Source organism: Paenibacillus amylolyticus (assembly GCF_003719335.1).
Classification (GTDB): Bacteria; Bacillota; Bacilli; order Paenibacillales; family Paenibacillaceae; genus Paenibacillus; species Paenibacillus amylolyticus_D.
In genome coordinates this window covers 1-115343 of record NZ_RIAS01000014.1, presented here as the reverse complement: position 1 = coordinate 115343, position 115343 = coordinate 1, and the positions used below count along the sequence as shown (strand labels likewise).

Below are 115343 nucleotides of genomic sequence, written 5' to 3'. Positions count from 1 at the left end.
ACATGGACATGCTCCTCCTTTACCACAAGCTGTTCTCGGATACTTTGCGGGAAATGCTGTTGACGATGACCAGCAGAATCAGGTTAATGATGGAGTTGAAGAAACCAACTGCCGCGGAGAAGCTGAAATTCGCTCCGATCAGACCGACCTTGTACACGTACGTGGAGATGACCTCCGAAGCGCTCGTATTCAGCGGATTCTGCATGAGGTATATTTTTTCGAAGCCAACGCCCATAATGCTGCCCAGACTTAGAATCAACATGATTACGGTGACCGGAACAAGAGTTGGAAGGTCGATGTGCCATATTTTCCGCAACCTTGAGGCACCGTCCATCTTGGCCGCTTCGTATAGAGAAGGATCAACGCCCGCCAGAGCCGCGATGTATATAATCGAGGAGTACCCCATACCCTGCCATACCCCGGACCAGACATAGATTGATTTGAAATATTCGGGAATCCCCATAAAGTTGGTCATCGGGAAACCCAGCCAGCTAAATAACTTGTCTACAACGCCCACATGGGGGGAAAGCATCAGAATAATGATGGATACCATGACAACGGTGGAGATAAAATGCGGTGCATACGTAACCATCTGTACGGTCTTTTTAAAGTAACCCGTTCGAATCTCGTTCAGCGCCAAGGCTAGCAAGATCGGTATAGGGAAACCGGCAATGAGGGAATAGAAGCTGATGCCAATAGTGTTCTTGATCAGCAGCCAAAAGTTCGGGGAATCGAAGAAAGCTTCAAAATGTTTGAGCCCCACCCATGGACTGCCCCAGATGCCTTTTACGACACTGAAATCCTTAAAGGCAATCTGCACCCCTACCATCGGAATGTATTTGAAGATCAATAGATACAACACCGGAGGCAGCACAAGCAGGTACAGCTCCCAGTGCTTTTTGAAGCTTTTAATGAACGGATGCTGCTGTTTGGGCGCTGTCTGACGTAATTGCTGCAGCTCCATGTTCGCAGGTATGCTTTCTGTACCTCGACTCATTTGCGTCACTCCTTCTAGGCCTCAAGTGTAATAATACATTACATTTACATCCCTTAAACGTTAGTTCTTGACGCTCATTTGATGCTAATAATCCAATCAATGTTAACAATCATATCAGGTAGCGCTTTCTTGATTTGATAGTACATTGCCGAGTGCTTTTGGATCAATTTGCAATTTTCTCCGACCTCTCTTTATTCCAAAAACCCTTGTGGAGCAAGCATTTAAAGCCATGCACTATGGGTATCTGTACTTTCTATGTATAAAAAATAAAATTCCGGAGGCGCCCATATCTCCCCCGGAATTGACATATGTTTTTATGATTTGGTGATTAATCTAAATGTATGAGTGATGGGTGCTTCACTGTTTGTAGCGGATCGTGGTAGCACCACGATCAGCCCTTCTTCTGTTTGCTGAAACGAAAGTACGTCATTCGTACCGATAAGTTCAACTCTCTCCACCTTTTCCACATAAGGAATGATCAGTCGCTCTTCTAGGCTCTCATTCTCGTTGCGATAGATGCGGAAGGCATAGACGGTGTGGATATCTTCTTTCTGTGTAAATGCCCACTCCTTCGTGTAATACGGTGCGCAAATGCGGGTACCATAGATCCCTTCACCGTGTGTGTTCAGCCATTCGCCAAGTCCCTGAATACCTCGAATTGCCCCTTTGGGTAGACGTCCGTCCGGCTGCGGCCCGACATTCAGTGCCAGATTCCCGCCTTTGGATACCACTTCGAGCAAAATATGTGCAAGCTGCCGTCCCGATTTATACTGATCATCGAAGCCAAAAGCAAAAGAGTGCCCAACGGTAATACAGCTCTCCCACGGAATATTCATCGGATGCTCCGGGATCGTCTGCTCCGGGGTGACGATATTCTCATACGGCCCGCCAACGGTGCGATCTGCCGACAGAAGCCAAGGCTGCGTGCTCTTTCTCGCCCGTTCGACCACTTCACCAAGCCGGATATCCTGACCGTGGCGGCCTTCACGTACCCAGCCTGCATCGAGCCACAGACACTCGATCCGTCCGTAATTCGTCAGCAATTCCATGATCTGCTCGTGGGTGAACTCCACGAACTTTTCCCACATCCAGGGATACTTGTGTGGATCATAAGAAGGCCCGCGCCACATATGCCGTCCACGCTCCATGCCCGGTGCCCAGTAATATGGGGTATGCCAGTCTGCTTTGGAAAAGTACGCCGAGATGCCGAGCCCCTTCGCTCGGAAGGCGTCAAACAATACCCGGCAGATATCAGCATATTTGTGTTTGTGGAACGGCGTATCTTTGTCCGTAATCCGGTAATCGGTTGTTTTGGTATCCCACATGCAGAAGCCGTCATGGTGCTTGGTCGTAAACAGGAAATATTTAAAGCCGTTGTCTGCAGCCATCTGTGCCCATTCCTCAGGCTGAAACCGAATCGGATTGAAGGTTTTGTTCAGGTCAAAATATTCACGTTTGAAATCCTCCATGTCGTCCGTCCAGTCCACATCATCCCGCGACCAGTCGCCATCCTCATCGCTCAGTGCCCACGATTCCACCAAGCCGAGTTGCGAGTACGGTCCCCAGTGCATCATCAAACCCAGCTTCTGATCTTTGAACCACTCCAGCCGCTCCAGCAGCAGTGGGTCTTCCGGCTTTACCCATTCGTCTTCTTTGCTAAAGTTGTGTACGCCTGCTTCAACGATGTGCTCTTCCTGCTCTGGCAGGGGGGGATTGGTTTGAGTCAAAATAAAGCATCTCCTTTAGTTGAAATTTCTGACGTTGTAAAAGGTGGATTTACACTGGGCACTCCGATTGCAGTACCATCTTTCGATCGCTGTTACCCCCGGATTTCTATGAATTATGTCCCTGATGTGGAAATCCGGTGGTAAAGGCGAGCGCTCCGCTTCTCCAGATTGGTTCTGCACTCTCCGTTTCACGTATGAATTACAACGTGATCTCCTTGCCCTCGCGCGCGGATTCGTAGATGGCACACAGCATTTTCATGACTTCCACACCGTCCTCGACGGGGCTAAGGGTTTCTTTTCGGCCCTGCGTGCTGTCTATGAAATGGTTGATTTCGTTGCGGAACGAACCCATGAAGTCAAAGGATTTAAAATCGACTTGCGGTGTCATGTTCAGAATGGTATCGAACTTCTCACCAATAATTGAAATCTCCGGTTCCAGCTCGGCACCGCCTTTGTCGCCATACAGCTTGACTGCTGTCTCATCAGACTTCGCATGTAGGGTGAAGCTGACATCGACCAACAGGCTTGCCCCATTTTCAAAACGGATCAATGCATTCGCCATATCTTCCACCGTGTTCTGTTCCGCATCGTAATCAGCAGCCTTATAGAACGAAAGATTTCGAATGTTTGCCCGGTTACCGAGCCGATTTGAGACATTGGCGGAGACCGATTTAACCTTAGGTCTACCCATCAGGTACCAGCAAATGTCGATAACATGTACACCGATATCAATTAACGGGCCACCGCCAGAGCGACTTTTATCCGCAAACCAGCCACCCGGGTTGCCAAGACGGCGCAGACTGGAAGCTTTGGCATAATAGATTTCGCCAAGTTCACCTTCGTCGATAAACTTTTTCAGAATCTGGGCGTTGTCACTATAACGGCGAACAAAACCTACTTGTAACAACTTTCCACTGCGATGAACGGCCTTTTCTACCTCTAGCGCATCCTTCACGGTCTGGCAGAGTGGTTTCTCGCAGAGCACGTTTTTGCCTGCATCCAGCGCCGCAATACTGATCTCGGCATGCGAATCATTCCATGTGCAGATGCTTACCGAATGAATCTCCGGCAGAGCGAGCAAGTCTTTATAGTCCGTAAACACATGGGATGCCCCGTACTGCTTCGCCACTTCGGCGGCACGAGTTTCGTTCAGATCACAGATCGCATAAATCTCTACTTCCGGGTTGCTGGCATACGCTTGCAGGTGACAATCCGATATAGAACCAGCGCCGATGACGGCAACTTTCAATTTGGACATTTCACTACCCCTCCAGTGTTAAAAATGAAAATGAATACCGTTCAGCTTGGAAAAGCCATCTTTGAAATAAAATTCTCATGATCCTCAAATCACGCTTAATTCCATTCACTTTTGAAAAATTACATTGACTGCGGTTGCCTTCATACAGTGAACTCTTGAATGAACTCTATTTAGAGTAATCCACGACACTACACTGCATCCCACAGGACTAAGCAAAACGACACGCAGGCGGCAACGCTAGATATCATGGCGGCCTTAACTACATATTGTCACGCCTCATCCCACAAACGGCGCACGTTATCCATCGCAATGCGCGAGGCGGTCTGGCAGTGCTCCATGCCTTCGAATTCAACCGAGATATATCCGTCATAACCGGACCGCTTCAGTACGCGAAACACTTCAGGCATGTCGATATCGCCATGACCCACGATGGCTCCGCGCAGATAATTGCCATGGGAGGTCTGGAACCACCCTTCGCCGGGATTCCGGGTGGAAGACCGCCAGTAGAAATCTTTGGCGTGAACGATGGACGCGTAAGGAATGTTATTTTTCACCGCACTCACTGGATCCTCATCGACACAGAGGAAATTCCCGATATCCAGTGTCGTTTTGAAATTTTCCCGACCCGTTTCATGTAACAGTCGCTGAACTCGCTCGCTCGATTGCACATAATACCCGTGGTTCTCCACACTCGTTGTAATGCCAAAACCAGCGGCATAGTCGGCAATTCGCTGACAGGCTTTGACGAGTACGGGAAGATCAGCTTCAAACTGTGCTACAGTCCCTTCCTGTGCAGGCCGGAAAGCGACATCATGACGCATCAGCTTCACTCCGAGGGCGGCGGCGACATTCACATGGCGCATAACGCTCTGAATTTCTTCTTCTAACGTCTCGGCACTCTCCTGAACCGCAAAATTTGCACCAATGGCATAGTTGGAGATGTCGATGCCAACGTCCTGAGCCGCAGCCTTGATCTCCTCTATTAATGCCGAATTATCGATCAGACTGAAGCCCATCGGTACAATCTCCACATGTTGCCCGCCCTGCTCGGCAATCCAGCGAATGGCATCCGGCACAGTTAGCTCCTTACGATCCAGTGCTTGTTGCAAACTGTACGTGCTAAGTCCAACTTTCATCTTCCTCATCCTCTCCCTCTCCTGTGATGGGTGTCCATACCCAACGTATACCGTGTTCCGGTCTATAGGGCAATTGCCAATAATCGCATGGCTCACCGATTTTCCTTTTCTAGCCCAAATCCGGCTGATCTACGAACATGACGGCAGCATCTTCTGTTCCATGAAGCTCAAATATGATGATCTCATTCTCTCCTTGACGGAGGAGCGGAGCAGGAACATACAACGTCTGTTGCGGGCCTATATTCCAGTAGCGGCCCAGATTGAATCCGTTTACAAATGCAACCCCTTTTGTCCAGCCGTCCAGACGCAGAAAGGTATCCTTTATATCCGAAACATCCTCCATATGAAGACTTCCTCGATAAAAAAACGGCTCCTCTTTAACTGTTCTTGCGCTGCTCTCAAGCTCAGACAGCACAGCATAGGATAAACCCGAAAGATCGGTCATCGGCAAACAATGAATCGTCCAATCGTACAAAAACTGAAATCCATGCCGTACACCCTCCGTGATTCCTTTCGGATCTCTCAGATACGGCCCGTAATTGATCCGCCCCATATTCTCAACAAGAATGAGCAGCTCTGCGCCTTCCGCTGGCACCTCAAAAGATACCGTTGCCGCAACATTCCCACGTTCAAGCACACCCTGTAACAATCCATCCACAAACACCAGTGCCCGATCACGCACCTCCTGAACAACTAACTCCTGTCGTTCTCTTGGCCCGGATATCCGCGTCTGGTAGCTGATAAATCCGTAATCCTGCCCCAACTTCTCCATCGGCTCAGGATTAGTACGTTGAATCTTAACAGCCAGTGCGTCCAGTTGTTGTAACAAGCTAGCTCGCTGCGCCAGCTCAACCCTCCCATAAGATGCCGTTCCCTTCGGTTCTGGTAAAACTAAATCTCTCTTTTCACAGTAACCGTCCTGTTTTTCAAAACCTCTATAACGTGAGAGAACCTCTCTAACCGCATAAAATTTCGCTGTCGGTTCGCCCGATTCGCTAAGCAGAGAGTCGTAGTCGTAACTTGTAATGGTTGGTTCGTATTGATCCTTTTGCTGACAGTTCGCTCCATTATAAAATGCAAAATTCGTACCGCCATGAAACATGTAGAAGTTCACCGATGCGCCCGCCTCCAGCATTTCCTCCAGCACCTTGGCTACATCTTCTGCCTCCCGGGTATGATGTGACTCGCCCCAGTGATCGAACCAGCCATTCCAAAACTCCATACACATGAGCGGTTCCTCTGCTTGATATTCACGCAGCTTGGCAAATGCCCATTCCGTCCCCGAACCGAAATTAACCGTTGCCAAGTGCCCGGATACAGAACCGGCCTGCAACATATGATCTGTTGGCCCGTCTGAGGTAAAGAGAAGCACATCCATGCCCCGTCGCACCATGCCATCCCGCAAATATTGCAGATAACTCGCATCGTTCCCGAAACTGCCGTATTCATTTTCAATCTGCAACGCAATAATAGGCCCGCCAGAGGTGCTCAGAAGAGGTTTTAACTTGGGCAAAAGCACATCATAATACCGATCCACATGCGCCAGAAACGCCGAATCACTACAACGAAGCCGCAGATGGTCATCCGCAAGCAGCCAGGAAGGCAAACCACCAAATTCCCACTCCGCACAGATGTAAGGACTTGGACGAACGATCACATGCAGCCCTGCATCTCCTGCAAGTCGTATAAACTGCTCCACATCCGCCATGCCTTCAAAACAGTACTCTCCTGGCTGCGGCTCATGCATATTCCATGGCACATAAGTCTCCACGGTATTGAATCCGCAGGCCTTCAGCTTCAGCAACCGATCCTCCCAATACTCGGGGACCACTCGAAAATAATGAATGGCTCCTGACAAAATCTGAACCGGTTTCCCATCCAGTATGAATTGTGAGCCCTGAACCATCAGTATAGCCATCTCACACGTCCTCCCGTTCACTGTAAAATAAGCTGAATTTCGATAGTGTTGGACACCATCTGGACTCCTGAATGGTCAGTCGAACCCGGCGTGCAGTCACTTTTGGAAAACAGCAAATTCGCTTATATCCAACTACCGTTCCAGCATAGATGTCCTGCCACCGACCATCCTCACCGCTTACTTCCAGCCTGAACCTTTCAATCCGCTGACCTGATCGGATGTGTTCCATTAGCATCACACGGTCGAAGGTCTTTTCTTCCGGCAAAATCAATTCCATCCACGCTTGCTCTGTTCCTTCGCATGGGCACCAATATGCTTCTTGTTGCAACTCTTCATCCGAATTTAAAACTTGTGAAGCTCCATGTGCTTCATCCATCGTCTCTGAAGCCTCAGCCTGTGCGCCGTGTGCTAAGTCTCCACTGAATGTGGTACGTAACACCGAACCCATCTCGTTCAATCGCTGGACATCATTTTCATGCAGCAGACCACGTTTGTCTGGTGGCAGATTCAGCAAAAAGCAGGCGTTGCCGCCCACGGCGCCGTAATAAACGGAGAGCAGTTCGTCCAGCGTTTTGACCTGATCATCTTCACTCGCATGATAGAACCAGCCCGGACGAATCGAAGTATTAACTTCGGCAGGATACCATATCAGCTGATCAGCATAATCACGGATGATGCCCCGGCTCCCCAGATCACTATCTTGTGTGTTGATTTTCTTAGCAAACTCTCTATCATCCACCTGCTGCGACTGCTCCTGAATCTTCTCATTATCCTGCATATGCGTCGGTACAACGCTCCATTCCGATTCGCGCGTATGTCCTGCCTCATTGCCACACCAGCGTACATCCGGGCCGCAGACCGAAATGACCGCTTCCGGCTGAAGCTCGCGAATGAGCGCGTAATATGCGTCCCAGTCATAGACCTGTCTTTTCCCATTTGGCCCTTCGCCACATGCGCCATCAAACCAGACACAAAAAATATCACCATAGTTCGTCAGCAGTTCGCGCAGCTGAGCAAGAAAAAAAGCATTATACCGCTCCGAATCCCCATAACACGCTTCATGACGATCCCAGGGTGAAAGATACACCCCGAATTTCAACCCGGCGTCACGACAGGCATCCGCAACTTCTCGCACCAGATCACCAGAGCCATTTCGCCATGGACTCGCTGCAACCGTATGATCTGCATAACGGCTGGGCCACAGACAGAACCCGTCATGATGTTTGCAGGTCAAAATGAGCCCTTTCATGCCTGCGTCTTTACATGTCTCCACCCATTGCCCTGCAAGTAGTTCAGTAGGGTTAAAGATAGCCGGGTCTTCCTCGCCCGTCCCCCACTCCCGATCGGTAAATGTGTTCACGGTAAAATGGATAAAAGCATAAAACTCCATCTCCTGCCATCTCATCTGGCGCTCGGATGGGCTGACCTGTGCCGCTGTTTTAATCCAATCCGCTGGTGCTGGTGAAAGCTTTGAGTTCATGGCTTCCCACTCCCTTATATGAAAAGTGCATTCTGCTTTTATTGCGCAATTACCAATATCATTATTACTGCAGCTCTTGTACTGAACGAATCAACGCTGCTTTGGCCTGAGCGACAAGCTGAGCATCCACAGGTTGATCGAAACTCCCTCCGCGCCGCACACCCGATCCCATATGAATCTCGGTGATCCCCGTTCGGCTCACGATGGTTGAAATCCCCTCAATCGTGACACCCGAACCCGCCATAACGGATATGTTCAACGTCTGTCCTATCTCCTGCAAACGCTGTAGTTCGAGCAAACTCTCAGGGGCAGTAGGTTTCCCTCCCGATGTAAGTACACGCTCGATGACACTCTCCTCGCTCTTGCTCTCCATCTCCCTCTCATACTCAAACTTGCCCTTGATCTCACTCCCGCCATTAATGCCACCCATGCTCTCCAGCGCTCTCACCACATGTGCACTCGAATCGATGGCGCGATGAAACGTAACTCCCAGCCCCTGAGCGCTCAACAGACAAGTTTGTAAAAAGGAGCGCTGTACTTCTCCCTCACGGGTGAGAGCTCCAATCACAATGCCTGCGGCACCAAGCTCACGTGCCACACGTATGTCTTGGATCATCACCTGAAGATCATCAGCGCTATAGCAGAACGAGCGGCTATGAGGCCGGATCATGACATAGACCGGTATCGACACCTTGGATACGACTTGTGCAATCAACCCGTAACTGGGCGTAAGTCCACCTTCGGTCATTGCCGATACAAGCTCAATCCGATCGGCTCCCCCTTGCTCCGCGGCTTGGGCATCTGCTGTGTCCAACGCTATGACTTCCAATATTGGCTCTCTGTTGATGACCTGTATATTCATAGGAACACCTCCTCACAAATAACCACGACAGCAAGGACCGAATAAACGCCTGATCAGCGTTTCTGCGGTCCTTGCTTTACTCCGATATGTGAACGTTCAATTTCCAGAACGCAACCCGGTCTCTTTTCCACGTGTACGATATGTACAGGTTCTGTCCCTGAGATACGATGGCAGGATAAGAGTACTCGCCAGGCTCATCTTCAAGCACAAACTCATCTCCCCAGCTCACACCATTGTCATTTGAAAAAGCAACTACCAGTGGTGTACGGGGACTCTCTGTCGCATACCCGCTCACGGGATTGTAAACAAGTGCAAGCAAGCCACTCTCCAGCCGTGTGACATCAATACCACTATTGTTGTTTGGCAGTTCTGTCGGGTAAGCTCCACACCATGTCTTGCCGCCATCCACCGAGTCGCTGCGAAAGATTTTCCCCTCCGTACTGCGGAGTAACATATGTACATCATCGGCACTTGAAGTCCATAGAGCAGGCTGAATCAGACCTTTCGCAATCCAATGATTCGCCCCCACATAAATAGACAGGTTCATCGGAATGGGTTCACTTTTCGTCCATGTCTCGCCTTCATCGGTTGAAATATCAACAAAAGCTTCCCACACTTGTTTGCCCGGATTCTCCATATCCATTCGCTCAATGGAGGCCGGAGCCAGAATTGTCCCATCCGCGAGCCGCACAGGTTTATTGCGCACCGGACCACGGCCACCTACATCACCGGGAACCAACTCACGAGCATCCGTCCATGTCTGCCCGCCATCCTCCGAGCGCATGATGCGAGTATGCCAGTCTGTAATTTCGTGTCCCACCTTGTAAAAGAGGACAAGGGAACCCCCATGTGCATGCAGCACCGGGTTCCAATGGGCAATACCTTCTTCATCCGCTACTTTACGCGGCGTTGACCACGAGCCATCTTGCTCCTGAACAGCCGTCCAGATCGCGGTGTCGCTGGATTTTTCATACGAACCTGCAAACCAAGCCGCAATAACTAAACCGGTTGGCAGGACAGCGATGGTTGACGCATGACTGCTCTGAAAAAGCTGTCCTTCCCGAAAAACATACTGTTTGTCAGCCTTAATCGTCATGAGCGAGCCTCCTGTAAATGGAGTAATAAAGACGTTAGCTAGCGTTAATCAAGTTAAACGAAGTCTAGGTTTCCACAGCTTCCATGAACTTTATGCTTTATTGGTTTTAGTTGATTACAATTTGATTCTTTTGTTATTTTTGTTATTTTTGTTATTAATATCGTTATTGAGTTATATCCTTAGTCTAAAACGTTAGGTATTGAACGTCAATACTCGTATATGAGCTTCCTCGAAAATATCTCCCCAATCCCTGTAACATACCGCCGTAATGTTAGTCGTAATTCTTTTTTGACATATATTTGAGAACAGAACATTGACAATATGTTAAAGGATATACCAAAAAGGATCGTTAGCATTTCTGCAACGATCCCTATTATCATCCACTAGTTGTAAACCACCGTTCATCACGTTGATGCTTTTTTATGAAGCTAGGAGCAACCTCTCTAATTACTCACTTTTTCAGAACTCGTGCTGAAGCGAAAAACTAGCTTTTCTCCATCTTCAGGATGATGACCAAGTTCTTCGGAGTATTTCCCGTTGGTACATGTGTTAAGTGTTCTACGCCAGAAACGTTTCGCACGCTCGTTTCGTTCGGTGGGATTTGTCTGCAATTCCCATTGCCCTGGCATCTTTCCAATGATCTGTCTCACCGCTTCTTCTCCAACACCCTTTCCTCGATAATTACGTAATAAGAAGAACTCATTCATGTAGTAATCGATATATTGAGGACATGGTATGAAAGGGGAAGTAGCCACAAATGCAAGCCCCACAGGTATATCATCCACTGTGATAAGATAAGGAAATAATACGTTCGGGTGTTCCCACCAAATATCAAACACGCGATTCTGTTCCATCAAAGTTCGGGTATCGTCATTCTCAAACACCCCATAACGATTGATTTTGTATTCCCATATTTCAGACAAATCATGCAGATAAAGAGGATAAATATTATTGATAATGAACTTCTCCTCTACACCGCATAGTCTAGCGGTAACATTTAACTTATTTACTTCTTGATTAACGTAATCCATTTTGCAACTCCTCCGATTCCGATATCTCAATTAACGATCTCTGATACCATCATTCTTTCCTAGCATCAGTATAGGGTGAATATCTCATCCTCTATAGGCAGAGTATGTATATATTCATTTTTCACATAACAAAAGGCCCGTGTTTGTTTTATCCAACATGAGCCTTTTGTTATGTCTGCGTTTTATAAACCATCTTCTTAATGCTGTATGTTTTATTATATTTGCTGTCTCGGCTTTGGTATTTCGTCGGCGATTTAATGATAAAAAAAGAGAGTAATAACTTATTCATACCTTCTCAATCTAAGACAATTGATTACCAGGAGCAATGTCATAAGTTTAGCTCAAACGCAGAACTAACATAAAAAATGAAATCTGAATCGTGGAGCGGTATAGGAAATATCCTGTGCCGTTTCTTTTTTTGTGTATAAAGAGATTCTCACACATGAAGCAAAAAAAGACGAGGCAGAAGAATATCTACATCGTCTTTGTATCATGTCTTAGCGTCTTCGTGACCTGTTCCAGCCCTCCATGTTCCTCACCTTTGAATAAAATAAAGGGCTTTCAAAACTGTTCTTCTATATCTACTTGACCCGTCGCAGACCACACCAATCTACTTGTTACGCCGGGCTTTCGTCATGCGGTTGAACATAATCAAAGCCACAATAATCATGGCGAGCATCGCAATATTGCTGGACACCTCTTGCGACAATCCAAACAACATACATACGTTGGTTACAAGCCCTCGCACGATCAATGCGACGACAATCAGCAGTATCGGACTTAAATAATTGTATCTTTTCATCGTTTGCCACACCCCTGACCCCATTATTCTGTTTGACCACGATCCCGTAACTCGATCATAACAGTCTGCTTCTCCGGTGACAACAAAAGGACACCGCAAGCAGTGTCCTTTGTTAAAATTCCTATAATGGTTTTGGCGCTACACTGGTTTTAGCACCACACTATTGCACTTCTACTTTGACAAAGACCCGAGTGCATGCATTTGCCAATCCATTTACAGGTCACCTTTTATGTCGCACCTATACCGTTACACCTAACCAACCTATACCTGCTTGAATTCAATCCAATCGATCTGTAGACCCGGTTTAGTAAAGTCCAGCTTGAGTTCATACAGCCCGGCCTCCAGCTGCACTTTCACCAACTTTTGTCTGATCCATTTGCCCTCTGTACCGTTCGTTTGGATCGTCGTAGCAAGCTGACCATTCAGCAGCACATTACATGCACTTTGTGCCAGTTCAGGCTCAGGTGACATGATCTGCACAATAATCCGGTATTGGCCTGCTTCATCCACTTTCATATATACAGGCTCAGCTACCGCAGGTTTTACCTGTGCGTTCTCAGCCAGCGACTGAGCGTCTGCCACCGACAGAGCCGCGTTCGCCTGGAACGAAGCCACGTTCTCTACAATCTCATGTTTGCGTGAGGATACCGGCGCGTTCATGATGAATTTACAGATGTTGATCGCGGAGCGCTGCAGCTCACCGCGGGTCAAGGTTCCATTTTCGAGCGATTCAATGGTATTGTCGTCCCAGCCGTTAATCTCTGCGCCATAGTTTGGCACAACCATATAGAGGTCATTCTGAGCGCGAACCATCCAGTTCGTGAACTTGCGATCAGCTTCTCCGCCTTCAACCACATCGTTCATAATGGCCCACCAGTCGGTCATCACAATGCCGTCGAAGTTCCACTCTCCACGTAAAATGGTCGTGTTCAGATCATAGTTGGACGCAGCCCAATGTCCGTTAATCGGATTGTAAGAGGTCATGATGGAGTTGGCTCCACCCTCTTTTACCGCAATCTCGAACCCTTTCAGATAAATTTCACGCAGCGCTCGTTCGGATACAACAGCATCGACTTTACTGCGGTGCTTCTCCTGGTTGTTGCAGGCAAAGTGTTTCAGGGTGGCGTTAGAACCGCCCTTCATGATGCCTTTCGTACATGCTGCGGCAAATACACCCGAAATCAGCGGATCTTCCGAGAAGTACTCGAAGTTACGACCATTCAGCGGACTGCGGCGGATATTGAGCCCAGGCCCGAGAAGGGTATCCACCTGATTGCGCAGCAACTCTTGTCCTTCCATCACATACAGTTCTTCCACCAAGTCTGCGTTCCACGTTGCCGCCAGCAGCGTTCCGATGGATACTTGTGTTGCCTTTTCCCCACTATCCATACGGATACCGGACGGGCCATCTGCCGTACAGGCCACCGGAATGCCATAGTTAAACAGGCTGTCACTCACACCGCCGAAAGCAGATGCGGTTCCCGAAGTAACCAGCGGGCTGCTCATGCCTTCGCCGCGTACAATTGCTGCCAGATCCTGATCGTTCAGTTGAGCCACAAAAGCTTCCAGACTGACTTTACCCGCCTTCACATCGCTCAATTTATAACCCTGATTGCCCGTTTGCTCCAACGTTTGCGGCAAGTTCTGCGTAATGCGGTCCGCGATAGACACTTTGCGCTTTGGCACATCTACATACGTCAGCTCATACGATCCATCCGCCTTGCGAATGCCCGGTTTCAACCGTGTAAAATCTTCCGTTGGCGCCATCGCTTCCTGCAATTGCTCCACCAGTCGAACCGTGCCCACAACATAGCCATCTTGGCCATCGATGCCAACATGCTCTACCTGCTTCACACTCGTGCCCACATGCAGACGGTATGTTCCTGCTTCAAGCACGTATGCGGAAGCATACCCCGTTACACCCGCATCATCATACGAAGCCATGCGATTTACCGGGAAACGGATCGTTAACAGCTCGGAATCGCCGGGCTGCAGCAGTCCTGTTTTGCCAAAAGCGGCAAGTGCTTTCACCGGTTGTCCCAGTTCCCCTTGCGGTGCTTCATAATAAACCTGAACCACTTCTTTACCTGCATAGGTTGTACCGGAGTTGATTACGTTCACACGAACCTCGATCAAGGTCTCCCCATTGTTGGTAACTGTACGAGCTTCCTCGATTTGTGTGGCAAAAGTGGTGTACGACAAGCCGTAACCGAACTCAAATTGTACTTTTTCAGGTCGAAACGTTTCGAAAAAACGATAACCCACATAAATATCTTCCTGATACAGGTTCTTGAACTCGTTTCCGTAGTTACTTGTGGACGGATAATCCTCAATAGAATAAGCAATCGTATCCGTTAGTTTACCGCTTGGTGTAACGTCTCCTGCCAGTACGTCCGCAATCGCGTTACCGCCCTCCATGCCGCCGTGCCAGGAGTAGATCACACCTTGAATCGGATGTAGAACCGTTTCGTTCAACCAGCTCATATCCATAATATTGGAGACGTTGAGTACTACAATCGTATGTTCAAAATGGTTCGTCACATGCTTCAGCATCGCCTTCTCATCGTCTGTCAGACGATAACTTCCTGGTGCATCTGCATTATCCTGGTCTTCCCCCGCGGTGCGTCCGATCACCACGATCGCTTTACTCGATTTACTTCTGGCCTGTGCGACCAGCTCGTCTGTGAGTGGCATTTCCTTCTGATTCCACGGCTCGGCCGCCCATACTTTGCCGCCATCATCAAACGGATTTTCCTCAATCCATTTCTCATAAACAGCTGCCAGTTCTTCGTTAACGTTAATGTTCTTTTTGCTGCGCAGTCCATCCAGCAGATTCGTGGTATATGCGACATGAACACTACCGCCTGAACCTGTGCCGCTGCGATAATAATTTACTTGAATTCGGCCGAAAACTGAAACGTTTTCGGAATGGCCGAGTGGAAGCACCTGTCCTTCATTTTTAAGCAAAACGGCTCCTTCGGCAGCTACCGTACGGCTGAACTCTGCAAACCCTTCCAATGGAACACCAATTAGATTCGTACTCAAGTGATTTCCCTCCTGAAATGTCATCTCCATATCTGTGTGAAACGGCTATTTATAAACAAGATTAGATCGTATTCCAATTCTCTGCGATGGAAAAATAATCTAAAAATTACTCTTGCCCAAGCTAAGCTCATTTAAAAAATAGAACGAACTTCATGGATATGGCAGATTTACTTGTACCTAGTCCCATCTTAACAGATTCCGCACATGAAAATATATGAGAAATATTTATGTTCTTATAACAAAAATGAAAGCCACGAACAAAATTTGTCCGTGGCTCTTGCTACTTTTTCTATATAAACGTAGATCATGTCGTCAGCTTCGCGTACACCAAAAAGAACAGCATCTCCTCACCCATAATCACATATCCGGGAACGCGGTAGATTAGATCCACCACCACAAAGGCCACTAGCAGTCCCACCATGACCACCATATGAACTGGACGGAGGCGGAGATGCGGGTGTCTGTAGCGATGAAACACAAGGGTTGTTGACAGGAAATACAGTAGCGCCGAGCCAAATACAAACGCAAGCATGAACTCATAGTTCAGCAGGTTCTGGTACAGCAGTTGGATCGAAGCAGCGATCATACTCAGGGAGATGTAGATAAATAGATGCCCGTAGATGATCGCCTGCCCGGCGGTTTGCATCTCTTTGCTCACTTTTTTCTCCACGTTATCGAAGTACTGCCACCACATGGCGATGACAAATAGAGAGGTGAAGACGGTGAACAGAATGGAGTTCAGATCCCAGTGATCGGCCGACAATACCGCGATAATGCTGACAACCGATTCACCGAGCAGAATGAGAGTAAAAAGAGCAAAACGTTCCAGCAGATGATGCGTCTGCACAGGCACTTTCACCAGATTTTTACGGCCTAGCAGCGGCAAAATAATATCCACGGCGATTCCGGCATACAAAATCACATACCGCACCCATGAATCAAAGAACAGGGAACCGGATGAGATCACGATGCCAATGATAAACGAGAGGCCCAGGAAACGGGCGGCCTGCTGCTGATGCTCGCTTTTTGACTTGTGGATTGTCAGGTACTGAATCGCGGTAAACGCTCTGGAACCTATGTAACCTACGAAGAAGGACAGATAGTGTTCGTCAAAATGTGTAGACAGACTCGCCGTCATAACGAGAACGGACAGCAGTTGAAGGATGAGGAAAATCCGGTGGCTCAGAATATCCTGACCGTAACGGTTGATAAATAATGTCTGACCGACCCATGCCCACCATACCGGGATGAAGATTAACACAAACTTTAATAAATATTCGAATGTAATAACGCCGTGCTCGGCATGTAACAAGACATGGCCTGCTTTGGAGACTGCCGCGACAAAAAGTAAATCATAGAACAGCTCCAGCCAGGTGACTTTTTTCTCCATCATCCCTCAATGCTCCTTTTGGTAGTTTAATAAAGGCGACGCCTTTGCTTCCGATGAAGCTGTTTCCATTTTTTTATGTCCTCTCTTCTTTCTATAGTCACTAAGCAATTGAAAAAGTAAAACCGATAAAAAGAATACGATCTGACATAAGACGTAAACCAAATTGATAAGGGAAAAAGGTGATGATGTGAACCGATATCTTACAATGTCAAAAACAAGGATACTTAGAATTTCGTTGTGCTTGATTCTTCTGCTAAGCTCTTTTTCAAGTGCAGCTGGTTCGGTTTTCGCAGTACCAACTTCAAACAACATTTTTACAGTAGTCAATGCGAACGGTGATGACAGCACAGGCTCACTAGCTTGGGCGATTGCTCAGGCTGGACAAGTCCCTGATGGTAAAGTCATATTTGATGCTTCTCTTGCAGGGGCGACGATTACACTAATGGGTAGCCTGACCCATTGGAATCCGGGTGATAATACATCCGTTGAGATCGGTGCGCAATCTACCGGCAGCTTCACGATCGAAGGCCTGACCGATGCTCAAGGCAAACCTGTAATTACGATTGACGGCAATGGTGTACAGGGAATATATGCCAATGGTAGCGGAACGTTCAGTATGTCCAACCTGGTTATGAAAAACTTTAATACTGTTGATACGCATGGCGGACTCGACTATATGGGTTCTGCTTTAACCCTTAATGGAGAAAATTATTCCAGTGTTACGCTCGATAACATCTACTTTATCGGAAATAACAAAGCGTTTAAAAGCGGTGGCGGCATTGTTTCGCTTAGCGTAGTACAGGCACCCTATAAGGTCAGCATTAATCGCGTCAAATTCATGAACAATTCTTTGGCAGCGAATAACGCTAACGATAACACATACCAAGGGATGCTATTTTTCCAGAGCTTTGTTAAAGCTACCATTACCAACTCACTTTTTGCAGATAATGTAGTCAACACACATACATCCTCAACCGGAATCGGCTCTATCAGCTCCGGCGGCGGTGCTTATGATGCGATCTGGTATAACAATACATTTGCCAACAATAGCCTGTCGAACGACCAAGGAACCGTACTTGCTCCTATCGCTTACCTTACGGAAGAGGGACGACCAGCTAATACCCCGTTTGAGAATGAATTCCGCAACAATATCGTTGCTAATTCTTCGCTAAATTCTAACGCAGAGACGAACTTGTCTGCTTTGCTCTTTAGAGCCTCACCTGACGTTCCGCCAGTGAACGTAAACCCGAATTTAATTGTCACTTCTGCAGATTCCAGTTTGTTTAAAAACACGGACATACAGGATTACAGATTGAACAATCAAGCTGTATCGGCGATCGACCAGGGCGACAATACGTATGTATTGACCAACTTCGATCTGGATGGAAAGTATCGTATCGATGGCGGCATCGTTGACCTGGGTGCATTTGAATATACGCCTGGCTCTAATGCTACATTGGATTCTGTTGCTAATCAGACCCCTGCAAGCTCCGATGTATCTGGCGGCAACGGCACCTCGATTGCAAATGCAATCAAATGGAAGCTGAATATGCCTGCGGCTGTGGACGAGATTGATCTGAATAGCCTAAAGTTACAAGATACTACAGCTACCGTCAATCTATACAAAAGCTCCGATTACGTAAGCAATGAAGTTACGGGTAACAATACCATCCCCATCAAAACTGACGGACAAGCAACTTACCTCTATGTCAAAGTTACAGCAGAGAACGGTACAACGGTTCAATATTATGAAATCGCCGTCTATCCGCCAATAACTGAAGTTACTCTGCTATCTGCTGTTGCGGATGGTTCCGATACAAGTACAACAACCAAAATTGATCTTACTTTTGATAAAGATGTGGTTGGCTTCAATACGAACAACATGGTGATTTTCAGTATGACAGGCTCGGCATCCGTGCAAGCGGTGAGTGGCTCCGGCAAAAACTGGTCTGTCTCTTTAGACTCCATTCAACTGAATCCTGATTCGACTTCTGGACAAATCTATTTCATTCTCAACTCGGTACCTTACTTGTATAACGTTAGTGTTGATTCATCGTTACAGACTCTTACAATTTACAAAGCCAAAGCACCGCACACTACTCCACAAGCGGTGATTGATTATGCGAACGAAAAGCTGACTGGACTTGAGCCAGGTAGCGCCTACTCCATCAATGGCTCCACCGTCATTGCCGATACGCACGGTAATATCGATATTCCTTCCTACTGGATGAATCAGACGGTAAACGTTATCCATGTGGCAAGTGGTGGTTCCGTAGATAGTCAACCGCAATCATTTATCATTCCGGCTCGTCCATTGCCACCGATGAACATTAGTGTGACCAATGCAACCTATGCAGAGGCATATGATGGTAAGTTGTCCGGCGTAAATAGCGCTATGGAATATACGATTAGCGATGTGATTCAGTGGAATAGCATTCACGGTAATGAGATTGATCATCTCGCTGTGAATACGTACTTCGTTCGCTACAAAGCGACAGCAACCTCATTCGCTTCCAAGGCTACAGGTAAAGTCGTCGGCGTCCAAGATCCGAATGTCGAGATCGTACCTGCACCGGTTGTTGCGGCAGACGATACGCTGAATACGATCATCGGTCTGGATACTACGATGGAGATTTCCGTCGATGGACAGGCGTATGTGTTGTACAACGGCTCTAACCTGCCATCCCTGACGGGTGAGCATGAAGTCAAAGTACGTTATGCAGCCACCTCGTCCAAGCCAGCTGGTCTCATTACGTTACTGCTATTTACAGCTGATCCGCTGCCGACATTAGTTGTAACGGCAAGTGATCCATCCGGTTCTGGCAATAATGGCAAAACCGTATTAACGATCAATTCGCCTGCACTTCCTGGCACAGGTAATCAATGGCTCTTCAAAAACTTCGGCACTGCCAATGCTATACTGCCGGAAATCGGCTCGAAAGTAAGTGGCTATAGCGAGTTGTCTTCCGATGGACTGGTAAGTTCGTCCAATGAAGATTCCATCGTGGTTGTTGAAGCAGATATGAACGGCAATGTATTGCGTTATGCACTGGTTAAGGCTGTCGTTGTAAATGAAAGCTCTGGCGGTGGCGGTGGCGGAAGCAACGGTGGAAGTTCTTCCGGTGGCGGCGGAAGCAGTCCTTCGACAACGCCAACCGTACCAACATCTGGCGCAACGAAAACGGATGTGATCGTGCTCGTCAACGGTAAACAAGAAAATGCAGGCGAAGCCATCACAACAACCGAGAACAATATCAAGACCACCAAAATTAATGTGGATTCAGACAAACTGAAAGCAAAGCTGGATGCAGAAGGTCCTAATGCGATTGTTACCATTCCCGTTCCTTCCGGTTCGGATGTAAATCAGGCGCAATTTACCGGACAAGCTTTGAAAAATATGCAGGATAAATCGGCTACGATTGTTCTTCAAACCGATACGGCATCATATAAGCTGCCATCCAAAGAAATACAGCTCGGTCAGGCAGGTGCTACACCTGACAATACGCAAATTTTACTGCAAATCATCAAGTCTGTTGAATCGACTACAGCGAAGATGACTGAAGCAAGCAAGTCGAAAGATGCGACACTGCTCACAGTTCCGTATGACTTCAAAGTAACAGTAACAACAGATGGTAAAGCAATAGATGTAACTTCATTCAATTCTTATGTAGAGCGCACGATTCAATTACCGGATGATGTTGATCCATCGAAAATCACCACAGGCGTAGTACTGCGTGATGATAACACGATCGATCATATTCCGACCAGAGTTATCAAGCAGGATAATAAATATTATGCTGTCCTGAACAGTCTGACAAACAGCAATTATTCGGTTGTTTGGCATCCGATGACGTTCGCTGATGTGAACAGTCACTGGGCGAAGGATGCAGTTAACGATATGGGATCCCGTATGATCGTGAACGGTGTAACAGATACCACCTTTAATCCGAATAACAACATCACGCGTGCGGAATTTGCAGCCATTATCGTTCGTGCTTTGGGACTGCCGGCAGGTAAAGGCAACACTTCCTTTAGTGATGTGAGGTCCGATGCGTGGTACGCAGGTGCTGTAGAGACTGCCGTTTCGTACAAGCTGATTAATGGCTTTGAAGACGGTACATTCCGTCCACAGAATACGATTACTCGTGAACAAGCAATGACGATCGTAGCGAAAGCGATGAGTCTAACTGGTCTGGCTGAACGTACACCTGTATCTGACGCTACAGCAACACTGGCTGACTTTGCTGACTACAGCCAAATCAGCGGCTGGGCAAAAGACAATCTGGCGCTGACCGTTCGTGCCAAGCTGATTAATGGGCGTAATGCCAATATTGATTCAAAAGCAAACATGACCCGCGCAGAAGTTGCTGTACTCGTTGAACGTCTGCTCAAGCAATCCGATCTGATCTAAACGAATAATCATATGAAAAGCACCCTTATCTAGCATTAGATAGGGTGCTTTTTTCATACTTCGTTGGGACCCTGTTCAAGCATAAGCTTTCTTCTATATCTCTGCCTCACTCTGTCAAAGCTGTAACAGGTGTAAGTGTTCTGACTTGAATCGGTTGCAGATTATCCTCGATCTGAGTCCGGTACTGCTCAAACCACTCTGGCAACATCAGTTTCTGTCCAAGTGCTTCGGCGGGTTCGTCTTTGGCAAAGCCTGGAGGATCAGTCGCAATTTCGAACAAAATGCCACCAGCCTCTCTGAAGTAGATCGCGTTAAAATACTGACGATCCCGTACCGGGGTCGGCTGGTATCCATACTCGCGCACGGCTTCACTCCACTGCGCATGCTGTGCATCATCGACTGCGCGCCATGCAATATGGTGCACCGTTCCTGCGCCGCCCATACCCAGCGGTACGCGGGTAACGGGCACATCCACAATGTTGCCGATATCACCGATCGAACGGAAGCGGGCATATTCTTCATTTTCGCCCACTTTCACAAATCCGAGAATACGCTCAAGTGCATCCATCGTACGTTGTGGATTCACACTGAACAGTACTGCCCCACCAAAACCTTTAATTGCATGTTCAGTCGGGATTCCTTCTTGCACCCATGTATTCGCAACGCCCTCTTCCCGCTCAACAAGCTCTAAACTCAAGCCTTCGCTATCTTCGAATTGCAGCAATTCTTCATCAAAGCGTTGGGTTCTGGTCACATCGATATTAAACCCTGCCAGACGATTCTGCCAGAAGTCCATGGAGCCCGGTGGAATGACATATGAAGTAATGCCGACTTGACCGCCGCCAATCTGACCCCGTGGTGAACCTGCCGCCGGGAAGAAGGTAATGATGGTTCCTGGGCTGCCGTGCTCATCTCCAAAGTACAGATGGTATACATCCGGTGCGTCGAAGTTCACTGTTTTTTTCACCAGACGAAGTCCCAGAACTCCTGCGTAAAAGTCAACGTTAGCCTGTGGATCTCCAGCAAAAGCAGTAATGTGATGAATGCCTGTTGTTTGAATGCTCATGATTATTTCCTCCTTGGATTATCTGCTTATTTATAGTGGAATTATATTATCTTTAAATTAAGATATATGATCTGTATCACTAGTACCGGATTGAAACTAAAGTCCGCTCTAGTGATACAGTTTGTCGTGTTATCTCTCGATTCAGGGAACGGTTGATGCCCCTTCTGCATCTGCAACATAACCTATGGATTCTGTCTGGAAGCCTGCTCTTGTTTCAATTTATCTGGAGTCACGTCATCGCCGTTTGGATCGTAGATGGTGGCATTCAGTAAAATGTCGTTGACCGAACCACGGAAAGTCTGCAAATATTCCTGGCGAAGGCGAATCTGTTCAGCCTGCTCCATCTCCGTCAATCCACCTGCTTTGGCTTTTCTCGCGAGTTCATTAATTCGCGTCAATGTTGGAATCATCATCTAGATCTCTCCTCCTATCAATCAATTGAAGATATTTATTTGAGTATATTCTTCAGTTAGTGTTGCTGTCACTTTCATTCAAATTAAATATCTTAATATAAAGATAATTGATTTTATTTCGCTTGTCAACACTTTGTTAATCATGAAAAAAAACCTGGGTTAATTCGCCTTCCAAAGTATCGCTCCTATAAAATTAAAATCAATAAAAGGTTAGCCCTACGGATAGGATCTCCTGTAGAACTAACCTTTTATTCGAAGTTATGCTTAGAATATATTAGATAAACTTAAGTTGAATTTGAATCTCAGGTATCCCGTGACAGCGGAATCCGGATTTGGCAAGCTATTAGGCAAGCTTTTGTCCGCAGTTCGGACAGAAGTTGGCTCCTTCATTTTTGGCACCACAGTTCGGACAGAAGTTTGGCTTTTTGCCATCACCACCAGAAGACGGAGATTCACCACCCGCATTACTATTCTGCTGTTGACTTTGATTCTGGTTGCTTTGGTTCTGTCCTTGGTTATTTGAATTTTGATGATTGGAGTTCTGGTTGTTCTGGTTCATGTTCTTGAGCATTTCATTCGCCATGTTCATACCCATCATCATACCTGCCATATCCGAGGCTGCACCGCCGCCCTGCACTTTACCGGAAGCAATGCCATCTGTCATACTCACCTGCTGGTACTTTTGCAGATTGCCGATCATCTCGTGGGAGGCCGTTTTGGTGATCATATCCTGAATCTCCTGCGGATAGTTGAAGCTCATCACCTGGAAACCGGTAATGCCGATTCCGATATCCATCAACTGCATATCCAGATCCTCTTGAATACCGCGTGCAATATCCGATGCATTTGCTTGTAGATTGAACATGTCCTTGCCCTCACGGCTGATCCACTTCATCAACAACTGATCCAGTACAGACGTAATGCGGATTTTGACATCCTCCACCAGATAGCTCTGTTTGATGCCTGCAATTTTATCGATCAGGGTGACATAGTCACTTACTTTAAAGTTAAACGTTCCGTTCGCCCGAATCGGCATGCCGCCTGGGAGCTGCGGTGTTGGAATCAAGACCGGACTTTGCGTGCCCCAGCGTACGGTGAACTCTTTTGTATTCACAAACAATACCTCAACCCGCATACCGCTGTTGAATCCGAATTTGAATCCTTTTAATGTAGACAGAAACGGAATGATCTCTGAATCGATATTAAACGAACCTTCGTCCTCAAAAATCCCTTCCACTTTGCCGTTATTCAGGAAAATCGCGTCCTGACCCGAACGTATAATCAGCTTACTGCCTTTCTTGATCTCACGATTATTCCACTTCCAGAAGATCATATCATCTCTGAATTCTTCCCATTCCACTACGTTGGAGAACTGATTCCTGAAAAATCCCATGTTTTATCCCGTCCCTTCTATAGTAAAACTATCAGGCTTCATGTGCATCATGCAATCTAATCAACAAATGTTGATGATGTGTCCGGCGATTATAGTTAAAATGATCGGCTGCTGCCGCTATGTGAGTGTCCGCCCGCTGTCGTACCGCCACCACCGCCGCCTCCGCCGTTATTATTATTCTTCTCAATTTTGGTCTTCGTGACCGTTGTGCGAATATATCGATCCTGACGATCAATCACATGAGAGTTATCCGAATCCTCATAAGTCGCGCGGTTCACCGTCACACGTCCGCCCGAACGATAGGTCATGAGGCCAACAACAATACCACCAATCGCTACAGATACAGCAAGCTGAAACCATGTTTTGAATAAAATATTATCCGGGTTCACTCCGGGCTTGAGATCCAGATATTCGTAAGACAGGTTCAAGAACTTCTCAAAAGCGATCCGATAATTTCCGTCTGACAAATCCGAGTAAATTTTGTCCGTAATTTTGACTGCCCTGCTGTTATCAACGTATTCTTCGCCCTTATAAAAACCCGCTGCGTACACTTTACGATGATACATATCCATTGTCAGTATGACGGCATTCCCATGAGGTTTATCATATCCCGGGGCCCGGTTATCATAGAACTCCTCGGTAAGCAGCTCGTCACTTTTCTGCTCTTCATTGTTGGTGGTGTAAATAATCAAGTCCGTCTGCCGCTCCGCTGAATACTGATTCGCTAATGCATTTAATTCATTCCGATCCTGTTCACTTAACAGATTGGCCTCATCGTAGATGAGGTTTTTGTTCTCCACTGCGGATGCCGATGGTATAGGCAAGATCGGAGCAAGCATGGTCGCTAGAAGTACGATTAGCGAAGCTATCACCACTACAGGTCTTTTTTTGCTCACAGGAATCCGCCTCCCATCATCCACGACACCAGCTTCAGCGACAACAGTGAAACGGCAGAGACACCCGTGAACCATCCGGCCACTTTGGCTTTGCTGATCGGCGGTTTGCCGACCACTTTCCCCGTCTGTCCATTCATGGCAAAGGTGTACTGTTTGTGGTTGTAATCATAGTTGACCATCCATACAGGTAACAGCACATAGTCTGCATTTTTGAGCGAAGTATCGATGTCTTTATTGGTATAGCTCACGCTCGTATATCCCGAAACAGTAGAAGAAATGTACGAATCAATGTAGGATCTCGTTTTATCCTTAGCTCGTGGGAAAAGCTCGTCTTCGGTATAACTGTATTTTTCCGCAATATATCCCGCCAGATACGGGGTTTTGAACAATTTCAATTCATTGTAGGGAAAAGGCTCCAGCTTATCCATCAGCTCGTCATTCATTTTCTCTGATGCATCGATAGGTAGATTCACGTAGTTCAACCGAATTTTACGATAAATATCAAAATGCTGCGTCTCCGTATAATGGTAGTCACCCTGCGTATAGGATCGTACCTTAGTGCCCTGGGCTTGGACCTCAATTCGGTTATGTAAATCATATAGCCAGAATGGTACGTACATGCCGGTAATGCTCTGGATGCGATCAGCAGTCATGAAGCCCCCGGGCGTGAGCAGACCGTTTCTGCACCATTTTTTGAACGCCTGTTTCGCTTGATCTTTATTGATGGAAAACGGAATCACCATCGCCGGAGCCAAATTGCCCGTCAGCCGATCACTCAGCACCACCGCTGCACCGCAGAAACTGCATGTCGTTGCACTTGTCTCCGGTTCGGTCACGATATCTGCTCCGCAACTGTTGCAGTGATACTCCTTTACTTCCCCCTCTGTAAATACCTGTATCTTCAAGGGATCAGGTAACTGCTCAATGTTGTCCTGACGCCCGCAGCTCGGACAGGATAATGCACCGGACACACTATCAAAAATCATGCCACTGCCGCAGTTCGGACATTTATACTCTAATACCGGCATCTGTTCACCTCCGTGTCTAAATCGGATGTCTTACTTCCCTAGCTTCTCCTGAATCGCTGCCAGCTCCTCGTCCGCACTTGGAGCCTTGTTCTCCCTCTCCCTATTACCCGCATCCGCGTTCATATCCCGCTCTAACTGCGCAATCAGTTCATCCAGATCATCTTCCTGTGCGCCTGCGCGAAGCTCTGCAAGTGCCTCAGCTTCGTTAAGCGCCTGATTCGCTTGATCTTCCATCGCTTTAAATGCGGATTCGGCACGACTTGCAGACGCATTACGTTCATTGGTTTGCTGCTGCGCCTTAGCATCAGCCATGCGCCCTTTCAGCTCTGCATGCCTTGCCTCCAACTGCCCCAGATCTGCAACAAGTTTGTCGTTCATAAGTTTCATCATCTGCGCTTTGGCGGAAGCCCGGTCATATGCCGCTTGCAATTCATTGCGTTTGCCCGTCAGCTTCACTTTTTTCTCCAAAAAACCGCGTGCTTTGTCTACATCACCTGACTCCGCCGATTTCTCCGCATAACGCTGCAGCTTGTTCACTTCCGCCTGGCACTCATCCAGTGCCCGCTTCGCCCGATTCTCATCCGACAGTACCGCGGCTGTTTCTGCTTTCACCTGTCCCAAGTCACTGCTCAGGCTGCGCATGTACTCGTTCACCGTTTTCTCCGAATCGTCCGCCCGGTTCAGCATATGGTTCACATTCGCCTTCATCACGTCTCTAAACCTCGATAAGATTCCCACCATTCGTTCCTCCTTCGGGTATGTTCATATGAATATAATACATGAATAACACCGCATACGTTTCATTAAAATGATCCTAAGCTCTGGCTACATCTCCTCAGGCAGGCTCTCCACCGCTGTAAAAAAGACATCCAGCAGCTCCACGCCATACGCAGTCCGCACGTATTCCGTAATCACTGCCACATCCTCTTTTCGCTGATACTCCAGGCACGGACGGCCTTCGCTCCATAGTACTCTGCAAGGGAACCGCTCCACCACACACTGGATAATGTGGTCTGGATCGGCGGCTTTATGTATATGTGGCATATGTCTCGACTCCTTTATATAAATTAGCTTTGATGATCGCAAACGCGCTCTACCTCAGCACTCAGATAAATCCCTTCCCTAACGCTTTAATTTTGAAATACATTTTGTTTGGATTCAGTGCAGTTCGTCACATCGTTCGCCACATCGCTCCAAGGATGTCTTTCCTGTGCAAGTTAGCTATAATAAAGGGATCAATGATTTTATAAAAGGCAGGAAAATTATGCGTACACGAGTTCATTTCATCGCTCCTTATGAATCGATGATTCCTATTATAGAAGAATGCATACCACGCTACCCTGAGCTATCTATTCAGACGGATGTGGGTGATTTGGCAAAAGGGGTAGAGCTGGCCATTCAAGCCGAAAAAAACGGTGCAGACATTATTATTAGCCGCGGCGGAACCGCGCAACTCATTAAACAAGCGGTAACCGTTCCTGTCATCGATGTGCAGCTATCCGGCTATGATATGATTCGCTCCCTCACACTGGCAAGCCAGTTTAACGGACATACGGCTATCGTTGGATTCTCCAACATTACATCTGGCGCACAGTCCATTATCGACCTGATGGATCTGCCGCTCAAAGTTTACACCATACATAGCTCCGAAGAAGTCGCCAGGCTGCTACTGGAGTTGAAGGCCTCTGGGTACCAACAGATTGTCGGTGACGTCATTACCGTGAATACCGCAAAGGCCTACGGTCTGGACGGTTTATTGATTCAATCGGGCACCGAATCTATTCTCAGAGCCATGGAGGATGCACAGCTAGTCTACCGGTATTTAAGCAAAAATCAGACGGTCTCCATCATACTCAATGATCTCGTGACCCAAGAGCATCCGAATCTGCTGATTTTGGGCGAACAGGACGAAGTTGTGTTTGAAAACTGGACTGATTTTGATCATAATCCACTCACCGATAATCACCTATATCTGATGAACACAAGCCTGGAGTTCCACCAATCCAATATTCAGAACGTGTTTATGGTAGACGATTATCAATTGACAGTGCAGGCTTATGAAACCAAGCTGGATAACAAGAGCTACAAGGTGTACCAGCTGGAAAAAGGAGAACCTTACGCTTTTGCACAATTCGGCATCACCACGTTCACCGATTCCTCGATGGAGCCCATCGTTGCCGAATCACCTGCCATGCAGGCCGTATTAAAGAATATCCGCGCACTCTATGCGCATAATGAAGCGATATACTTATTGGGCGAAGCCGACTCTGGTAAATCTTTTCTGGTCAAACATATGCATCAGATGCACGCTGGCGGTGGACTTTTGTTGCAAATTGATCTCTCCCAGGTTCCTTCAGGCCATTTGCACAAAATTCCGCTAACCAAGGTGAAAACGGTCGAGCTGAATCAGATCGAAGCACGCCTGAACGATCCTGAGCTGCTTACCTTCATCGAGACCTGTCTCCAAAGCAACATCGGCCTGTTTATTCTAAGCGAGCATGTGCCTGATCCGAATTGGACACTCAAGCTGAAGCTGAACACACTGATGATGCCAAGCCTTGCTGACCGTGCTGAGGATCTTGAACCGTTGATGCAGCACTTCCTGACCGGGTATTATCACAAATACGGTACGACGGCTGTACGAATCAAGGAAGATGCACTACAGTTAATTCGGGATCAGGCCGCACAGATGAATGTCAATCAACTGAAACATCTGATCAAACAAGCTGCGCTGAATGCACCGGATTATGTCATTACGAATGAAACCTTAATCCGTCTAATTCACCAACAGTCTGCGGCAAATGCAAGCGCAATGAAGCTTGGCGGCACATTGAAGGAAATTGAACAGGAAGTCATCCAACGGGTGTTGCAGGAAGAAAATAATAATCAATCCAAAGCCGCCGAGCGTCTGGGGATTAACCGAGCCACATTATGGCGTAAACTTAAAGATTAACTTTAAGTTTACGTCTTTTTTTGTAGGCTTTTGTTCAAGATCAGCATTCCTTATGCTAGTTCAATGGATAATGGACTGCACATGATATTGTGTTGCATTTTTAAACAGTTATACACTTACTTTAAATTTACAATAATTTATTGTTGCTAATTTAAACAACATGAGCTAACATAGTCTCTGCAAGCGCTTAAGAAAACGATTACTTCATAAGGAGCTACGACTATGAACATTAAAGCTACGCTCGATCGCATCCCTGGCGGTATGATGGTTGTTCCCCTGTTGCTAGGTGCAACGATCAATACATTTTTCCCGAATGCCCTGCGCATCGGCGGATTTACAGAAGCGCTCTTTGTTAACAGTGCGAGCACACTCATTGCATTGTTCCTATTAATTGCCGGTACACAGATTACATTCAAAACAGCTGGCTCTTCTGTCGGTAAAGGGCTGACCTTGCTTACCTTCAAATGGGCGATCGGCGCGGGCCTTGGATTTATCGCTATTTTATTCGCCGACTCAAACGGCTTATTTCTAGGACTAGCCCCACTGGCTATTATCGCAGCGATGACCAATTCCAACGGTGGCCTCTACATTGCACTTGCAGGCCAATACGGTAAAGAAGATGACAAAGCAGCCTACCCGTTCCTCGCCCTTAGTGACGGACCCTTTTTAACCATGGTAGCGCTCTCGATCTTTGGTGCGATGGGTTTTGCAAACGGTATGTTCTCCCCGATGTCCTTTGTTGCGGTATTGCTTCCACTAATTGTTGGTGTCATCATTGGTAATCTGGATCGCAATATGGCTGAATGGTTGCACAAAGGCAGTGATAAGCTTGTCCCGTTCTTTGCTTTTGCCCTCGGTATGGGAATCAACTTCTCCTCCATTATCCAAGGCGGACTTGGCGGAATTCTGCTCGGCGTGCTGACCGTACTTCTGACAGGTGGGATTGGATACCTGCTCTTCAAAGCGATCGGCTGGAATCCCATTGTCGGCGCATCCGAAGGCTCTACAGCAGGTAATGCGGTAGGTACACCGGCTGCCATCGTAGCTGCCAACGCTTCATTCGGCCCTATCGCGGAGATTGCTACGGTGCAGATTGCGGCAAGTGTTGTGACCACCGCTATTTTGTTGCCGATCTTTATCGGTTTCCTCTCCAAACGGCTGGAGAAATCAGGCGGGGTCGCCAAATATAATGAACGACCGACCACATAAATAATGGGCATTAATATGAGTAATTTCATTTTTGATTTTTTTACCATACAAGTTGAACTATTTATTTACACATTAACGGTAAGGACAGAAAAAACCTGGAGAAGCGAAGCTAAAAGCTTTCTGAAAGAAAGCTACATCGGAAGCATAAGCTTCGGCCTTTATCACCGGATTTTCCCCTTTTGAAAAAGGAATCAAAAAAATCTGGGGATAACAGCGATTGGAAGGCTATTCTGTCATCGAAGTGATTCTTGTAAACATCTTTTATTCAATTTACATGGGTTAATGTAACAAACGAAATTTAAAGGAGGGATGACTGCATGAAACTGGCCATTATTGCAGATGATTTGACCGGTGCCAATGACAGCGGGGTGCAGCTAGCCCGGCATGGCCTGAAGACAAGTGTTCTATTTAATATGGATGAGGCTTCTCTGGCCTCTTATGATACCGTTGTTTTTGATACAGACAGCCGTTCCGTTGCGGCAGAAGAAGCTTATGATCGTGTGTATCGTGCAGCCAAGCTGCTGATGGATAACGGATTTGATACGCTTTTCAAAAAAATGGACTCCACCATGCGCGGCAATATCGGCATCGAGATTGATGCAGTATATGACGTTGTACAGCCAGACTTTATGATGATTGCTCCGGGTTATCCGAAAAATAACCGCACCATTCGCGAGGGTATTCATTACCTGAACGGTGTACCGCTTGCGGAGACGGAGATTGCCCTTGATCCCAAGACACCTGTGACGATCTCTTACCTGCCCGATCTGCTCAAGGAACAGACGAAATACCACGTGGGTGAGATTACCGTAGGTGATCTGGAAGCGGGACAACAACAAGTACACGCCAAATTGGAGCAGTTTAAACAAAACAACATTCCGTATGTACTAGTGGATTCCACGGAGGAAGCACATTTGGAGCAGGTTTTGCAGATGACACAGGACATGCCGTATACATTTGCTTGGGCGGGTTCAGCAGGGATTGCTAACTATCTCCCGGCTCACTATGAGTTGGAATCCAAATCTGCCGCACTCACGATCCCGGAGAATACGGGCCCCATCTTGACCGTCGTAGGCAGTGTGAATAAAAACTCTCGTGAGCAGTTGTATCGTTTGCTCCGTCAGTCCCGGATCGCGTCCGTATCGTTTCATTCGTTCAAAGCCGTATCGGCAGAAGCAGATCGTACTGCGGAGATGGAGCGTGTCTACAATGAGGTTAGAACTAAAGCGTTGGAGGGACAGGACGTTGTGCTCTACTCCACCGCTGAATCCATCGATATCGAACTGGCAAGAGCAACGGGTGAGAATCGGGGGTTGAATCACACACAAGTCAGCAACGAAATCGTACGTGCGATAGGCGAAATCTGTGCCAGACTGCTCGAAGAGGGCCTTTTCAAAGGGGTGTCCATGACAGGCGGCGATACAGCCAAACAGATCTGTCTAAAATGGAATATCAGCGGATTCGAACTGCTGGATGAGCTTGAAATCGGCGTGCCGATCTCCAGATTTATGGGTATTGAAGATTTATATGTAATTACCAAAGCAGGCGGATTCGGCAAACCGGATGTCTTTATCCGAGCAATTCAAAAATTAAAAGGGGGCATTCTCGTATGAAACCCACAGTAGGAATTACGATGGGCGATGCCGCAGGCATTGGACCCGAGATTATTATGAAAGCACTGGGACACCAAGAGGTGTATGATCAGTGCAACCCGCTTGTGATCGGTGATGCAAAGATTTTGGAGCGTGTACTGCCCGTGATCGGTTCCAACTTGAAAGTAAATGCTATTCAGGAGCCAATCGAAGCAAAATATGAATCTGGTACTGTCGACGTCATCGACCTTAACCTTGTTCCTGCTGATCTGGAGTACGGCAAAGTATCTGCTGTCGCGGGAGATGCGGCATTTCAGTTTCTTGCGAAAGCTATTGATTTGGCGAAAAAGAAACAGATTCACTCGATCTGCACGGCACCGCTTAACAAAGAAGCACTGCATCTGGGAGGCCATCTGTATCCAGGCCATACGGAGATTTTGGCAGACTTGACGGACACCGAGGACTTCTCCATGATGCTCACTACGCCTAACTTGCGCGTCATTCACCTGACCACTCATATGGGCCTGATTGATGCCATCGCAAGCATTAACCCGGAAAGAACCTATACGGTCGTGAAGCTGGCTCATGATACGTTGAAAAAAGCAGGCTTTGACAATCCACGCGTCGCGGTATGCGGGATTAATCCTCATGCCGGAGAGAACGGCCTGTTCGGCAACGGGGAAGAAGAAGAGAAGCTGCAGCCCGGCATTGAGCGTGCGCAGCAGGAAGGCATTAACGTCGTTGGTCCACTTCCAGCGGACACGCTCTTCTTCCGCGCAGGCCGCGGTGACTTCGACATCGTTGTAGCTTGCTATCACGACCAAGGTCATGCCCCAATCAAAGTGATGGGCATTGAGGAAGGCGTGAACATCACGGTTGGCCTGAAAGGCGGCATCATCCGCACATCGGTTGACCACGGCACAGCCTTTGACATCGCCGGCAAAAACATCGCAGACGACAAAAGCATGCTAGCCGCCATTCGTTCCGCCATTGAACTTGCACCGAAAGATTTGGTGTAAGGAGAGTACTATTTTCACGTATACCTATACAGTCATAGTAAAGTTAGAAAAAAGCAAACCCGTTTATTAGCGGGTTTGCTTTTTCTGAATATAATCTATGTAAAACTCAAACGACTATAAAAACGTACGAATTTTGTTCAGACATTCTCTGACAACTTCATCGGAGGCCTTACCAACGGTATCGATTTGACGAGCTTTCAAGTCCAGATTCTTAATTTGATCTGTTAAAATGACCCCATCAAAGTATGACCCTTCTGGCAGCAATACTTCAAACCCCCAGCCTCTTACCGTATGCGTTATAGGACAAACCGAGACAAATCCTGTTGCTTCATTAAATGCTGCTGGCGACAGCACAATAGCGGGCCTTCTACCTGCCTGTTCGTGCCCGGTTTGTGGATTGAAATTGATCCAGACTAAATCTCCCCGTTCAGCACTCATTTAGATTAATTCTTTCCCTTCTCTGCCAAAATCAATTTCATCATGGCGATTTTCTGGTTTGCACTGTGCCAGTAATTCTTCCAAGGTCGGCTTTTTCTTCTGAGGTACCACGATAAGTGTGTTATCATCACTTACAATTAAATCAACTTCCGTTCCTTGGTAAACCTCGATTTTTTCGGCAATATGGCTTGGAATTCGAATCCCTAAACTATTTCCCCATTTCTGCACAGTAGTCGACATAGAAAACCCTCCTTGATTCTGAGATTTTGGATTCATTATATCACGCCCCCACCCTTCCGTATACACATAGTATATACATTTGAAGCGGCAATGATACAGATTAAACATCATATAGATAAATCAGGGCAAACCTACTTCATATGCAGGTTTGCCGTTTTATTTTTATATCATTACGCTTCTAACTAAAAATACAGTCGCGATTCCGTTGTTGCCCATTATTAACCAACATGGGCAACGGCTCGAATCTCCACCCATTGTTCCGGGAATGCCAGATAATTCACCCCAATCATACTCCCCGCCGGTCGATGCTCACCAATATATTGTTTAAACATTTCAATAGCAGTCTCCCCGTGCTCCTTCGCCTGGGTCAAGTAAATTTCAACATATGCGAGATTAGACTTTGTTACACCAAACTGTGCTAATACGGTGTCCAAGTTCTCCAATGTCTGTAACACTTGTGCCTGAATATCACCCTCTCCAACAAAGCTGCCTTCTGCGTTGTGAGAAAATTGTCCAGAGATGTACAGCGTATCGTTGACGCAGTAGCCTTGAGAGATGCCATGATCCCAGAGGTTATGATTGTACGTTTGAATTGTTGTCATATGCCTAGCCCCTTTACTTTAATTTAAGGCTAGTATAGACTGGGCAAAAAGATTAGGATAGTACGCACAATAATGATAGGTACTATCTGAAAGGATAGTGTAAACATGGGCATATCCGACTTTGACAGCGAAAATATGGCTATTCAAGATACACCTTTTGGCTACACTATGTCAGTCATCGGTGGAAAGTGGAAGATGATTATTTTATATCTGCTCGCTGCCAAGCAACCGGTTCGTTTCAATGAAATGCAGCGGCAGATTGGAGCAATTACGTACAAAGTTTTAAGCGCACAGCTCAAGGAGCTTGAGGCTGATGGATTAGTTAAGCGCAAGGAGTATCCGCAGATCCCGCCCAAAGTAGAATATTCACTGACATCGAAAGCACAGACACTCTTACCTGTGCTGGAACAGCTGTGCGAGTGGGGCGAAAAGAATCGTTAAAGTGAGTACGTGGATTCCATATCAGTTGATGTCCCATGTTCGGGATGGAGTTGTTCTATGCTAAACTGAGTATATTCAGTGAGATGGGTGGCAGTCGCTGCACCATTTTATGATCACAAGACACGTTTTAAATCATACGAAAGAAGAGATTGTTAATGGGAAGAAAGCAAACATTTACGGAGACAGAGTTGCTGGATATGACCAAAAAATTGGTGCTTGAGCATGGGTACGACGGTTTCCACCTCAAGCTGCTTTCGCAGCATCTCTCTGGAGCTCGAAGTACCATCTATCAATATTATGCCAATAAAGAGGAAATTGTGGCTGCTTGTATGAAACGAGTCATCGCTAATGTATTGGAACATGCATCAGCTGTTGATGAGTCCGACCCATTAAAAGCACTTGAAGAACTGCTTCTCATTTACGTTGAAGAGGCTGCACTTCATCAGCTTCTAGGGGATGCGAGTAAAATTAATACCTCCAATTCTACTGCGGCAGCGAGAGATCTTGAATTTATTGAAGATGCACATCAGACGCTCAAAAATCAATTATCACGTTTGTTTGAACGCGCTCAGCAGGATAAATCTCTCCGCCAAGATATCCCTCTACCTGTACTTATTGGTGTCTTTTTCAACTTGTTTAATACACCTAACATGATGAACTTGCCTACGGCTGATTGGGGCAGACTACTTTTTCAAACGTGGATTGGAGGAGCCAAGAGCTAAGTTTTCTTCTTGGGTCTAATTTGACACATGTGTCATTTATATTGTTTAATAAGTGAGAACGAGTGTCGCGACACTTCAAATTTGACACAAGTGTCATAAAAAAAGGGGTGAGAGTGTGTTTTTAGCTATAAAAGAATTACTGCATAGCAAATTGAAATTCTTAATGATTATCATTATTTTTGTATTGATCGCTTGGCTGGTATTTATTTTATCTGGTCTAGGCAACGGACTTTCCACGCTGGCTGCATCTACCTTTAAAAATATGAAAGCAGACTATGTCATTTTTGAAGAGGGTTCCCAGTCTTCCATGAGCAAGTCTTTATTGTCTGGTCAACGGGTGCCTGAGGGCGAAAAGCTGCCTAATGTTGAAGCTGCCGCACCCATGGGCAGCACGATGGCGACAGCAATGAAGGGGGAAAGTTCAAAGAATGAAGATAAGGTCGATATTGCTATCATAGGTATTCTTCCAGGAAGCTTTCTAGAACCGAAGGTAGTCGAAGGTCAACCTTTATCACCAAATAACCCTACTGGTGTCGTGGTGAATACTTCCCTTAGAGATGAGGGCTTTAAACTCGGGGACACGTTTCAGTTAGATGGTACAACCGAATCCCTAACTATTATCGGATTTGTGGAGAATGAGACGTATAACCACGTTGCATCCGTATTTACTCCGATCGGTCAATGGCGGAAGATTGCCTTTGCTACTCCAGGTTCCGATAAAGGCTTGGCTGAACCTGTTAATGCCATCATGTTACAAGGCGAAAATATAGATGCAGATGAAATCAATAACAAGTTGTCTGGTACGGATACCGTTACTCGGGACGAAGCTGTACAAGGCATGCCGGGATACAAAGAAGAAAACGGTACGATTCTAATGATGCTTGCGTTTTTGCTCGCTATATCTGCCTTTGTACTGGGTGTATTCTTTTATGTTATCACGATGCAAAAAACAAACCAGTTCGGCATTATGAAGGCTATAGGTGCCAGCAACAAATTTCTCAGTAAAACGATCGTATCGCAAGTATTTGTGCTGTCGGTAACAAGTATTCTGGTCGGTATCTTACTGACTTACGGAACTGCTGCGATTATGCCTAAAGGTATGCCATTCAAGCTGGAGACTAGTCTTGTCGTGACCTATTCCATCATCCTGCTCGTGATTGCGATGTTAAGCTCGTTGGTATCTGTTCGCAAAATTACTAAGATTGATCCGCTCAAAGCGCTCGGGAGGGTTGAATAATGACGAAAGGTCTGCAGATGAAAGAAGTCACGATGATTTACGGTGAAGGAAGTAATCAGATGAAGGCTCTTGATCATGTGTCCTTATCCGTAGAGCCAGGAGAATTTGCTGCTGTCGTTGGACCATCCGGTTCGGGTAAAAGTACGTTCTTGTCCATTGCCGGGGCTATGCTCAAAGCTACCGAGGGAGAAGTTAGACTGAATGGAAATGTGATCTCTACACTTACAGAGAAAAAATTATCTACGATCCGGTTGAGAGAAATCGGCTTTATTATGCAATCATCCAATCTGGTTCCTTATCTCCATGTACTCGACCAACTTCTCGTTGTCAAAAGAATGTCTGGAACGATCCGGAGGGAAGATCAGCAATTCGCCACGAAGCTGCTGGAAGAGCTTGGGCTCGGACAAAAGCTGCGAAAATTCCCAGAGGAATTGTCAGGCGGCGAGAAACAGCGGACAGCCATTGCTCGTGCTCTAATGAATGATCCTAACCTGATCCTGGCAGACGAGCCCACCGCAAGTTTGGATACCAAGCGAGCCCACGAAGTAGTCAGTCTCATGGCACAAGAGGTCAAATCACGCCAAAAAGCGGCTATTATGGTCACGCATGATGAGCGTATGCTTGCCTATTGCGATAAGGTATACCGAATGAATGACGGAGTTTTAACGCTCGCTGCAACGTCTTAGAATAAACTTTTTATGTATTGAAATGAATTAACTCCCCTATATGGTGAAGAGTCAACTCCCTAACTTGGCAGTTGACTCTTCCTATTTTGTGCCAAGTTTCCGATTATCTCGCTCATACCTCACACTTCAGACACTCGATCTAACTCTCACTCATACCTGCTTAGGCTGATGCGGTTTGCTTAATGCTCCTTACTACTTTTTAAGTCACCTTATCCTCTATCCCTCCCCTACAAGTACCATCTCACGCTCATCCTGTGCTGGTCTGCTGCGTCGATAGGCGCTAGGCGACATTCCATTCTGCTTATTAAAAATGCGATTGAACTGCGAAAAGCTGGTGAAGCCACATTGGGCAGCAATATCCGTAATTTTCTCACTCGAATGGAGCAGCATTTGTTGGGCATTTCGAATCCGAGTCATCTGCACATATTCCGTAAACGTGAAGCCTGTGACTTTGTTGAACTGGCGCGATAAATGATGTGCACTGACATAAAATCGTCTGGACACGTCATCCAGTGACATCTCCTGCTGATAGTGGCTGTGAATATAGGATGCAATAGCGTACATTCGCTGGGTCATGGATGATCCTTTTTCCTCACGTACATAACTATTCTCCGCCGCATAACGATGAAGACCACATAGAAACTCAACAAACTTATGATGAATAGCAACCGATTGAATAGGAGATAACTGCTGTGATATTGCAAAAATGTCGTTAAGGGGCGCAAGAACTTCCTTACGCCGTTCTTCCGAGAAGCGGAGAATGGGAACCTGCGCATTAAATATCGTAAACAGCTCGCTGTAACCGTTCTCAAGTCCAGGTACACTTCGAGGAATAGCAAAATTAATCATTAACCGTTTAGTCGGCAAGCCCCTCGGATATTGGGTTTTATGAAGCAGAGCAGGCCGAAGCAACACAATATCATAGGGGTGCATCTCGTATAAACTGCCTTCAATAATATGTGCAGCGGTCCGATCCAGCAAAATGCAAATTTCATAAAAATCGTGAAAATGCTGAAACTCCATATTGAGATCATGCGAACGCTCGTCATAGTCCAGGTAATAATAAAGGGAATCCCCCGGCTGGTTCACATGGATCGCATATCCCTTTTCATATGCCAAAACCGATGATGTCATGGACATGCTCCTTCCCTAGGGCGGGTCTGAAAACGCTGAAGAAAGCAGATTTTGCCGAATTTTCGTTCCAAGCAAGGAAGTTTCCCGCAGGCGTGCCGGGGCACGTCAAGGGGAAATGACGCAGCAGGGGGCGAAAAGGGGGTAAAAGATGCACTTCAGTAGGTTTCAAGACACGCCCTAATCATTCCTACCTTCATTTTAGCATGAAATGCAATAAAAATACGGCATTTTCAGCATACATTACGTAGTTTCGATCATTTCTGATTTGATATGATAAAGTTAAAATGTCAGCGTTTTCAATATTGAAGCGTCTATTGTTGTTGAAGTAACCCTCACAGCTTGTACTTACTAAATACCAAGGTGGGAAACACATATGAAATTGAATTCCTTGTCTACTCGAATCCAAACGATTGTGAAACACTTGGAAAGTGCACGATTAACGTCAAAGACATATATACCCGAGCTTTATCATAAAGAGAGCGGATACCATACATGGGATCTCGTGCATGAAGACCCTTCTTCATGGAACGTGTTCCGCAAAGGGGACGGCTGGGGCGGCAAGGATGTACATAGCTGCTTCAAAACCCGCATTCAGATTCCCGACCATCTGGAAGGAAAAAAGGTCGTCTGCGCCATCGTTACCGGTGCTACAGATATTTGGAACTATGATAACCCGCAGTTTCTGGCCTTCCTGAACGGAGAGCTGATCTGTGGTCTGGATGTGAATCATACCGAGATCGACCTGACTCCTGCTGCTGTCAAAGGGGAAGAGTTTGAACTGGCGCTGTACGCCTATTGCAGTACGTCCGCAGCCGATGTTTTCCTGAACGTATATATTGCCGAGCATCATGAGCCTGTCTCGAATTTGTATTATGACCTGAAGGCTGCACTGGATGCGGCAGACCTTCTGCGCGAGGATGATCTGGAGCGTCTGAAATTGATCGAACAGCTGAACGAAGCTGTAAATCTGCTCGATTTACGCCAGGAAAACAGTGCATCTTTTCACGCATCCGTGCTGAAAGCACGCGAGCATCTGCAAAACCACATCTATGGAGAAACTCGTCCCGATAGTGATCATATCCCGACCGTTCACTGTATTGGTCACACTCATATTGATGTGGCCTGGCTGTGGACGCTGGATCAGACACGGGAAAAGGTTATTCGCAGCTTCGCCAGTGTGCTCTATCTGATGGATAAATTTCCGGAGTACACCTTCATGTCCTCCCAGCCGCAGCTCTATGCATATCTGAAAGCAGACTTCCCGTCTTTATATGAGAAAATCAAAGAAAAAGTTGCCGAAGGACGCTGGGAAGCGGAAGGTTCGATGTGGCTGGAAGCCGATTGTAACCTGATCTCGGGCGAATCGATGATCCGCCAGATTATCTACGGCAAACGTTTCTTCAAGGAAGAATTCGGCGTTGAGAATCGTGTGCTCTGGCTGCCCGATGTATTTGGTTACAGCGCAGCAATGCCGCAGATTATGCGAAAGAGCGGGATCGATTATTTTATGACGACCAAAATTGCCTGGAATGATACCAACCAGATTCCAAACGACACGATGTACTGGAGAGGCATTGACGGTTCTGAGGTTCTGACACATTTCATTACGGCTAAAGACTATATTCCACACCCGGAATTCGGAAAGCACCGTTTCGAGACAACATACAACGGACGTTTTAATGCTTCACAAGTGAAAGGCACCTGGCAGCGATACCAGAACAAAAACATCAACACCGATGTATTGCAATGCTTCGGCTACGGAGACGGCGGAGGTGGGCCAACCGAGGAAATGCTGGAACACGGCAGACGGCTTGAAAAAGGACTTCCCGGCGTACCAACGGTAAAACGTACATTTGTGCGTGAATTTTTTGAAAAGTTAGAGCAGAATTTAGAGGGCGTACATTCAGTCCCACGCTGGTCAGGAGAGTTGTATCTCGAATATCATCGCGGTACGTACACGTCTATGGCTCGTAATAAAAAGTATAACCGTCACAGCGAATTTGCACTGTCCGATGCCGAGCTGTTCTCCATGATTCAACGTCAAGCGGATGCACAAGCTGCCTACCCAACCGACGCATTGGAACACGCTTGGAAGCTAACGATGCTGAATCAGTTCCATGATATTCTGCCAGGCAGCTCCATTGAGCAAGTATACATCGATTCACAGGAGCAGTATGAAGAGGTGTTACGTGTCACCGACGAGTTGAAAAGCAGCGCCTTGAACGGCATTGTGAGCCAGATTACGTCGGACGGCGAAGCCATCGTTGTTTTTAACAGCACCGGCTTTGCACGGACAGACGTGGTGGAACTGCCTACTTTTGCGAATAAAGTAACGGTGTATGATGGAGAGCGTCCTGTACCAAGCCAGAACACACCAGAGGGTGGCCTTGTGTTCCTCGCAGAGAACGTGCCTGCTGCAGGATACAAAACGTTCCGCATCACACCAGATGCCGCCGCTGAACGTAGCAGTGCAGGTGTATCGGTTGCACAGTGGCATTCTGAGCAGCAATCCATCGAGACCCCTTGGTATGATATTCGTCTGAATGAAAGTGCTGAATTTATATCCGTGTGGGACAAGCTGGAGGGGCGTGAACTGCTTCAATCCGGTGAGCGCGGCAATGTGCTGCAAGTATTCGAGGATCGTCCTGCGGAGTATGAGGCATGGAACATAGACGATTATTATGAACAACATATGTGGGAGATTAATAACCTGCAGTCGATGGAATGGGTAGAAAGCGGCCCGGTACGTTCCGTGCTTGAAGTAAAAAGACAATTCCTGGACTCTGTCGTTGAACAAACGATCATTTTCTACGCACATACACGGCGGATTGACTTCCGCACCTTCGTAGACTGGAAACAGGAGCATTTGCTGCTTAAAGTTGCCTTCCCACTTGATATTTGGAGTGAAAAAGCCGTATATGAAATCCAGTACGGTAACGTGGAACGCGCAACACACCGCAATACAAGCTGGGATCAGGCTCGTTTTGAGGTATGTGGTCAGAAATGGGCAGATCTTGCGGAGAGTGGCTACGGGGCCGCCTTGCTGAATGACTGCAAATACGGATATGACATTCACAATTCGGTGATGCGCCTGTCCCTGATCAAGAGCGCAACCTATCCGAATGAAAATGCCGACAAAGAGCAACATGTGTTCACCTACTCCCTCTATCCGCATCAGGGTGATTTCCGTGAGGGACGTGTTATCCAGGCAGCTTATGATCTCAACCGTCCGTTGGTTGGTCTGGAAATTAGTTCACAAACCGGAACATTGCCGGGTACATGGTCGCTCGCTTCTGTGGATCAGGAGAATGTCGTGCTTGAGGTAATCAAAAAAGCCGAGGACAACGATGACATGATCATCCGCGTCTACGAAGCCCATGGCCGCCGCAGCCGTGCTTCCCTGCAATTATCTGAAGGAACAGGCATCACAGCGTACGCATGTGATTTGCTGGAGAACATCGAAGCAGAGTGCCGTGTGGAGAACGCGCGTATTGCTTTTGACATCAAGCCATATGAGATTCTGACGTTCCGTATTTCGCATGCTTCAAACTGATCCACCCTATTCATAAACCGCAGCTAAAATAGCAATAATCATAGCTAAAGAAAGGGCTGCTTCCTGTCATTCCGACATGGAGGCAACCCTTTCTTTGCATTTCAGCTGAAATCCATCCAAAAAAATTGAGAGATGGCTAGGCCTAATCCAATTACATTGGCCACAACAAAAAACCATTTTATTGCTTTTCGATGGACTCGTTCCCCCGTCCATAGACTCCAGGCTGTAACTCCATTGACCATGACCATAATAATCAGTGCAAGCCACCAATTAGCCGCCACTCCTCATCGCCCTCTCCTCACACCAACTTATCAAAATTCCTCATACTCGCTCGGGTCCTGGTTCCACAACCGTCCATCCGGATGATTAAACGAGGCAATAACCTGCATCTCCTCTGCGTTCAGCTCGAAATCAAAAATATCAATATTCTCCTGTTGATGCTGCAAGGAACCTGCCTTAGGAATCGGAATAGAGCCAAGCTGGATATGCCAGCGCAGAATGATCTGTGTAGGCGTTTTGCCGTGCGTTTCTGCAATGCGGACAATATTCTCGTCCTTCAAAATATCCTGTAAAGCATCATTCCCACGTCCGATGGGACTCCAGGATTCGTTCACAATGCCATGCTTTGCATCCTGCTCCCGCTGCTTCGCTTGATCGAAGAAGGGATGCAGTTCGATCTGATTCAGACTTGGCGCGACGCCCGTCTCCTGTACCAGCCGTTCATTATGCTCAGGCAGGAAGTTGCTGACACCAACGGAGCGGATGTACCCGCGTTTTTTCGCTTCAATTAAAGCCTGCCATGCCTCTACATACATATCCTGCTTGGGATTAGGCCAGTGGATCAGATACAGGTCATAATAGTCCAGATCGGCTCTGTACAATGATTCCTGAATCGCGACCAACGCTTTGTCATAGGCATGATATCTGCCCGGCAGTTTGGAGGTAATGAGCAGTTCCTCTCTCGCGATGGAGCTTTGTTTGATTGCTCTACCAACGGTAGCTTCATTTTCATAATTGTACGCTGTATCAATCAAGCGATACCCTGCATCAAACGCAGACGCAATGGATTGAACCCCTGCTTCCCCTTTCAAACTGTACGTACCAAATCCAATCGCAGGCACTTTCAAGCCATCATTCAACGTGTACTCCGGGATATGATTCATTCGAGAACTCTCCTTTGCAAAAGGTAGTATAATCCTTCCTGAATAAGACTGGAAATATAAAGCATTCTCTCGTTATTCTACCCCTTCACGCCGGCTTGAATCAATGTAAACTATGTGTAGCCTGGATGACATTCTGGCTAACCAGACTTATTGAGCTTTTTCAATCAATAATTCCGTAATAATGTCCAGCTGCTTCTCGACCGCGACAGGGTCACTTGGCAGGAATTGATCGAAATCAATCGAGTACACATGTCCCGATTTCCCTGCTGGTGAAGCGTCAATAAGCTTCTGCATAGCCTTGAGCTTGCTCTCCGCTCCCTTGTTCACCGCAAGGAACAGACGATCACCGATATAATCGGGAATCACCTCGCTGGAAATCTCCCACGTATCGCCATGGATTACATCTGAATCAACCTTCGCCGCTGGTTTCAGACCCAGGTATTTGTATAAAATGTTGCCTCCCATATTGGTATCTCCGTATACAAACACGGCATCTGGGCGTACGTTTAATATGGAGAACGTTTCGTCAGCTTTCACATAAGGTTTGATTTTTTCCTTATATTCAGCGATTTTGGCTGTGAAATTGGCTTTCCATTGCTTCGCTTCTTCTTGTTTTCCGAGAATATCGCCAAACATCTCCACATCTTTGAGGGGATCGTTATACTGCTCGACCACAATCGTTGGCGCAATCTGCTTCAGCGCATCATATCCACCCTCTACAGCTTCAGCAAATGCAGCCGTAGTTACGATCAAGTCCGGCTCCAGCGACAAAATTTTCTCTGCATCCGGTGGAACGCCAACATCGGTAATACCCGTCTTGTCGCTGATATGTGGATTATCCAGAATATATGTCGTTGTGCCCACTGGCTTCACGCCAAGTGCCATAAGCTCACCCAGATGAAAGAAGCTGACAACACGCTGTGGATGCACAGGGATGGCTGTTTCGCCTTTTAAGTGTTTATAAATCCTCGTTTCGGCGACAGTGCTGTCTGATGCGGTCGTTGCAGCTGTTTGGCTTGCGGACTCTTGAGCCGCAGTCCCTCCTGTAGAATGGCTTGCCTGACATGCACTGAGAATCAACGATGTACATAATACCATCATGGCTCCAAAGGCAGGTCTTGAAAATCGAAACATGGATGTATCCCCTTCCTCATTCCATTGATAATAAGACTCATTCTCATTATGAGAATCAAAGGGAAGGGAGACAATGGACGATTCCAAACGGCATAATGGATTATTCTGAACCTGAGCGGCTTGCTGATGTTCCGCGCGAAATTGAAGCGGGGAACGACCGGTGTGTTTTTTGAATAATCGACTGAAATAATATACATCTGCATAGCCTACCTTGCTTGCAACATCCTGAATCCGTGCATCCGAATTCAACAGTAGCTGCTTGGCCCGGTGCACACGCTCATGAATCAGATACTCGATTGGCCCCAGTCCGATCTGGTTGCGGAATAAACGCGATAAATAACTCGTGCTGCAATGATATCTGCCTGCCAGTTTCTCCGCTGTAATGGACTCCCTATAGTGCGCTTGAATATATTGGATTGCCTCGGTAACGATGTTGGGTTTAGTACTCTCTGTATTCACAAGTGTCTGTAGCTTTTGGCTCAAAACCTCGTACACCAATGGCAAAAAGATCGATTGGGCTTGTAGCCGATCTAAAAGCTCATTGCTGTTCCAGTGCCGTTCCATCGCTTCACATTTTTCCTGAATCGGCAGTATCGCGTTTGGTGCAAATCCATAAGAATGAGCCAAGTTCTCATGACCCTCTGATGATGCAGACAACGCTGTATATAAAACCAGATATCCGGCCCATTCCTGATGATGATCTGGCACTTCAAAACTCGTATTCTTCTCCTCTCCTCCATGGAAAATGTAAGGTGAGCGGCAATGAACAAATTCATCCGACACCCTCACTCCGATCTCTCCATATGTAAGAATAAAGAAAAAACCCGTATGTGCTTCAAACTCGGACAGATCTGGAACTGCCTCATGTTGTGCACGATAAGACCGAATACATTGCAACCGCACGGCTGATCGACACCACTGCTCAATATGAGCATTACATTCCGTAGAGCTCTTCACTTACATCTCCCCCTGCCTGTAACTGTTCCCGAATCTTGCCTCGCATCATTCTACGTCTTCAAAATATGCCCTATTATATCACAGACAAAAAGCCATCAACTTGTGAGGTCAATGGCTTTTATAATGATCTTCTGAGCTACGTAGAGAAAATATATGGAACTACATACTGGAGCTATTTGGAGTTATATCATGAAACGATGCAAGAATTGGAGAGTCACTCCCATAAAAGTACTTGATGGATAGGATACCTCATTAATATTCTCGCACATATTCTTTATTTTCCTTGAGCTGTACAATGTCATGCCCTGTTGGATTCTGGAAGGCACGCAGCCCGAACGTTGATGCGACTGCGAAGATATGATCAAAAATATCCGCCTGCACATTCTCATACACAGCCCAGTTGGTGTCATTGCTGAACGCATAAATTTCGAGAGGTAGTCCGCGATCCTCCGAAGCAAGCTGTCTCACAATCATCGTCATATCCTTATTGATCTTCGGATGATGTCGCAAATATTGATGAATATATTCACGGAACACACCGATGTTAGTGAGTTGTCTGCCATTCACATTACTTTCTCGATTCACCTGATGCTCTACGTTGTACGCTTCTATTTCTTTTAATTTCGACGTTACATAATCGGTTAGATAGTGGATTTTTTCGAACTCAGCCACCATCTCTTCGTCACAAAAACGGATACTGCTGATATCGATAAAAATGCTCCGCTTAATTCGTCTACCGCCGGACACTTGCATGCCTCTCCAGTTTCGGAACGAGTCAGAGATCAGCGCATAACTCGGAATCATGGTGATCGTCTTATCAAAATTCATGACCTTCACCGTGTTCAGCGTAATGTCGATCACATCGCCGTCCGCATTGTATTTCGGCATCTCAATCCAGTCGCCTACTCGCACCATATCATTGGACGACAGTTGCACACCTGCGACCAGACCCAGAATAGAATCTTTGAAGATGAGCATCATTACTGCTGATAACGCACCCAATCCACTGAGGATGATTAACGGATTCTGTCCGACCAGACTGGAAATGACGATAATACCGCCAATGATAAACAGCACAATTTTAGCTACCTGAATATAACTCTTGATCGGGCGGATTTTAGACACTTCATAAGTACGATAGATATCATCAAACACGTTAAGCAACGCATTCAGTACCGTAATCATGATGACAATCATGTAGGTCATGGCTGCTTTTTCAATCAAACCCTGATAACTTGGGAAAATATAAGCCGTGTAATAGATAATAATTGCGGGAACGAGATGAGATAGTCGCTGGAACAGCTTTTTCTGAACAACGATATGCCCCCATTTGAACCGGTTATGGCTCACAATCCGATGCACGGTTTTAAGTACAATTCGTTTAGCAATATAGTTGGCAATCATTGAGATCAGCGCAATAAAAATAATCATAATTACATTCGAAACATACCCGATGGAGGGTTCAGTCATACCGAGTTCCTCTAACTGGTTTCTGATAAAATCCATAGTTTCCTCCTGACGCAGTCTAGTCTAGCATACTATTATAGAGTAGATTATAGTGTGAAGTAAAATGATCCTCTCTTTAAAGAAACTGAAAGGAATGGGATTCGGTGATGAACTCAACTACAGCAAATGGCCCATCATCTTTGGTTTTTGCCCTCTTGCATATTAGACAGCTCTACGGGCAGGAAATCCATAACTCTCGCTATGACAGCCATACGCTCATTTACATCAACTCAGGGCGAGGCACAATTAATTGGAATGGACATCCGCCCTACGCTATCCGCCCAGGCAGTTGCTTCCTGTTCTCACCAGGGTCTACATATACACTTTACCCGGAAAAGGATGCTTCCCCTCTACAAGGTTATGAGATTACCTTCGATGGGATACGTATTCTGGAAGCCTACCATGCCAAAGGGCAGCTACGACGAGTACCGGCTATCTTTCCGTTTGAAGGAGAAATTAACTGGTACAAGCAGCCGCAGATTAGTGAAATGTTAGATCGGCTGTATGCGCAGCGTGGGCCAGCAGATGATCATCAGGAATTTCAGAGACAACGGCTTTTCCTTGATCTTCTGGATCATGTCTGGGAGCAAGCAGGAGGTATGGAAACAACACCGCCCATCATCAACCCGGCAATTCAACGATCCATTCTCTATATGGAACAGCAATACGATCAGGAACTGACCCGAGAGCAGCTTGCTCTAATTGCTGACATGAGTCCAGGATATTATTCTTCTCTATTTCGTAAAGAAACAGGTAAAAGTCCCATGGATATGCTGGCTGAAATTCGAATTAAGCACGCCAAACAAATGCTCGTTACTTCTGAAAACCCGATACGTGATATTGCTCAGGCCGTAGGATTCAGTAATCAGTACTATTTCAGTACACGGTTTAAACAAGTGGTTGGCTTATCGCCTTCAGCCTACGTGCAACGCAATCATGAACAGGGCATCGCCAGTTCGTTGTTATACACTTCTTATCTGTGTCCTTCATTCTCACTCATTGAATATGGAGCAAAGAAGCCGCAGCGGTTGATTGGCCTTTTCCTGGAAGATTATTTGACAGTGCTGGGTATCCAACCGATGGTTCAATATACTCGTTCTGGTTACTCCCAGAGATACTTATCTGGATTTTTGGGTGGAGTGCAACAACTGGATGTTAGCCAGATGGATTTCGGCCTCCTTCGGAGCATGCGTCCGGATATGATCTTGCTAGGATTCCCCGATTTTGCCGCCGATGGACGGTATGAGCAGTTTGCTGAAATCGCACCTACCTACGTGTTTCAACGAGCAGGGGTAAACTGGAGATCCACTCTGATGAGTATCGCGAGTCTGGTTCATCGAGAGCAGGAAGCTATTCAAGCCATCAAACGTTATGATGAAAAAACGTTGCAGGCAAAACGGGAACTTGCAGATCTTCTTGGAGGAGAGACCGTAGCACTACTCCGTTTTCATTTCAGAGAGGGGTTATGTTTATATGGAGGTTCAGAGGGTTACACCGGTTCTGTTCTTTACGAGGACTTGGGCTTAACGATGCCTCCCCTCCTAAAAGAATGGTCGCGTACCGGCTCAAACTCAGTTATTCCCATCAGGCCAGAGACTTTAAGTCAGCTTGACGCAGATCATTTGCTTGTGATTGTGGATGATGCTCAGATTGAGCAAGCTCAGAAGTTGCATCAGAGTGATCATTGGAATGTACTTCGTGCGGTAAAGCACAATCAGGTGTACAGGGGAACAACAGATATCTGGATGACATTTGGACTCATTGCTCATGAACAGAAAATAAAACATCTATTAGAATCCATCCGCAAGCTTAAAAAATCTACCTTAGAGTAACGCTAACCGAATCAGAACGGACAATCTCATAAATGAAATCTAACAATCCTGTATGGTGACTACTTCAATGCTCATGATAAGATTTATATGAGAATGATAATCTTTATCAAATTGGAGGATGCAACATGAGCAACATACGTCACCACATACTGCTATGCTTTCTGATATTTATGCTGGCAGCTCTAACTGCGTGTGGTAATTCAAATTCGACTGGTTCTGCTACAGATCAAACAACAACAGCATCTGCCGAAACGCAAGCAACAAATACAGAAGCAGATCAAGCTCAGGTGAATACATTCAAGCATAACTTCGGGAGTGCTGAGGTCCCTGCACATCCCGAGCGAATTGCAGGTTTATATTTGGAGGACTACCTGACAGCCTTGGGGATCAAACCCGTGACACAGACCGTTATCGGATCATTTTCACTAAAATATTTGCAATCCGAAATCGGGGATCTACCTAAAGTAGATACGAGTGCGCTCGATTTTGAGGCTATGCTCTCGGCTAGACCTGATTTGATCTTGCTTGCTTTCCCCACCTATGCGAATGATGGAAATTACGACAAATTTTCTAGTATCGCACCGACCTATGTGTTTGGACCAGAGGCTCCCGATCAATGGAGAGAAACAATGGTTACCATTGGTGAACTGACCGGCAAACAGACGGAAGCGCAAAAAGTACTGAGCGACTATGAGAGCAAAGTACAGGATGCGAAGGCGAAGCTTCAAGCGGCTCTGGGGGATGAGACCGTAGGTTTCGTACGTATACGCAGTAACAAGGAGATTCGGCTGTATGGCGGACCTGGAGGGTATGTGGGCAATGTTCTCTATACGGATCTGGGATTGAATCCCCCACAGATTGCCAAAGATTTGGCTTGGGGCGAGGGTAACAGTATGGCTGTCGTCTCTTTGGAAGTCATCCCCGAGATTCAGGCAGACCATCTGTTTATTACCTACGATGAAGGCGGCAAAGAACTGGCACAGGAGTTAATCAACAGCAGCATCTGGAAATCACTCCCCGCAGTCAAAAACAACCATGTCTACGAGGTCAGCATGGATCACTGGATGACCTTTGGGCCTATTGCCTACAACAAGAAAGTTGATGATGTGTTGCAAGCACTGGTTACATCACCATAATGTGCTTAAGAGGCTTGTATGCTTAAAATCAGGAGGGAATATATATTGGAATCCGAATCCTATCAATTCATTGAAAAGACGATTCGTGAACGTCGTACCGTTAATCAATTTACGGGTGAGAATGTACCTGTATCACTCATTATGGAGTTGCTGGATGCTGCCGTGTGGGCACCATTTCATTCCCGAAAGGAACCATGGCGCTTCCTAATGTTCGTTAACGAGGGACGGAAGCAATTCTCGGATGCTGTTCTTGCTACATATCCAGCGGATAAACGTGAACAATATGGCGAACGAGTAGAACAAGCTTACTGTTCCGAAGTTCCTGTTCACCTGCTCGTGCTCATCGACGAAGAACCACGATGGAAGGAATGGGAAGAAGCCCTCTCTGCCACAAGTGCTCTGATTCAGAATCTGCAGCTACTCGCTTGGGAACGCGATATTGGGGTAGTCTGGAAAACAAATGATTACAACTGGAGCCCTGTATTTCGGGAGGCTGTTGGTGTAAAGCCAGGCCAAAAGGTGGTTGGCACGCTACACATGGGTTACTTTGACAAGTCGAAGGTTCGACGCCCAAGGCCACGAACAGCCGTATCCGAGTTGTTAACACTGGTAGACTCCTAAAAAGATGATGTTACGCACATTGAATTATAAAAGGCGGGCAACAATTACAGATTAAAATAAAATACTCCCCATATACATTACAGATGTGTGAGACTGATCTGTCCAATGGTATGGGGAGTATTTTTCGTTTATGATCTGCTTTTTATCCGATTGTGACTGACACTATTCCATTCTTAACAATTCGCTCACCGTAACTAACCGATACCCCTCAGCCGTCAGTTCTTCCACCAGCACACGCACGGCCTCTACGGTCTGGGAACGATCCCCGTATCCATCATGGAAGATCAATACACTGCCGGGTTCTACCACGGAACGGGTATGCTCCAAAATGTGTTCAACCCCGGGATTGTCCCAATCCTGTGCACCACCGTTCACCGCACCAATCGTCCGGTAGCCGCGCTCCGCAGCCAGAACCAGAATGTCCTCATTCACGCCAAAATAAGGCGGACGGAAGCTGCGGGCAGCATTGCCCGTAACTTCTTGAACAAGGCGCTCTGCTTGCAGCAATTCCTCCCCTGCCTCTTCCAGCGTAATTTCGGTCAGGTTCGGATGGGTGTATGTATGATTGGCGATCTCATGCCCTTCACGGTGCACCTGAGCCGCAATCTCCGGATATGCCTCCATCTCCTTGCCAATCATAAAAAATGTCGCATGCCCGCCTGCACGGCGGAAAATATCCAGCACTTGATGGGTATACACCGGATGCGGACCATCATCAAACGTAAAAGCTACAACCTTTTCCTGTACAGATACCTGCTCAACTAACTGCGCCATCATGTAACCCCATTCCCCTCTCGGACTGCTCAGTTCAACTCTCCCTTATTATTCCACGGCTGTAAGCCGGGGTCTAGTCCATATAAGTTGAACTTATATAGTAATCACACTGTCACAAAGCTAACCTTTAATCGCACCCGCAATCATGCTCTTCTGTACCTGTTTGTTCAGCAGCAGATAGATTACAACCGTCGGTACTGTCGTAATCATTAGACCCGCGCCAATGATGCCCCACTGCGTAATGTACGTTCCAACCATGGACATCATGCCCACCGTCAGCGTTTGATACGCCGTATTGTTAATAAACGTGACCGCAAACATCAGCTCATTCCAGCACGACAAAAATGTAAATATCGCTACCGTGGAGATCGCCGGAGTTACAAGTGGCAAAATAATGGAGAAAAACGTGCGGTAAATTCCGCATCCGTCTATAACGGCGGACTCCTCCATCTCTCTCGGGATACCTTTGAAAAAGCTACCCAGGATGAAGACCGCCATCGGAATGCCGAAGGCTACATAGGGAATGATCAAGGCCCAGTAGCTATTGAGCAGACTCAGGTTTTTCAAAATAATAAATAATGGCAGTAGCGCCGCATGAATCGGCACCATCATGCCCATGAGTATCATCGTCATCGTTAGCCCGCTAAGTTTCCAGTTCATTCTTGTGATCGCGTATCCCGTCATAGAGGACAGGATTAACACCAGAATAATGGAGACCGCCGTGACCAACACGCTATTCATAAAATAGTTCAGTACATGCCCGTCAGACAGTGCCTTGGTGTAGTTGCTCCATAGAAAAGCTTTGGGCAGCCCTGCCACGTCACCGCTGAAAATTTCACTGTTATCCTTCAGGGAAAACAGTGCCAGCCAGATCAGCGGATAAATCTGAATGACGGCGATCAGGATCAGAAACGCCTGCAGTAGCACTTTGCCGATAGCTCCGGTGAGGGAGCGCCGAGGCTGGGGCTTTTTTTGCAACATGATATTGTTAACCGTACTCATACGTCTTCCCTCCCTCTACTCTGTCTTGAACAATGAATTAATAAGGATGGTACACACCAGACATTCCACGATAATAAAAACGGAAATGGCGCTGCCGTATCCGTACCGGAACGTGTCAAAAATGGTAGCGTACATCAGCGTGCTGGGCACCTCAGTACTGTAAAATGGCCCGCCACCTGTCAGCACATAGATCAGGTCAAACACTTTAAACGCCCCGATGACCGAAAATACAAGACATACCTTCAGAATCGGCTTCATCAGCGGAATCATGATAGACCACGCCACACGCATCCGGGAAGCACCGTCGATTCGTGCCGCCTCCAATACATCTTGGGACACGGATTTTGCCCCAGCATACATGAGCAACATATGGTATCCCATGTACTGCCAGAGCGTCGGAATGAAGGAAGCCGTCAGAGCCGTTTCCTTCTGACCCAGCCAATCCTGCGCCCAGCTGGACAAACCGATGTTTTGCAGCATCACGTTGAGCAGACCGTAATCGGCATTATAAATTTTCGACCATAACTGGGCAATAACGACCGTAGAGATCAATACAGGAATAAAATATACGGTTCGGTAAAAGCCTTCCCCTTTTATGTTAGAGGCCAGAATCAACGCCAGCACCAGTGAGATTGGCAACTGAATGAACACAGATGCACCTGCGAACAGCAGGGAGTTTTTGATCGAATTGATCACTCGGGTATCCTTGAACATCTCCACATAGTTGTCCAGGCCGATAAACGCCCCTTTCCCTACGCCATTCCAATCGAGCAGACTGTAATAACTGGAGACAAAGATCGGAATCAGCACAATGCCGCAGAATAGAATCATTGTAGGTAATACAAAAACGGCAATCGTACCTTTATTGGAAAATACAGAGTTCATGACTCTTCTCCTCTCAAAGGCGTGACCGGAAACTCCCGGATCACGCCTCGTTTGGGCATTATTTTTGATTAATATATAAGTTGAACTAAAGATTTTACACATTCCACTCCGATGACAGAATAACCTTACAATCGCTGTTATCCCCAGATTTTTTCTGACCTCTCCGTTCAAGTGTAAATGAATAGTTCAATTTATATAGAAGGTGGCAGAGAGAGCTAGTTTACAAGTGTATATGAACGCGCACGTAGCATAAGCCTATACTTGCTTGCCTGTTTAACCTATAGACTTAGCTCTGTTGGTTTCAGCTGCGCCATCTGTTTGCAAAACTCCTCTGGCGTTACATCACCGGCCAGCAGCTGTGCGACCAGATTTTTGTGTGCTTCCGCAGACTCGGCTGGCAGAATGTTATCCCACCAGGCGATAAACGAGGTGGCCGTTTTCATAATGTCCGCCGCGGACAGATCGAGTGAAGACAAGCTGGAGGTGTCGAGTGAATCGGTTTTCCAGCTTGGCAGTCCCGCTCCCGCCAGGAAACCTTGTGTGCCGAGCTGCTCGCTCAGATACATGAGGAATTCCGTAGCTTCCTTCGGATGTTTGGTCGTCTGGCTGATGTAGAAACCGTCGACTGCTCCGCCGAAGATTTCAGTGCTGGTGCCTTTGCCATCCTCAAATACCGGGAACGGAATCACCTTCACTTTGCCTTTGACTGCCGAGGAAGACGGGTCTTCAATGCCTGCATTCACCCAGTTGGCTTGGAACATCATCGCTCCTTTGCCCGCATTAAACGCCCCAAGCATCTCGTCATAACTCATACTGAACATACTGCTGTTGAATGCTCCGGCTTGTGCCAGCTGCTGCATCTTGGTAGCCGCCGCGACAAAGTCCGGTGAATCCCACTTGGACGGATCTTTGAACGCCTCGATCACCGCCGCATTCCCCGCTTGGCGCATCGCAATCATGTCATACCAGTACATGCCCGGCCAGCGGTCTTTCTCACCAATCACAGCCGGGGTAATTCCTGCCGCTTTGAGTTTGGTGACAGCATCCAGCAGCTCGTTATATGTAGTCGGGATTTTGGCACCCGCCTGCTCGAACAGTTCTGTATTCACGTAAAGGTTGGCAATGTGTGTGTACACAGGCAGCGTGTAGATTTTGCCATCCATATTGATCGCTTCTGCCATCCCGGGACCCATACGTTCCTTGATATCGTCCGTCAGATAACTTGTAATCTCCAGTACGTTACCGGATTTAATATATGGCTGCATGAAACTGCCCCCGCCCATTCCATAGAACAAGTCTGGTGACTCACCGGCTGCAATGGATGTTTTTACTTTCGTTTTATATTGTTCGCCTGTTGTGCCTGTACGTTCAACCTGGATGTCGGGATGCTCGCTGTTCCATTTCTCCACAATCTCAGGCAGCAGTTTGGCTGACGGGTCTGTTGTACCAACCGATTGATCCCACAGCGTCAGCTTGATCTTGCCATTGCTTTCCCCCTGTGCTCCGCCGGACGAATCGGATGAACATGCCGCCAGACTACCCGCAAGTCCCAGAGCCAGAAATAGGCTTAACGATTTCTTTAATAGCGCTTTCATCATATGACCTCCCTGATCTTTTTGTTGGTTCTATACATAGTAGAACTAAGGTATTTACACGTACACTCCGATGACAGAATAACCTTCCGATCGCTGTTATCCCCGGATTTTTTGATCCCCTTCTGAAAGGGTAAAATCCCGTGATAAAGGCGAAGTGTATGCTTTCGATGCAGCTTTCTTTCAGAAAGCTTTGGCTCCGCTTCTTCAGGTTTTTTCTGTCCTCTCCGTTTATGTGTAAAAAGTAATTCAACTATATATCCATATTTTAGTAGCAGTTCGAACTGTGCTCCATTTAGAAAACAGGCATCGACTTGTAATATTCGAACACAATTGAAAGCGCGACCATTTTGAGATATAGCGTTAATTTCGGACGTTCCGGTATTCGTTCATGGAGCGGCCGAACTGTTTTTTGAATAACACGCTGAAGTAATGCGGGTCCGGGATGCCTACCTGCTCCCCGATCTCATACCCTTTCAAATCAGTCTGCTTCAGCAATGATTCGGCCTTCTTCATACGAAGCTGCGTTAAATATTCGACAAACGTCTGCCCGGTTTCTTTTTTCATCAAACGCCCCAAGTGACCCGGACTTACGTAAAAAGCCGCGGCTGTACTCGACAGCCCCACCTCTGCATTCTTCATCTGCTCTTCCAGGTACGCCTTGACCTGATCGATTAAATTGACTTCTTTCGCTTGTCGTTTGGCTTTAATCACACCCGATATGGCCCGGACATGTTGCTCCAGCATCGCTCTCAAGTCCGGTAAATGCTCTGCCATCAGCATCATGGCAACAGCTTCCTGGTTAAATACCTGTTCACCCTCAAGCTGCTGCTCCATGGCGGCACGTTGGCATTCGGTAATTACATCCATAGCCGCCATGCGGAACTGAGCTGTATTGGAGAATGGGGCAGCAAGGATCTGTTTAAGTAACGACACAGCCTCCTCTTCCGCACCAACGCTAATGCAGAATTGCAGCTGCTCTAGAAGCCCTTTATCCGAGCGATACGGCTGACTGCGTTTATCGCTTTCGATCACGAGATCCTCGAAGCAGATGACCTGGTTTTTCCCCACAAACGTCTGGTAATCCAGAGCACGACATGCTTCACGGTAAGCAATACAGACACTCTCCCACCCAGAGTACAGCTGTCCAATCCCGATCGTTACGTCTGCCTCGGAACCGTCAACTTTAAGCAGACATCGCAGTTCTCCCAGAAGCTGCTCGGCCTGCTCGGTTAGCTTGGCATCAGGGTCGGTCGCAAGGATGACAATACGATTGTGTGTGTCCATGACAATTATTTTGTATAAATCCTGCTGGTAGTAGGCCTGTACGTGCTTCAAACTATCCATACGCATCAGGATCTGAGCTTCCTCTGTAGAAGTCTCCGCTTGTGAAGATAACGCGGCCTGTACCTCGATGATGGCTAGTCGAGACTGCGGGTTGTCCGCAGCGATTGGAATGCGGTAGAAACGCAACTGTTCCCGCACCTCTTCCTCATGTAAAATCCCCTGCAACCACTGATTCACAAAACGTTCCTTGAGGTACGGCAGACTGCGCTTCATCTCCTCTCGTAGCTTGCTCAGCTCATATTCCCTTCCTCTCTCCTGCTCGATAGCCGCTCGCAGCTTGGTGGTAACCTGTAATAATTCAGTAGCTCGAATGGGTTTCAAAATAAAATCGGATATGCCCAGCTTCACACTCTGACGTGCATATTCAAATTCATCATGTCCCGTCACCACCACAATTTTGATGTTCGGGTAACGCTTCAAGATGAGACCGCTCAGCTCAATGCCATCCATCTTGGGCATATAAATATCCGTAAATACAATATCCGGATGTAGCAACTCAACCTGCTCTAAGGCTTCTGCCGCATCGCAGGCTTCGCCAACGATTTGCATGCCTTGTTCCTGCCAATCGATGCGCATACGTAGTAGATTTCGGATGAGATACTCGTCATCCACGAGGAGTACTTTTAACGGTTCCATGATCCAACGTCTCCCTTCGGGATCGTAATGGTTATGCTGGTTCCTTTTCCAGGCACACTCTCAAGATTCAACACATCTTCACGATCATAAAATATACGCAGCCGCTCCATCGTTCCCCACAGACCAAAGCTTGCATTCACATTGGAGTTAGACTCTGACTGATCATGCACAGGCCTTAAGAATTTGTGCTTTTCTGTGCGCTGGATCTGCTGCATTTGATCCTCGGACATACCCGCTCCATCGTCCGTAAGTGTTAGAGTAACGCTGTCTCCCGTTTGCTGCGCCTGAATACGTATAATACCTGAGCTGCCTTTGGCGCGAATACCATGATAGAGTGAATTTTCCACCAGGGGTTGGAGTACGAGTTTTGGAATTAGCACCTGCTCACAGTCCGGATCGATATCGTACCGTACCTCAAATACACCCGGATAACGCACCTGCTGGATGGTCAGATAATGACGTACAATCTCAACCTCTTCGCGTAGTGTGATGACCTCATTGCCTTTGCTCACACTCAGCCGATAATAACTTCCGAGTGCCTCCAGCATCTCGCACACTTTATCGTTCATACCCGACATCGCCAGAGAAGTAATCGAGTCGAGTGTGTTGTATAGAAAATGCGGTTTGATCTGTGCTTGGAGCGTGTTCAACTCCGCTCGGCGGATCGTCTGCTGCTCCTGAATAATGCGACTCAGCATCTGCTCGATCTGCTCAATCATCTGGTTGTAGCCACTGTACAGCTGTTCAAATTCGTAACTGTTCAGCTCCACTTTAACTTTGCGGAAGTTGCCACTGGGTGCTTTTTGCATGGATCGGAGTAACTTATGAATCGGCTTAATGACGCTACGAGAGATAATAAAAGAACTGATAAAAAAGACAGACCCATTCACCGCCAGCAGCATGAAAGCAAGCAGAACCAGAGATGTGTTGCGGGTATCTGTTGCACGATATGGACTCATGCTGATGTATTTCCACTGATCTTCACCTGCCGAGCGGTAGGTCACCGCGTAATCCTGTCCTCCGGAATGTAGAGTCAGAACGCCTGAAGGCTGCTCCTGAAATGCCTGCTTTAACTTTGCTTGATTAGCCTCTAAAATCTCTTGCATACTTGCCTGCTTCTGAGCTGTGAATGAGGATGCATCAGATGAAATCGCCTCTTCTGATTCCGTAGTTGTTGGAGTTGCTCTATGTGCGGTAGACTTTGATGAGGCTGTGTATGCCAGGGATGTTGAAGAAGTAGTAGAACCTGCATTCTTTACAGCACTTTTCATGGTGTTTGTTGCCGTATTTGTAGTGGCATTCGATGCGATAATCTGCTGATGCTCGTCCAGAATGGCTACCTGAAATGAATCAGATGCCGGTAGATTAGCATAAGCCTGCGCAATGGATTTCTCTTTGATGTTCATGACCAGAAAGCCGAGTGGAGAGGTATCATCCAGGTCGCGCATTAGACGAATAAAAGAGACCACCTTCTCTTTCTCTTTTTCATTTTCTTTTTCATTTTCTTTATCATTTTCTTTATCATTTTCTTTATCTTTTTCTTCTCCCTGTTCTGTTTCGTTCTCAGTCTCCATTTCTAAACTTCTTCCGTTGGCCGGGGGCCTGCCGACATTTTGACTATGGGTTATATCGTTGGTATTTTTGCTGTCCATGTTGCTAGTGTTTTCGTTTTCATGAATTTCTCTATTGAGTTGCTCATAGCCTTGATCTTTGTTAATCATGTTTTGGATTGTTTCTTTGTTAGCAGAATCATGATGAGGAGAATTTTGAAGTTTATTTTCTTTTACATCTGCCCGTGTGTATACAGTGTTGTTAATGTTCTCTGCCACCGCTCCGACTCCGGCTTGCTTTTCGTTGCTGTCACCGCCATTCAGCCTGAGCAGGTATCGCCCTTTGTAATTCAGAGCTTGCTCATACCACGGTGCATCCTTTACATTCGCTTCGAGAAAAGCTGGCCATTGCTGTGTGCCCACCGAAAAACGGTGTCCCGAGTTGTCATAAATGTAGACTGAATCGATTATTGGAACCGCTTGCATAAGGTTGGTCAAATACGAACTAACCTTGGATTGCATCTGCAAATTAGAATATACATTGCCTTGCCTTAGCAGGTTCTGCAGGTTCGGATCGGAGAAAATCATTTTCGAATAATTGTTCACATTCTCGATCATCAGATTGACATTCGTCTGGATCGACGTAATCGTCTGCAGAGACGCTTCGTTGATCTTCTGTTGCGCGTCATTCTCCGAAATACGGTTGAGCACCAGCGCACTAAACGCCACCGTTAGCAGAATAATAACAAAGTACGCAAAGGGGATTTTAAAAGCGAGTGTCTTGGGCTTGCGCAGCATAAACTCTCTTAGACGTAACATCAGATTTAACTTCCTGCTCAATACAGGACCCTCCATTCTTCTCAGATTTCCGGGAGAGTGTGTACGCTCCCACGGTTCGCATACAATTGTATATTATATGCCTGCATCTGGAAGAGCCTCAACACCTTTTATCGCTTTGTGCTGGTTTGTATGGTAGAGAGGTTGGGCGTTAGGTCGAAAAATGCTGAACCCAAAATGAACGTGACTTACTCGGCATAAAAAAACGACCTCCACTGTAAGACGTGAAGATCGCCCATATTGAATACGTAGTTGAGATTATAGCGAAAACTCTGTAACGCTCTTTTTGGAGGCAAATTTCAGCGTGTAGCCACCTTCTGTGCCGTAAGGCATGGTTGCAATGAGGATGCGGGTGTAATCCAGCCGACTCTCTCGAATTACTTTTTTGACCAATGCAATACCCCGCTCTTCATCCGTCACCACACAGAAGATGTTCATCACATATTTTTTCGGATCAGCCACGCTGCTTCCTATGTCGAATCCATCCACTTCCCCCAGTTCATGCTGGGTTAGAGCAGTTTCAAGATACTCCATAACCTTTTCCTTCAACCACTGATCACGTTTGTTGCCATTGGCACTCTTTAGCGGATATTGTACGACAAGCCAGTGTTTTTCACTCATTTGGGGTTAACTCCTTTATGTAGTATTTTTGTTCACCAGTTTTATCGAATTCGAGATAGAATGGATTGACCTCTTGGACTGAAGAAGAGTAGCCTACACCTTTTTTATTAGATTAGGAGAAGGGATTTAATTAAGGATATCGGCCCCAATATGGACAACACTATAGGTAATTTACTTTTTTGTACTAATTGAACTAAATAAAACACCAATGAACCTGCTATAAAAATGAAAAATAGGGGCCAGTATGCTATAGATGCCAAACCTCCTAATAGGATATATAACAAGAAACAAAATATATAGTTTGTCTGTTTTCTATACTTAACAAGAATTGAGTATAAGATGATCCCCAATATACAACTAACATAAACGTATAAAGCGATACTCCCAGTTGAGATGTGAGATACTCTTTGTAGATTGGGACCGTTAATAGATAAATCAGAATACTTATGAATAATGAACTGCCTGCACCTTTAAAATATCGTATAAGCATAATAGGGCTCCTTTCTTTATATTTTAATGTACTTCGCCAATCTACAGAAAAACCATCAATCAGACACTGATTGATGGTTTTTTGACTCTAATGGAGGTGATGGGAACCGCACCCCTGTCCGAAGATAACGACACATAAGCTTCTACGGGTGTAGTCACAATTTTGATGTCACCCAAGTATCAGTAATCCTTAAGAACAGGATTAGCCCATGCGGGTATGGACTCAACACAATAGATCAAATTACCCTGTCTGATTTCCGCAACAATTAAAGGCTCGTATGTATTATCAATAATGATTACCTGATCTGCAATGGCCAGAGCCGGTATAAGGTTCTTCAATGACTGACCATATCGATAACGAATGTCTTCTTCTGCAATCCAATGTCCACCTTGCTCAACCCGAGATGCAACTCGATCTATATGCATTTGAACATCCTCAAGGCCGATATAGTAAACAACAATTTCGTAACTGTTTTCTTTTGCAATTTTCATATGTTTTAAAACAAATGATCCGGACAATGTCGTTTCAATAGCGAAGTTTACACCACTTTTAATGAGAGATCGGATCCTTTTTACAGCTTCCCTACCAGCAGATAGGTCAGCACTGCGCGGATTCTCTGGCTTCAACTCTCTTGCAATTTGATCCGGGTCAACCAGTTCACCGAGCCACTCTCTCATTTGCATGCTAAGTGTACTTTTCCCTGCTCCGTTGGTACCCGCAAACACAATCATAACTGGTCTGGCTTCACTCATGATATTCAAACTCCTGGCGGTTCCCGGTAGCATCAAATATAATTTCGAATTTATTGCCTTCAGCATCCTCACGGACGCGTTTGTTGTTCTTTATATAATAAATAGAGGCACCTGATTCTTTAGCTTGTTTCCGCGCATGTTGATTGGCTTTTTTTAAGATTTCTTGGAGCTGTTCTCGAGTTTCAAACATCTTGAATCCCCCAATCTAAATTTATGCTTATTATATCATAAACAGAAAAACCACCAACCAGAACGCTGGTTGATGGCTTTTGACTTGACTCTAATGGAGGCGAGGGGAGTCGAACCCCTGTCCGAAGATAACGACACATAAGCTTCTACGGGTGTAGTCACAGTTTTGATGTCACCCGAGTATCGCCCCGTAACCGGCTATACGTTGGGTCAGCCTGATTGTCTTCTTCAGCACACCCCAGGCGGAGATGTGACAGCGTATCCCACTACTTGTTAGCCCCTAGTCCTGTCACATGGGCGATGCAGGGTAGAAGCACGCACACAGTTTCTTAGGCTGCGAAAGCGTAGTTTGTTTGTTGTTTGCCGTTTAATAGGCTTTAGCGTTGATAAAGCGGACGCGTCCCCACTACCCGCTACCCATGCTCGAACTATCCCCGTCGAATCCATAAACGCCCCCTCATATAAGAAGGGCTCCAGGATTAATCCGTGAATACGGAGCAAAGGTGCTACACATCTAATCCCTCCAAGGTGAAAAGATGTTTCTTACATACTCGGCATTCCTGTCTGCTACATGAATAATCATATCACAGCCCGAATCACCGATATAGTGCAGATTGCTGGAAAGCAATCCATTGTATTGAGCATAGATGAAAGGTTATCCAAACTAGCCAGCTAACCATGCCATCAGGCTCAATCGTCTACATATTATACCGCGTGACTCATCGGAAGTAAAGTTTGCTCAGGCTACAACCGTTGGTTTAATTAATTTACCCACCGCTTTACAAACTTACGCAACCTACACAATAAAAAAGCCTCACACTCACCCGAACTCAGGCAAACTGCGAGGACTCTTTAATGTATTACACCATCGACCAGCTAATCTGTAGGCTTTACATCCCTACACCATTGTGAAGCGACGCGAATTAACGTTGACGAAACGTAGCTCTCTCTTAACGCGCAACCTTCTGCTTCTCGCGCAGTGCACGCTGGATATCACGTTGTGCATCCCGCTTCGCGGCAGTGTCACGTTTGTCATACTGCTTCTTACCTTTACCCAAGCCAAGTAACAGCTTCGCATAGCCATTACGGATATAGATCTTCAGCGGCACAATACTGTATCCATCTTGCTTGGACAGTCCAAGTAGCTTATGAATCTGCACCTTATGCATTAACAATTTACGTGTACGTGTAGGATCGAGCGGATTATACCGATTGCCTTGTTCAAAAGGACTAATATGCATATTGTGAATATGAATCTCACCGTTACGAATCGTTGCAAATGAGTCTCCAATGTTCGCACGACCATTACGGATAGACTTGATTTCCGTGCCGGTCAGCACCATGCCCGCTTCATACGTATCTTCAATGAAGTAGTCATGGGAAGCCTTTTTGTTCTGTGCAAGCACTTTATTCTGCCCATCATTCTTGCCCATGTCCTCACTCCTTCTTCGTAAAATAAACCCGTACCATGCTGTACCAGCATAGCATCCATGTTGCACTAATAAACCTGTGCCAGACCTTAATTGTAGCAAGGAAGGCTGTTAAAATCAAGAAAGAGGCGGCCTACGGCGCCCCTTCTGGCTTCTCACTTACTTCTTTTTCTTCCGAACAAAAGCGGCTGTACTGTTTCCAGCTCCGCCTTTGTTTTTCTTACGTTTACGGCGAGGTGCTCCGCCTTCTTGCGCGCCACCCGGTGTAGCATTTTCCCCGATAAAGATACCGCTAGGTGAGGTGTTCTTACGCTTTCCTCCGCCTTTGCCACCTTTACCGTTGCCGCCCTTACCGGATTTGAAGCTTCCTTCGCCACGGCCACTGCCATTTAGACTACTTCCTTGGCTACGATCACCTGATGCACTATCCTGACCCGCTGGGGATGAGTTATACCCGCCTTTGCCTGAGCCAAACCCAAAGCTCACGGCACCTTTACCACGACTGCTTGAAACACCTGCACCTGTACCTGCATCACTCGCACGACGTTCACCTTTCGGTCTGCCGCTGCCTTTACCAGCAAACCCACCCGCTGATGAGCCTGCATTTGCTCCGGCATTTGCCGCTCCGCCACGCCCACCGCGAGCACCTTTACCACTCTCTTCTGCCGGTCGGCCGCCGCGGTCACGTTTACCGCCTGCACCAGTACCGCCGCCTTTGCCGCCACGGCTTCCACCGAAGCCACCTTTGGCTACTCCTCGGCCGCCACTACCAGGACGACCACCTTTACCACCGCGAGCACCACGATCGAAACCGCCGTCCCGTTCCCGGCGAGGTTTCATATCGACCATCTCAAAATCAATCGTGTACTCTTCCATACTCACACGTGCTACACGAATTTTCACTTCGTCACCAATACGGAATACTTTGGATGTTCGTTCACCAATCAAAGCCATATGTTGATCATCAAAATGGTAATAGTCATCTGTCAGCGCGCTAAGTCGAATTAGACCTTCTACCGTGTTCTCCAGCTCAATAAACATACCGAAGCTGGTCACGCTGCTGATGATGCCTTCGAACTCTTCGCCGACCTTGTCGAGCATGTACTCCGCCTTTTTCATTTTCTCCGTATCACGCTCTGCTTCCACTGCCACACGCTCGCGTTCCGAGGACTGCTGGGCGATATCGGACATCCGACTTGCCAGATACTCTTGGCGATTCTCCGGTAATGCACCATTATTCTCGATCACTTCACGAATGACCCGGTGAATGACCAGATCGGGATAACGGCGGATCGGGGATGTAAAGTGACTATAGAACTCTGCAGCCAGACCAAAGTGGCCAGACATTTCCGAGTCATACTTCGCTTGTTTCATCGAACGCAGCATCATTGTGCTGATGACCGTCTGCTCTTTCGTACCGTTAATATCCTCCAGCAGTGATTGAAGCGCCCTTGGATGAATGGAATTGCCACGTCCTTTGACCTGGTGTCCGAAATTCGCCGCAAAAGCGAGGAAATTTTGCAGTTTTTCCTGATCCGGGTCTTCATGCACACGATAGATGAACGGCACTTTAAGCCAATGGAAATGCTCTGCTACTGTCTCATTGGCTGCAAGCATGAACTCTTCAATGATTTGTTCCGCAATGGAACGCTCCCGTTTCACAATATCCACCGGTTTACAGTTCTCATCGACAATAATTTTGGACTCTTCAAAATCAAAATCAACCGCTCCGCGGCGCATACGCATGGCACGCAGTTTCAACGCAATCTCTTTCATCAGGTGGAAATCATCCACCAAGTCTTTATAACGTTCAAGCAGCTCCGGCTCTTCGCCTTCCAGGATTTTGCGTACGTTAGTATAAGTCATACGTTCCTTCGTTTTGATAACACTCGTGAAAATGTCATGTTTAATAACCTTCATCTGGTCGTTAAACTCCATCTCACAAGACAACGTCAGACGATCCACCTGTGGGTGCAAACTACAAATTCCGTTCGACAGACGTTGTGGCAGCATCGGAATTACCCGGTCCACGAGATACACGCTACATCCACGGTTATATGCTTCCTGATCCAGTTTGGAATTCTCACGCACATAGTAACCCACATCGGCAATATGCACGCCCAGACGGTAGTTGCCGTTCGGCAGTTTTTCCACGTTAACCGCATCATCCAGGTCTTTCGCATCCTCACCATCAATCGTAACGATGTTCAGACCACGCAAGTCGCGGCGTCCCTGCTCAATAATCTCTTCATCCGTAATGGAATCCGGCGCTTTCTCCGCTTCTTGCATCACTTCATCCGGGAATGCTTCAGGCAGCTGATGCTTGCGAATGACGGATAAAATATCAATGCCCGGCTCATCCTTGTGACCCAAAATCTCGATAATCTCACCCTCAGCCGCTGCACGGCCTTCTGGATAACTGACAATCTTGGCAACAACCTTCTGTCCATCTACAGCACCAGCAAAATTCGTACGCGGGATAAAAATATCACGATTAATCCGTTTATCATCCGGAATGACAAATCCATACACTTCGTGGCTCTGGAAAACACCCACAACTTGTGTGATCGCACGCGTCACAATCCGTACAATCTCACCCTCCAGGCGACCGCCGGAAGGGCCTTGGGAAGTCACTTTTACAAGCACAATATCGCCATTCATTGCACTTTTCATATCATTGGCATGGATGTATACGTCCGGGTGCTCACGGTCTTCTGGAATCAGAAAAGCAAACCCCTTCGCATGCGCTTGCAGGCGCCCACGTACCAGATTCATACGTTCTGGCATACCGTAGCGATTGTTACTGGTCAGCAAAATTTGGCCGGATTCCTCCAGCGTATTCAGCATAATCAAAAAGGCTCGGAAATCAGCAGCATCTTCAATCTGAAAGTGCTGTTCCAACTCCTGATAAGTCATCGGTTTATAAGCGGTCTCCCGCATGAAGTCAAGCAATTGTTGTTCAGTTATCATTAGTTTTCACCTCGGGAAACGTAAGAGTATAGTCTGATCTCTTCTCTTTATGTATCGGAATTCGTACCGTATACGTACAGATGCCATATAGTAAAATGCGGATGATTACCTCGCCCTTACTATCTCATACCCTAGTATACACGAATTCAATCCAGCCCATCCGTAGCTACCCAAAAAAGCCCCTTGGTCTCTAAACGCTGCCAGTTAGCCGTTTGAGTATGCTCTCTCAAACAGTTTATGCAGTATGTGATATGCCTGATCTGATTTATATTAGCATTTAGAAAATAAGTTGCACCACAGATCTGATCTATACGTTAGAATATCAATCACAGGAATTTATATATCTCGCCATGGCATACCTGCCTGAAATGGGTCTCTAAAACAGTAAGGGGGAATCGAACAGAAGTTACAAGCAAAATGCAGTGTCCATCGATTTCAAGAAGGATTTGGTGGCTATATAGCAATATAATTGGCAAACTTTGGAGAAATAAATTTCTATTAAAAAACCTCCGTTTCTGCACGAAACGAAGGTTTATCCGTTAAGCCATTGGCTTCAGCTATTCGATTTGACTCGACGGTTTAAATCCAAGTTACTTGGAAACCACCGTAACAACAATAGCCAAGATCATAAATCCTGCACCCAGTACGACTGTTGCACGTTGCAAGAAAAGATCCAATCCGCGCGCTTTCGTTTTACCGAAAAGATGTTCCGCACCACCGGAGATGGCACCCGCCAAACCAGCGCTTTTCCCGTGCTGCAGCAATACTACAGTGATTAGACCGATCGAGAAAACAACGAGCAGCAATTTCAAAGCAATATCCATTCTTTCCACCTCCTACCCATGTGGGCATAACATCTCACCATAAAAACAGTTACTTTAATTGTAGCACAGCTATGGTTGTACTACAAGTAGTACATGGCAAGCAATTTCTATTCATAAACCGCCATCTTACAATCTTTGAATGGCTTGCCCAATCAGAGTTATCCACGTAATAAGTCCGATCTACTCCTTCAACTACTTCTCTTATCTGTTGCACCATCCATCACCAAAAAAAGACAAGCCGGTTACCCGGCTTGCCCGAAAAGCTGTGTACACAGCTTATTTTTTGAGGTTGTAGAACCCTTTAAGACCATTGTATTGAGCAAGCTCATCCAATTGATCTTCGATGCGAAGCAACTGGTTGTATTTTGCGATACGGTCTGTACGGGAAGGAGCACCCGTTTTGATTTGGCCTGCGTTTGTTGCAACAGCGATGTCAGCGATTGTGCTGTCTTCGGACTCACCGGAACGGTGGGAGATTACAGCTGTGTATCCTGCACGTTTAGCCATTTCGATTGCATCGAATGTTTCAGTCAGTGTACCGATTTGGTTCACTTTGATCAGGATCGAGTTACCGATACCTTGCTCGATACCTCTAGCAAGACGCTCAGTGTTCGTTACGAACAAGTCGTCACCAACGAGTTGTACTTTGTCACCCAATTTTTCAGTGAGCAATTTCCAACCATCCCAGTCATCTTCGGACATACCGTCTTCAATCGTGATGATTGGGTACTTCTCAACCCATGAAGCCAGAAGGTCAACATACTCAGCGGAAGTGTAAGATTTACCTTCACCAGCCAAAGTGTATTTACCATCTTTGTAGAACTCAGTGGAAGCAACGTCCATACCCAGGAATACGTCAACACCTGGTTTGTAACCTGCTTTTTCGATTGCTTCGATGATTGTAGTGATTGCTTCCTCGTTAGAACCCAGGTTTGGTGCGAAACCACCTTCGTCACCTACAGCTGTGTTCAAACCTTTGGAGCTCAGTACGGATTTCAGGTTGTGGAAGATTTCTGCGCCTACGCGAAGAGCTTCTTTGAAGCTTGGTGCGCCAACTGGCAATACCATGAACTCTTGTACGTCGATGTTGTTGTCCGCGTGCTCACCACCGTTGATGATGTTCATCATTGGTACTGGCAATGCTTTCGCGTTGAATCCGCCCAGGTAAACATACAGTGGCAATTCCAGAGCATCAGCAGCTGCGCGAGCTACAGCCATGGATACTGCCAGGATTGCGTTTGCGCCCAATTTACCTTTGTTTGGCGTACCATCCAAAGCGATCATCAATTTGTCGATACCCAGTTGATCCAAAGCATCCATACCGATGACTTCTGGAGCAATGATTTCATTTACGTTTTTAACAGCTTGCAGAACGCCTTTGCCGAGGTAACGGGATTTGTCACCATCGCGAAGCTCAACTGCTTCGTGGGCACCAGTGGATGCACCAGATGGAACAATTGCGCGTCCGATTGCGCCGGACTCCAGGTATACTTCAACTTCAACTGTAGGGTTACCGCGGGAGTCGAGGACTTCGCGAGCGTACACGTCAGAAATAATAGTCATGAGTGATAATCTCCTTTAATTTTGAATTTATTAAAAATTAGGACCACTTGTGTTTCCCCTTATCCACTACGTCAGCAGAATCGTCTTCCGATCGCTGTTATCCCCGGATTCCTTTGAACTTATTCTCATAAGTTGGAATCCTAGTGATAAAGGCGAACGCTCACGCTTCTTCAGACCATTTCTGCTGCCTCCGTTCAGGGGCAAACGCCAAACTTCCCAATTTCATATATGTTGGCTGTGCAACTTACTTACGGGTAGCAATAACGGATGTTCCCGTCATTTCTGCCGGTTTTGGCAATTGCATCAGGTCAAGAATAGTTGGCGCGATATCCGCCAAAATTCCGCCTTCACGCAACGTTACATTTGGATCAGTCACGATAAATGGAACCGGGTTCGTTGTGTGAGCTGTGAACGGACGTCCTTGCTCATCAAACACCATATCCGCGTTACCGTGATCCGCAGTGATCAGCACCACGCCGCCTTTGGCAAGTACCGCGTCTACAACGCGACCCATGCACTCGTCCGTCACTTCAACCGCTTTGATCGTTGGCTCCAGCATACCGGAGTGACCAACCATGTCAGGGTTCGCAAAGTTCAGGATAATCGCATCGTGTTTATCCGCTTCAATCTCACGGACTGCTGCATCTGCTACTTCATAAGCGCTCATCTCTGGCTGCAGGTCATACGTTGCAACTTTAGGTGAGTTGATCAGCACGCGAGTTTCGCCCGGAAGCTCTACATCACGACCACCGCTGAAGAAGAAGGTTACGTGCGGGTATTTCTCTGTTTCAGCAATACGCAGTTGTTTTTTGTTGTTCTGTACCAGCACTTCACCCAGCGTATTATCGAGGTTCTTCGGCTCGTAAGCCACGTAACCTTCAACCGTTTCGCTGAACAACGTCAGGCACACAAAGTGCAAGCCCACTGGGAACTTCGGTCCCCGATCAAAACCGCGGAAATCGGAGTTTGTGAATACTTGCGACAACTGGATTGCACGGTCAGGACGGAAGTTCAGGAAGATAACGGAATCGCCGCTCTCTACCAGACCTACCGGCTCACCATTTGCTTGAACGATAACCGTTGGTTCAACGAATTCGTCGAAAACGGATTTCTCATACGATTCTTCAACCGCTTTGAGTGGATCAGTGTATTTCGGTCCATCACCATAAACGATAGCGCGGTAGGATTTCTCCACACGCTCCCAACGTTTGTCACGGTCCATAGCATAGTAGCGGCCTTGAACCGTTGCAATTTTACCTACACCCACTTCATCAATCTTAGCGATCAGCTTCTGCATGAAGTCTTTACCGCTGTCCGGCATAACGTCACGGCCATCCAGGAAGGCATGAATATATACTTCGTTCATTTCTTCTTTTTTAGCCAGATCCAGCATAGCGAACAAGTGGTCAATGTGACTATGTACGCCACCATCGGACAACAAGCCGTAGAGATGAAGCTTTTTACCGTTCTGTTTCGCTTCGCGCACCGCTTTGACAAGTGTTTCATTGTCGTAGAACTCGCCGTCACGAATCGATTTGGAGATACGGGTCAAATCCTGATATACGATCCGGCCGGCACCAATGTTCAAGTGACCTACCTCGGAGTTCCCCATTTGGCCTTCCGGCAAACCTACAGCCTCACCGCATGCAGTCAAAGTTGTGTGTGGGAACTGGCTCATAAAACGGTCATAGTTCGGTTTTTTGGCTTGTGCTACCGCATTGCCTTCCACCGTGTTACGCAGACCGAAGCCATCCATAATGATCAGTGCTACAGGTTTTGGAGCTGTCATCTTACTTCGCCCCCTCAACAAGCGCGATGAACGAAGCCGGTTGCAAGCTGGCACCGCCAACAAGTGCACCGTCGATGTCGCTTTGTCCGAGGTATTCTGTTACGTTTTCCGGTTTCACGCTGCCGCCGTATTGGATACGAACTGCATCTGCAACCTGCTCGTTGTACAGATCCTTCACCAATGTACGGATGTAAGCAATAACTTCATTCGCATCTTGGGATGTAGAGGATTTACCTGTACCAATCGCCCAGATTGGCTCATAAGCGATAACCACTTGAGCTGCTTGCTCAGCAGTCAGACCAGCCAGAGCTGCTTCAGTTTGTACTTTGCATACGTCTTTTGTTTGGTTTGCTTCGCGCTCTTCAAGCGTTTCACCAAGGCAGAAGATTGGAGTCAATCCATGACGGAATGCTGCATGCAATTTTTTATTGACAGTCTCATCGGTTTCCGCAAAGTACTGACGGCGCTCCGAGTGACCGATAATCACGTAATCAACACCCAGTTCTTTCAGCATAACACCACTGATTTCACCAGTGAATGCACCGTTGTCTTCGAAGTGAAGATTTTGTGCACCGATTTTGATGTTAGTGCCTTTCACAGCTTCTACCAGGGATGGCAGGTTTGTAAAAGGTGCGCAGATTACTGTTTCTACGCCTGCGACTTCCGCTTTTCCTTTAACTTCCTGAATGAAGTCATTGGATTCGGAAACCGTTTTGAACATTTTCCAGTTACCCGCGATAATTGGTGTTCTCATTGGTTTCAACTCCTTCATGCTATAGCTTAAAGCTTACTTGTCGTTCAATGCAACTACGCCTGGAAGCACTTTGCCTTCCATGAACTCGAGCGATGCACCGCCACCTGTGGAGATGTGGTCCATTTTGTCAGCCAATTTGAACTTCTCAGCTGCTGCTGCAGAGTCACCACCACCGATTACGGTGTATGCAGATGTTGTAGCGCAAGCTTCTGCTACTGCACGAGTACCGTGGGAGAATGGCTCGATTTCGAATACGCCCATTGGTCCGTTCCATACAACCAGTTTGGAGTTTTTAACAACGTCAGCGTAGATCTCACGTGTTTTAGGACCGATGTCGATACCTTCCCAATCTGCTGGAATGTCGCCAACTTCAACGATTTTTGTGTTTGCGTTCGCACTGAAATCGTCAGAGATTACGATATCCACCGGCAGGTAGAAGTTTTTGCCCAGTTTTTTCGCTTTTTCAATAAAGCCAAGTGCTACATCCAATTTGGACTCATCCAGCAAGGATTGACCTACTTCGTGGCCTTGAGCCTTCATGAATGTGTAAGACAAACCACCACCGATGATTACGTTGTCTGCAATGTTGAGCAGGTTGTCGATCACATCGATTTTGTCTTTTACTTTGGAACCACCGATGATTGCTGTGAAAGGACGCTCAGGGTTGGAGATTGCTTTACCCAACACTTCAAGCTCTTTTTCCATCAACAAACCGGACACTGCTGGAAGCAAGTGAGCGATACCTTCTGTAGAAGCATGTGCTCTGTGAGCCGCACCAAACGCATCGTTAACGAATACGTCAGCCAGTTCAGCAAATTGTTTTGCCAGTTCCGGATCGTTTTTCTCTTCGCCCGCGTGGAAACGAACGTTCTCAAGCAACAATACGTCGCCATCGTTCATTGCCGCGATTTGAGCTTTAACCGCTTCACCAACGGAATCATCCGCTTTAGTAACCGGTTTGCCCAGCAATTCAGACAAACGCTCAGCAGCTGGCGTCAAACGCATGGATTCTACAACTTCACCTTTTGGACGTCCCATGTGGCTCGCCAAGATTACTTTTGCACCTTTTTCGATCAGGAAGTTAATCGTAGGCAATGTTGCACGAATACGTTTGTCATCTGTAATTTTACCATCTTCGAGCGGCACATTGAAATCTACACGGACGAATACCCGTTTTCCATTCAATTCGATATCACGTACACTTTTTTTGTTCATCTCTATTTCCTCCGCACCCATGTATTTGGTGAACCTTTCAAGAGCTAAATCCCTTGTCAGTCCTGGTGTTCATGAGAAATTAACTAAATATCCATATATAAAGAGCGGAAACAATAACAATCTGTTTCCGCTCTATGTTATTACAGATATTACTTGATCATTTTTGCAAAGTGCTCCAATGTGCGAACCAATTGAGCTGTATAGGACATTTCGTTGTCATACCAAGCTACAGTTTTAACCAGTTGTTGGTCGCCAACAGTCAGAACTTTAGTTTGAGTTGCATCAAACAGGGAGCCGAAAGTGATTCCTTGGATATCGGAAGATACGATTTCGTCTTCAGTGTATCCGAAAGTTTGTGGATCGGAAGCTTCTTTCATAACTGCGTTAACTTCTTCAGCAGTAACTTTTTTGCCCAGAACAGTTACAAGCTCAGTCAGGGAACCAGTAGCTACTGGTACACGTTGAGCTGCACCATCCAATTTGCCTTGCAGTTCAGGGATAACCAGACCGATTGCTTTAGCAGCACCAGTTGTGTTAGGGATGATGTTTTCAGCTGCTGCGCGAGCACGACGGAAGTCACCTTTAGGGTGTGGAGCATCCAATGTGTTTTGGTCGCCAGTGTAAGCGTGAATTGTAGTCATCAAACCTTGAACGATTCCGAATTTGTCTTGCAGTGTTTTTGCCATAGGTGCCAGGCAGTTTGTTGTGCAAGATGCGCCGGAGATTACAGTTTCAGTACCGTCGAGAATTTCATGGTTTACGTTGTAAACGATGGTTTTCATGTCGCCAGTAGCTGGTGCGGAGATAACAACTTTCTTAGCTCCACCTTTCAAGTGTTTCTCAGCTGCTTCTTTCGTTGTGAAGAAACCAGTACATTCCAGAACGATGTCTACACCCAGGTCTCCCCAAGGCAGTTCTTCAGGGTTACGGTTAGCAAGTACTTTAACTTCTTTGCCGTTTACTTTGAAGAAACCATCATGTACTTCAACATCGCCATCGAAGCGACCTTGAGTTGTATCATATTTGAGCAAATGAGCCAGCATTTTAGCGTCAGTCAAGTCGTTGATTGCTACAACTTCAATGCCCTCTACATTTTGAATACGGCGGAATGCCAAACGACCGATACGTCCAAAACCGTTAATACCTACTTTAATCATGAGTAAGTTCCTCCCAAGTTTTGATTAGTTTTTTATGAAGCTATATATTCAAGACAGACCGTGAAGTCCGTCAAGACAACAAGAGTTGTGTTGAAAAATAAACCTTAGCGTTGAAAAATTTTACTCCATGTCCGCGACGATGACTTCGGCCGCAGCCTCATCAATAATCAGAATATCCTCCTGCCCGAACCGCAGTACGGAATGGATGGCCGCTGCTTTGCTCTTACCACCTGCAATACCGATAACTACATCCGTGCGTTCAATATCCTGAAGTCGCATACCCAGTGTAAGCATGGTATGTACCACCTCACCCTGACCATTGAAGTAATACCCGAAGGACTCTGATACCGCTCCCTGCTCCTGAAGTTCATCGATGATCTCCGGTGCAAGCTTGCGTCTCTTCGCCATCTCCACAGCATCACCAATGCCATGAATGACGATGCGTGATTGCCTGATCAGCTGTAAAATCTCTTGAACACCCGGGTCCTGGATCAGCGATTCATAGGCATGGTCACTAAGCAAATCCGGTACATGCAGGAGTTTGTATTGAGCCCCTGTCCGTTTTGCCATTGTAGATGCAATCGTATTCGCCTGAATTTCCAGGCTCTCTCCCAATCCGCCGCGTGCCGGTACAAACCAGACACCCTTCATCGAAGTTGGTGGTGTGAGTTGCTCTGCGACTTCGGCCGTTGTTGATCCGCCTGTTACAGCGACAACGTCGTTGTCATTCATGATACTGCTGAGAGCCTTCGCTCCAGCTCTTCCAAGTTCCCTTTTGGCGTAAGGAGATACATCCGAATCGCCGGGAACTACAACTACCTTTTGCAGACCGTAGGCTTGCTTGATTCGTTCTTCCAGCTCGGATAATCCAAACAGCTCTTTCGCGACAGGCTCTAACTGCTGCAGCAGATTGTAACCCGCCTCGCTGATCTTCATCCCTGCACTGTCAATTTCGATAAGTCCCTGAGCCTTTAACAGATCAGTCTCAGCTCTCAGAACCCGCTCGGTCATCTGCATGGAATTGGCTAACGTTCTCCGTCCAATCACATCCGATAACATGATCTGGTGCAGAATCGTATAGCGTTTCTTCAAGACATCCATGAGATCGGGCAGAAGCTGCTTTTGCACTTCCAAGATCGTTCGCATGCTTTCCACTCCCGCAAGCTTTATGTTCCAAGCTTTCTGCATGGCCTTAAAATGTCCCGGGTTAACTTTTTAAGTCCCACGTTCATTCTACCTAAAACTGACGCGAGATGCAAGTGTTTCGATTGCTTATTTCGACAGGTTTACGGGCGTTTGTACGCGCCTATTTTCACAACCTCTATACGTTAAGATACGAAGGTGAGGATCTCACACCATATATAGAAGAAATCCGCAAATAGTATCTATATCTTGCTGTGTTTCATTTTCAGATGGCATGTCCAAAACTTCTTATAGCATGTACTGAAATACAAGCTTTATCCATTCTTCATCATCATGATCATTTCCGAAGCAATTCAAACCACCTGCGGAAAGCTCGAATCATTCATGGAAGGCAACGTGAATCCATCAGCCCTAAGCCACACGGGTACCATGTTGTCCCAAAGTAACTGCTTGCAATTCACCAGTGCATAAGCTATAATCATTATTGCTGTCACATAATATGCGCCCGTGGTCCAATGGATATGACGTAGGCCTCCGAAGCCTGAGATCCAAGTTCGATTCTTGGCGGGCGCGCCATTTTATTTTTAACAGCTCATAATGCATTTAACCAACGAAACCGGAAAGGTTTCTTTTTTTTCAAACTTAGTTTGACTTTCTTTGACTTTTTGTTTGAGATTGTTTATGATGTGGTTAATACGGTAACAGTTTAAGTATAAACACCCATTTAACATTTACATTTCCGAGGAGGTTTTTCACGTGAGTTATATTCCAATGGTCGTTGAACAGAGCAACCGGGGTGAACGCGCCTATGATATTTATTCCAGATTGCTGAAGGATCGTATCATTTTCCTTGGCAGCGACGTGAATGACGTTGTCGCGAATGCCATCATGGCACAGATGTTGTTCCTGGCAGCGGAAGATCCGGAGAAAGACATTCACCTATACATCAACAGCCCAGGCGGATCTATCACAGCGGGTATGGCGATCTACGATACAATGCAATTCATCAAACCGGATGTATCTACCATCTGTGTAGGTATGGCGGCTTCTATGGGTGCATTCTTGCTGAATGCCGGCGCTAAAGGTAAACGTTTTGCGTTGCCGAACAGTGAGATCATGATTCACCAACCACTTGGTGGTGCACAAGGTCAAGCGTCGGACATCGAAATCCGCGCACGCCGCATTCTGAAAATGCGTGACACGCTGAACCGCATCATCTCCGAGCGCACAGGTCAACCCCTGGAGCGTATCGAAAAAGATACAGATCGTGACTACTTCATGAGTGCTGCTGAAGCAGCCGATTACGGTATCATCGATAAAGTAATCCAAAACGTAGGTTCCCAAGGCATCTAAGCTTTAGTTGCCTGGAGACAACGAGAATAAGCGCAGGGCAGGCATCACCTGAATATAGGTGAGCACGCCCTGCGCTTTTTATTTGCAAACAGGCAATATCACCACTGGGTAGTGGGGTGTATTGCCTGCATAAACCAGAAGCCCCCGTCATCTTTGCTTTGACGGAGGCTTCTGGTTTATTATTTTTCACGAATGAACGGTATAAGTGCTCTTGACTTTAATTTTGTTGATTTCATCTAGCTTAAGACAACTTACTTCTCAGAAGCTACGTTGCTGAATGGTGCACTACCTTTAGGCAAAATATCCTTGTATGCGAACTTGAATTCAGGGAAGCCCTCCGCATACGCTGTGTACTCATACAACTGGAAGAATACTACTGCACCTGCTCGCGTCACGTAGAAATCCTGATCTTTGTTCAGGCCTTTGTAGCCGCTCAGGTATCCCGTGTTCGCTTTCAGCTGCTCTCCAACCTTTTTGCTGATTGTTTCACGCATGGATTTGCTGTTTGCAAGCACATCATCCAATGTTAGCTCTTTACCTGTATCCAGTGCGAACGTGTGACCTGTACGGTAAGTCATACCGTGGGCACCTGCATAGTCCTCATAACGTTGAGTGATCAGACCCAGTACGCCGTTCTCATTGTAAGTCACTACATACGAAGCTTCGAACGCATAAGGGCGTTTTGCCGTTGCTCCACCGAATTCAGACGTTTGTTTTTTGAAAGCAGCAACAGCCGTGTCCACTTCATCTTTGAGCACTTTGTTAATCGCGGCTTCTGCCTCTTTGCTCGCTAGTCCGCTCACTTGAGGATACTGCACATCCACCTCAGCATTTTTAACGGTCACGTTCGCTTTTGTCGATTTCACCTGTACGTTATTTTGTTTTACTTTACTCAGGGTTAGTGTTTTGGTTTTAGCATCCCAGCTACCCTGTACACCCAAATAATCTCTCATTGCGGAGAACGGAATATACAAACGGCCCTGGATCAATTTGGCTTCCACCTGAGGATAAAAACCATTAATATACACGTTTGGCTGTCCATCCATCAAACTAACGGTCATCGCATTGCTCGCTGCTGTTACGGTATACGACTTCGTTTTTGCATCATATTTCAATGTACCGCCCGCTACATCCTTGACCGCTGTCAGCGACACCCATGTAGATCCACCTTGAAGCAGCCCTTTTTGCGTTAGCGTTTTACCGCCTGCTTTTAACGTGACTTCAGCCGGTGCAGTTACTTTGGAAGATACGGATGCAGCTTGAACCGATTGATCCATCCCCGCTGTGCTCCCCCCCATAATTACACCTGCTGCCAATAGTGCACTCGTCCACTTTTTCCATGTTTTCATCTATAAAACTCCTCTCTAAAATTCCATCAGGTTTATCGCGTATGTAAATATATATTAGATTTCATAGGGCCATACGCTTGCCTCTTTATTATAATTAACCCTTTTTCGGAAAGGTTTACAGCTCCAGTTACAATGTTGATGAAAATCGTACGATTTTAATCGCAGAAAATGAACGTTTTGTCACGAACAATGCTACAAAAACGACATGATTCGATTATCTCTTAGACAGGTAACACAACTATTTTCTGGCCCTTGCTTCCTCAAAGCCGGTTTGTGCAACAAAAAAACACTGCCTGATAAGACAGTGTTTTGTCATAATTTTAGATTCTTAATATTTAATCATTTTAGCTCACAATCAAGCAAGAATCCCTACTTCATTTCATATGTGATATTCAGAACGGTGCTCACTTTAACCTGACCAGCTTCGATCTGAGTACCTGCATCTGATTCACTCTTCGCTTGGGACATGAGCGACTCGGATGCATAGAACACAGGCACATTCGCATCTGGTTGACTTACCGAAAGAACCGTACCCAGCTGACGTTTAACCGCTTTAGCGATCGCTCCTGCTTTCACATCTGCATTAGCTACTGCCTTAGCAATCACATCAGATTCGTATTTCTCCGGATTCTCTACCGTAAAGCGTACATTTTCAATATTATTGGCTCCCGCCTGGGATGCGGCATCCAGCAGTTCACCAATCTTCTCCATATCACGATATGTTACTGTCAACGTGTGATGTGCTGTGTAACCTTTAATTTTCTGACCATCTTTTTCACTGTACGTGTAGTTTGGCTGCACGTAGAATTGACTGGTTTGAATATCATCTGCACTGATCTTCCATGTGTTTTTCAGCAGATTAGTAACCTTTTGAATCTTGGCTGCATTTGCCTTCTGAGCCGATGCCGCAGTATCAGCAGTACTGTTTACACCGATGGACAGATAGGCGATATCCGGCTTCACCTGAATCTCACCTTTACCTACGACATTGATTACATTTTGCTGTACGCCCTGAACTTCGGCAGCATAGGCATAGTTTCCTGGAGCAACATAAGCTGTTCCTCCGACCAGCAACGAACTTGCCACCAGCACTGCACCAAACGGTTTCATCCATTGTTTACCCATTACGAATAACCTCCTCATATGTTAACTTCTCAAACTTGAAGCGATTTGATACCTTAACAGACGGGACAAATTCCATAATGTTGCACTTGACGGCTCCGTTTATATGCAAATTTATATAAAATGCAAAAAAGCCCCTTGCGGGACTTCTTCAATTATTGAATTTAGTTCATCACACTTATTGGTTCTCAAGCTCTTCCTTGCTCACCAGGCTAACTAAAGCGTTTACAGCCTGATCGGCATCCGCGCCCTCTGCACTAATATGGATTTCCGTACCTGTGCTGATTGCAAGGCTCATGATCCCCATGATACTTTTAGCATTAACTTTTTTATCGTCCTTCTCGACGAACACTTCAGATGAGTACTTATTCGCTTCCTGAACGAACAGTGCCGCAGGTCTGGCATGGAGACCCGTTTTCAAACGGACAACTACCGGGTGCTTTGTCATAGAAACTTACCCCCTATTATGAAATCTGGACATTAAATACACAATTATATTTATACAACATTATACCATTAACCCGTGCAGGACACTAGAAGAAAAAACATGGCCCTCGGACTTAGACAGAAAGCTGACGCCGAGGTATCTTCTTCACCTACAGGATTAATCTACAACGACCTGTTAAGGTCATAACAAATCTTAAACCTAATTGATTCATTTCAACCTTTAACTATAACGTTCCGCGCGCACTTTCTCAGCAAGCTCATCAATCTTCCGAAGGCGATGGTTCACGCCTGATTTGCTCACCGTACCTTTTAGCAGTTCGCCAACTTCCTTCAGATTGATATCAGGATGGGCAAGCCTTACCTCGGCTACTTCACGCAGCTTATCTGGAAGAGATTCCAGACCTACTTCCTTTTGCAGTAAACGGATATTGTCGATTTGTCTGACCGCTGCTCCAATCGTTTTGTTCAGATTGGCTGTCTCACAATTAACGATCCGATTCACCGAGTTACGCATGTCCCGCATAATTCGCACGTCTTCAAACTTGAACAAGGCCTGGTGAGCACCAATGATGCTAAGCAACTCAATGATTTTCTCGCCTTCCTTAATGTATAGGATGAATCCTTTTTTCCTTTCTATACACCGGGCATTGAGATGAAATTCATTGGCCAGATCCACCAGCGCCTGACAATGCTCTTCATACATGGACGCAATCTCCAGATGATATGAGGAGCCCTCCGGGTTATTCACTGAGCCACCTGCCAAAAACGCACCGCGAAGATATGCCCGCTTACAACAGTTCTTCTCCAGCAACCCTTCGTTAATACCAGGCGTAAACAGAAATCCTTCGGAGACGATGTGCAGCTCCTTTAGAATCTCCTGAACCATAGACGGAACACGAACAATATACACATTGTTCTTCTTCAGCCGCATTTTTTTGCGAACCAACAATTCCGTATGCACTTGAAAATGCTTTTTAAGCAGAGAGTATGCCCTTCTTGCGATCGCAGCATTCTCTGTCGAAATATCCAAGATGACTTTTTTATTCGATAGCTGCACTGCACCAAGCATACGGATGAGGGCTGAAAGTTCCGCCTGTTCGCAGCACGCTTCACTTTCAATCATCGTTAACTCTTTTTTAGTCTGTGCTGCAAATGACATGGGACTTCACCTCTTCCGTAACATCCAATTTTGAACCAGTTGGTAAATATGATGGCTGAGCTTATCGGCATCATGGCGCAGATAGGTTTTGAACAAAACCAGTGTATCTGCGACAACTTGATAACCTGAACTTTTAAGCACATTCATATCAAGAACAACCGGTTTTGCTCCTTTTTCCGCATACTTATTCTGCACTTGTAGCGGAATATCACCGTTGTTCACGATCACGTAGTCAAAGAGCTGGTGACCAATATGCTCCTGCACCGCTTTAAGGTGATCGCTCACTGTATAATTATCGGTCTCGCCTGGCTGTGTCATCACGTTACAGATAAACATCTTCACCGCATCCGTTTCAACAACAGCCTCAGCCAGCTTAGGCACAAGCAGATTAGGAAGGATACTCGTATACAGACTACCCGGACCAATCAGAATCGCATCTGCTTGACGTATAGCCTCCACGGCTTCTGGCAACGGCTCCACGTGATCCGGTTCAAGGAAGACACGTTTAATACGCCCGCCTGCCTCAGGAATTTTGGACTCGCCTGAAATAATCGATCCATCCTCCATCTCAGCGTGTAACACAACAGCTTGGCCCGCTGCCGGAAGTACCTGACCCCTAACGGCAAACACGCGGCTAAGCTCCCGCACAGCGGTCACAAAGTCGCCTGATATATCGGTCATTGCAGCCAATATCAAATTGCCTAGGCTGTGGCCTGCAAGCCCCGCGCCTGTGTTGAAACGATATTTTAACATGTCCGAAAGCAGTGGTTCAACATCTGCCAGCGCGGTGAGCACGTTACGAATGTCGCCTGGAGGCGGCATTTGTAACTCACTGCGCAAGATCCCTGAACTTCCACCGTCATCAGCAACCGTAACAATTGCCGTGATATCCATCGGTTTTTCTTTTAAACCGCGTAACATCACGGATAATCCGGTTCCACCGCCCATAACAACGATTCTCGGACGTTCTCTCCGTGGTCCGGCCTCTTTCATCCCTTCACCCTCTTCAATGACGGTCCCGGTCAGCGTCGCGATGGCTTACGGTAACAGCTTCAGTCTCACTGCTTCCCAGCATTTTGCCCAAATATTCCGATATTGCTACCGAACGATGCTTGCCTCCGGTACAGCCGATTCCAATAATAACCTGGCTTTTGCCTTCCTTCCGGTATTGCGGAATCAGAAAATGCAGCATATCCAGCAGCTTGGTCAGAAACGCTTGCGTTTCAGGCCATTTCATAACATATTCGTACACTTCACTATTTTGTCCTGTATTCGGACGCAAATGATCAATATAATGTGGATTTGGTAAAAAACGAACATCAAATACGAGATCCGCATCAATCGGAATACCGTATTTAAATCCGAAGGACGTTATATTCACAGACAACATCTGGCTCTCCAAATGAGAGAAACGCGAGATAATGCGCTCCTTCAATTGAGCAGGCTTCATGGTGCTGGTATTGAGCACCTGAGTTGCTGAATTTTTAAGCTCCTCCAGCATCTTGCGCTCCAGCTTAATGCCATCCAGCGGCATACCTTCTGGTGCTAACGGATGTCTGCGTCTGCTCTCTTTGTATCGTTGAACCAGAACCGAATCGGTTGCATCCAAAAAAAGAATTTCGCAGTGAATCGTAAAATGATCCTTGATATAATTTAAAGACTCGGACAATGCTGTGAAAAATTCACGTCCCCGAAGATCGATGACCAGGGCTACCTTGCCGATCTTGCCATTCGACTGTTCAATCAACTCCGCGAATTTAGGAATTAGAACAGGCGGTAAATTATCTACGCAGAAAAACCCTAGATCTTCCAGGCTCTGCACAGCTATCGTTTTACCCGCTCCGGACATGCCCGTAATGATAATGAGCGTGGCGCCTGTGCCTGGTGAGCCTTCACCGTCAAGCATAAATGTCCCCTCCTTATCATATTGCTGTCGGATATATCGTGTTACAAAGTTACTACGAACGTAAGAGGAGACCTGCCGCGCCTACGATACCTGCATCATTACCCAGCGTAGCTTCCAAAATCTGAACACCTTGTTGCAGCGGTTCTGGAGTCAGTTGAGCAAACACAGTTCGAATCTCATCAAACAAGAAGTCGCCTGCCTTGGATACACCACCGCCAACAATGAATAATTCCGGGTTCAGTACAGCCGCTACGGTTGCCATGGATTTGCCCAAATAATAAGCCGCACGGTTTACAATGCGCAATGCCACTTCATCGCCCGCTTTAGCCGCATCAAATACTTCCTTGGCAGCGATTTTGTCTACCAAAGCAAGGGACGTATGATCACCACGCTCTACAGCATCCTTCGCCATACGAATGATGCCTGTTGCAGATGATACCGTCTCTACACATCCCATTTTACCACAACCACACTTGATCGCTTCCAGATCAGGCACAACACTGATGTGACCCAGTTCCCCTGCCATACCGGAAAACCCTTGATAGATTTTACCGTTCAGGATGAGACCGCCGCCAACGCCTGTACCGAGTGTGAAGCATACGCAATTGTCTACACCCTTGCCGGCTCCAGCCCAAGCTTCACCCAGAGCAGCAACGTTCGCATCATTATCTATTTTGACGGGCTTGCCCAGACGCTCTTCCAGAACCGAACGAATGGCTACATTCCGAAATCCGATGTTAGGAGCATGAACAATAATCCCCTCGCGTACATTCGTGAAACCGGCAACTCCTGCCCCGACACCCTCAAGCTGTTCCCAGCTGTACGGTGATTCGGCAACGATATGACGGACATACTTCTCGATGTTGGCGATAACCGTGTCAACGCCCTGATCCACTTCAGTCGGTCCTTCATACGTATGCATAAGCTGACCTTGATCATCACATATACCGACCTTGATTGCTGTTCCGCCGAGATCGACCCCAACGTAGATTTTCTCAGACATGCTGCAAGCCACCTTTATCTATCTAAAATAGTTTAAGTCCTACGTACCAACTATAATTGAAGGATACGCCGGGGTCAAGACGAGAAGACCTCATGCGCAACATGCTTTGGCAGGGTTGTGAACGACATCACACACCATTTTTGAATCCGCATACAACCTCCTCTTGATCTATTAAAACGCCATGCTCCCTCCTTCCCTGATAGAAAGGGTAGCCTCAACTCATGATATTTCATTATCACTCGTTCCATTCATACAAAATGACAATGGTCATCTGACATTCATGACATGTCTTACCAAATCACTCGTGATACCTTCACCTTAGGTGCGGGTATAACAAAAAAACGCCATCCAGCGAAGCACTGGAGGCGTTTATTCTTTTTTCCAACTGTTCAGTGAACTTTGGGAAATCAGTTACAGCTTTGTCTCAACGCGCACAGGCTCTTCGGTCTTCTCCATCTTGTTGACATCCAGAATGTCCAGCATGAAGACAAAGATCGGAATACCAATAATCAAGCCCCAGATACCGAGGAAATGCTGCGATAGAATCAGCACGATAAAGGTGTAAAACATCGGCAGCTTGGTCTTGTGCGCCATCAGCTTCGGATTCAGGAAATATGTTTCCAGCGCATGGATAATGATGATCATAATGATCACGATGATGGCCATCTGCAGTCCACCCATTTGATACCCGATCAGACAGAGTGGCACAAGGGAGATCATAACCCCCGCTACAGGCACCAGACTGAGCAAGAAGACCATAATTGTTAACGCGAACAGGTAAGGGTAACCTAATATCCACAATCCGAGCATCGTCAGCACCGTATTAAACACGGCGATGAGCAACTGTGCTTCAATAACTTTACCGAAAGAAGATACAAATTTATCGCCCAGGTATGCCACTTCATTATAAAACCAGCCGATTTTACTTGTTTTGAACTTGGACGTAAATTTATAGATTTCTTTTTTCTGTAACAGGAAGAACAAGCTCAAAATAATAACCAGCAGGATGAATTCCAGCCATTTGCTCAAGGCAAAGATGTATTTCAGCGCTTCGTTGGTATAATTTTTAATATCAAAGGACTGCAGATAACCTGCGATCTTGGAGGCAAAATTATCACCATCCGCCGTGTCGAGAAACTTCATAATCTCGTTGGTTAACTGTACAACCTGATCCACAATCCGCGGTGAATATCTGGATATCCCGAGCACAATCCCGGCAATCACGATCATATACAGCAGAATGACCACAACTTTATAGTTGATAGGAAAAAATCGATTCAAACCTCTTGTGATGAGATGCTGCAGCCTGTTCATGACGTAAGTCACCAGGAACAACAGCAGAATCATATGAAGCATACTCCCCATACTGAACAAAATTAAACAGAACAACAGCAGGATCAAAAAACGCCTAACTGTCGCATTATGAAGCCACTCTTTTATCATTTCCCCCAACACCTTCACCTCACAGCTAATTTACCCCTTATGTATACGAAATCATGCCCGCCATCGTTTCAAAAAAGAGAAGCCCCCCGGCTTCTCTCAGTTCATGAGACTTCCCGTTGTCTCTTATGTTAATTTATTCCACGCTTTGTGAAACAGTCATGCTTATTACTTATCCAATGTTTCGCTCCAGTCGTGCACGATGCTTCCCTCCAGGAATTTTTCACAGTCCATCGCCGCCATACAACCCGATCCTGCCGCTGTAATGGCCTGGCGATATTTTGTATCCTGAACATCACCACAAGCAAACACACCTGGAATATTTGTTTCCGTTGTCCCTGGCTTCACCACAACGTACCCATGGTCATCCAGCGCAATGGCATTACCTAGGAACCCCGTGTTTGGCGTGTGACCAATGGCAACAAACACACCGTCTGCTTCAATCAGCTCTTCTTGTCCCGTTTCATTATTGCGTACTTTCAATCCTTTGACACCTAGTGCTTCAGGAACAACTTCAAGCGGTGTACGGTTCAAAGCCCACTTTACCTTCTCGTTGCTGCGCGCACGGTCCTGCATAATCTTGGATGCACGCAGCTCATCCCGGCGGTGAACCAGTGTAACGTCCGTGGCAAAACGAGTCAAAAAGCTCGCTTCTTCCATGGCGGAGTCGCCGCCGCCCACCACAACGATCTTCTTGCCGCGGAAGAAAAATCCGTCACATGTTGCACATGTACTTACTCCCCGCCCTACGTTTTCCTGCTCACCCGGAATACCGAGATAACGAGCCGAAGCACCCGTGGAGATAATGATGGAGTCTGCTTCCAACTCACCGATACCGCCCACACTTACTTTAAAAGGCTGCTTACTGAAATCAACTTCTTCCACCCAGCCGTTCTTGAATTCAGCGCCAAAACGCTCTGCTTGCTTGCGCATGTTGTCCATCAACTCAGGCCCCATAATACCTTGCGGAAAACCCGGGAAGTTCTCAACTTCTGTAGTCGTCGTCAATTGACCGCCCGGCTGAAGACCTTCAATCACCAGCGGTTTCAGATTCGCACGAGCCAGGTATATCGCTGCTGTCAGACCCGCAGGCCCAGTTCCGATCACAATCGTTCTGTATTTAGACATATAGATACAGCCTCCTTCATCAGGTTGAGATGTGTAATGGTCGCGAATAACTTGCCAAGATGGTATCTACAGGCATTTTGAGACCTATTCGTTAAGTTTACCCGTTTTTCCGGTTAATGTATCCTTCGCTTAGGGACAACCTTGCTTCAAGCTTGAATTTCAACGTTTTACCGAGTCTATATCTCTGAAGCTAGTGATTTGGCGGAGCTGCACTACAAATCTGGTTGAGCTGTCTCGCATATTTGCTTACGGTAGATGCAGATATACCGTAACGTTCAGCGATACTTTGATACGTAACGGGTCGGCTACGGTTTTTGGAAGCCAGATACTCCAGACCTGCAGCCCATCCTTCAATCTGTTTGGAACCAGACAGATCCGGGCATACCCTGGAGACATAGTCTGTCCAGATCCGCTCCATCTCGTGCTGTAGTTCGGCTCTCGCCTCTGACATCTGAAGCGCACGATCAACAACAACCTGCCAATGAGAAGTTGCTCCCGTTTCCGCATGATTCGCCGCGACATCGGCCTTACCCACTTTACGAAGAGATTTCAGAGTCTCCGGAGTGAGTGTTTGGGGTACTTTAGCATCCAATTCATGATGTTCAGCACGTTGCAGATCATGCAAAACGACCTGTGCTGCCTTGACCAGGGTAGACTCTTCACCAGGTTCATTAATGAACAATTGCAGGGCCTGTTGCACCTCGTAATCTCCAATCATGCCAAGCGCATGAATAACCTGCAACTTGGTTGCCTGATCCCCATGACGCAATGCCCAGAAGAACGATGAGCGAATCAACGGATCATTTTTCATCTCTTCCGGAATGCCGTTACCGTAATCCTCCCATTGCTTGAATTGCTCGTCAAAAGGAAGGTGGTAGTGATAGCTTAACTTATTCGGCTCCTGCATACCTTGAAGTACCGCCTCGAGGCCGTCCAAATAATAACGAGCCACCTCGGAACCTGGATCGAGCTTATTCACATGATGCCACAGTCGCTTCGCCATGTCATACCGTTCCGTGTTGAAGGCCGCAACTGCTGCGTAATGCGCCAGTGCCGGATCAGCAGCGGTTTCTTCAACTTTGAGCAGCCGGCGGAAATGGATGTAGGCCGCGTCGTGCTGGCCCAGAATCCCCATTGTCGTAGCCAGCTTGTACACCTGTTCGTGCTGGTATGGCACGATCGTACGCAGTTTTTTGATCAACAGCAGCACTTGATCTGTCCGATTCTCATTTTGATAGAAGATCGCCAGATTACAAAGTGCGTGCAGATTGCCCGGTTCCTGTTCCAGCACTTCAGCGATAGTCTCTTTCGCTTTAGAAAACAGTCCCATATAATAATAGGCGAGAGCCAGATTGTTACGGGCAGCGAGATAATCCGGATAATCGGGCGACATGCCTTCGAGCAACTCTGCAGCTTGGGCAAACTTCCCCTCTTCCAGAAACTCGCGTGCCTGATCGTGCTCCACAACACCTTTACGTGACTTGATTCGATTTAATTTGGCCGGGCGATCCAGCTCATAATACAAAAGCTCCATCATTTCTTCGGCTTCCGTCATGAACTGCCCCTGCGTGTCTTCCTCCAGATAGGTCACCAGCGCACGCTCGGCTTCCTCGAATTGATCCATGTTGGCATAATTGTTCGCCATATAGAAATAACATTCCGTCATCGACGGGTCAACCTCATCCAGCACATGAGCCAGAATGGCATTGGAAGCCTTATAGTCTCCCTTTTCTGATAAAATACCTGCCATATTACAATGATTCACCGGGTTTTCCGGCTCGTACTCAACAGCTTTACGAAAATATTTCAATGCCTTGTCGACATGATTACGGTCCAGCGAGCGGACAGCTCTTTCAAAAAAGAAAGAAGCATCCAAGTGAATCGGTATAATATTGGCAAGGTGACCCTCGGTCCGCACTAGCTTGCCCTTCATCTCGCAAGGCACCTCCTCTTTGTTTTCATTCATACTCTTCAGTATACCACATCTTTAGGCGCTCTTCGCTATATGTAGTTTCATGTCGTTTATGAAAAAAATACAAATAATTCAGATGGCATTTCATCCCGATTATGAGTGAAATATCATCGGTAAGGAGCTTCATAAATAATTGAATTTCACACCTCATATAATACTCTCCATTTAAGGGAATCTAGATGGTATGAATTGTTTGTGGTAGAATAAGTCTATATTTTTAGTAGCATCCTAATTTTGAATCTTTTACTATAAAATCACCTATTACATCACTTCATTTCAGTTTTACACGTTAATTATTAACGTAAATTGTGTCTATTACAAAAATAAGTGAATATTATCCAAGGAGATGAAAGTTAAATGAATATCACAAAAACAAAGTTGCTCTTATTCATGGTCATGTGTTTCGTTGCCTTAGTTGGATGTTCCAAAGAGAATGAAAACAAGTTAAATTTGGATGATGTGTTAACTGCACTTAAATCACAAAATTTGAAATTGGAGCCTTTTGGTATAACCGGATATCCCATGAAATTAAATGATGTTATACCGGAAGCATACTCAGTCAAGACGTCAGGCGCAGAAGAAGACAGTAATACCGAAGAATTTATCCATTTCTATATCTTCAATTCAGAAAAGGATCGTTTAAAAGGAGCTAAAGAATTTAACAAAATCACAGAAAATACCAATTCGACATCATCTCCTTTTCTATACGAAAAAGAAAATATTCTCCTTATTTACTGGAGTAACAGCAAAGATCATCCATTAATGGGTGAAGCAATTGAAACTGCGTTAGAACAACTAAATTCATAATACGCTAACTCCAATCGAAAACACCTAAAACTGAAAGTCACCTTTTAGAAATTAGACTGACCTACGGTTAGTCCGATGAATTTCTAAAAGGTGACTTTATGCTTTGAAGCAATTGATGGCCAGAAAGCTGGGCGTCCGGTACAGAGATTGAAATCGGCAGAAATGAATTCAACTTTCAAATAGTTACTATAACCATGTGAATCCAAAAGACTGGCATCAGTATCGTACCGATGCCAGTCTTTTGATGTTTCTTTGTTCTGAAACATTGTGACTACTTAATTACTGAATAATTTATTTCAAGTTTGTCTTTGGAAGCTTCTAGAAGTTGATTTTGATATGCATCAAAATCATTAATATCGTTAATCTTTCCTTCCTTCACTAGTTGATCAAAAAGTTTACCAAGTAAAATTGCTTTTTCATAACCATATCTTGTTTCTTCGCTATTCCAAAATTCATCTTCAGTTAGACCAGTTATTCTAATTCTATTAGACATAAGTTCTTTAACTAAGTAATTATCTGAATCCAAATCCGGATCGTTTAACGCAGCTTTTTCTGCTGTGATTACATCGTTAATTTCCTGATCTGTTGCTTCAAGTCCTAAATTTTTAGCATTTTGCACAGTCAAATCAGACTTAATTAATTCGTTAATTATGTCATCATCGCTTTGAGTAGCCTGCTTCAATAAGCTATTATTATTATTGTTAAGGCCACTAAGTAGTTCGGAACTCTTTTTGTAAAATACAAATCTATCTCTTGTGATTTCAATTCCATCCCCCACTACCAACGGAGATTGTGCTGCTAAACTACGATTCATTTTTCCATTTTCAAGACTTAACTGAATCTTATCAAATCCTTCTTTGATTTGTTCTCTTGGAATGGTCGACTGAGAATAAATTACTGAACCCGTCACTAATACAGCTGCAAAAACACCCACCATAATTGATAATAATTTTTTCTTCAAAATGGTTTACCTCCTAATGTGATATTCTGAAAGAATCAGTGACACTTCCACCGCCAGTACACTTTCCAATATTCGGTGTCGCAACGCCATAGTTTTCAACGTTTACAGAGAATGGGGAGTCGGTAGTATAACTCCATCCATTAGATTTGTAACCTAAAACGGCTGTTCCAGGTGATACAATATAGCTTCCTTGAACAGGAAGATTAACTGTCTGCGATCCAAACTTAGTGGACTTTCTTATTCCCAATGTTGTTGAGCAACCAGCCAAACCATAGCTACTAGGAGAGAGCACGCTTGCGTTAGATTCTGTATAAGTATACAACTTCGCACCTGACTGTACTTTAGAGGAGTATGTTAGTGACGAAGATACTGTGACAAGCACACTAAATGTGATGCCACCATCTAAACCCCACTGAATAATATTTTTTGATGTAGAACTATTATCAACTGCTGCACTTGCTGTTGAATAAAACGGGACAATCAATAGCGCAAAGCAAATTGGAATGATTAAAAATAATCTTTGTATCTTACTCACAAGAATACCTCCAAATATTATATTTCCCCCATTAATCAAACCCCTCCATAAAGTCTAAATTTGGGAATATTATACTTTATATACGCTTACAAAAAACAAAAGTTACACTAAAATTCAAAAAAACGGATATTTTGAGAATGAACACTATAAAAGTCCTACGAGTAATATTAAACATTTACAGATAATACTTACATCATAATAACATTAAGGTATCATTTGACTTGATTAGTTTTTCTTTTCTATAAAGTAGCAGGAACTACCTCAGCGCTATGAGGGTGCACAATACACTTGATCGAGCGAAATTCAGACTACAAGAGAACTACGAAGAGATTGAAGTGATCAGTGAAATGCCTTTGTTATTACCACAAAAAGTTTTGAGAAAACATAAACAGCGTGCACCAGATGAATATCGGTACACGCTGTTTACTTAATTTTATAAATACTTAGCTAAGAAGTTTACTGAAATTTCTCATCATACTAGTGACGGAGAAAGGGTTATATTCAACGTTTTATCGAAGGGAGTCATGAAATTAACCAGTACAATTTTGCAATTCTCAGGCATTTTGGCTTCACGCACCGTTGCCGCCAGATGTCCCATCTCGCCTCCATCAATCTCAAGCCAATCTTCTCCGCAACTATAACGAAGCTTGCCGCCTTTCCACAGAATACTACCATCACTGGTTTCTATGCCATCCTCACAGCTAAGCTCTCCTTCATTTCCGAATACAAAGGATAACTGCATCATGATGTCCTGTGGTTCCTCACCAGTCAGATGCATCGTCCAGCCGCGATCTGTCTGCAGTACCTCGGCACCAACACGGAATGTCTGCTCATGTGTAAGTGCACGAGTCTGATGTGGAAGCAAATACCACGGGCTGATCGATGAGGAAGCTGTAGCTGGTAGATCGGCTGAAGGAATTGGTCCGTAGTAGCCTTTCTTCTGTTCCCCGGTCAATCGATATCCCTGAGGCAATCGCGTCATCTTTTGCATCGGTACATATCCGGGGTTGAAGTAAGATGCTAACTGAACCGCGAGCAGTCGTACCTCACCGTGACGAAGTGCAAAAAACGGAGCTACCTCCGTCATAACCGTCACACTGGTCTCTCCATCACGGATTCGGGCAACGGGAGCACCAAAATCCGTGTGCATGCGACTGTGCGAGATTCGTCCATAATGGCCTACATTCTCCATTTGGCCCACATAACTTTCACGTCCAAAATGCTCATTGAGCATCACTTCATATTGACTAGGGAGCGCATCCATTGTACCCGTAGTCTGTTGAAGCTCAGGCTCTAGCAACAATCGTACGAGCGCATTCACCGAACATACGCCTGGGTCTGTCAAATCGCTGTCTGCCCAAGCAGCCATACCTGCAAAAATCGGATCTTGATCCAGTTTGGCCATAATTGCATAGGGCAAATAATAGGATGACAAGCCATGTTTACTGCCCAGATCCTGGCGGCCTGAATAATCGGTCACAATTTCACCTGTAGGATGTACGAGATATACCATCATACGAAGGTTCAAACGTACTGGCTCCAGCAATTCAGGACGGTTCAACAACCGCGCGGCATGAATCAACATAATATCACTCACCGCATTGTAGATCCCGTTGCTTCGTTCGGTCCACTCCCCATCAGGGGTAATATCAATCCCTTCTGCCAGCCATTGCTCCGCACGTTGCACCGCTTCCTCTATACCAAAGATCTCATGCAGAAACCCAAGTGCGGCACACAAAACCCAGCGGTGGTTTGGTGTGTGACAGCCTCCCGTTAACATGACTGGAATCGTCCGTTCCAGAAACAGTCGCATATTATCAAGCACAGGCTTCAGTGGTGCCCAATCCTGTTGGTTCAAAAGTTGATATAACTGCGAATACCCTACGACAACAAAAGCAGTATCTGGCGGGGAATGATAGTTGGTCCAACCGGGTGATATCGATCCATCACTGTGCTGATGACGGAGCACAAACTCACTCGCTAGCCGAAGTCTCTCTAACAGAGCCTCGTCACGATAATATGTTGAATCCGGATTAGAAAGAGCCGCTCCCCAAAAACACATATCTGTAGGTGTTCCCGTCGTATGGTTAACCCAAGCCACACCTGAAAAAGGATCAATTGTTCCACCATAGTAACGACTTTCCGGATCAAGAACCTGCCGCTCTACACCTCGTTCAGTGGCTCTGTCATTACTTTCTACCATTTCTCTATACATCTACATTCCCCCTCCGTCCCATCCATCAATAGCGTCAACTCATACAAATCCAGTCCTATTTAAAAGATAAGATCAGCAGGCTGTGCGCTTAACAGCCCAAGCCAACCGATCTTATCACTTTGTCTAAACTATGCTTCCAAACTCGCAAGTTTCTGCATCAGCAAATCATGACTTTCGTGAATTGCTTCCGGTTCACAAGCTGACTTCAGTTCATATACCTTCACCTGTGCTTTACGGATCATAGGGAGGTACGCATCATAAAAGTGCATATCCTTACTGTGCACATATGGGCACCAATGATCAGATAATCCCAGCGTTTCATGGATATGAACACCTACGATATCATCCATGAGCCCCTGCATCTCATCAACACTGTCGTACAGTCCCAATCGATCCATCATAATCGCATGCCCTGTATCGTACCAGATGCCTACCGGAGCTCCTTTAAGAGCCTGAATGATCGTCTTCGCTTCGGCAAGTGTAGGAATTTGTTGCGGTCTGGAGCGAGTTTCGATCCCAAAACGGACATCCAGTCCCTTGGATACCGCCCGGTTGCAAACTTCATCCAGACTGATGATAATTTTCTCAATATACCCTGCACTCAGGGCATCCCGCCGCTCCATGAACTCCGCCCATTTGCTCTGATAATGCGGAGAGTCCGTGCCTTCCTCTCTGTAAAGCTTCTCCAGGTCCTTGCTGACATCATGCGGAAAGGGCACCTCACCTGGGTGCACAACGACTGCCTCTCCTCCATAACGATGTGCATATTCAGCCGATTCGACCAGCAGATCAATCGCCCGCTTGCGCTTCGCTTCATCCTCAAAGCCAAGCAACACGGAATCCGTCCCATAGTCAGGATCAGGATCATGAGGGAAGGTATTGTGTACACTGGACACTCCGATCTCTCCGCGCTCGATCATCGGCTCAATCGTTGCGAGCATTTCCTTTGTTACGTTATAGTTAAGTTCTACCCGGCGAAAGCCGAGCTCTGCGATCTCCCGAATCATGTCCTCACCTACAGGATGTCTCCTGATATTCCAGCATGTCGAGAATGAGTATTCTCCCTTGTCTCTTCCCTGCATATACTCTTCCTTCTCCTTCCCCGATTGTGATGTTTGCGTGTATGGGGACTACGAATTAACCTTTAATTGCTCCTTGCATTGCGCCACTAACAAAATACTTTTGTAACCATGGATATACGAGCAGGATCGGTACTGTTGCAAAGACAACCGCTGCAGCTTTAAGACTCTCTGGTGTTAATCTTGTACGGCTAGCACCCTCCAGCAATGTGAGGTCAGTTATCATGTTGTTCTGCACCATTTGAAAGAGCTTTAATTGCAAAGGATATAACTTCGGATCTGTGATGTACATCAGGGAATCCTGGAAACCATTCCACCGTCCAACCGCATAGAACAGACCAAGTGTAGCAAGTACCGGCATAGACAGCGGCAAAATGATTTTGAAGAGCGTGTGCACATGAGAGCTTCCATCAATCTCGGCGGACTCTTCTAGGCTATCCGGTATTCCGCGGAAGAAGGAGATCAGGATAATCAAGTTAAATGGACTAACCAACCCTGGTAAAATCAATGCCCAAACCGAGTTCATCAAATGCAGGTCACGAATCAACAAATACTCAGGAATAATCCCGCCGCTGAAGAACATCGTAATAATAATGATGTACATAAACAGCTTGCGGCCCTTTAAATTTTTCTTCGTCAAAGGATACGCTGCAGCAATGGTAAACAACAGACAGAGTACCGTTGTTGCAATCGTAAGAAGCGCTGTAAATCCTAGTGAATACAACATGGAGTTATCCGAAAATACTTGACCATATGCATCCCAAGAGAACTCTTTTGGAAAAATCGTTACTTCACCTGACGTTATGGCCCGGTTTGAACTAAGTGATATCGCAATCGTGTGTAAGAACGGAGCAAGACAGAACAGTACAAACAATGAAATAAAGGTGACATTGACAATGTCAAAAATCCGGTTCGAGGTGCGGTCACTCATCTTTGCACAACTCCTTTACTGATGGTCTATACGTACAACAAGTCACTTGACGTACATTTCACTATTGTTCTGGAATTAGAGAATTCCTTCACCTGTTGTTTTCTTCGAGAGATAGTTGGAACCGAGAACAAAGATCAATCCGACAACCGCCTGGAATAAGCCGACAACGGTTGCAAGTGTGTATTGTCCAGACTGTAGACCAACTCTGTATACAAAGGTACTAAGTACATCGGAATATTCACGAACAGCCGTATTACCAATAACATAAGGCCGGTCAAAACCGATGCTGACCATATTTCCAAGGTTAAGAATAAGCAAGGTAACAATCGTTGGTTTAATACTTGGCAATGTAATATGCCAGATTCTCTTCAGCCGCGTTGCACCATCAATCTCAGCTGCCTCAAACAACTCCTTGTTCACGCCGGTTAATGCAGCCAGATATAAGATGGTTCCCCACCCAGCGCTTTGCCACACACCTGTGAACAGGTAAGTAACAAGCCATGGATTTTTTTCTGTCAAAAACGGGACGGAATCAAATCCCATGCTCTGCAGTAGACCGTTTACCATACCGGATTGATTGCCAAACAATTGGTACACAATCCCTCCGATGATAACCCAAGAGATAAAGTGAGGAATGTACAGAATGGTTTGTGAGATTTTCTTAAACCATTTGAATCTTACCTCATAGAGCATAATGGCCAGAATAATTGGAGCAGGGAATGAAACGATCAGATCAAGAAAATTCAGCATAAACGTATTGCGTAATGTGGTGTAGAAATCGGGCATTGCAAATACCTCGCGAAAAGCATCGAAACCGATCCATTCACTACCGTTGATACCCTGAAACAGGTTAAAATCTTTAAAGGCGATCTGGACACCGTACATCGGTCCGTAACGGAAGATTAAAAAGTAGATTATAGGCAGAGAAATCAATGCGTATAATTGCCAATATCTTTTCAAATATGTGAGGTTCAAGACGGTTTCCCCCTATCATAAGAAACGTTTGTGCCGCCTATCCGGCGGCACACGTTCTTTCTAATTCGAAACAGTTGTATGGTTATTTTAATATTATCCAAGCGTACTAGGTCTTACTTTCCACCCATACTCTGCAAAGCTTCTTCCAGCTCTTTCTTCAAATCGTTACCGCCCAAGGACATGTAATCAGCCATTTCCTTTTCATACACAGACTCGAAATCAGCTGGTTTTGCCATAGCGGTTTTTACGATAATGACATCAAGCTTGTCATTAAGTGTGGTTCCATACTTCATCTCGGCAGCAATCGGTTTATCAAAGATGATTGGTCCTACTGTATCTGTGTTTGCGATCTCAAGAGATTGCTTCAACAGCTCTTGGTTATTTTTAGGGTAACCCAGAATCCATGCTTTTTCGTTTGTAGCTTGATCTCCGATGTTTTTACCGTTGGAGATAATTGCAAAATCATTTGCGTTATAAAAACGATCTGCTGCTTCTTGAGCTGTATCTTCTTTTGCAACCGGGATACCGTCTACCAGATCATAGTTCTCGCCTTTCACACCGCTGATGATATCCATCAGATTGTTGTCAGACGCCATCCAATCCAGGTATTTAACTGCTTCCACGGCACGCTCACTGCTTTTCGGAATCATAATGAACAAACCATTTGAACCATAACGTGACTTGATGTGTTTGTTATCTGCGTTCGGGTTAGTGTACGCATCTAGTGGCAGAACTTTGCCGTCGCTTACATTTTTACGCATGAGATCCATTGTAGCCTCTTTACCGAACATAGCATCAGCATCTTCAGACCAGAAGCCTACATTACCATTTTGAATATCTTTATTCAGTTGCGTTTTGTCTTTATCCAAACTGAAATCTTTACTGATCAGACCTTCATTGTAAAGTTTATTCAGGAATTGCATGGACTCTTTGAATCCCTCGTGGAGCGGCAATTCATAACGTTGGCCGTATGTCTTGTCGCCACTTACAGGTTTGATAAAGGAATAGATCAGTGTCTCATACTGAGCTGGTGCAAGCGCAAAGCCCATAGGGATGTTTTTGCTTCCTCGGTTCGCCGGATCTTTTTCCTTGAATGCTTTCAATGTTGTGTACAACTCATCCGTCGTCTTAGGTGCTGGCATTCCAAGCTTATCTAACCAATCTTGACGGATATAAGAACTGTAACGGCCTGTGATGGCGCGTTTACCCGGAATAGCAAACTGCTTTCCTTCTAATTGTCCAAACTTTAGAGTATCTTCACCCAGGAATTTCTTCAGATTCGGTCCATACTGATTAATCAGATCACCTACATCTGTAAGACCTCCCTGCTGTGCATAACGGTAAAACACAGTAGAGTCGTAAACAAAGACAACATCTGGAACATCTGAGGCACTTGCCATCAGGACGTTCAGCTTCGTCACTTCCTCGGAACGTTGAACAGGAACAAATTGTACATCAATGTTGTTGGGATCGCCGAACTTCTCTTGAATCATCTTTGTGAGATAGCTGTTCGTGATCGTGTAAGGCGATGGGGTGTTACCACGGTCGAAAAGCTCCACCTTTAATGTGACGCGTTTTCCATCACCAGCTGCTCCGCCCTCTGCTGATTTGTTGTCTGAAGATCCGCACCCCGCAAGTAGTGAGACACCCATTACTGCTGTAAGTGCCAAACCCATTAACTTCTTTAGACTCCCTTTTCTTGTCATTCTGTTCATCCCCTTTGGCTTTACGTGAATGTTTTAAAGCTTGCTCTGAGTATTCCATACTATTGTGATCCCAGACAACTGACTAAATTCGGGTACATCAGTAAAAGAGTTTCGGTTTGCCTCCTACGCTTATTTTCGCAGACTGCCAAAATGCCCGAAAACCTTATGGTATCAGGCTTTAACAGCACTCTTCTACTCTTTATGTGTAAGGTATAGATAAACCATTTTCCCACACTGACTAAATTCGTAAATAACATGCCGATGTAATGGTGGAACATCTTCTGACATGGTGATGAAAGTATCATGTATATTTCAAAATTTTTCAAGCGCTTTCATTTTTGGCGATGTCAAATAAACAAAATAAGGTGAATCATTGCATGTGATATCTCCATAGATTCTGGAGACTCGTTGCAATAATTCACCCTGAATTTAGAAAACCTCTCTTTTGTCATGTAGGAAAAACTAACACAATCATTCGTTTTAACTCCTAGAATTTTGACCAAACTCACTCATCCGCTATCTTTGGATCTTTCTTCATCCGACGATAATCTCCAGGAGTAATCCCTGTGACCCGCTTGAACACACGACCGAGTGTAATCCCGTTCGCATAACCGACCTTCAAAGCAATATCCTGTAAGGAATAATCTGTTTCTAGCAACAACTTCTCTGTTTCTTTCATCCTAAGGTCGGTCACAAAGTCAACAAATTTCATGTTGAATTCGGTCTTAAACAAATAGCTGGCATGCTTTCCGGAAATCTGAAAACGGTCACTCAGATGTTTAAGCGACAGATCTGGATTGGTGAACTGCTCCTCGATATACTTTTTCATTTCATTAACCATCGCTTTGTAGCTCTTCGTTTCCGTAACCGCAACGTATGTCCGGAACAGATCGGTAAGACTATCGAATAACAGCACCTTAACATCATCCAGCGACTCTGCTTCTTCCATCGCTTTCAGCCAATTGTTGATGTTTTCTTCAGACAGCTCTTTCTGTAACCCTTCCGACATCATAGAAACTTCGCGGCTGAGCATTTGGAGCATCGCCTGAATCAGGGAACGGATCTCATCATCTGGCAGTTTATTTCGCTCAAACTCCTTAAAGATATCCTCCAATTGCTCTCTCCACTGTCCGCTCGACATTCTGAACCGTTTGACAAAGTCTGCAATCATCTGCAAATACGTGTAGGTCTCCAGCAATGGATGCTGCATCTCGCTTGCCTCTGCTTCACCCACATCACCATTCATCAGCAGCTTACGCTGCATCACCGCTTCAGCGGCTGTAAACGATTGATGGATCGCCCCAATTCCTTCAGCAACAGGTCCAATGCCAAAGCTGAGGGAAATTCGCAGATTCTGCTCTACCCAGGATTTACATTCCTCAGCAACCAATCGGATCTGTTTGGCTAAATCCTGCCCCTGCTGCGTTTCTTCCTTCGAAAAGAAAAGAATAGCAATCCGATCTGCACTGATCCATTCTGTCCAGCATTGGACTTTCGTATCCCGAGAAAGCTCCTGTAGTACATTCATCAGGGCAAACTTAAGTGTGTTTTGTTCACCTCTGGTAAACTTCTCCTGAAACCCCTTCTCATAGCGGTTAATATCCCCAACGACCACAATAAAACGGGAAGCCTCATGGGCTCCATCAAATGGAGATACCTCGTACAGTTGCCCAGCTGCATTATCCACGTGCTCACCTTGAAGCAAAGCGCTAAACAGCTTACTCCGCTGCATAAGCACATTTTCACGACTCTTTTTATCATAATCCATCATATGATTGATCAGATTTTCAAGTACACCATCAATCATCTTCATCTCATCCATACGAGCACCGGATTGTTCAAACGCCTTGATCTGTTGAGATTCAATCCGATTCATGATGATTTGAATTGGCTTGTAGTTCCGCCGGGTCACATACACGATATAGATAATTGCACAGATTACCGTCAAGATTGCAATGACTACCCAGACATAAGAAACAACAGACACCCAACCAAACAAATTACCTGCTTTGATGCCGCTAGTAAGTGTCCATCCCAATCGTTGCAAAGGTAGTTCGTTTAACTTGGTACCTTCGAGTGCACTCTCCTTATCGGAATGCGCATTATAGATAACCCTGCCCTCCTGATCGGTTATCGTCAAGAAAGAGAGCTTTCCATTGACCATGCTATCGACACTCTGCTTGATACTGCTCATCTTGATATTGATGACCAACACACCTTCTGAGCCAAAAGGCAGTGGCATTTCTTTATTTACCGTTAACACTTGGACAGGAGTCCTTTGGAATTCTTCCGGTTCCATCTCTCGGACATGCTGCCAGCCTTGACCCGTTTCTCCGCTTAGAATTCGATCGATCCATGCCTTATCCGAGAAGCTTCCTACGTCTCTTGAACCGCTTAGCGTTATAACCCGTTGATGCTCCTTGTCATATAAATATATGGACTGAATCCATGAAGAAGAATTAATCATTTCACGTAAGTTTTGGGCTATGGTATATACCGTATCCGAATTGTTTGGATTATTTTCGCTAAAATAAAGCCTGTACGCTGGCTCATACTGCACTTTCTCTGTCACAGCCAGTTCAATATCCCGAATCGTATGATCCAGCGTAGTCGCAAGATAACTGGAAGATATCTGATCAGCCTTCCGGGTTTCTTCTTTGGAAATATCATTAATAAAGACAAAAGCACTAAAAATGAGTATCGTCATCGTAAAGAAAAATATAGGAAAATACGAAAAGAGTAATCGGTAATACCACGTGCGCGACAATAGACCCCACTCCTCACTCCACGATGTCAGTATCCTACAGCCGTGGTTCTACTGTTTAGTATCCGTAACAAATTCATTCCAGATGCATCTAAAATAAAAACGCTATCATTTCTATATATTTATAGTTATTATATCACAAGCGATCACACAGCAAACACAGAATTGAATAGGTGGGGCCAAAACAAAAATACCGCGCTGAGCAGATTGCACTCAGACACGGAACATGAAAAAAAGATTGGGTTGAATGTACCCGTATATCGTACGAAAAAATCAAATACCGGAATCCTTAAACAGTGTGGCCATAGAGCCGCCATCAACAATAATGCGGATAGCTCGTGAGAGCATTGGCGCAACGGGTAATACTTTAAAACAATCCGGGTGATCCTCCGGCAACGCAATGGAGTCTGTTACCACAACCTCCGTAATGGATGGATGATTTAGTTTGCTTACTGCTCCATCCGAGAACAAGCCATGAGTTGCGCAAACATATGCATTCTCTGCACCGCGTTCCTTCAAACCTTCCACTACATTCACAATCGTTGTACCCGTATCGATCAGATCCTCGATAATAATCGGTGTTCGTCCCTCAACGTCACCAATGACATGTGTGATGATCGATTCATTATGACTTGGACGTTTCTTGATCATAATGGCAAAAGGTGAATCCAGACGATTCGCCAGCTTCTCCGCCATCGATGCCCGTCCTGCATCAGGAGAAACCACAACCGGGTTTTTGATCTCTTTGCTAAGCAGGTATTCGCTGATTAAGTCCAGTGACGTCATGTGATCCACTGGAATGTTGAAGAATCCCTGAATTGCAGCCGCATGCAGGTCAATTGTAACCACCCGGCTTGCTCCCGCTGTCGTTAATACATCTGCAACCATCTTGGCCGAGATGGGCTCACGTGGAGCCGACTTCCGTTCTTGACGGGCATAACCGTAATACGGAACGATAATATTTACCGTGCGCGCTGAAGCTCGTTTTGCCGCATCAATCATAACAAGCAACTCGACAAACAGTTCATTGATTGGATGAGACAAAGACTGTATCAAAAACACATCACAATTGCGGATTGTTTCTTCGTAATGAACGTATATTTCTCCGCTCTTGAACCGGGACAGTTTAATCTTACCCAGTTGTACTCCCAGCTTGTCACAGACCTGCTCTGCAAGCTTAGGGTTAGATGAACCGGAAAAAATACGTAACGAATGCTGCATAATGCCCTCCCGCGGGTTTATCCCCGATCATAATTCCTTGTATAGTTAAGTTGGAAAATCCAACTCGTATAAAAGGTTATTTTACCCTTATTATACTCCACTGTTGTCTACATTTAAAGGAATGAACGAACGCTGGCGGCCTTCAAACACAGCTACTTGCTTACAGCCGAGCTCATGTAGAAGTGCCTCCGCTTCAGGCAAATGATCTCCTAGTTTCAGTGGGTCATGTGCATCCGAGCCCAATGTAAGGGGAATGCCCAGACGAATTGCTTCTGTCAGCATTCTCTGGCTTGGAAACATCTCTGCACATGGCTTGGACAAGCCTGATGCATTCAGTTCCATAGCACAGCCACTTTTTGCAATAGCTTGCAGGGCCGCATCCTCCAGTGCAATGCGTTCCTCCTTTTGCTCAGGTGAAGGCTCATATCCAAAACGTTTGATCACGTCCGCATGTCCAATAATATCATACATCCGTGTTGCCGCCGCCTTGCTTACAGCATCATAATATTGACGGTACACTTCAAGAATATCCTTGCCTTCCCAATGATGGGTCTGCCGGAAATCAGTAATATCCCACTCCCCAAGGAAATGCACAGAGCCGATCACATAATCCCATGGATAACGTTCAATGATCGAGCGAATTTGTGATTCAAAGCCTTCAATATAATCCCCTTCAAGCCCGACACGGACATCAATCTGCCCGCGGTACCGTTCCTTCAAAGTGAAACATTCCTCGACATATCGTGGCAGTTCATCCATAGGCATAGCCATCTCCGGATAATATTGAGCGGGATCTACATGCAATAGCGGCATATGATCGGAAAGCCCAATCTGGGACAAACCGATCTCTATCCCGCGCTGTACGTATTCTTCAAGCTTGCCAACAGCATGTCCGCAACGTTCATGGTGGGTATGGTAGTCTATGCGCATGCAGTGTTCGCCTCCTAGTCGCGGCGCGGCCGTTCATGGCGGCGACTCAGTTCAGACATGATGTCATCCAGCGGCAACTTTCGCTCTTGGAGCAATACGAGCAAGTGATACATCAGGTCACTGACTTCAAGACGCAGCTCGTCATTGTCTTTATTTTTTGCAGCAATAATCGTCTCGGAAGCTTCCTCACCGATCTTTTTCAGGATTTTATCGACACCTTTATCAAACAGATACGTGGTATACGCACCTTCTGGGCGTTCGCGCTCACGCTCAGCAATGACGGATTCCAGTTCAGCCAGAACCTCAAATCGGCTTTCCGCGTTAGAGGGAGAGATCGTGCCGGAGTCTGCAGCGCTTCCTGTTTCTTTTTGGGTATCTTGTTCCGTTTCATTTGATGACAACCCGATAATTTCATTGTGAAAACAGGTCACTGCACCTGTATGACATGCCGGCCCCTTCGGTTTCACTTCAACCAGCAATGTATCGCCGTCACAGTCATATTTTAAGGAAACGATCTTCTGTACATTACCCGAAGTCGCTCCTTTATTCCATAGCTCCTGACGCGAACGTGACCAGAACCAAGTCTCACCGGATTCAAGTGATAACTTGAGGGATTCACGGTTCATATAGGCCATCATTAATACTTCACGGGTATCTACATCCTGTACAATCGCAGGAACCAATCCTTCATCCCAGCGGATGTGCTCCACAACTTGCTCCAAGGAGAGCTGTTCCTTGATTTCATCACTCACTTTAGTCACGGATTTCCACCCCTTGTTCTCTTAATTGTTGTTTTAATGCCGGTACGCCAATTTCTTTATAGTGAAAAATGGTTGCAGCCAGGCCTGCGTCCGCTTTGCCTGTTGTGAATACATCATAGAAGTGGGATTCCTTGCCTGCACCGCCTGATGCAATAACAGGAATGCTCACCGACTCCGAAACGGCTGCGGTCAGCTTCAGATCAAAACCGTCCTTTGTACCATCTGCATCCATACTGGTTAACAGAATTTCGCCTGCACCCAGTTCTTCGGCTTGTTTAACCCACTCCAGTGCTTTGATGCCAGATGGTTTCCGTCCGCCGTGGGTGTACACTTCCCACTCACCCCAAGCCTCGTTATACTTGGCATCAATAGCCACCACGATACATTGCGAGCCAAAGCGGCGTGCGCCATCCGCAATGATCTGTGGATTAAGTACGGCTGCTGTATTAACCGCGATTTTGTCCGCACCTGCACGCAAAATTCGCTTCATGTCCTCCACTTTGGAGATCCCGCCACCTACCGTAAACGGAATGGCAATTTCGCCTGCTGTCTGTCTTACGACTTCCTCCATCGTTTCACGGCCCTCCACCGATGCGGAGATATCGAGAAATACGAGTTCGTCCGCGCCTTCGCGGTCGTACAGTGCCGCCAGCTCTACCGGATCACCCGCATCGCGGAGATTGACGAAGTTCACGCCTTTAACGACCCGGCCGTCCTTCACGTCCAGACAGGGAATGATTCTTTTTGCCAGCATACTGTTTCTTCCTCTCTACTCGATTATCCGTTCTTGTTAACCAAACTCACCGCGTCAGCAAGATCAATACTGCCCGTATACAAAGCTTTACCTACAATGGCTCCGCCAACACCGTCATCTGCATGACGACTCAAACGAAGCAGGTCATCCATTACACTAACACCGCCAGAAGCAATAACTGTCCGTCCGCTCGCTTTGGCAAGAGAAACGATCGCCTCAACATTCGGTCCCTGCATCATACCGTCACGGGAAATGTCCGTAAAGATAAACGTTTCCGCTCCATAAGCAGCAAGTTCCTTCGCGAGCACTTCAGCCTGTACCTCAGAGGTTTCAAGCCATCCACGAGTGGCAACATATCCGCCCCGCGCATCGATACCAATCGCTACTTTATCTCCGTAACGTCCCAATACTTCTTCTGTAAAGGCACGATCCTCAATCGCCGCTGTGCCGATAATTAATCGGCTAACACCCAGTCCCAATAAACGCTCAACGTCAGTGACTGTACGAAGCCCGCCGCCAACCTGCACAGGTACATTCACTGCGGATGCAATGCGTCCAATCAGCTCATCGTTAACCGGGTGTCCTGCTTTGGCACCATCCAGATCCACCAGATGAACGTATGTACCGCCTTGCTTTTCCCAGTTAAGCGCAACCTGAACCGGGTCATCGTTGTACACGGTCTCTTGATTATAATCTCCCTGCACCAGTCTTACACATTTGCCGTCCCGGATATCGATTGCCGGGTATAAGATAAAAGATGACATACAAGTCCTCCTAAGTGTAGATTCGATTGAGATTCGGTTTAACTTTCATGTAACTTCAAGTTGAATAATATATTTAAACCTGATTTTGTTTTAGATAAATATAACAATACACGCAGCTTACTGGAATAACAGCGATAAGAATTAGACTTATATTGAAGTTATACTGATGCTTCCGTCAAAGACAGGAAATTGCCCAGCAGTTTCATGCCAAGTTCACCGCTCTTCTCAGGATGGAACTGCATGCCGAAGTTCGAGCCTCTACCTACAATCGCTGTAACGGGATGTCCGTAATCCGTAACGGCGAGCAGATCACCCTTGTTTTCGGTAAGTGCATGATACGAGTGTACAAAATAAACATGCCCTGCATCCAGACCCGCGAAGAGCGGATTTTCAGGATGTAAAAATTCCAAACGGTTCCACCCCATATGAGGAACCTTCAGTTCACTTCGTGAGAAACGCACTACTTTTCCCGGTAAAATGTCCAGTCCTTCATGCTCGCCATGCTCCTCACTGGAGCTGAATAGCAGCTGCATTCCCAGACAGATGCCAAGGAGCGGTTTTGTTCCAGCAGCCGCTTCTTTAACGACCACATCCAGACCCGTCTCCCGCAAATGCACCATCGCATCACCAAAAGCACCAACCCCCGGCAGAATAACGCCATCCGCGGCAAGAATAGCTTCTCGATCACCCGTGACTAGCGCTTCATAGCCAAGACGTTCGACCGCTTTGCCGACGCTGTGCAGGTTCCCCATACCGTAATCGACAATTGCAATCGCCATCGTCTACAGCACTCCCTTCGTGGAGGGCACGCCAGTTACCCGTGGATCGATCATCGTTGCTTCATCCAGTGCACGTCCGAGAGCTTTGAAGACTGCTTCGATCATGTGGTGTGTATTCTGACCATAGTGCACAATGACATGTAGTGTAATCCGCGCTTCGAGCGCCAGTTTCCACAGAAATTCATGCACCAGCTCTGTAGAAAAACTGCCTACTTGTTGTGACGGGTACTCAGCCCGGTATTCAAAGTGCGGACGGTTGCTTACATCAATGATAACCTGAGCGAGCGCTTCGTCCATCGGTACAAACACGCTGGCATAACGCTTAATACCACGTTTATCGCCCAGTGCCTGGTACAGCGTCTGCCCAAGACAAATCCCGATGTCTTCAACTGTATGGTGATCATCAATATCAATATCTCCGCGAGCTTGTACGTTAAGATCAAACTGTCCATGCTTTGTGAACAGATCGAGCATATGGTTCAGAAACGGTACATCCGTTTCAATATTTGATTGTCCTGAGCCATCTACGTTGAATGACAGCTGGATATTCGTTTCGTTCGTTTTGCGGTCAACCTCTGCTTGGCGAACTGCACCTTTATTTTGAAGCTCTACACCCTGTTCTGCACTCTTATTCTGATTATCCATTGTCCGATTCCGCCTTTCCTTCCTGTTCTAAGCGTACAGCGATTGCACGAGCGTGTCCTTCAAGTCCCTCATGACGGGCTAATTCGATAATAGCCGCTCCATTTTGCAAGAGTGCTTCTTTACTATAATAAATCAAGCTAGATTTTTTGATAAAATCGTCCACATCTACGGGTGAACTGAAACGGGCAGTTCCATTCGTTGGAATAATGTGATTCGGTCCAGCGAAATAATCGCCCACCGGTTCGGAGCTATACGGCCCGAGGAAGATGGCACCAGCATTCTCGATCCGGCCAGCGTAAGCCATCGGCTCTTGCACCATGATTTCCAGATGCTCTGGTGCAAGCCGGTTTACGACATCGATTCCCTCATCGATGGAATCGACCACAATAATCGCGCCATGCTGCTCCACGGAAGCAGAAGCGATATCGCGCCGCGGCAGCACATCCAGCTGCCGCTGTACCTCGGCCTGCACAGCTTCCGCCAGCGAGGCCGAATTCGTGACGAGAATGGCCGACGCCATCTCGTCGTGCTCCGCCTGCGACAACAAGTCCGCGGCGACATACACCGGGTTCGCCTTATCATCGGCGAGCACCACAATCTCGCTTGGCCCGGCGATACTGTCGATATCGACCGCCCCATATACCTCGCGCTTCGCGAGCGCCACGTAGATATTACCCGGTCCACAGATCTTGTCGACCGGGGCAATGCTCTCCGTGCCGTAAGCGAGGGCGGCGATCGCCTGTGCGCCGCCAACCCGGTACATCTCGTTCACGCCCGCTTCCGCGGCAGCCACGAGAATGTACGGGTCAATTCCTTCACCGCCGTTTGTCGCCGGCGGTGTAACAAGCACAATCTCCGGCACGCCCGCGACCTGTGCCGGAATGACATTCATCAGCACCGACGATGGATACGCTGCTTTCCCTCCAGGGACATACACGCCGACTCGCTTCAGCGGCCGAATAACCTGGCCGAGCAGACTGCCATCCGGCTGCCAGTCCATCCACGAATTGCGTTTCTGTTTCTCATGAAACGCACGAATGTTGACGGCGGCTTGGCGAATCGCCGTCACAAAAGATGGCTCAACGGCTGCATACGCTGCCTGGAGCTCCTCCTGCGGCACGCGCAGCTGCGCAGCCGTCAGCGTCGTGCGGTCCAGCTGCTCGGTATAACGCAGCAGGGCCGCATCACCTTCCCGGCGAATATCTGCGACAATTCGCCGTACCGATTCATTTTGCTCCGGTGTACCATACTCCACTTCCCGTTTCAGATCAAAGTCTCGTGCTGATACAATCTTCATCCGTACAACCTCCTCACGTATCTACTTTTTGTCTATAGTCAATGGACTTCTTATCTGTTCGCTATCTTCCCGCAGAAACCTCATTCCCACTTGGAATGACCGATTGAAGTGCATCACACAGCGCCTGAATACGTGCATTTTTCATCCGGTAGCTCACCCGATTCGCAATCAGACGACTGGTGATATCCAGAATTTCTGTCATTTCCACAAGTCCATTCTCACGCAACGTCTGCCCGGTCTCCACCAGATCGACGATCCGATCAGCCAGTCCGATTAAAGGCGCAAGCTCAATTGACCCATTCAGCTTAATCACCTCAACCTGTTGCCCTTGCTCACGGAAGTACTGGGAAGCGATTCGTGGATACTTGGTCGCCACTCGCTGCTGGATACCTGCCTTCCAGTCCGGTAGCCCAATCACTGACATACGGCACTGGGCAATGCCCAGATTCAGCAGTTCATACACATCGCGATCCTCTTCAAGCAAGACGTCTTTCCCAACAATACCGATATCGGCTACGCCGTACTCTACATATGTCGGCACATCCACAGGTTTAGCCATAATGAATTCCATCCCGGCTTCTGGCACCTCGATCACCAGTCTGCGTGTATCGTCCACGTCCTCTGGAATGTCCAGACCTGCCTCACGGAACAATTTGGAGGCCTTTTTATAGATGCGGCCTTTAGGCATGGCCACCTTCAAAATATCCGACATCTTAGTTCCCTCCCTTTTTTGATCCATAGATGATGACCTGTTCATCCTGCTCCGCAGTCGTTTCGCTGGTTGCAGGTATCGTATCTGCCTTTTCATCAGCAATAAGAGATGTAACTACATTGTGACCCATATTCCGTAATCTCGCTGCTTCGGTCAATGCCTCAGCACGACGATCTGGGCTGTATTTAATACGTACCGGTCTCTTCTCTTCAATCGTAATGCCATGAACACCATCAATAATCCGGTTGGTTTTTAACGCAAATCCTGTAGCCGGAAGAGCCCGCCCGAACTGTTGCAACAGATTGTCATATCGGCCGCCGCTGCATACGGGTGATCCCAGCTCTGCCGCGTAACCTTCAAATGTCATGCCTGTATAATAGGAGAAATCCCCGATCATCGTCAGATCAATCAGCACATGCTCGGAGACACCGTAGGCCTCCAACACTTCAAACACTGCACACAGATGTGCGATGGATTGTGCCGCTTCAGCACTTGAGCTAAGTTCGCTCGCATGTGTGCAGATTTCTTTCCCGCCACGCAGACGCAAAATGGCTTCAAGCTGTTGTTTCTGCTTGGGTTCGAGGTTCAAGGCTTCAATGGACTGACGGTAGCCCACATAATCACGTCCTAAAAGCCCTTCCTTCAATTGCTCCTGCTCAGCCGTCTGACCCGGAATCACTTCTTCCAGCAGTCCATTCAGAAAACCCATGTGACCCATTGCTATTTTAAAAGAAGACACCCCGGCTGCCTGCAATGAGGCAATCGCTAATGCAACCACTTCAGCATCCGCCTCAGGGGAATCGTCCCCTACAAGTTCAACACCTGTTTGGAAAAACTCAGCCTCACGTCCAGCTTCCTCTTCTATGGAACGAAATACATTCGCATGGTAGGACAGACGCAGCGGCAAAGCCTCATCTTTGAGCATCGATGATACTACACGCGCAATAGGAGCTGTCAGATCAGAACGCAGAACCAGTGTCGTTCCCCGGCTGTTCAGCAATTTAAATAATTTGCGATCCGAAGTAGAGCTAGCCACCCCTACTGTGTCGTAATACTCAATTGTTGGAGTTATGATCTGACGATAACCCCAGCGCTCCATGCACTCCAGTACATTTCTTTCAATTTTACGTAGCTTGGACACCACATGTGGTGTATAGTCACGGAAACCTGTTGGTTTTTCAAAGCCTTTTGGTTTGGACATGGAAATGATTCACCCCGAGTCATGGATTTGGATGGTTATATAAAGTTGCACTATAATATCTTCACATCTAATTCGATCAATGACAGAATTTGTCTCGTCAATCTCTATCGTTTTAACGCTCTATCTCAAAAGGATTTATGTATGACAAATCCCCGTCCTATGTTAGTTACCCCTAAGTTACAGCAAAGCCGCATGTACTTTGGCTTGACGAAGGCTTCACCTTTTACATTAATAACCCGTTTTCTCTATAGAATGTTTATCACCTTTACTTCAATTACTTTCGTATGGTAAAGTGCTAACAAACTAAAGGATATGGGATATGATAACATGGATGCCGCTGAATCGTCAACAAACATAAACTATGACTGGTTCCTGACGACCTGCCTAGGCTAGGCGAGCCTGCTCCATCCGTTATGACTCCTTACCGTTTGCTTCAATTCCGGTTTTGTATACGAAAAAAGCTGCCCCTCAGCAGCTCTTCCCTCCATGCACTAGTTCATGCATTTAGTTCATAAATCATTTCAAGTATCCGTCATGTATCACTTCATACACGCTTTTTTAACCCTTATTCTTGCAAACGTGATAATCCCCGCGCTTAATGCAGCTTTCGCTGAGAAGGTTCCTCCGTTTTAAATGCCGTTTCTTCCGGCGAGTCTACCGAACGAGACAAATCACGCAAGGGATTGCCTCCAACAAAAGCTCCTGGAGCAACATCCTTATGAACCACTGCCCCGGCAGCAACTATGGCTCCGTCTCCAATCGTTACTCCAGGCAGAATGGTTGTATTTGCTCCAATCAGCACGTTGTCTCCGATAATGACATCGCCAAGTCTGTACTCCTTAATGAGATACTCGTGAGCCAATATCGTCGTGTTGTAACCAATCACTGAGTTTTCACCAATCGTTATTTTTTCCGGAAAAAACACATCCACCATCACCATTAGACCAAAAGCGGTGTGTTCCCCCACCTTCATACCGAGCATTCGTCGATAAATCCAGTTCTTAAGCGGCAGTACAGGACAGTACCGTGATAACTGAATCCAGATAAAATTACGAACGCCCTTCCACGGGCTCACTGTCTTGTAGATATGCCAAAGTGCATTTTGACTTTCTACCGGATAGCGGGTTACTTTTCTCATGAACGTCCCGTTCCCGTAAGAACCATATCCAGCAAATCCCTCATATCATGCAACATGTAATCCGGCTTATACCCGCTCAGCACCTGCTCCCCTTTAAGCGACCAGGCTACACCAGCGGAGAGAGCACCTGCATCTTGCGCCGATTGAATATCGACAGGACTGTCCCCGATCATCAGTGTGTGAGCTGGGTTCGATCCCAGTTCGGCCATCGCTTTTTGCACGGGTTCCGCATGAGGTTTAGGATGAGTTACATCCGTCACAGTCACAATGGACTTCATATATTTAAGCAAATCAAAGCGTTCCAGCACCTTTAATGTAGAAGGGCGGATTTTGGTCGTCACCACACCCATCGTAATCCCTGCCTGATCCAAAGCCTCAACCACCTCAATCACGTGTGGAAAAGGTCTGACCATTGCTTCATGGTGGATATCATTATAGGCACGATAACCTTTGACGTACTCCGATACCTCCTCCTGACCTGAAAAGGTTCGCATTTGTTGCTCCAATGTGCCTCCCATATGCGGAATAATCTGTTCCCTTGTCCATGGGGAAGCATGATCCCAGCCTTCCATTACATGCAGGAATGAGTTGATAATTAACTCATTGGTATCAATAATCGTTCCATCCAGATCAAACAGTACCGTGTTAATCACGTTGCATTACTCCTTTTTATCTTCAACTTGCTTCGAGTCATCTTGAGCCTGAATTGGTGCCGTTGTTACCTTGTCCTCTTCAACAGCTACTGTTTCCGAATGTCCAATATCATCTGCAGCCACTTTCGACGAGACAATCGGATCACTATAATGCGCACTTGCTTTCCCTGTCACTCTTCTCACAACAATAAACACAACAGCTACAACAATAATGCCAATCGCAAGCAGTTGTGAAATTCGCACATTACCATACGCTGGATCTAAATATCCTTGTTCGAAGCCCATTGCAGTCATTGGAGACCATAATCCGTTTACCAATGAAGCAACCCACTCCGGAGCCTGAAAACCAAGACTGTCTGTACGCAAAGCTTCAATAAAAAATCGCCCGATGGAATACCAGATAAAATAGGACATAAACAGTTCTCCTGCACGCATGAACTTCTGACGACGAAGCACTAGCAACAGGATGAGCCCTACGAAACTCCATACGGATTCATACAAAAAGGCAGGATGATGGAATACACCCTCTACATTCATTTGGTTCACAATAAAATCTGGCAGGTGTAGCTTGTCTCTTAAAAATGATTCCTCTACAGGACCGCCATACGCCTCCTGGTTCACAAAGTTACCCCAGCGTCCGATCATCTGTCCAACAATTAGTCCAGGTGCACAGATGTCGGCCATACGCCAGAAGTTATATCCTTTACGACGGAAGAAAATGACTGCACATATAATGGCACCAATTAATGCGCCGTAGATCGCAATACCGCCATTCCATATTTTAAAAACGTCCCAAAGGTTGTCCTTATAATCTTCCCACTTAAATGCCACGTAGTAGATTCGGGCTCCAATAATTGCAGAAGGCACACCTAGCAAAACCATATCCATGAACACTTCTTGCGGAATATTAAATCGTTTGCCCTCCCGAATGACGAGCAACAGACCCAAAAGTGCTGCAGCACCCAGGATAAGCCCATACCAGTGAACCTTTAAAGCGCCAATAGAGAACGCAATCGGGTTCAACAGTAATAATGTATCCATTCATTCACGCTCCTATCAATCAATTCACATCGGTAAGCATGACCGATTGGAGCCTGCTATCAACCTTCCTCTTTGAAGGCGTGCAGGCTCCAGATGCCATGCTTCATAAAAACTTTAATCTTTATATTTTTAGCCTGATGCCTGATATTTCCTTATCCTGCTATTCGAGCTAGTCGGTGAACCTTCCTTGACCCAAATTAGTCCATATCTTCCATATCTTCCGAAATCGTTGCAGTCAGTTTGTTCGTGAACTGAAGTGCAGCATTAAGCCCCATCTGTTTCAAGCGATAGTTCATGCCCGCCACTTCAATAATTACAGCCAGATTTCGTCCAGGACGAACCGGAATGGTAACCAAAGGTACATCGGTATCAATAATACGCGTTGTCTCTTCATCCAATCCCAGACGGTCATACTGTTTATCCTGTTGCCATGCTTCAAGACGTACAACCAATGTAATCCGTTTATTATTACGAACAGCCCCGGCGCCAAACAAAGTCATGACGTTGATAATACCGACACCTCGAATTTCAAGCAGGTGACGGATCAGTTCCGGTGCGGTACCGTGGAGTTGAAAATCGGAGGTTTGGCGAATTTCAACGGCATCATCGGCAATCAGACGGTGACCACGTTTTACAAGTTCAAGCGCGGTTTCACTCTTACCAATACCGCTGCTGCCAGTGATTAGCATACCTACACCATAGACATCACACAATACACCGTGAATGGTAGCTGTCGGTGCCAACTTACCTTCCAGAAAACCCGTAATACGGCTGGAAAGAATCGTTGTTGCCATATTGCTGCGAAGCACAGCTAGATTTTGTTCTTCACTGATATCGATCAGTTCCTGAGGAACTTCTAGTCCACGTGTAACCACAATACATGGAGTTTCCTCTGTGCATAGACGTTGCATACGTTCACGACGCTCATGTTCAGGCAACATCGCAAAAAAGGCCAGCTCAGTTCTTCCCAGCAGTTGCACCCGCTCTTTTGGATGATATTCAAAGTAACCAGCCATCTCCAGGCCAGGACGGTTAAGGTCATCTACCGTAATAAACCTTTTCAACCCCTGTGAACCCGAAACCACTTCCATCTGAAACTGCTGTACCAATTCGGATACTTTCACTTTTTTCGCCATTTGTCTCTTCCTTTCAGCATTCGCTGTGCCTCTATGTACCCATTCGTGTATCGTTTCTTTCATTATTAGCGTATTCACAACGTAATTCATAACCAGGTCGTTTCGCATGTAAAATATCGCTTTTTATACTCCAATATGCAACATTTTGAAGACAGACCTTCAAATAATCTTAAATGAATTTGAGATCGATTGCAATCGAAGACTCCCTGCTCTACCTGCACTATATTTTCACCTGAACGGATTAACCGTCCCATACACTTTTGAAAAAAGCCCCTTCCTGCAAAAACGGAAGGGGCTCGATTTAGATTATATAATTGCGTTACTTCCAGATTTCATCGTAACCGAGGAGTCTCAGTAGAATTAGTCTTGAAGAAGTACGTTAACTTCGGATTCCTTGTCAAAGATATGAACTTTGTTCATGTCAATGGCCATTTTAACTGTAGAGCCATCACGAGTGTTAGAACGTCCGTCTACACGTGCGATTGTAGTGTCGTTACCTACACCGCTCAAGTAAAGGAGCATTTCGTGACCCAGGTTCTCTGTTACATCTACGTGAGTAGAGAATACAGAGTTCGGGGAAGCTTCCAAGAATACTGGCTCTTCGTGAATGTCTTCTGGACGAACACCCAGAATAACTTCTTTACCTACATATCCTCTGGATTTCAACACTTGTGCTTTACCTTGCGGGATTTCAACATCCACACCAGGAGCTACGAAGTGAAGACTTGCACCTTGCTCAGCCAATTTACCCGAGATGAAGTTCATTGTCGGGGAACCGATGAAACCAGCTACGAACAGGTTCGCCGGGTGGTTGTACAGTTCTTCAGGAGAAGCTGCTTGTTGGATGATACCATCCTTCATAACTACGATCCGGTCACCCATCGTCATTGCTTCGATCTGGTCATGCGTTACGTAGATAACAGTTGTTTCCAAACGTTTAGCCAGCTTTGTGATTTCTGCACGCATTTGTCCACGAAGTTTCGCATCCAAGTTGGAGAGCGGCTCATCCATCAAGAAGACTTGTGGATCACGGACAATCGCACGTCCCAAAGCGACACGTTGACGTTGACCACCGGACAATGCTTTAGGCTTACGCTCAAGCAAATGTTCGATATCGAGGATTTTAGCTGCTTCACGTACACGTTTATCGATCTCGTCTTTTTTAACTTTACGCAATTTCAAACCAAATGCCATGTTTTGATATACGCTCATATGCGGATACAAGGCATAGGATTGGAATACCATCGCGATATCACGGTCTTTAGGTGCAACATCATTAACGACACGGTCACCGATGTAGAGTTTACCTTCAGAAATTTCCTCAAGGCCTGCGATCATACGCAGTGTTGTTGATTTACCACAACCGGACGGACCTACCAGTACCAGAAACTCTTTATCTTTAATGTCCAGGTTAATGTCAACTACAGTTGCTTTATCAGAACCCGGGTATTTTTTGAAAATATGCTCTAAACGTACTCCTGCCATGATTGTTGCCTCCTCAGAGATCATTTTGTAATCGAATACAATTTGTAGTTTTATAATACCCTATCCCTTGGTTATCTGACTATTCGCAAACTGCACAAAAATATTAAGCCTTTTTCGTCACTTTGTACATCAGAAGTAAAAGTTGCACAATGATCGCACTTTTAAAGTGTCTTACATCATAACCAATCTCCTGTTTAATCTTATCCAGACGGTACACCAGCGTATTACGATGAATAAACAAACGCTTTGCTGTCTCGCTGACGTTACAGTCTAAACTAAAAAAGGTCTCCAATGTTGCCAACGTCTCGCTGTCATTAAAAAGAGTTGTACCCTTTCCCGTTTCCCGAATAAAACGTAGCCGCTGTTGCTCTGAAATACTAGCCACCAATTGCTCCAGTTGCAGATTCCATGGTAGGTGGATATGCTGTGTAACATGGAAGGAGCGACCAAGTTGCATACTTTCCTGTAGGAGGAATGTCACCTGAAGCAAAGCCTCCTTGGGAACACACGGCAGCGAGGCTGACAAGTGGAAAACACCTGCGAACTCACTAGCCACAAGCTCATATAGTCCCATACAAAAAGCATGGAGTGACTCTTTTCTTGCCTCCGCTGTATCTTCATCGGCCTCCCCAGTAACAATCTCTTCATCTCCCATGAAGAGCCATTCCTGTGCTCCAAGCGGAATTAATGTGATTTCTTCACCAAAATAGCTTTCCAGCAATTTATTAAGTACTTTAGAGTCTACCCGCTGAGAATCCGGAGTCTCACCCTGCAACAGAAAAAGAATTTTCTCCTCCTGAAATCCTGCAATAGAAGCGAACGAATCAGGCAGTGGATCGAAACTCCCCTTATCATGAGCTTTAATCTGCTCCTTAAGCCATATCCCCAGCGAAGATAACTGTTTATCAGTATCGTTTGTGAGTAACGATTCATCATCGCTTTGACTGGTATCGAACTTATTAAGAATCAGTAACTCAATTAGACGGCGAGTTTCCATTGTAATAGATGACGCTTCACATCCCCAACACCGAACGGTTTTTTCCTGCTCATTCATACCGACTTTGAAAAAAATACGCTCACCATGGTGTAAACTAAGAACATCAGAAGATCCTGAAGAACGTTCTAAAGAATCATGTTCACCTTTACCCGCTTGAATAAGAATATGCTGCGGTTTATTTTCGTCTAAGCCAATCAAATGTTCAATCGATTCTGTCCACTCATGCATCGTAATTTCATATTCATCCAATGTGGTGCTTATAATCACTTCAATTTGCTGTTTTAAATCAGGTATGAGCTTCATCTAATGAACTTCACCACTCTGCTTTATTTTAATTATCATTTTATCATATCTTGATGTATGCCGCTCTGTATCGACTAGTCTGCAATATATCTGTCTAAACAAAAAGAGTGATTGATCAAATTAATGATCAATCACTCTTTATTTAAGATGAGTCATGAAGGATTCGAACCTTCGACACCCTGATTAAAAGTCAGGTGCTCTACCAACTGAGCTAATGACTCATAAAACTGGTGGAGGATGATGGATTCGAACCACCGAACCCGTACGGGAGCAGATTTACAGTCTGATGCGTTTGGCCACTTCGCTAATCCTCCAAGGATTAAAGGTGGCTCGGGACGGAATCGAACCGCCGACACGAGGATTTTCAGTCCTCTGCTCTACCGACTGAGCTACCGAGCCATATTTAATTTTAGATTAATGGCGGAACCGACGGGATTCGAACCCGCGATCTCCTGCGTGACAGGCAGGCATGTTAGGCCAACTACACCACGGTTCCAAGCATTAATGGTGCCGGCGAGAGGACTTGAACCCCCAACCTACTGATTACAAGTCAGTTGCTCTACCAGTTGAGCTACACCGGCGTATATGGTGGAGGCTGAGGGGATCGAACCCCCGACCCTCTGCTTGTAAGGCAGATGCTCTCCCAGCTGAGCTAAGCCTCCTGGGTAATATGGTAGCGGCGGAGGGGATCGAACCCCCGACCTTACGGGTATGAACCGTACGCTCTAGCCAGCTGAGCTACACCGCCATATTATACATGCTTTGATTGCTTGTCCATCCTTAGGTAAAGATGGCGGAGAGAGAGGGATTCGAACCCTCGCACCGATTACTCAGCCTAACCCCTTAGCAGAGGGTCCCCTTATAGCCACTTGGGTATCTCTCCAAAACAATCTCAACGTTGTTCAAGGATTGCTCCTTGAAAACTAGATTCGAAACGAAATTCACGCGATCAGAACTTGCTATTGGATAAGCCCTCGACCGATTAGTACTGGTCAGCTCCATGCATTGCTGCACTTCCACCCCCAGCCTA

General features: G+C 46.3%; 95 protein-coding genes, 9 tRNA genes and 1 other RNA gene (1 of these 105 running past the window's edge). 16 read left to right on the top strand and 89 right to left on the bottom strand.

Going from position 1 to position 115343, the window contains the following annotated elements; all coding sequences use genetic code 11:
- The 13 genes from EC604_RS22205 to EC604_RS22145 form a co-directional block, all read right to left on the bottom strand.
- Window positions 1–4, bottom strand: partial view of a carbohydrate ABC transporter permease gene (locus EC604_RS22205; RefSeq protein WP_240037099.1) — the 5' end (the start) only. The gene continues 905 nt to the left of window position 1, outside the view; the window shows 4 of its 909 coding nt (coding positions 1–4); it begins with the start codon at window positions 2–4; its stop codon lies beyond the left edge, outside the window.
- A gap of 15 nt (window positions 5–19) precedes the next feature.
- A complete protein-coding gene (locus EC604_RS22200; RefSeq protein WP_429351819.1) occupies window positions 20–964 on the bottom strand; it encodes an ABC transporter permease in 945 nt (314 codons plus the stop codon).
- 347 nt (window positions 965–1311) lie between these two features.
- Window positions 1312–2724 (bottom strand): alpha-L-fucosidase, encoded by a 1413-nt coding sequence (locus tag EC604_RS22195; RefSeq protein ID WP_123066221.1) that lies wholly within the window; start codon window positions 2722–2724, stop codon window positions 1312–1314.
- A 199-nt stretch (window positions 2725–2923) separates the two neighbouring features.
- Complete coding sequence (locus EC604_RS22190; protein ID WP_123066220.1) at window positions 2924–3982, bottom strand: Gfo/Idh/MocA family protein; 1059 nt, start codon at window positions 3980–3982, stop codon at window positions 2924–2926.
- Between the two features lie 269 nt (window positions 3983–4251).
- Complete coding sequence (locus tag EC604_RS22185) at window positions 4252–5118, bottom strand: sugar phosphate isomerase/epimerase family protein (protein WP_123066261.1); 867 nt, start codon at window positions 5116–5118, stop codon at window positions 4252–4254.
- Between the two features lie 109 nt (window positions 5119–5227).
- Window positions 5228–7036: a glycoside hydrolase family 35 protein gene (locus EC604_RS22180; protein ID WP_123066219.1), complete on the bottom strand. Its 1809-nt coding sequence runs from the start codon at window positions 7034–7036 to the stop codon at window positions 5228–5230.
- Window position 7037: 1 nt separating this feature from the next.
- The gene (locus EC604_RS22175) at window positions 7038–8516 is read right to left on the bottom strand and encodes an alpha-L-fucosidase (RefSeq protein WP_123066218.1); all 1479 of its coding nucleotides are present in this window, start codon (window positions 8514–8516) and stop codon (window positions 7038–7040) included.
- A 64-nt stretch (window positions 8517–8580) separates the two neighbouring features.
- Entirely contained in the window at window positions 8581–9378 is a 798-nt protein-coding gene (locus EC604_RS22170) for a copper homeostasis protein CutC (RefSeq protein WP_123066217.1), read from the bottom strand.
- A 76-nt stretch (window positions 9379–9454) separates the two neighbouring features.
- Entirely contained in the window at window positions 9455–10474 is a 1020-nt protein-coding gene (locus EC604_RS22165) for a sialidase family protein (RefSeq protein WP_123066216.1), read from the bottom strand.
- A gap of 443 nt (window positions 10475–10917) precedes the next feature.
- Window positions 10918–11505, bottom strand: coding sequence for a GNAT family N-acetyltransferase (locus EC604_RS22160; protein WP_123066215.1), 588 nt, complete (start codon window positions 11503–11505; stop codon window positions 10918–10920).
- Between the two features lie 610 nt (window positions 11506–12115).
- Window positions 12116–12307, bottom strand: a complete 192-nt coding sequence (locus tag EC604_RS22155; RefSeq protein ID WP_090924244.1) for a hypothetical protein — start codon at window positions 12305–12307, stop codon at window positions 12116–12118.
- 261 nt (window positions 12308–12568) lie between these two features.
- Window positions 12569–15376: a glycoside hydrolase family 3 C-terminal domain-containing protein gene (locus EC604_RS22150; RefSeq protein WP_430538821.1), complete on the bottom strand. Its 2808-nt coding sequence runs from the start codon at window positions 15374–15376 to the stop codon at window positions 12569–12571.
- Between the two features lie 280 nt (window positions 15377–15656).
- Complete coding sequence (locus EC604_RS22145; RefSeq protein WP_123066213.1) at window positions 15657–16745, bottom strand: low temperature requirement protein A; 1089 nt, start codon at window positions 16743–16745, stop codon at window positions 15657–15659.
- Between the two features lie 238 nt (window positions 16746–16983).
- On the opposite strand from EC604_RS22145, the gene EC604_RS22140 reads away from it, so the two are divergent.
- Entirely contained in the window at window positions 16984–21153 is a 4170-nt protein-coding gene (locus EC604_RS22140) for an S-layer homology domain-containing protein (protein WP_161557005.1), read from the top strand.
- A gap of 106 nt (window positions 21154–21259) precedes the next feature.
- On the opposite strand, the gene EC604_RS22135 is transcribed toward EC604_RS22140, so the two are convergent.
- The 7 genes from EC604_RS22135 to EC604_RS22105 form a co-directional block, all read right to left on the bottom strand.
- Window positions 21260–22219 (bottom strand): ring-cleaving dioxygenase, encoded by a 960-nt coding sequence (locus EC604_RS22135; RefSeq protein WP_123066211.1) that lies wholly within the window; start codon window positions 22217–22219, stop codon window positions 21260–21262.
- Between the two features lie 182 nt (window positions 22220–22401).
- Window positions 22402–22629 (bottom strand): DUF896 domain-containing protein, encoded by a 228-nt coding sequence (locus tag EC604_RS22130; RefSeq protein ID WP_123066260.1) that lies wholly within the window; start codon window positions 22627–22629, stop codon window positions 22402–22404.
- A gap of 346 nt (window positions 22630–22975) precedes the next feature.
- Complete coding sequence (locus EC604_RS22125; protein ID WP_123066210.1) at window positions 22976–24025, bottom strand: SPFH domain-containing protein; 1050 nt, start codon at window positions 24023–24025, stop codon at window positions 22976–22978.
- 95 nt (window positions 24026–24120) lie between these two features.
- Window positions 24121–24921, bottom strand: coding sequence for a TPM domain-containing protein (locus EC604_RS22120; protein ID WP_240037098.1), 801 nt, complete (start codon window positions 24919–24921; stop codon window positions 24121–24123).
- The gene (locus tag EC604_RS22115) at window positions 24918–25949 is read right to left on the bottom strand and encodes a TFIIB-type zinc ribbon-containing protein (RefSeq protein ID WP_123066209.1); all 1032 of its coding nucleotides are present in this window, start codon (window positions 25947–25949) and stop codon (window positions 24918–24920) included. The genes EC604_RS22120 and EC604_RS22115 overlap by 4 nt, the downstream gene beginning before the upstream one ends.
- Before the next feature lie 30 nt (window positions 25950–25979).
- On the bottom strand, window positions 25980–26687 hold the full coding sequence (locus tag EC604_RS22110) for a PspA/IM30 family protein (RefSeq protein WP_192895144.1): 708 nt from the start codon (window positions 26685–26687) through the stop codon (window positions 25980–25982).
- Between the two features lie 87 nt (window positions 26688–26774).
- Window positions 26775–26993: a hypothetical protein gene (locus tag EC604_RS22105; protein ID WP_123066207.1), complete on the bottom strand. Its 219-nt coding sequence runs from the start codon at window positions 26991–26993 to the stop codon at window positions 26775–26777.
- Between the two features lie 166 nt (window positions 26994–27159).
- On the opposite strand from EC604_RS22105, the gene EC604_RS22100 reads away from it, so the two are divergent.
- From EC604_RS22100 to pdxA, 4 genes are all read left to right on the top strand, one after another.
- Window positions 27160–28902, top strand: a complete 1743-nt coding sequence (locus EC604_RS22100) for a PrpR N-terminal domain-containing protein (RefSeq protein WP_240037096.1) — start codon at window positions 27160–27162, stop codon at window positions 28900–28902.
- Window positions 28903–29124: 222 nt separating this feature from the next.
- A complete protein-coding gene (locus EC604_RS22095) occupies window positions 29125–30111 on the top strand; it encodes a 2-keto-3-deoxygluconate permease (protein WP_123066206.1) in 987 nt (328 codons plus the stop codon).
- Between the two features lie 317 nt (window positions 30112–30428).
- Window positions 30429–31724, top strand: coding sequence for a four-carbon acid sugar kinase family protein (locus tag EC604_RS22090; protein ID WP_123066205.1), 1296 nt, complete (start codon window positions 30429–30431; stop codon window positions 31722–31724).
- Window positions 31721–32722 carry a 4-hydroxythreonine-4-phosphate dehydrogenase PdxA gene (gene pdxA, locus EC604_RS22085; RefSeq protein ID WP_123066204.1) on the top strand — a complete coding sequence of 334 codons (1002 nt, stop codon included), beginning with the start codon at window positions 31721–31723 and terminating at the stop codon, window positions 32720–32722. Before EC604_RS22090 ends, pdxA begins: the two co-directional genes overlap by 4 nt.
- A gap of 114 nt (window positions 32723–32836) precedes the next feature.
- Here the strand turns inward: pdxA and EC604_RS22080 are convergent, their stop codons facing one another.
- The 3 genes from EC604_RS22080 to EC604_RS22070 form a co-directional block, all read right to left on the bottom strand.
- Entirely contained in the window at window positions 32837–33160 is a 324-nt protein-coding gene (locus EC604_RS22080; protein ID WP_123066203.1) for a type II toxin-antitoxin system PemK/MazF family toxin, read from the bottom strand.
- The gene (locus EC604_RS22075) at window positions 33161–33400 is read right to left on the bottom strand and encodes an AbrB/MazE/SpoVT family DNA-binding domain-containing protein (RefSeq protein ID WP_240037094.1); all 240 of its coding nucleotides are present in this window, start codon (window positions 33398–33400) and stop codon (window positions 33161–33163) included.
- A gap of 218 nt (window positions 33401–33618) precedes the next feature.
- Window positions 33619–34002, bottom strand: a complete 384-nt coding sequence (locus EC604_RS22070; protein WP_123066201.1) for a RidA family protein — start codon at window positions 34000–34002, stop codon at window positions 33619–33621.
- 105 nt (window positions 34003–34107) lie between these two features.
- Here EC604_RS22070 and EC604_RS22065 point away from each other — a divergent pair, with 105 nt between their 5' ends.
- The 4 genes from EC604_RS22065 (at window position 34108) to EC604_RS22050 (ending at window position 37088) form a co-directional block, all read left to right on the top strand.
- Window positions 34108–34443 (top strand): winged helix-turn-helix transcriptional regulator, encoded by a 336-nt coding sequence (locus EC604_RS22065; protein ID WP_123066200.1) that lies wholly within the window; start codon window positions 34108–34110, stop codon window positions 34441–34443.
- 155 nt (window positions 34444–34598) lie between these two features.
- On the top strand, window positions 34599–35165 hold the full coding sequence (locus EC604_RS22060; protein ID WP_123066199.1) for a TetR/AcrR family transcriptional regulator: 567 nt from the start codon (window positions 34599–34601) through the stop codon (window positions 35163–35165).
- A gap of 115 nt (window positions 35166–35280) precedes the next feature.
- Window positions 35281–36402 (top strand): ABC transporter permease, encoded by a 1122-nt coding sequence (locus tag EC604_RS22055; RefSeq protein WP_123066198.1) that lies wholly within the window; start codon window positions 35281–35283, stop codon window positions 36400–36402.
- Entirely contained in the window at window positions 36402–37088 is a 687-nt protein-coding gene (locus EC604_RS22050; RefSeq protein WP_123066197.1) for an ABC transporter ATP-binding protein, read from the top strand. The genes EC604_RS22055 and EC604_RS22050 overlap by 1 nt, the downstream gene beginning before the upstream one ends.
- A 216-nt stretch (window positions 37089–37304) precedes the next feature.
- Here EC604_RS22050 and EC604_RS22045 read toward each other — a convergent pair whose 3' ends face one another.
- Complete coding sequence (locus EC604_RS22045; protein WP_123066196.1) at window positions 37305–38222, bottom strand: AraC family transcriptional regulator; 918 nt, start codon at window positions 38220–38222, stop codon at window positions 37305–37307.
- A gap of 373 nt (window positions 38223–38595) precedes the next feature.
- On the opposite strand from EC604_RS22045, the gene EC604_RS22040 reads away from it, so the two are divergent.
- On the top strand, window positions 38596–41775 hold the full coding sequence (locus EC604_RS22040; protein ID WP_123066195.1) for an alpha-mannosidase: 3180 nt from the start codon (window positions 38596–38598) through the stop codon (window positions 41773–41775).
- Window positions 41776–41876: 101 nt separating this feature from the next.
- Here EC604_RS22040 and EC604_RS22035 read toward each other — a convergent pair whose 3' ends face one another.
- The 4 genes from EC604_RS22035 to EC604_RS22020 form a co-directional block, all read right to left on the bottom strand.
- A complete protein-coding gene (locus EC604_RS22035) occupies window positions 41877–42056 on the bottom strand; it encodes a hypothetical protein (RefSeq protein WP_123066194.1) in 180 nt (59 codons plus the stop codon).
- A gap of 30 nt (window positions 42057–42086) precedes the next feature.
- Entirely contained in the window at window positions 42087–42938 is an 852-nt protein-coding gene (locus EC604_RS22030; protein ID WP_123066193.1) for an aldo/keto reductase, read from the bottom strand.
- A 147-nt stretch (window positions 42939–43085) separates the two neighbouring features.
- Entirely contained in the window at window positions 43086–45029 is a 1944-nt protein-coding gene (locus tag EC604_RS22025) for an AraC family transcriptional regulator (RefSeq protein WP_123066192.1), read from the bottom strand.
- Between the two features lie 252 nt (window positions 45030–45281).
- Window positions 45282–46535, bottom strand: coding sequence for a mechanosensitive ion channel family protein (locus tag EC604_RS22020; protein WP_123066191.1), 1254 nt, complete (start codon window positions 46533–46535; stop codon window positions 45282–45284).
- Window positions 46536–46642: 107 nt separating this feature from the next.
- On the opposite strand from EC604_RS22020, the gene EC604_RS22015 reads away from it, so the two are divergent.
- The 3 genes from EC604_RS22015 to EC604_RS22005 all read left to right on the top strand — a co-directional run bounded on the left by EC604_RS22015 (window position 46643) and on the right by EC604_RS22005 (window position 50124).
- A complete protein-coding gene (locus EC604_RS22015) occupies window positions 46643–48367 on the top strand; it encodes a helix-turn-helix domain-containing protein (RefSeq protein WP_123066190.1) in 1725 nt (574 codons plus the stop codon).
- A gap of 125 nt (window positions 48368–48492) precedes the next feature.
- A complete protein-coding gene (locus EC604_RS22010) occupies window positions 48493–49503 on the top strand; it encodes an ABC transporter substrate-binding protein (protein ID WP_123066189.1) in 1011 nt (336 codons plus the stop codon).
- A gap of 45 nt (window positions 49504–49548) precedes the next feature.
- Window positions 49549–50124, top strand: a complete 576-nt coding sequence (locus EC604_RS22005) for a nitroreductase family protein (RefSeq protein WP_240037092.1) — start codon at window positions 49549–49551, stop codon at window positions 50122–50124.
- A 162-nt stretch (window positions 50125–50286) separates the two neighbouring features.
- On the opposite strand, the gene EC604_RS22000 is transcribed toward EC604_RS22005, so the two are convergent.
- From EC604_RS22000 to EC604_RS21905, 19 genes are all read right to left on the bottom strand, one after another.
- Window positions 50287–50901: a polysaccharide deacetylase family protein gene (locus EC604_RS22000; protein WP_240037090.1), complete on the bottom strand. Its 615-nt coding sequence runs from the start codon at window positions 50899–50901 to the stop codon at window positions 50287–50289.
- 117 nt (window positions 50902–51018) lie between these two features.
- Window positions 51019–51900, bottom strand: a complete 882-nt coding sequence (locus EC604_RS21995) for a carbohydrate ABC transporter permease (protein WP_205127943.1) — start codon at window positions 51898–51900, stop codon at window positions 51019–51021.
- Between the two features lie 15 nt (window positions 51901–51915).
- A complete protein-coding gene (locus tag EC604_RS21990; protein ID WP_123066187.1) occupies window positions 51916–52785 on the bottom strand; it encodes a carbohydrate ABC transporter permease in 870 nt (289 codons plus the stop codon).
- 278 nt (window positions 52786–53063) lie between these two features.
- Window positions 53064–54380, bottom strand: a complete 1317-nt coding sequence (locus EC604_RS21985; RefSeq protein ID WP_123066186.1) for an extracellular solute-binding protein — start codon at window positions 54378–54380, stop codon at window positions 53064–53066.
- 360 nt (window positions 54381–54740) lie between these two features.
- A complete protein-coding gene (locus tag EC604_RS21980) occupies window positions 54741–56360 on the bottom strand; it encodes a response regulator transcription factor (protein ID WP_123066185.1) in 1620 nt (539 codons plus the stop codon).
- Entirely contained in the window at window positions 56348–58729 is a 2382-nt protein-coding gene (locus EC604_RS30615) for a cache domain-containing sensor histidine kinase (protein WP_240037112.1), read from the bottom strand. Before EC604_RS30615 ends, EC604_RS21980 begins: the two co-directional genes overlap by 13 nt.
- A 276-nt stretch (window positions 58730–59005) precedes the next feature.
- On the bottom strand, window positions 59006–59368 hold the full coding sequence (locus EC604_RS21965; RefSeq protein WP_123066184.1) for a hypothetical protein: 363 nt from the start codon (window positions 59366–59368) through the stop codon (window positions 59006–59008).
- A gap of 669 nt (window positions 59369–60037) precedes the next feature.
- Window positions 60038–60610: a zeta toxin family protein gene (locus tag EC604_RS21960; protein WP_123066183.1), complete on the bottom strand. Its 573-nt coding sequence runs from the start codon at window positions 60608–60610 to the stop codon at window positions 60038–60040.
- Window positions 60603–60800, bottom strand: coding sequence for a hypothetical protein (locus EC604_RS21955; RefSeq protein WP_123066182.1), 198 nt, complete (start codon window positions 60798–60800; stop codon window positions 60603–60605). The genes EC604_RS21960 and EC604_RS21955 overlap by 8 nt, the downstream gene beginning before the upstream one ends.
- A gap of 91 nt (window positions 60801–60891) precedes the next feature.
- Window positions 60892–61256, bottom strand: a transfer-messenger RNA (tmRNA) gene (ssrA, locus tag EC604_RS21950).
- A 493-nt stretch (window positions 61257–61749) separates the two neighbouring features.
- Entirely contained in the window at window positions 61750–62232 is a 483-nt protein-coding gene (smpB, locus tag EC604_RS21945) for an SsrA-binding protein SmpB (protein WP_123066181.1), read from the bottom strand.
- Window positions 62233–62388: 156 nt separating this feature from the next.
- Complete coding sequence (gene rnr / locus EC604_RS21940) at window positions 62389–65199, bottom strand: ribonuclease R (RefSeq protein WP_123066180.1); 2811 nt, start codon at window positions 65197–65199, stop codon at window positions 62389–62391.
- 590 nt (window positions 65200–65789) lie between these two features.
- Complete coding sequence (gene secG, locus EC604_RS21935) at window positions 65790–66023, bottom strand: preprotein translocase subunit SecG (protein WP_123066179.1); 234 nt, start codon at window positions 66021–66023, stop codon at window positions 65790–65792.
- Window positions 66024–66299: 276 nt separating this feature from the next.
- Window positions 66300–67586 carry a phosphopyruvate hydratase gene (gene eno / locus EC604_RS21930; RefSeq protein ID WP_123066178.1) on the bottom strand — a complete coding sequence of 429 codons (1287 nt, stop codon included), beginning with the start codon at window positions 67584–67586 and terminating at the stop codon, window positions 66300–66302.
- 244 nt (window positions 67587–67830) lie between these two features.
- A complete protein-coding gene (gene gpmI, locus EC604_RS21925; protein ID WP_123066177.1) occupies window positions 67831–69375 on the bottom strand; it encodes a 2,3-bisphosphoglycerate-independent phosphoglycerate mutase in 1545 nt (514 codons plus the stop codon).
- A gap of 1 nt (window position 69376) precedes the next feature.
- Window positions 69377–70129: a triose-phosphate isomerase gene (gene tpiA / locus EC604_RS21920; protein WP_123066176.1), complete on the bottom strand. Its 753-nt coding sequence runs from the start codon at window positions 70127–70129 to the stop codon at window positions 69377–69379.
- Between the two features lie 33 nt (window positions 70130–70162).
- Window positions 70163–71344: a phosphoglycerate kinase gene (locus EC604_RS21915; RefSeq protein ID WP_123066175.1), complete on the bottom strand. Its 1182-nt coding sequence runs from the start codon at window positions 71342–71344 to the stop codon at window positions 70163–70165.
- A gap of 149 nt (window positions 71345–71493) precedes the next feature.
- Window positions 71494–72501, bottom strand: a complete 1008-nt coding sequence (gene gap / locus EC604_RS21910; RefSeq protein WP_056695277.1) for a type I glyceraldehyde-3-phosphate dehydrogenase — start codon at window positions 72499–72501, stop codon at window positions 71494–71496.
- A gap of 120 nt (window positions 72502–72621) precedes the next feature.
- A complete protein-coding gene (locus EC604_RS21905; protein ID WP_123066174.1) occupies window positions 72622–73647 on the bottom strand; it encodes a sugar-binding transcriptional regulator in 1026 nt (341 codons plus the stop codon).
- Window positions 73648–74145: 498 nt separating this feature from the next.
- Between EC604_RS21905 and EC604_RS21900 the strand changes: the two genes are divergently transcribed.
- Together EC604_RS21900 and clpP are read left to right on the top strand one after the other, a co-directional pair.
- A tRNA-Arg gene (locus tag EC604_RS21900) sits at window positions 74146–74220 on the top strand.
- 180 nt (window positions 74221–74400) lie between these two features.
- Window positions 74401–74997 carry an ATP-dependent Clp endopeptidase proteolytic subunit ClpP gene (clpP, locus tag EC604_RS21895; RefSeq protein WP_090924795.1) on the top strand — a complete coding sequence of 199 codons (597 nt, stop codon included), beginning with the start codon at window positions 74401–74403 and terminating at the stop codon, window positions 74995–74997.
- 251 nt (window positions 74998–75248) lie between these two features.
- Here clpP and EC604_RS21890 read toward each other — a convergent pair whose 3' ends face one another.
- From EC604_RS21890 to EC604_RS21845, 10 genes are all read right to left on the bottom strand, one after another.
- Window positions 75249–76346, bottom strand: a complete 1098-nt coding sequence (locus tag EC604_RS21890) for a stalk domain-containing protein (RefSeq protein WP_123066173.1) — start codon at window positions 76344–76346, stop codon at window positions 75249–75251.
- A gap of 369 nt (window positions 76347–76715) precedes the next feature.
- Window positions 76716–77471 carry an SIMPL domain-containing protein gene (locus EC604_RS21885; RefSeq protein WP_123066172.1) on the bottom strand — a complete coding sequence of 252 codons (756 nt, stop codon included), beginning with the start codon at window positions 77469–77471 and terminating at the stop codon, window positions 76716–76718.
- A 175-nt stretch (window positions 77472–77646) separates the two neighbouring features.
- Window positions 77647–77916: an HPr family phosphocarrier protein gene (locus EC604_RS21880; protein ID WP_090924792.1), complete on the bottom strand. Its 270-nt coding sequence runs from the start codon at window positions 77914–77916 to the stop codon at window positions 77647–77649.
- Window positions 77917–78135: 219 nt separating this feature from the next.
- Window positions 78136–79074, bottom strand: coding sequence for a DNA-binding protein WhiA (gene whiA / locus EC604_RS21875; protein ID WP_123066171.1), 939 nt, complete (start codon window positions 79072–79074; stop codon window positions 78136–78138).
- 6 nt (window positions 79075–79080) lie between these two features.
- A complete protein-coding gene (locus tag EC604_RS21870) occupies window positions 79081–80067 on the bottom strand; it encodes a gluconeogenesis factor YvcK family protein (protein WP_123066170.1) in 987 nt (328 codons plus the stop codon).
- Between the two features lie 13 nt (window positions 80068–80080).
- Window positions 80081–80980: an RNase adapter RapZ gene (gene rapZ / locus EC604_RS21865; RefSeq protein ID WP_090924789.1), complete on the bottom strand. Its 900-nt coding sequence runs from the start codon at window positions 80978–80980 to the stop codon at window positions 80081–80083.
- 52 nt (window positions 80981–81032) lie between these two features.
- Entirely contained in the window at window positions 81033–81983 is a 951-nt protein-coding gene (locus EC604_RS21860; protein ID WP_123066169.1) for an ROK family glucokinase, read from the bottom strand.
- 411 nt (window positions 81984–82394) lie between these two features.
- Window positions 82395–83426, bottom strand: a complete 1032-nt coding sequence (locus EC604_RS21855; protein WP_123066168.1) for an AI-2E family transporter — start codon at window positions 83424–83426, stop codon at window positions 82395–82397.
- 165 nt (window positions 83427–83591) lie between these two features.
- The gene (trxB, locus tag EC604_RS21850; RefSeq protein WP_123066167.1) at window positions 83592–84551 is read right to left on the bottom strand and encodes a thioredoxin-disulfide reductase; all 960 of its coding nucleotides are present in this window, start codon (window positions 84549–84551) and stop codon (window positions 83592–83594) included.
- Window positions 84552–84741: 190 nt separating this feature from the next.
- The gene (locus EC604_RS21845) at window positions 84742–86484 is read right to left on the bottom strand and encodes a tetratricopeptide repeat protein (RefSeq protein WP_123066166.1); all 1743 of its coding nucleotides are present in this window, start codon (window positions 86482–86484) and stop codon (window positions 84742–84744) included.
- 396 nt (window positions 86485–86880) lie between these two features.
- On the opposite strand from EC604_RS21845, the gene EC604_RS21840 reads away from it, so the two are divergent.
- Window positions 86881–87330, top strand: a complete 450-nt coding sequence (locus EC604_RS21840; RefSeq protein ID WP_123066165.1) for a hypothetical protein — start codon at window positions 86881–86883, stop codon at window positions 87328–87330.
- Window positions 87331–87601: 271 nt separating this feature from the next.
- Here EC604_RS21840 and EC604_RS21835 read toward each other — a convergent pair whose 3' ends face one another.
- The 32 genes from EC604_RS21835 to EC604_RS21685 all read right to left on the bottom strand — a co-directional run bounded on the left by EC604_RS21835 (window position 87602) and on the right by EC604_RS21685 (window position 115196).
- On the bottom strand, window positions 87602–88291 hold the full coding sequence (locus EC604_RS21835) for a SurA N-terminal domain-containing protein (protein ID WP_123066164.1): 690 nt from the start codon (window positions 88289–88291) through the stop codon (window positions 87602–87604).
- Between the two features lie 13 nt (window positions 88292–88304).
- Complete coding sequence (locus tag EC604_RS29755) at window positions 88305–88826, bottom strand: hypothetical protein (protein ID WP_151458107.1); 522 nt, start codon at window positions 88824–88826, stop codon at window positions 88305–88307.
- Between the two features lie 472 nt (window positions 88827–89298).
- Window positions 89299–91041 (bottom strand): hypothetical protein, encoded by a 1743-nt coding sequence (locus tag EC604_RS21830; RefSeq protein WP_123066163.1) that lies wholly within the window; start codon window positions 91039–91041, stop codon window positions 89299–89301.
- 128 nt (window positions 91042–91169) lie between these two features.
- Complete coding sequence (locus EC604_RS21825; protein WP_123066162.1) at window positions 91170–92123, bottom strand: sugar phosphate isomerase/epimerase family protein; 954 nt, start codon at window positions 92121–92123, stop codon at window positions 91170–91172.
- A 55-nt stretch (window positions 92124–92178) separates the two neighbouring features.
- On the bottom strand, window positions 92179–93051 hold the full coding sequence (locus EC604_RS21820) for a carbohydrate ABC transporter permease (protein ID WP_123066161.1): 873 nt from the start codon (window positions 93049–93051) through the stop codon (window positions 92179–92181).
- Between the two features lie 75 nt (window positions 93052–93126).
- Window positions 93127–94026: an ABC transporter permease gene (locus tag EC604_RS21815; RefSeq protein ID WP_123066160.1), complete on the bottom strand. Its 900-nt coding sequence runs from the start codon at window positions 94024–94026 to the stop codon at window positions 93127–93129.
- Between the two features lie 113 nt (window positions 94027–94139).
- Window positions 94140–95741: an extracellular solute-binding protein gene (locus EC604_RS21810; RefSeq protein ID WP_123066159.1), complete on the bottom strand. Its 1602-nt coding sequence runs from the start codon at window positions 95739–95741 to the stop codon at window positions 94140–94142.
- Window positions 95742–96237: 496 nt separating this feature from the next.
- Window positions 96238–98499, bottom strand: coding sequence for a helix-turn-helix domain-containing protein (locus EC604_RS21805; RefSeq protein WP_123066158.1), 2262 nt, complete (start codon window positions 98497–98499; stop codon window positions 96238–96240).
- A gap of 270 nt (window positions 98500–98769) precedes the next feature.
- Window positions 98770–99717 (bottom strand): ribose-phosphate diphosphokinase, encoded by a 948-nt coding sequence (locus EC604_RS21800; RefSeq protein WP_090924777.1) that lies wholly within the window; start codon window positions 99715–99717, stop codon window positions 98770–98772.
- Window positions 99718–99807: 90 nt separating this feature from the next.
- Window positions 99808–100647, bottom strand: coding sequence for a histidinol-phosphatase HisJ (hisJ, locus tag EC604_RS21795; protein ID WP_123066157.1), 840 nt, complete (start codon window positions 100645–100647; stop codon window positions 99808–99810).
- Window positions 100648–100661: 14 nt separating this feature from the next.
- The gene (gene hisIE / locus EC604_RS21790) at window positions 100662–101399 is read right to left on the bottom strand and encodes a bifunctional phosphoribosyl-AMP cyclohydrolase/phosphoribosyl-ATP diphosphatase HisIE (RefSeq protein ID WP_123066255.1); all 738 of its coding nucleotides are present in this window, start codon (window positions 101397–101399) and stop codon (window positions 100662–100664) included.
- Between the two features lies 1 nt (window position 101400).
- Window positions 101401–102162, bottom strand: a complete 762-nt coding sequence (gene hisF, locus EC604_RS21785; protein ID WP_123066156.1) for an imidazole glycerol phosphate synthase subunit HisF — start codon at window positions 102160–102162, stop codon at window positions 101401–101403.
- A 23-nt stretch (window positions 102163–102185) separates the two neighbouring features.
- Window positions 102186–102926 (bottom strand): 1-(5-phosphoribosyl)-5-[(5-phosphoribosylamino)methylideneamino]imidazole-4-carboxamide isomerase, encoded by a 741-nt coding sequence (gene hisA / locus EC604_RS21780; protein WP_123066155.1) that lies wholly within the window; start codon window positions 102924–102926, stop codon window positions 102186–102188.
- Window positions 102927–103084: 158 nt separating this feature from the next.
- Window positions 103085–103705: an imidazole glycerol phosphate synthase subunit HisH gene (gene hisH, locus EC604_RS21775; protein ID WP_123066154.1), complete on the bottom strand. Its 621-nt coding sequence runs from the start codon at window positions 103703–103705 to the stop codon at window positions 103085–103087.
- A 3-nt stretch (window positions 103706–103708) separates the two neighbouring features.
- Window positions 103709–104350: an imidazoleglycerol-phosphate dehydratase HisB gene (gene hisB, locus EC604_RS21770; RefSeq protein ID WP_123066153.1), complete on the bottom strand. Its 642-nt coding sequence runs from the start codon at window positions 104348–104350 to the stop codon at window positions 103709–103711.
- Window positions 104343–105647, bottom strand: a complete 1305-nt coding sequence (gene hisD / locus EC604_RS21765; protein ID WP_123066152.1) for a histidinol dehydrogenase — start codon at window positions 105645–105647, stop codon at window positions 104343–104345. The genes hisB and hisD overlap by 8 nt, the downstream gene beginning before the upstream one ends.
- 61 nt (window positions 105648–105708) lie before the next feature.
- Window positions 105709–106359, bottom strand: coding sequence for an ATP phosphoribosyltransferase (gene hisG / locus EC604_RS21760; protein WP_123066151.1), 651 nt, complete (start codon window positions 106357–106359; stop codon window positions 105709–105711).
- A gap of 1 nt (window position 106360) precedes the next feature.
- A complete protein-coding gene (locus EC604_RS21755; RefSeq protein WP_123066150.1) occupies window positions 106361–107560 on the bottom strand; it encodes an ATP phosphoribosyltransferase regulatory subunit in 1200 nt (399 codons plus the stop codon).
- A 595-nt stretch (window positions 107561–108155) separates the two neighbouring features.
- Window positions 108156–108698: an acyltransferase gene (locus EC604_RS21750; protein ID WP_123066149.1), complete on the bottom strand. Its 543-nt coding sequence runs from the start codon at window positions 108696–108698 to the stop codon at window positions 108156–108158.
- Window positions 108695–109351: a pyrophosphatase PpaX gene (gene ppaX, locus EC604_RS21745; protein ID WP_123066148.1), complete on the bottom strand. Its 657-nt coding sequence runs from the start codon at window positions 109349–109351 to the stop codon at window positions 108695–108697. Before ppaX ends, EC604_RS21750 begins: the two co-directional genes overlap by 4 nt.
- A gap of 6 nt (window positions 109352–109357) precedes the next feature.
- A complete protein-coding gene (gene lgt / locus EC604_RS21740) occupies window positions 109358–110392 on the bottom strand; it encodes a prolipoprotein diacylglyceryl transferase (RefSeq protein ID WP_123066147.1) in 1035 nt (344 codons plus the stop codon).
- A gap of 197 nt (window positions 110393–110589) precedes the next feature.
- Window positions 110590–111528, bottom strand: coding sequence for an HPr(Ser) kinase/phosphatase (hprK, locus tag EC604_RS21735; RefSeq protein ID WP_090924765.1), 939 nt, complete (start codon window positions 111526–111528; stop codon window positions 110590–110592).
- Between the two features lie 360 nt (window positions 111529–111888).
- The gene (locus tag EC604_RS21730) at window positions 111889–113013 is read right to left on the bottom strand and encodes an ABC transporter ATP-binding protein (RefSeq protein ID WP_090924764.1); all 1125 of its coding nucleotides are present in this window, start codon (window positions 113011–113013) and stop codon (window positions 111889–111891) included.
- A gap of 103 nt (window positions 113014–113116) precedes the next feature.
- Window positions 113117–114313 carry a PucR family transcriptional regulator gene (locus tag EC604_RS21725; protein ID WP_123066146.1) on the bottom strand — a complete coding sequence of 399 codons (1197 nt, stop codon included), beginning with the start codon at window positions 114311–114313 and terminating at the stop codon, window positions 113117–113119.
- A 148-nt stretch (window positions 114314–114461) separates the two neighbouring features.
- A tRNA-Lys gene (locus EC604_RS21720) sits at window positions 114462–114534 on the bottom strand.
- A 7-nt stretch (window positions 114535–114541) separates the two neighbouring features.
- Window positions 114542–114627 (bottom strand) — tRNA-Tyr (locus EC604_RS21715).
- A gap of 12 nt (window positions 114628–114639) precedes the next feature.
- Window positions 114640–114712 (bottom strand) — tRNA-Phe (locus EC604_RS21710).
- Between the two features lie 19 nt (window positions 114713–114731).
- Window positions 114732–114809: transfer RNA gene (locus EC604_RS21705), tRNA-Asp, on the bottom strand.
- 9 nt (window positions 114810–114818) lie between these two features.
- A tRNA-Thr gene (locus tag EC604_RS21700) sits at window positions 114819–114894 on the bottom strand.
- A gap of 5 nt (window positions 114895–114899) precedes the next feature.
- Window positions 114900–114975: transfer RNA gene (locus tag EC604_RS21695), tRNA-Val, on the bottom strand.
- Between the two features lie 9 nt (window positions 114976–114984).
- Window positions 114985–115061 (bottom strand) — tRNA-Met (locus EC604_RS21690).
- Window positions 115062–115104: 43 nt separating this feature from the next.
- Window positions 115105–115196: transfer RNA gene (locus EC604_RS21685), tRNA-Ser, on the bottom strand.
- Between the last annotated feature and the right edge of the window lie 147 nt (window positions 115197–115343).

Excerpts from the sequence above, each read along its gene's own strand:
- EC604_RS22200 (WP_429351819.1), bottom strand. The coding sequence starts at position 964 with ATGGAGCTGCAGCAATTACGTCAGACAGCGCCCAAACAGCAGCATCCG.
- EC604_RS22190 (WP_123066220.1), bottom strand. The coding sequence starts at position 3,982 with ATGTCCAAATTGAAAGTTGCCGTCATCGGCGCTGGTTCTATATCGGAT.
- EC604_RS22185 (WP_123066261.1), bottom strand. The coding sequence starts at position 5,118 with ATGAAAGTTGGACTTAGCACGTACAGTTTGCAACAAGCACTGGATCGT.
- EC604_RS22180 (WP_123066219.1), bottom strand. The coding sequence starts at position 7,036 with ATGGCTATACTGATGGTTCAGGGCTCACAATTCATACTGGATGGGAAA.
- EC604_RS22175 (WP_123066218.1), bottom strand. The coding sequence starts at position 8,516 with ATGAACTCAAAGCTTTCACCAGCACCAGCGGATTGGATTAAAACAGCG.
- EC604_RS22170 (WP_123066217.1), bottom strand. The coding sequence starts at position 9,378 with ATGAATATACAGGTCATCAACAGAGAGCCAATATTGGAAGTCATAGCG.
- EC604_RS22165 (WP_123066216.1), bottom strand. The coding sequence starts at position 10,474 with ATGACGATTAAGGCTGACAAACAGTATGTTTTTCGGGAAGGACAGCTT.
- EC604_RS22160 (WP_123066215.1), bottom strand. The coding sequence starts at position 11,505 with ATGGATTACGTTAATCAAGAAGTAAATAAGTTAAATGTTACCGCTAGA.
- EC604_RS22155 (WP_090924244.1), bottom strand. The coding sequence starts at position 12,307 with ATGAAAAGATACAATTATTTAAGTCCGATACTGCTGATTGTCGTCGCA.
- EC604_RS22150 (WP_430538821.1), bottom strand. The coding sequence starts at position 15,376 with ATGACATTTCAGGAGGGAAATCACTTGAGTACGAATCTAATTGGTGTT.
- EC604_RS22145 (WP_123066213.1), bottom strand. The coding sequence starts at position 16,745 with ATGATGGAGAAAAAAGTCACCTGGCTGGAGCTGTTCTATGATTTACTT.
- EC604_RS22135 (WP_123066211.1), bottom strand. The coding sequence starts at position 22,219 with ATGAGCATTCAAACAACAGGCATTCATCACATTACTGCTTTTGCTGGA.
- EC604_RS22130 (WP_123066260.1), bottom strand. The coding sequence starts at position 22,629 with ATGATTCCAACATTGACGCGAATTAATGAACTCGCGAGAAAAGCCAAA.
- EC604_RS22125 (WP_123066210.1), bottom strand. The coding sequence starts at position 24,025 with ATGGGATTTTTCAGGAATCAGTTCTCCAACGTAGTGGAATGGGAAGAA.
- EC604_RS22115 (WP_123066209.1), bottom strand. The coding sequence starts at position 25,949 with ATGCCGGTATTAGAGTATAAATGTCCGAACTGCGGCAGTGGCATGATT.
- EC604_RS22105 (WP_123066207.1), bottom strand. The coding sequence starts at position 26,993 with ATGCCACATATACATAAAGCCGCCGATCCAGACCACATTATCCAGTGT.
- EC604_RS22095 (WP_123066206.1), top strand. The coding sequence starts at position 29,125 with ATGAACATTAAAGCTACGCTCGATCGCATCCCTGGCGGTATGATGGTT.
- EC604_RS22090 (WP_123066205.1), top strand. The coding sequence starts at position 30,429 with ATGAAACTGGCCATTATTGCAGATGATTTGACCGGTGCCAATGACAGC.
- pdxA (WP_123066204.1), top strand. The coding sequence starts at position 31,721 with ATGAAACCCACAGTAGGAATTACGATGGGCGATGCCGCAGGCATTGGA.
- EC604_RS22080 (WP_123066203.1), bottom strand. The coding sequence starts at position 33,160 with ATGAGTGCTGAACGGGGAGATTTAGTCTGGATCAATTTCAATCCACAA.
- EC604_RS22075 (WP_240037094.1), bottom strand. The coding sequence starts at position 33,400 with ATGTCGACTACTGTGCAGAAATGGGGAAATAGTTTAGGGATTCGAATT.
- EC604_RS22070 (WP_123066201.1), bottom strand. The coding sequence starts at position 34,002 with ATGACAACAATTCAAACGTACAATCATAACCTCTGGGATCATGGCATC.
- EC604_RS22065 (WP_123066200.1), top strand. The coding sequence starts at position 34,108 with ATGGGCATATCCGACTTTGACAGCGAAAATATGGCTATTCAAGATACA.
- EC604_RS22060 (WP_123066199.1), top strand. The coding sequence starts at position 34,599 with ATGGGAAGAAAGCAAACATTTACGGAGACAGAGTTGCTGGATATGACC.
- EC604_RS22050 (WP_123066197.1), top strand. The coding sequence starts at position 36,402 with ATGACGAAAGGTCTGCAGATGAAAGAAGTCACGATGATTTACGGTGAA.
- EC604_RS22045 (WP_123066196.1), bottom strand. The coding sequence starts at position 38,222 with ATGACATCATCGGTTTTGGCATATGAAAAGGGATATGCGATCCATGTG.
- EC604_RS22040 (WP_123066195.1), top strand. The coding sequence starts at position 38,596 with ATGAAATTGAATTCCTTGTCTACTCGAATCCAAACGATTGTGAAACAC.
- EC604_RS22030 (WP_123066193.1), bottom strand. The coding sequence starts at position 42,938 with ATGAATCATATCCCGGAGTACACGTTGAATGATGGCTTGAAAGTGCCT.
- EC604_RS22020 (WP_123066191.1), bottom strand. The coding sequence starts at position 46,535 with ATGGATTTTATCAGAAACCAGTTAGAGGAACTCGGTATGACTGAACCC.
- EC604_RS22015 (WP_123066190.1), top strand. The coding sequence starts at position 46,643 with ATGAACTCAACTACAGCAAATGGCCCATCATCTTTGGTTTTTGCCCTC.
- EC604_RS22010 (WP_123066189.1), top strand. The coding sequence starts at position 48,493 with ATGAGCAACATACGTCACCACATACTGCTATGCTTTCTGATATTTATG.
- EC604_RS22000 (WP_240037090.1), bottom strand. The coding sequence starts at position 50,901 with ATGATGGCGCAGTTAGTTGAGCAGGTATCTGTACAGGAAAAGGTTGTA.
- EC604_RS21995 (WP_205127943.1), bottom strand. The coding sequence starts at position 51,900 with ATGAGTACGGTTAACAATATCATGTTGCAAAAAAAGCCCCAGCCTCGG.
- EC604_RS21990 (WP_123066187.1), bottom strand. The coding sequence starts at position 52,785 with ATGAACTCTGTATTTTCCAATAAAGGTACGATTGCCGTTTTTGTATTA.
- EC604_RS21985 (WP_123066186.1), bottom strand. The coding sequence starts at position 54,380 with ATGAAAGCGCTATTAAAGAAATCGTTAAGCCTATTTCTGGCTCTGGGA.
- EC604_RS21980 (WP_123066185.1), bottom strand. The coding sequence starts at position 56,360 with ATGGAACCGTTAAAAGTACTCCTCGTGGATGACGAGTATCTCATCCGA.
- EC604_RS30615 (WP_240037112.1), bottom strand. The coding sequence starts at position 58,729 with ATGTTACGTCTAAGAGAGTTTATGCTGCGCAAGCCCAAGACACTCGCT.
- EC604_RS21965 (WP_123066184.1), bottom strand. The coding sequence starts at position 59,368 with ATGAGTGAAAAACACTGGCTTGTCGTACAATATCCGCTAAAGAGTGCC.
- EC604_RS21960 (WP_123066183.1), bottom strand. The coding sequence starts at position 60,610 with ATGAGTGAAGCCAGACCAGTTATGATTGTGTTTGCGGGTACCAACGGA.
- EC604_RS21955 (WP_123066182.1), bottom strand. The coding sequence starts at position 60,800 with ATGTTTGAAACTCGAGAACAGCTCCAAGAAATCTTAAAAAAAGCCAAT.
- smpB (WP_123066181.1), bottom strand. The coding sequence starts at position 62,232 with ATGGGCAAGAATGATGGGCAGAATAAAGTGCTTGCACAGAACAAAAAG.
- rnr (WP_123066180.1), bottom strand. The coding sequence starts at position 65,199 with ATGATAACTGAACAACAATTGCTTGACTTCATGCGGGAGACCGCTTAT.
- secG (WP_123066179.1), bottom strand. The coding sequence starts at position 66,023 with ATGGATATTGCTTTGAAATTGCTGCTCGTTGTTTTCTCGATCGGTCTA.
- eno (WP_123066178.1), bottom strand. The coding sequence starts at position 67,586 with ATGACTATTATTTCTGACGTGTACGCTCGCGAAGTCCTCGACTCCCGC.
- gpmI (WP_123066177.1), bottom strand. The coding sequence starts at position 69,375 with ATGACAGCTCCAAAACCTGTAGCACTGATCATTATGGATGGCTTCGGT.
- tpiA (WP_123066176.1), bottom strand. The coding sequence starts at position 70,129 with ATGAGAACACCAATTATCGCGGGTAACTGGAAAATGTTCAAAACGGTT.
- EC604_RS21915 (WP_123066175.1), bottom strand. The coding sequence starts at position 71,344 with ATGAACAAAAAAAGTGTACGTGATATCGAATTGAATGGAAAACGGGTA.
- gap (WP_056695277.1), bottom strand. The coding sequence starts at position 72,501 with ATGATTAAAGTAGGTATTAACGGTTTTGGACGTATCGGTCGTTTGGCA.
- EC604_RS21905 (WP_123066174.1), bottom strand. The coding sequence starts at position 73,647 with ATGCGAACGATCTTGGAAGTGCAAAAGCAGCTTCTGCCCGATCTCATG.
- EC604_RS21890 (WP_123066173.1), bottom strand. The coding sequence starts at position 76,346 with ATGAAAACATGGAAAAAGTGGACGAGTGCACTATTGGCAGCAGGTGTA.
- EC604_RS21885 (WP_123066172.1), bottom strand. The coding sequence starts at position 77,471 with ATGGGTAAACAATGGATGAAACCGTTTGGTGCAGTGCTGGTGGCAAGT.
- EC604_RS21880 (WP_090924792.1), bottom strand. The coding sequence starts at position 77,916 with ATGACAAAGCACCCGGTAGTTGTCCGTTTGAAAACGGGTCTCCATGCC.
- whiA (WP_123066171.1), bottom strand. The coding sequence starts at position 79,074 with ATGTCATTTGCAGCACAGACTAAAAAAGAGTTAACGATGATTGAAAGT.
- EC604_RS21870 (WP_123066170.1), bottom strand. The coding sequence starts at position 80,067 with ATGAAAGAGGCCGGACCACGGAGAGAACGTCCGAGAATCGTTGTTATG.
- rapZ (WP_090924789.1), bottom strand. The coding sequence starts at position 80,980 with ATGCTTGACGGTGAAGGCTCACCAGGCACAGGCGCCACGCTCATTATC.
- EC604_RS21860 (WP_123066169.1), bottom strand. The coding sequence starts at position 81,983 with ATGTCTGAGAAAATCTACGTTGGGGTCGATCTCGGCGGAACAGCAATC.
- EC604_RS21855 (WP_123066168.1), bottom strand. The coding sequence starts at position 83,426 with ATGATAAAAGAGTGGCTTCATAATGCGACAGTTAGGCGTTTTTTGATC.
- trxB (WP_123066167.1), bottom strand. The coding sequence starts at position 84,551 with ATGTCTAAATACAGAACGATTGTGATCGGAACTGGGCCTGCGGGTCTG.
- EC604_RS21845 (WP_123066166.1), bottom strand. The coding sequence starts at position 86,484 with ATGAAGGGCAAGCTAGTGCGGACCGAGGGTCACCTTGCCAATATTATA.
- EC604_RS21840 (WP_123066165.1), top strand. The coding sequence starts at position 86,881 with ATGAATATCACAAAAACAAAGTTGCTCTTATTCATGGTCATGTGTTTC.
- EC604_RS21830 (WP_123066163.1), bottom strand. The coding sequence starts at position 91,041 with ATGTATAGAGAAATGGTAGAAAGTAATGACAGAGCCACTGAACGAGGT.
- EC604_RS21825 (WP_123066162.1), bottom strand. The coding sequence starts at position 92,123 with ATGCAGGGAAGAGACAAGGGAGAATACTCATTCTCGACATGCTGGAAT.
- EC604_RS21820 (WP_123066161.1), bottom strand. The coding sequence starts at position 93,051 with ATGAGTGACCGCACCTCGAACCGGATTTTTGACATTGTCAATGTCACC.
- EC604_RS21810 (WP_123066159.1), bottom strand. The coding sequence starts at position 95,741 with ATGAACAGAATGACAAGAAAAGGGAGTCTAAAGAAGTTAATGGGTTTG.
- EC604_RS21800 (WP_090924777.1), bottom strand. The coding sequence starts at position 99,717 with ATGCAGCATTCGTTACGTATTTTTTCCGGTTCATCTAACCCTAAGCTT.
- hisJ (WP_123066157.1), bottom strand. The coding sequence starts at position 100,647 with ATGCGCATAGACTACCATACCCACCATGAACGTTGCGGACATGCTGTT.
- hisF (WP_123066156.1), bottom strand. The coding sequence starts at position 102,162 with ATGCTGGCAAAAAGAATCATTCCCTGTCTGGACGTGAAGGACGGCCGG.
- hisA (WP_123066155.1), bottom strand. The coding sequence starts at position 102,926 with ATGTCATCTTTTATCTTATACCCGGCAATCGATATCCGGGACGGCAAA.
- hisH (WP_123066154.1), bottom strand. The coding sequence starts at position 103,705 with ATGGCGATTGCAATTGTCGATTACGGTATGGGGAACCTGCACAGCGTC.
- hisB (WP_123066153.1), bottom strand. The coding sequence starts at position 104,350 with ATGGATAATCAGAATAAGAGTGCAGAACAGGGTGTAGAGCTTCAAAAT.
- hisD (WP_123066152.1), bottom strand. The coding sequence starts at position 105,647 with ATGAAGATTGTATCAGCACGAGACTTTGATCTGAAACGGGAAGTGGAG.
- hisG (WP_123066151.1), bottom strand. The coding sequence starts at position 106,359 with ATGTCGGATATTTTGAAGGTGGCCATGCCTAAAGGCCGCATCTATAAA.
- EC604_RS21755 (WP_123066150.1), bottom strand. The coding sequence starts at position 107,560 with ATGTCCAAACCAAAAGGCTTTGAAAAACCAACAGGTTTCCGTGACTAT.
- EC604_RS21750 (WP_123066149.1), bottom strand. The coding sequence starts at position 108,698 with ATGAGAAAAGTAACCCGCTATCCGGTAGAAAGTCAAAATGCACTTTGG.
- lgt (WP_123066147.1), bottom strand. The coding sequence starts at position 110,392 with ATGGATACATTATTACTGTTGAACCCGATTGCGTTCTCTATTGGCGCT.
- hprK (WP_090924765.1), bottom strand. The coding sequence starts at position 111,528 with ATGGCGAAAAAAGTGAAAGTATCCGAATTGGTACAGCAGTTTCAGATG.
- EC604_RS21730 (WP_090924764.1), bottom strand. The coding sequence starts at position 113,013 with ATGGCAGGAGTACGTTTAGAGCATATTTTCAAAAAATACCCGGGTTCT.
- EC604_RS21725 (WP_123066146.1), bottom strand. The coding sequence starts at position 114,313 with ATGAAGCTCATACCTGATTTAAAACAGCAAATTGAAGTGATTATAAGC.